We start from the raw sequence: 114,781 nt of genomic DNA on the forward strand, positions 1-114,781 counted from the left end.
CGACCATCCGGTCCGAAGACTGGGACAGCCGGGATCTCTCGGGGGAGAGCCACAGCCAGGTCGCCTTCATCGACGTGGACATGACCGAGGCGTCGGGTCAGGGCGCGGCCTTCTCCGAGTGCACCTTTCGAAATGTCCGATTCAACGCTTCCGTGCACTCCGACGCCGCGTTCGCGAACTGCACCTTCATCCGGTGCTCGTTCTTCGACGCCACCTTCACGGGATGCAAGTTCGTGGGCAGCGTGTTCAGCGACTGCGCCTTCAACCTCCTGAAGGTCGTCGGCGGTGACTGGTCGTTCGTCGGGCTTCCCGGGGCCGACCTGCGCGGCGCCTCCTTCAGCGACGTCCGGATGCGTGAGGCCGATCTCACGGGCGCCCGATTCCAGGGGGCCTCGCTCCGTCAGGCCGACCTTTCCGGAGCGTGGTTTCACGGCGCCGACCTCTCCCGCTGCGACCTCCGGGGGAGCGAGCTGTCCGCACTGGACCCGTCCACCGTCACGTTGAAAGGCGCGGTGATCGACCTTCAGCAGGCGGCCATGCTCGCCACCGCACTGGGCCTCGAGGTGCGTGCCATGTGAGGACCCGAGCTCGGAGAGCCGTTGTGGTCCGCAGCGGCTCCCCAGTTGGTCCGGGTCCCGCAGCCCATCCGTTCCGGCAGTTCCCAGGGGAGTTTTTCGAAGGGATGGAGGCCGATGGTCCCGGGATCGGCCTTCAATCCGCAGAGCGGGCCTTCAGCCCGTCGGCTCTCGCCGACCCGGAGATCTTTCCGACGCTCCCCGCTCCACCTCGTCGCGTACGTCAGGCTGTCGCAGGGCGGCGGCGAGCAGGGTGTCGAGCGCCTGCTGGGACGCCTGAAGCCGCGTGATCGCTTCGGCGGTGCGGGCGCGTTCCCGCCGCAGATGGCTGATCATGCCCGGACACATCGACGGCACCGGCCGCTCGTCCTCGTCGTGGACGCAGTGCAGGACCTGGGCGATGACGGCGGTGGGAAGGCCCGCGGCGAGCAGGGCACGGATGTGACCCACCGCGATGGCGTCCGATTCGGTGTACTCGCGGTAGCCGTTGGCAAGCCGTACCGGCCGGAGCAGCCCCTGCTCCTCGTAGTAGCGCAGTAGTCGCTGGCTCACCCCTGTCCTGCGGGCCACGGCACTGATCCGCATGCGTCCTCCCCATCGCCGATTGACCTTCACATTGATGTGAGACCTTAACCTCCCTTCGCCAGCCGTTGACAGAGGTGAAGGAGCCGGCGATGTCGGGAGCAGTGATCATCGGGGCGGGCCCGGGAATCGGGCGGTCGGTCGCCCTGCGGTTCGCGCGAGAGGGCATGCCGGTCGCCCTCGTGGCCCGTACCGGAAAAACGGTGAGAGCGGTGGCCGAGGCCGTCGCCCCCTCCGGCGTGCGGGTCGTCTCCCTGACCGCCGACAGCGCCGACGAGACGGCGCTGCGGGCAGCCCTCGACGCGGCGGCCGACGAGTTCGGCCCGCCGGACGTCGTGGTGTACAACGCGGCGATCATCCAGCCCGACTCGCCCGGCGAGCTGTCCGTACGGGCTCACCAGGACGCCTGGGTGGTCAACGTGGTCGGAGCACTCACCGCCGCCGCACAGGTCGCGCCCGCGATGGCACGGCGCGGAAGCGGTTCGTTCATCCTCACCGGCGGGATGCCCGAACCGGAGCCGCGGTACGTGAGCCTCTCGCTCGGCAAGGCCGGAGTCCGGGCGCTGGTGACGCTCCTCGACAAGGAGTACGGGCCGTCCGGCGTCCACGTGGCCACCGTGACCGTGGCCGGCCCCGTCGCCCCGGGTACGGCCTTCGATCCGGACGACATCGCCGAGCACTACTGGCGGCTGCACACCCAGCCGCGACACCGATGGGAACGGGAGGTCGTCCACAGCGGACCGACCGTCACCGGCGAAGCGACCCTCGCGACCGCCACCACACAGGATGCCGGTGGAGATCGGCGTTGATCGGCGCCGGGCCTTTCCAGGGAGAAGGGCTCGGCACCGCCGAAGTGACGCCTCCGCGCCTCAGGGTGCCGTCGCCATGTTCCGCGTGCGGATGCCTTCGAGGATCAGGGACAGGCCGTGCTCGAAGGCCTCGTCGCCGTGCGGGGGGCCGCTCTCCATGACGGCCGCGAGGAGGTCCGGCCGATCGGCGAGCCATCGGCGCGCGTCGTCGAGGTCTTCTTCCGGTTCTCGCGTGGGCCGGGCCTGCTCTTCCAGGACGAACCCGGTGACGTAGTGGTCCAGGGTGAACAGGCCGCGCAGGGCCTCGCGCGGCGAGAGGCCGGCTCGGTCCAGCGACTCCAGAGCGACCTGCAGGGCCGGGTGGGTGCCGGGCCCGGGCCTGGCGCCGACGAAGAGCCGAGCGGCGTCGCGGTGGGAGTTGAGCATGCGCCGCTGATCCCGCATGCGTTCGGCGAGCCAGTCCTGCCAGGGCTCACCCTTGCCGAGAGGGCGCGGGGGAACCTCCCGGGTCAGCGCGTCGGCCATCTCGTCGAGCAGTTCCTGCTTATTCTTGAAGTGCCAGTACAGCGCCGGAGCCTGCACCCCCAGCTCCGTGGCCAGCCGGCGCAGGGTCAGCCGCTCCAGGCCGACCTCGTTCAGCAGCCGCAGCGCGGTGGCGACGATCATGTCGCGTTCCAGTGCCATGTTGACAGTTTAACAACGTTCAATGCACCCTTAACAACGTTAAATCGAACAGCGTTAAGGGGAGATCGTTGAGCCACACCGAAGTGCTGATCGTGGGTGCCGGGCCGACCGGCCTGACCCTGGCCTGCGATCTGATCCGACGGGGCATCGACTGCCGGATCGTGGAGCGGAGTCCCGTCCCCCAGATCGGCTCCCGGGGCTTCACCCTCAAGCCCCGCAGCCTGGAGATCCTCGATGACCTCGGTGCCGCCCGCCGCATCGTCGCGGCCGCCCAGGTGCAGTCCCGGACCCGGTTCCATCTGGGTCGGCCGCTGCTGTTCGATCTGCGAGTGCCACCCGCACCGCCCAGCGAACAGCGCCCCTACCCCAACTCCCTGGCCATTCCCGAGTGCTCGACCGAGGCCATCCTGCGCGAGCGGCTGACCGAGCTGGGTGGCTCCGTCGAGTTCGGCTGCCGGCTGGTCGATTTCCGTTCCGATGACGACTCCACCGACGGCGGGGAGATCATCGCGACGCTGGAGCGCGACGGTGTCACCGAGACCGTTCACGCCGCCTATCTCGTCGGCGCGGACGGGGGGCGCAGCACGGTCCGCCGTCGCCTGGGCCTGGCCTTCTCCGGCTCCACCGACGACGACACCCGCGCGCTGATCGCCGACGTGAACGTCGAAGGGCTGGACCACCACGACGCGGTGCATTTCTGGATGACCGACGGCGGGCACGTCCTCGTGCTCAGGCCGATCCCCCACGCCGAGACCTGGCAGATCGTGGCCTCTCTCGCCCCCGACGCCGACGGCGACTGGCCGGAGGCCTCACTTGAGTATCTGCGGCAGGCGGTGACCGAGCGCACCGGCCGCGACGACATCCGCCTGACCGACCCGGCCTGGCTCTCAGCGTGGCGTTACAACCTGCGAATGGTCGACACCTACCGCGTCGGCCGCGTGTTCCTCGCGGGCGACGCCGCTCACGTGCACAGCCCGTTCGGCGGATTCGGCATGAACACCGGGATCCAGGACGCCTACAACCTCGGCTGGAAGCTCGGTCTCGTCCTCCGGGGCAGCGCTGCCGACTCCCTGCTCGACACCTACGAAACCGAACGGCTGCCCGTCGCACGTGCGGTCCTGGCCGAAAGCGACAGGCGATTCTCCGCCGCGACCCCACCCCGGTTCGTCCGGCCGTTGTTACGGTTCATCCTCAGGTCGTTCTTCGCCCGGCAGCAGCGTGGCGACCGAAACGACCACCCCACCTACCGCGCCAGCACCTTGAGCCAGGACCTGGCCGATCGCCGAAGTCCTCTTCGCGCCGGTGACGTCGCCCCCGACGGACCCGTCCGGCTTGGCACCGGCGCGGCCCTCACCCGCCTGTTCGATCTGTTCCGCGGACCGCACTTCACCGTCCTGACCTTCGGCCCCCACCGGGCCGAAACGGTTCAGCGCGCGGTCAACGGCCTGGGTGATCACCTGCACGCCTACGCGGTCGTCGCGCCGGGGTGGCAGGTCCCCGCGGGCACCACCGCCCTGGAGGATCCGCACGGCCTCATCCGGCACGGCTACGGCGCGCGTGAGAACACCCTCGTCGTCGTCCGGCCGGACGGCTACATCGGGCTCCTCGCGCACGCCCCTGCCGATCACACCTTGCATGCCTACCTCGACCGGATCACCATTCGGAGCCACAGTCCCATCCGCCCTTGATCTGCTCAAGGCTCCTGCTCCTTCTCCGAATGCCGCATACTCATCACCCCGCGAGGTACTCATGGCGTTCGTCACGCCGATCGCGATCTCGCTGGCGATCCGGGTCACGCAGCTGGCCCCGGGCCACGAGGAGTATCTCGGCTACATCATCGCTGCGGTGCTGGCGGCGCCGCTGTTCGGGATGCTCAGCGATCGCACCCGTACCCGGCTCGGTCGCCGCCGCCGTTCCTGATCGGCCTGACGATCGTCGGCGGCGGCGTCGCGCTGCTGCCGACGGCCGCCCGGGTGCCGTTAGCGTGTCTCAGCGCTCGATTCCCGCCAGGATCACCTCGTCGAGCACGACCGCGGCGGTCGGCTGGCCGGGCTGGTCGTACTGTCCCGCGGTGATGGCGACCGCGAGGTCCAGCGCGGGCGCCACGTAGATCCGCTGGCCGCCGTTGCCGAACCCGGCCGTCCAGGTGTCGCCCACGTACCACTGGTAGCCGTAGTGGAAGCCCTCGTCGATCCGCACGTGCGGGCGCAGCGCCGTCGCCAGCCAGGACGGGGGCACGACGCCGCCGCCCCCGTCGAGCACGAGCCGTCCGATCGCCAGGAGGTCACGAGGGGTCAGCCGTAGCCCGGAGGCCGCCATGGCCACCCCGTCCTCGCCGGTCGACCACTCGAAGCGCGTGATCCCCAGCGGCTCGAACAGCCTGGCGCGCGCGTAGTCCGCCAGCGCCGACCCCGTGCCCTTCTCGATGAGCCGGGCCACCAGCGCCGAGGCGCCTCCGCAGTAGGACCATCGGACGCCGGGCTCGTCCACGACCCGCTGCCCCAGGACGTACCGGAAGCGGTCGGGGGCGAGCTCCATCGCGACCTCGCTGTTGGCCGCGCTCGTATAGGGGACGTCCTCGTTCCACTCCAGGCCGAGCGTCATGGTGAGCGCGTGCTCGACCGTCAGCGCGGCGCGCCGGGGGTCCTCCGCGAGGTCCGGATACTCGGGGAAATGCCGTAGCAGCGGCTCGTGCGGCTCCGGCACCCGGCCGTCGGCCAGGGCGATGCCGTACAGGAGGCCGACGACGCTCTTGGTGACCGAGCGGATGTCGTGGAGCGTGTCGGGGGTGAAGCGCATGTGGCCGAGCGGCTCGTTCAGTTTGAAGTCCTCGCCCTGGTCGTAGTGTTCGAGGATCACCTGGCCGCGGCGGACGGCGACGACGGCATGGAGACCGGGCACCCGGCCCTGCTCGACGGCCAGGGCGAGGCGGTCGGCGAGTGTGTGGCTGTTCATGATCCAGTTTTACGCTTTACCACCGTGTCAGGGTCAACCCGGTCGCCGGCCGGCACCGCCCGCGACCGTCCGGTAACCGGGCGGCACCTCGAAACCACGATGAGGATCCGGGGCACCGGTCACGGTCCGGGGCGAGGGGCGTCGGACACCGTCGACCGGAGGCCGGCCCTGCCTGGGCGACGGGGTGGGGGAATCGCCGATGGGCACCGGTCCGGTGACCGCGGACGTGATGATCTGTCGGTGCTCGGTGGCATTCTGGGGACGTGACGATCCATGCGGTGAGCCCCCTGTTCGTCGGGCGTGCGGATGAGCTGGCCGTTCTGGAGGAGAGGCTCGCCCGGGCGCGTTCCGGGTCGGTGTCGACCGTGCTCGTCGGCGGCGAGGCCGGCGTCGGCAAGACCCGTCTCATCAGGGAGTTCGCCGGACAGGCCGGTGACTGCCGGGTGCTCATCGGCGGATGTCTCGAGCTGGGCACCGACGGCCTGCCGTTCGCCCCGTTCACCGCGGTGCTGCGCAAGCTCGTGCGCGACCTCGGGCAGGAGGGGATCGCCGCGTTGCTGCCCGGTGGCACGACGGGGGGTCTCGCCCGGCTGCTGCCGGAGTTCGGCGAGCCCGACAAGGACGGCGCCGAGGCTCGTTCCCGGCTGTTCGAGCAGGTCCTGGGCCTGCTGGAGCGGCTCGCCGAGATCGAGCCGACGGTTCTGATCATCGAGGACGCCCACTGGGCCGACCGCTCCACCCGCGACCTGCTGTCGTTCCTGGTCCGCTACCTGCGCTCCGACGCGCGTCTGCTGACCCTCGTCACCTACAGGTCCGACGAGCTCCACCGCAGGCATCCGCTGCGCCCGCTGCTGGCCGAGCTCGGCCGGGTCGACCAGGTCACCCGGTTCGAGCTGCGCAGACTGAGCCGGCGTGAGGTGGCGGAGCAGGCCGCGAGCATTCTCGACAGGATGCCGGACACCGTCGACATGGACGTCGTCTACGCGCGCAGCGAGGGAAATCCGTTGTTCGTCGAGGCGCTGCTGAGCGAGGGCGACGCGGACGAGACCCTGCCCGACTCGCTGCGCGACCTGCTGCTGGCCAGCGTCGAGCGACTGCCGGAGGAGACCCAGGAGCTGCTGCGGGTGGCCAGCGCCGGGGGAGCCAGGATCGAGCACGCGCTGCTCGCCGCGGTCGCCGGAGTCGACGACGACGCGCTCTCCCGCGCGCTGCGCCCGGCGGTGGCGGGCAACGTGCTCGTGGTCGACGGCGAGGGCTACGCCTTCAGGCACGCCCTGATCCGCGAGGCCGTCCACGACGACCTGCTGCCCGGTGAGCGCACTCGCCTGCACACCCGCTTCGCCGAGGCCCTGGAGAGGGATCTCGCCATCCTGCCCGCCCCTCGGGGGGCCATCGAGCTGGCGCATCACTGGCATGCCGCGCACGACGCGCTCTGGGCGCTCGTCAGCGCGTGGCGTGCGGCCGCGGCCGCCAGGAAGTCGGTGGCCTACGGTGAGCAGCTGCGGATGCTCGACAGGGTGCTGGAGCTGTGGGAGCGGGTGCCCGACGCGGCGGAGAGGATCGAGACCGACCACGTCGACGTGATGCGGCAGACCATCACCGTGGCGCACCTGGCGGGAGAGTTCGAACACGGGCTCTCCCTCGCCAAGGCGGCCCTGCGCGAGATCGACACCGGCACCGACCCGATCCGCGCGGCCCGGCTGCTGAGACAGCGAGGGCTCGTCAGATACGACCTCAGCCGACCGGGCTTTGTCGACGACCTGCGCACCGCCGTTCCGCTCGTGCCCACCGACCCGCCGACGTCGCTACGCGCCCGGGTGCTGGAGAGCCTCGCCCGCGTGCTCCACGCCCCCGACACCTGGGAGGAGAGAGGAGCCCTGGCCGAGGAGGCCATTCGCGTCGCCCATCAGGTGGGTGACGCCGCCACCGAGGCACACGCGCTCGTCACGCTCGCCTGGTCTCGCTACCGCTACTCCGAAGTTGAGTCCCAGGTCGTGGCGTACACACGGGCACGGGAGATCGCGGGCCGGGCCGGCAACTACAGCGCGCTGCTGCGGACCGCCATCTCCGAGTCCGACTCGCTCGAAGGGGCCGGGCGGCACGCGGAGGCCGCCGAGGTCGCCCGCAGGGGCATCGCGGACGCCGATGTGTACGGCCTGGCCCGCACGTCGGGCGCCTTCCTGGCGATCAACCTGGCCGAGCCCCTGATCTCGCTGGGGCGCTGGAGCGAGGCGCTTGAGGTCGTCAAGCACGCCCTGGAGACTGCGCCGCCGTTGCCGTACCGGGCGAGCCTGCAGGGTCTGGCCACCGACATCGCGCTGGCCCGCGGCGACCTCGACCGGGCCGAGTCACTCCTCCAGAGCGCGTGGACCGTGCTCGCCCGTGGCAACTTCCGAGACCAGAACACGCTGCCTCACCACTGCAGGGAGATCGAGCTGCTGCTGGCACGTGATCGCGGAGACGAGGCGTTCGCACTGGTCGAGCGGATCCTGGCCGAGCACGATCTGACGATCACCCCTCGCTACGCCTGGCCGATGCTCGTCGCGAGCGTCCGGGCCGCCGGGCCGCTGCTGCCCGAGCTGCGGACGCTCGCGGGCAAGATCGAGGTGGACGGAGGGCTCCAGGAGGCCTGGAGCCTCACCTTCGCCGCCGAGGCGACCCGTGCCTCCGGGGCGCCCGACCGGGGGGCGTGGGATGCGGCCGTCGCCGCCTGGGCGGCCCTGCGCCAGCCGTACGCGGAGGCCCGCGCCCTGCTCGGCGCCGCCCGGGTCACCGTCGCCGGAGGAGAGCGCGAGGAGACGGCCCGATACCTGACGCGGGCGGCGGAGCTCGCCGATCACGTCGGCGCCGCGCCGCTGGCCGCCGAGATCGGCGACCTCGCCAAACGGGCGAGGATTCCGGTCGCCGGCGAGCCGTCCACCGGGGAGGCCCGGCTCGGGCTCACCGCACGCGAGCACGAGGTGCTCCGACTGGTGGCGGACGGCCGCAGCAACCGTGAGATCGCCGGTGAGCTGTTCATCTCGGCGAAGACGGCCAGCGTGCACGTCTCCAACATCCTCGCCAAGCTGGGCGTCGCCTCACGAGGAGAGGCGGCGGCCATGGCTCACCAGCAGAACCTGTTCGGCTGAGGGTTTTCGACGGACGGAGAAGCCAGGGGCAGGATCGTGACGACCGAAGGAACCAGGGGATCACAACTCGCCCGGCGGGGGAGAGCGATCTGGAAAGGCCTGGAAGCGCCCGGGAGTGATCCGCCTCGGTGGGTAATGTCCGGAAAGGTGAAGGGGTTCGTGTGGATTTTCTGGGGTGATCGGGGATCTCCGGCCATCTCATGGGGAGGAGAGAGGGCAGACGAAAGGAGAGGCCGATGCGCGGGCTCGTGTGGATGAAGGATGAGGGCGCCGAATACGCGGAAGTCGACCTCGCGTCGGAGCTGACGGCGGTCGGGGTGGCGCTCGGGACGGACCCCGTGCCCTACCGGCTGGAATACACCCTGCGGACCTTTCCCGGATACGTGACCGAGTTGCTCTGCGTACGGGCTCACGGCGCGGGCTGGCACCGGGCGCTCGACCTGCGCCGCTCGGCGCACGGCACCTGGTCGTGCGAGACGAAGGCGGAGGGCGACCTCGAAGGGCCGCCGCCCGGCGGGGACATGAACGTCCTGAACGACGCGCTCGACTGCGACCTCGGGCTCTCGCCGCTGACGAACACCATGCCGGTGCTCCGGCACGGCCTCAACGACTGCGAGGGGCGGATGGACTTCGTCATGGCCTGGGTCCGGGTTCCCCACCTGCAGGTGACCCGCGAGACCCAGCGCTACACGCATCTGAGCCCCGGATCGGTGCGTTTCGAGAGCGAGGGCTTCAGCGCGGACCTCGCCTTCGACCACGACGGGATCGTCGCCGACTATCCGGGCCTGGCGAAGCTGATCGGTCCGTGACGACGCGCGTCGTCGCCGCATGCCGCATGCGAGACGATTGAGGGGCTTCATGGGTTTTCGCCGGTGACCTACGGCTCTCCTCCGTCGACAATCATGGAAGCTCCACGCCGGCGAACACGATCCCCAGTTCGTAGGCCCGGACCACTGCCTGGGTGCGATCGCGGGCGTCGAGCTTGTCGAGGACGTTGCGCACGTGCGTCTTGACCGTCTCCCGGGACACGAACAGCGTCGCCGCGATTTCGGCGTTGTTCTGCCCGCGGGCGATCTGACGCAGGACGGCCAGCTCCCTCGGGGTGAGGTCCGATGACGACCGTGACGTCGCCGTCCCGTGATGGGTTGCCGCGATGCGGCGCAGCGCGTCGGGGAAGAGGACCGCCTCCCGGCCGTGCACCAGGCGGATGGCGTCCACCAGTTCGTTCGCGGGAGCCCGTTTGAGGAGGTACCCGGCGGCTCCGGCTCGCAGGGCGCCCCAGACGAGCTGGTCGTTCTCGAATGTGGTGACCACGATGACACGGGTCCCGGGGGACCTGCGGGAGAGTTCCCTGGTCGCCGTGAGTCCGTCCATGTACGGCATCCGGATGTCCATGAGGACCACCCCGGCGCCGATACCCAGCGCGACGGCCTCGCGCCCGTCCGAGGCCTCGCCGACGACCTCGATGTCCGGATGGACGGAGAGCATCGTCGACCATCCGGAGCGGATGAGTCTCTCGTCGTCGGCGACGACAACGCGGATCACTTCGACCGGAGCGGCAGCGTCGCCCGTATGCCCCATGTGTTGTCCACCTCCCTCCATTCGCAGGTCCCACCGACCAGGCGGGCCCGCATCCGCATCCCGACCAGCCCGCGCCCCTCCCGGGGAGGGGAGGCGGACGGAGTGCCGGCGGCATCGTTCTCGACGGACAGGACAAGTTCCGTACCGACGGTGACGTGCATCCTGACCCGTCCGCGGCCGTGCCGGAGGGCGTTGGTGACAGCCTCCCGGGCGATCGCGTAGGCCACCCGCGACGTATGTTCCGGGACCTCGCCGACCGGGCCGATGTCGCACTCCACATCCAGCCCGCGGGTCAGTTTGCCGAGAGAGCGCAGCGTGGGCGCCCCCGCCGTGTCCGCGTCGTCGAGGACGCCCAGGAGGACGTCGAGATCCTGCTGCGCGTCACGCGCGGTGGTGACCAGATGGTCGAGGGACCGGGTCACCTCCTCCCCGGCGTCCCGTCCCTGGAGAACCGCCTGGGCGGCCATCCCCTGAACGAGGACGACACTGAGGGCGTGACCGACGGAGTCATGAAGCTCAAGGGCGAGGGTCTGCCGGCGATCGAGGGCCTCGATCGCGTGCGAGGGGTCGGATCGGAGGAGTCTTCGCACAGCCCATCGCTGGGCGACTCCGGCCGTGACCATCACGGCGACGGCGACGGCGAGGACGGCGAGAAACTGGACCACCGGCGCGGGATCCTCCTGCCACTGCCCGATGTCGACCACCTGGACGAAGCCGGGCAGCAGAACGAGCGCCACCGCGCTCAAGGTGGCGCCGAGGAAAAGGTGCAGGGTCGTGAGAATCCAGAGATAGAGACGGTCCACGCGCTCCGGCACGTCCACCCGGAGCAGCTCGGACAGGGCGATGACCTCGATGCGCTGGACGAGTGGCACCGACGTGACGAGAACCGCGGCGGGCAGGCAGGCGACCCACAACAGCAGGATGCGCGTCAGGGACGGGTCAGCCAGGAACAGGAGGGCGAGAGCCGCGGCGACGGGGGTCAGCAACGCGGCTCCCAGCAACTGGTACAGCCCCGCTTTCAGCACGCGGACGATGCGATCCCTCATGTGGCGCCTCCGCGTCGGTGATCAGGGCGAGCCACGATCGAGCCGCCGTTCGCGGTTCCTCTCTTACGGCGAGGCTAATCCACGAACTTCGTCGAGACCTCACTCGCAAGGGGGAGGCAGGCGTGGGCGATGACGAGCGAGGCTGACGAGTGACGCAGCGCTTGTCCGGCTTATCCGGGCTCATCTGGAGGTCGCCATGACGAACTCGTTCACCGTCCGCGCGGAGGTGCCGCCGGTAGGGAGGTGGCGATGGCCGGTGTGGGCGGGATACGCGGCGTGCGGATGGGCCGTGCTGTACGGCTGCGTACTGCTGGCGATCGCCCTCGACGGCGGGTCGCTGTTCGGCCTTCCGCATAGCGCATGGGTGGCCGCCCCCCTCCTGCTTGCCGCCGCGGTCGCCGCGGCCGCCACCGTCCGCCCGTGGGGGCGGCGACTTCCGCGTCGTGCCGTGTCGGCCGCCGTGTGGACCGCGGCCGTGCTGGCCCTCGGGAGCAGCGCCTTCGTGCTCCTGAACCTGATAGAGCTGGCCACGACCGGTACCGTCCGCGACCGCCACGGCGACGGAGACTGGCCGGGTTTCATCGAGCGCCTGTGCTTCGCAGTGGGCGCCGTCCTGCTGGTCGCCACCGCGCTGTCGTGGCGCCACCGTACGGCGGGCACCTGCCCTCGCTGCGGCCGGGCACATTCCCCGTGGGCGGTGACGGCCCTGGAGCATCCGGCGGCGCATGCCGCGTCGCGTCGTGTGCGCCGGATCGCCTACGCCGGCTGCGCGGTGTTCGTTCCCTACTACGCCATCCACGGCGTTCACGTGGCCGGTTACGCCCTGGACGGCTCGAGGTTCCCATCGAGCGGCGCTCTGACCTGGTCTCGCTGGTTCCTCCTCGGCGTCCTCATCGCGCTCGCCGTCTTTCTGCTGCTGGGCCTGGTACGACCGTGGGGAATGACGTTCCCGCGCTGGACACTGTGGGCGGCGGGCAGGCGAGTGCCCCGGTTCCTGCCGCTGACACCGGTGTGGGTGGTGGCCCCGACGCTCGCCGTGTACGGCACGGGAGGCGGGATCTACACGATCCTGGCCGCCGCCGGGGTCGTCGGCCACTATGACACCGAGACGCTGCTGCTCGCCGCGGCGGCCATGACGGCGTTCGGCGGGTACGGATGGGCCCTCGCGATCGCCGCCGTGTCCTACCGGCTCCGCACCCGGCCACGCTGTGTGCCGGGGGCCCGAGACTCCGTGGCCCCGCACCGTGACCTCCCATCCCAGCCTGCCGAAACCCGACCAGGAGCCCCCCGATCATGATGCCTTTCGCGATTCACGCCGGACTGATGTTCGACGGCACGAGCGTGTCCGGACCCACGACGGTGTTCTTGGAGGACGGGCGGATCACCGGGGTGGACACCTCCGGTGCGCTTCCCCCCGAGGGAGTGGCCCTGGCCGACCTCGGGGCGGACGCGTTCCTGATGCCGGGTCTCATCGACCCTCACACGCATCTCGGCTTCGACGCCGGCCCCGACCCGGTGACCTCGTTCACCACCGCCGGCGACGCGGAACTGCTGGCCTGGATGCGGATCGCGGCCGGCCGGGCGCTCCACGCCGGTGTCACGACCGTGCGCGACCTCGGCGACCGCAACTACCTGGCGCTGACACTGGGCACGGAGTCGGACCGGCACCCCGGAAGTGGCCCGGAGATCCTCGCAGCCGGGCCCCCGATCACCACGCCCGGCGGCCACTGCCACTTCATGGGAGGCGCGGCCGAAGGAGCCGCGGCCTTGCGCGACGCGGTGCGGGACCGGCACGAGCGGGGCTGCGCGGTGGTAAAGATCATGTTGAGCGGCGGCCTCATGACGCCGGGCTCGGCGCCGCACGAGGCCCAGTACTCCCTGGCCGACCTGCGGATCGTCGTGGACGAGGCGCACCGGCTCGGCCTGCCGGTCGCCGCCCACGCGCACGGCACGCCGGCGATCAGAGACGCCCTGACGGCGGGAGTGGACAGCATCGAACACGCGACCTTCATGACGGCGGACGGGGTCGACGCCGACCCCGCCCTGCTCGCCGCCATCGCCGAAAGCGACGTCTTCGTGAGCCTGACGACCGGAATCGCCCCCGGCGATTCGACGCCGGTCCTGCCGCCGGAGGTCGCCAAGCGTGTGCGGGCCGTGCATGAGGCCTTCAGGAACCTGTACGAGCGTGGCGCCAGGATCGTGCGCGGTACGGACGCCGGCATCGCGCAGCTCAAGCCACACGACGTGCTGCCGTACGCCATCGCCCAGAGCACCGCGGACGGTCCGTCACCGCTGGAGGCACTTGTCGCGGCGACCGGCCTCGCCGCCGAGGCGTGCGGGGTCGCCGACCGGAAGGGACGGATCGCGGTGGGCACGGACGCCGACCTGCTCGTCGTCACCGGAAACCCCCTCGACGATCTCGATCGGCTCCGGGATGTCCGGGCGGTCTTCCGCGCGGGTGTCCGGGTCCGATGAACCGGGCGGAGGGATGAGCCCCGGCCCCCGGGGCGGCGGGAACGAAACCGATGGCCGGTGATCGTCGGACGCTGGCATGCTGGCCGTATGGACGGTCCCGGCATTCACCTGAGTTTCGCCCCCGAGCTGCACCTCTTCGTCGCGGCTCGGAGACGCGCCGGTAGCACGGTGGTCGCCGTCGACGGGTCCTCGACGCTCGGGCACATCGTCGAGTCGCTGGGGGTTCCGCTCACCGAGTCGGGACGGCTCCGCGCCGACGGCCGGGAGGTGCCGGTCTCCTACGTGCCGCGCGGCGGCGAACACATCGAGGTGAGCGGGATCGAACGGCCCCAGAAAGTGCCCGGGGCGCCGCTGCGATTCCTGCTCGACGTGCACCTGGGCACGCTGGCCCGGCGGATGCGCCTGCTCGGGATCGACGCGCTCTACGAGAGCGAGGACATCGGCGACCCGGCGCTCGCCACGCTCTCCGCCGGGCAGAGGCGGGTGCTGCTCTCCCGGGACCGGGGCCTGCTGAAGCGGCGGGAGATCTGGGCGGGAGCCTACGTCTACAGTCACCGGCCGGACGACCAGCTGCGCGACGTGCTGGGGCGGTTCGCACCGGTGCTGGCGCCGTGGACCCGGTGTACGGCGTGCAACGGAATCCTCGGAGAGGTGGGCAAGGACGCGGTCCGTCCGAGCCTGGAGGACGGCACCCGGCGCGCGTACGACGCCTTCGCCCAGTGCACCGCCTGCGCACGCGTCTACTGGCGCGGCGCGCACCACGCCCGCCTCAGCTCGATCGTCGAGGATGCGATGCGCGAGTTCGGCGGGACGCTGTCCTGAGGACTCGCGGTCCGGGCGACGGGAACCGGCATGGTTTTCGCGCCTTCGCCGGGAACGGGAGACGGCGGGGCCCGCCTGCGTGAGCGGAGCCGCCGGGATGTGAGTGCACTTGGGCCGGCGCCGTACGCGGTGTGGTGGATCGGGCGAGAGCGCGGTGGGCCGGCGCCGTACGCGATGTGGTGGACCGGTGAGAGCGCGGTGGGGCTGGGGGCGTCCACCGCGCTCACCGAGGCCTGGATCGGGAGGCGGAGCGCGGCGGGGCTGTTCCACCGCGCTCCCCCGGACTCCGAGGTCTACTTCAGGTACGGCCCCTCCACGCCGATCTTGCCGGGTGCGGGGTTGCCGGGCAGCGACAGGACATAGGCCCGCAGGTTGCCCTTGCCGCCCGCGGCGATCGTCAGGGAGCCACCGGTGACGACCTTGCTGTCACCGGTGACGGCGTCGACGTAGGTGCCGTTCGGGATGCCGGTGAAGGTCGCACCCCCGGTGACCGAGACCAGCACGAAGCTGTCCACGGACCCCTGGGTGAAGCGGCGCTTGTAGGCCATCTGGCCGGTGACGCCCTCGGTGGAGTACTGGCCCTTCTGCAGCGCCGGGATGGCCCGGCGGATCTGGTTGAGCCGCTGCACGTGCTTGACCAGCGGCTTGGCCAGGGTCTGCGCCACCGCGCCGGTCGCCGAGGAGACGACGCCGTAGTCGGAGGCGGTCACCGAGCCGGCCAGCTGGTCGCCGTAGTAGGCGCGGCCGGTGGTGGCCAGCGGGCAGGTCGGCCCGCAGTCGATCGGCGCGCCCTTCTTGAACTCGATCTCCGAGCCGTAGTAGAGCGTCGGGATTCCCCGGAACGACCACATCAAGCTCATGTTCTCCGCCCACGCGTCGGTCCCGCCGGTGTAGCGGAAGGCCGACTTGTTGGGGCCGTAGTCGTGGGAGTCGACGTAGACGGTGTTGTAGGTGGCGTCGTTGTAGCTGTCGTCGGAGTCCTTGCCGTTGTTGAACGCATTGGGCGCGTCGCCGAAGTTCATGTGCATGCGCATGTCGATGACGTTCATGCCGGAGAACTTGGAGTGGTCGGGCGCGTGGTAGGCGTTGCCGCGCAGGAAGGCGTTGTCCGTGACGGGTTGGCCGCCGGTGCCCATCAGGTTCTCGTAGTCGAACTGCTCGACGACCGCCTTGGCGTCGTCGGGGTCGAACTCCCTGCGCTCCTTCCAGGTGTAGAACTGCGCTGAGTGGTTGACCGAGCCGCGGTTCCACTTGTCGTTGACAAACGCCCCGACCTCGCCGAAGACGTAGAAGTCCCTGCCCTTCTCCCCGTGCGTGGCCACCGCGTGCTGCTGGAGGGCGGGCAGGAAGCGGCGGTTCCACATGAGGCGCGAGACGTGCACGGCGGTGTCGACGCGGAAGCCGTCCACGCCCATGTCGATGTATTTGTTGTAGGCGTTGATCAGGTAGTCCTGGACGACCTTGTTCTCGGTGTTGAAGTCGGCCAGGTCGTCGTGGAGCCAGCAGCTCTTGGAGTCGGAGCCCTCCCAGTTGCCGATCCAGCACTGGTGATAGTAAGCCGCGGGAAACATTCCGGAGGTCGGGCTCGGCCACTGGCAGTTGTAGATGGTGAAGCCCTCGGGGCTCTTGTACTGGGTGGGCGTGCCGTAGTCCCTGCAGGTGTTGCCGGCCGGTGCGGTGGTCGACCACAGGTCGCCGTTGTACGGCCGGCCCTTGGCGAGCTGGTTCTGCGCGGGCGTCAGAGCCGGGTCGTTTCCCTGGTGCTCCTGCATCGGGTCATACTCGCGGCCCGGCTCCTTCTCGCTGTAGAGCCACTTCCACTGCCCGTCACGCGCGCCCCACACCGGGGGAACGAACAGGCCCTTGGCGCCCCAGCGCGAGCTGTGGTTGTAGACCACGTCCTGGAAGATCTTGATGCCCTTGGCGTGCGCCTTGTTGATCAGGTCCTGGTAGGTGGCGCCGGGAGTCTCCAGGCGGGTGTCGACCCGGTAGAAGTCCCAGCCGTGATAGCCGTGGAAGTCGTAGTCGGACCTGTTCAGCACGACCGGGGTGATCCACAGGGCGGAGAAGCCGAGGCCCTTGACGTAGTCGAGTTTGTCGATCAGGCCCTTGAAGTCGCCCCGGAACATGGGGTCGTTGTTCGCGGCGTTGCCGGAACTGATGTTCTGGCTCCCGCCCCGGTTGTTGCTCGAGTCGCCGTCGTTGAAGCGGGCGGTCATCACGAAGTAGATCGAGTCCTCGCGCGGGTCGCCGCCCAGCGGCGAGCCCTGGGCCGGCGTGGGCGGGGCGTCGCCGGTCCTCGCCGAGGCGGAGGCGGAAGCCCCGGACCTGTTGCCCGCGGCGTCGCGGGCCTTGACCGTGTAGGAGTAGGTGGTCTGCGGGTCGAGGCGGGCATCGGTGTAGACGGTGTTGGTGCCCGTCGGCAGCGTCACCGCGGCCTCGGACCCCTTCTTACGGAAGATCTCGTACCCGGTCACCGCCACGTTGTCGACGGCCTCGCCCCAGCTCAGTTTGACGGTGGTGCCGTCGGCCGTGGCCGTCAGTCCCGCGGGGGTGGAGGGGGCGGCGGTGTCCGGGGTTTCGGGGACGCACGGCTCGGGGGCGTTGGCCCGGACCACTCCGTCCTTGACCGTGGTCAGGCCGGCGCCGAGGGTGTAGTCGGCGCCGTTGTTGTTGTCCCAGGTGCCGGAGCCGTTGTTGAAGGCGGCCCTGAGCCCGGTGGCGGATCCGAGGTCGACGGTCTTCTTGGCCCAGTCGGCGCACGAGGCCTCGTTCATGGCGAGACCGGGGACGGTGGTCCAGGCGCCGCCGGTGGGCTGGTAGTGGAGGTTGGCGGCGGTCCAGCCCCTGGTCTTCTTGTAGAAGTAGACGACGGCCTGATTGCCGGGCGGGTTGGTCGGGCCGCCTCCGGAGCAGGGGTCTCCGGTGCTCACCTGGCCGCCGGAGACCTTCACGACTCCGGTGCCGAGGGTGTAGTCGGCGCCGCCGTTGTTGTCCCAGGTGCCGGAGCCGTTGTTGAAGGCGGCCCTGAGCCCGGTGGCGGATCCGAGGTCGACGGTCTTCTTCTTCCAGCCGGCGCAGGCGGTCTCGTTCATGGCGCCGCCGGGGACGGTGGTCCAGGCGCCGCCGGTGGGCTGGTAGTGGAGGTTGGCGGTGGTCCAGCTCGTCGCGTAGTAGACGGTGACGCTGCCCGCGGCCAGTGCGGCGGACAACGGGACGGTGGCGGAGGTCAGGGCGAAGGCGGCCGCGACGAGCAATCTGGCGATGCGGCGGGGGGATGAGCGCATGGCACTTCCTCGATCGAGGGAAGGGGGTGCCCGGATGCCTACCGGGGCCCCGGGCGGTGAGGTGACCCGGCACGGCCGCGTGGTCGTGCCGGGTCGCAGGAGTCAGCGCCAGGAGTCGGTGCGCGTCGCGGTGCCGCCCGAGGGGGTGGTGAAGGAGCGGTTGGGATCGCTCTCCCAGGTCACCGAGCCGTCGGGGTTCTTCTTGATGTACTTGTACTGGATCGCCGTGCCGGGCGGCAGGTTCACCGTGGCCTTCCAGACCGGGTAGGCCGCCGACGACAGCGCGATCGCGCTCGCCGGGTTCCAGGTGCCCAGGGCGGCGACGTTTCCGACGACGAAGACGTTCTGGCCCCAGGTCGTCGTCACGTTCGCGTTGAAGGAGGTGGCCACGTTGCCCGGGTTGACGGTCGGGGTCGGCGTCGGGGTCGGGCCGGGCGGGGTGGAGCCGCCCACGTGGATCGCGACCGCGCCCTTGGCGGGTACGGTCACCGAGGCGGTGCCGTTCGCGTCCACCGTCACCGAGCCGGAGCCCAGGTCGTTGGCGTAGGTCCCTGCGGGCAGGCCGGTGGTGAAGGCGCGGGTGAGAGCGCCGCCCTCGTTGTTGATCGCGACCCAGCCCTTGCTGCCCCGGCTGAAGGCGATCACGTTGTTGCCGTTGTCGTACCAGTTGCCGACCGAGGTGCCCGCGACGGTCCGGTTGAAGCCGACCATCCCGCTCATCTGGCGGTGGAAGCAGGTCCACTGGCCGTTGCCGCAGTTGGTGTCGGTGACGAAGCCGCCTCCTGCCGAGGGCGGGCCGCCCTCGCTGTTGCTCCAGGCGAAGCCGGAGTAGACGCGCGGCGTGCCGTACGGCCAGGCGAGCATGAAGACGTTGGCCAGTTTGTACGCGTCGGCGGACTTGTAGTTGAGCGTGGAGCCGTTGCGCTCGGTGTCGTGGTTGTCGATGAAGACCACGGCCTTGTCGCTGGGCACCGACAGGCCCCAGCTCTGGCCGAAGGACTGCAGGTTCTTGATCTGGCCGGTGAACTGCTCCTTGAGCTTGCGGCCGTAGACGAACTCATGCACGTCGCCGATCCCGGTGTACTGGCTCGGCGTGATCGGCTCGCCGGCGCCGTAGATGACCTCCTGGTGGATGTACGGCGAGCCGGTCAGCTTGCTCTTGATCGCCGCCAGGTCGTTCGGGTTGATGTGCTTGGCCCCGTCGATGCGGAAGCCGTCCACGCCGAGGGAGGTCAGCTTGTTGAGGTAGCCGGCGATCTGGGTGCGGACGTACTCGGAGCCGGTGTTGAGGTCGGACAGGCCGACCAGCTCGCAGTTCTGCACCCGCGAGGCGTCGTTCGTGTAGTCGGAGCCGTTGATCGTGCAGGTGGGGGAGTGGAAGTCCGCCGCGGAGTAGAGCCCGGGGTAGTTGTACTTGCCGAAGCCGTAGCCGCCGTAGCTGGTGCTGCCCTGGCCGGTCATGTGGTTGATGACCGCGTCGGCGTGGACCTTGACGCCCGCGGCGTGACAGGTGTTCACCATGTTCTTGAACGCGGTCTCGTCACCGAACTTGCTGGTGAGGGTGTAGCGGGCCGGCTGGTAGACGTCCCACCAGACCGAGCCGCCCATGCTCATGGAGTCGTTCGGCGGGGAGACCTGGACCGCGCCGTATCCGGCGGGGCCGAGCACGTCGGTGCACTCCTTCGCGACCGACTTCCAGTTCCAGCTCCACAGCTTGACGATCGGGCCGGGGGTGGGCGGGGCCGCCTGGGCGGGGGCGCCGAACGCGATGGGCACCACCACGGCGGCGCTCACCAGAGCGCCTACCACCGTGGTGACGAGGACTTTGTAGGATTTCATGGGTGGGGGCCTCCAGGATCGATGGACGGATTCCCTTGTGCCGGGCCGGGTGCTGTAACACCCGGCCCGGCGTTTCTCCAGAACCGCTTGCACGGCTGCGCGAACGCGGCCTCCGCGGCTGTGCGGACACGGTGACCGTGCGTTTTCCACGGTCGTATGGACACGGGACCGTGAGCTCACTTCGGCGGTGAGGACACGGACCGTGCGCGTTCTACGGCTGGACGAACACGGCGACCGTGCGCGCCGGGACCGTCAGCGTGCCGCTGACGGGGTCGAAGGTCGACTGCTTCACGACGGCGTCGTCGCCGGCCGTCTGGACGGGGTGGAGCGTTACCCGGGCGCCCTTCAGCGCGGTCACGGTCTGCGGCCGCGTCTCGGGGGTCGCGTTGAAGACCACCGTGATCGACTTCCAGCGCGGGTCGAGGCCCGAGGCGTCCAGGTGCATGGTCACGACACCCGGGGTCTCCGAGGTGCCGCTGGTCGGGAAGGTCAGGCGCTTCTGCACCTCGGCCAGGGAGCCGAGCGCGAAGGCCGGGGAGGACGAACGGATCTTGAGGAGGTCGCCGTACCCGGCCCGCGCCGAACCGATCGCCGCGCAGTCCGCCTTGAGCGCCGGATCGGCGAGCAGCGGCTTCGCGTAGGGCCACTTGCCCTCGTTGTCGAGCTTGGGCGGCAGTCCCGCGCCGAAGCCGTTGCCCGCGGAGCAGTTCCACAGCAGCCGGTTGAACCAGTCACCGGAGTCGTAGGAGTTGCGGTCGAGCGACTTCGAGCGGAGCCGCTCGCTGCCCGCGTGGACGAACGAGGTGCCCTGCCCGAGCACGGCCGTGGCCAGCGAGAGCGACTGCATGCGCACCCGGTTGGCCATCGCCGTCGCCTGCGGCAGCTTGTAGGCCAGTGCGTCGAACAGCGTCTCGTTGTCGTGCGCGTCCACGTAGGTGACGACGTCGCCCGGTGAGGCGGCGTATCCGGCGGGGGCGCCGTTGTAGCTCACCTCGGAGCCCTTGACCTGCTTGCCGCTGGAGGCGGTGAAGGCGTAGTCGCGCAGGTTGCCGGTGAGTCCCACCTTGATCAGGTCCTGGTAGTCCAGGAGGCGGGCCCGCTGCTGCTCGGCGGTGCCGTTGGCCGGTGATCCGTTGGGCGCTCCGGCCAGGCCCGAGCCGAAGCCCTGGACCCGGGGGTCGGCGTCGAACGGGCTGCCGCCGCGCACCGCGTCGCGCAGGCGGTCGCTGAAGGTGCCGATCCCCGTGCCCGCCATGTTGGCCTGGGTGGCCTGGACGAAGCGGGCGTCGTCGGCCACCTCGCCGAAGTTCCAGCCCTCGCCGTACAGGATGATCGACTTGCCGTCCACGCCGTCCCCGGCGAGGGTCAGCCCGTCCAGGGCCTTGCGGACCGCGAGGATGTTCGCCTTGGGATGGTGGCCCATCAGGTCGAACCTGAAGCCGTCCACCTTGTACTGCTTCGCCCAGGTGACGATGGAGTCGACGACGAGCCTGCCCATCATCGCGTGCTCGGGCGCGGTGTTGGCGCAGCAGGTGGAGGCGGCCACGGCACCGTCGTCGAGCAGCCGGTGGTAGTAGCCGGGCACGATCCGGTCGAGCACCGAGGTGGGGTCCTGGCCGGCGGCGTGGGTGTGGTTGTAGACCACGTCCATCACCACCCGCAGCCCGGCCCCGTTCAGGCCGCCGACCATGCTCCGGAACTCCTTGATCCGGGCGGAGCCGTCCGGCTCCGAGGCGTAGGAGCCCTCGGGCACGGTGTAGTGCAGCGGGTCGTACCCCCAGTTGAAGGAGTCCTTGGCCGCGGATCCCATGACGCAGGCCTGCTGCAGCTCCGAGTCGGCGGGCATCGAGGCCAGGTCGCAGTCGGGCTCGACGCGGTCGGCCTTCCTCTCGGGAACGGTCGCCATGTCGAAGACCGGCAGCAGATGAACGTGGGTCAGGCCGTCCTGGGCGAGCTTGCGCAGCTCCTTCATCCCGTCCCCGTTCCCGGTGAACGCGGCGTAGGTGCCGCGCTGGGCTGCCGGGACCGAGGAGTCCGAGGCGGAGAAGTCACGCACGTGCAGCTCGTAGATCGACGCCTTCTGTTGCGGTACGGGCCTGGGTTTGGCCAGGGAGGACCAGCCTCCGGGCTGCAGCGATCGGTCGGAGAGGTCGACCAGCTGGCTGCGGACGGAGTCGGCGGCGAGCGACAGGCTGTAGGGGTCGGTCACCTCGTTGGTGACGACCTTGCCCGCGGCGGGCGCGTAGACCGTGACCAGGAAGGTGTAGTAGCGGCCCTTCCAGCTCGGCTGGCCCCGCACCGACCAGACGCCGGTCGCGTCGTCGCGCCGCATCTCGTGCACCGTACGGCCCGCGCCCGTCGAGCCGGAGTAGAGCGCCAGCTCCACCTTCCGCGCGGTCGGCGCCCAGACCGACAGCCTGGGCGTCGCGCCCCCCGCGGGGCCCAGCTCGGCCTCCGCCGCCTTGGCGTAGACGTCGTCGAGCACGCCGGGAATCTGCACGCCGGTGGCGGTGAGCAGCGTGCCCGAGGCATCCCGCTCGACCGCCACGACCTGGCCGCGCAGGGCCTCGGTGACGAGGTCGGCGTCGCGCGGGTCCACCGTGAACGCGGCGTAGGCGGCCAGGTGCGGCCACTTCGCCTTCTGCGCGTCGGTGAGCGTGCCCGGGTTCAGGCGGATGATCCGGAGGTCGCCGGTCAGGTCGCCCTTGGCGTAGGCGATGTCACCCTTCGCCGAGAAGGCCAGGGAGTGGTGGAGCGAGGCGGACGGCTCGACCTTCCACGCGACGGTCGCGCGGTCGATCCAGTGCGCCGCCGAGGCGCCGAGGTCGGCGTCGGCCTCGTGGGACGCGGGCTGGGGGAGCAGGTAGCCCTCGGTGGCCGCGATCCGCCAGGCCTCGTGGCCCACGGTGGGAAGGTCCAGGGACTGGTTGTCGGGCAGGTCCTTCTCGTCGCCCCTGTGGATGATGTAGTTCACGGTCTTCGCCCCCTCGGTCAGGGGGATGCGGAAGTAGACCCCGAACCCGTCCTGCCCCGCGGGCCGGAGCGGGACGCCCCACTCGGTGGGAGTGGCGACGTCGCCCCACAGGTGCAGTCCCCAGCCCTCGTAGTTCCCGTCGGGGCGGTGGTAGTGCAGGATCGCGACGTTCTCGGCCGCGGCCCGGGTCGGATGGACCTTCGCCACCCCCGAGGCGACGTAGGCGTCCGGCCGGAGCGCCGGGGTGAACGCCTGGTCGGGGCCGGGGTCCTTGGTGTCGCCCCTGTGGATGATGAAGTTCAACGACGCGGAGGCGTTCTTCAGCGGGACCTTCCAGAACGCGCCGTAGGAGTCGGTGCCGTCCGGGGGACGCGGCGTGGCCCACTCGGTGGGCACCCCGTCGCCGAGCCCGTCGCCCCACAGGTGCAGTCCCCAGCCCTCGTAGTCCTTGCCGGGGCGGCTGTAGTGGACGGTCGCGTAGCCCTGGGCCGCGGCGCGGGAGGCATGGGTCGTGGGATCGCCCTTCGCCAGCCAGACCTCGCCGGTCTTCGAGGGGTTGACGATCCGGTCGCCGCCGTCCTTCTCGTCGCCCTTGTGGGCGATGATCCCGACACTGGCGGCTCCGGGCTTCAGCTTGATCCAGGCGAACCGGCCGTAGGAGTCCTCGCCGGTCAGAGGGAGCGGCTTCGCCCACTCGGTGGGGTTCTCGACGTCGCCCCAGACATGCAGGCCCCAGCCGTCGTAGTCCTCGGGGTCCTCACGCTGGTAGTGCACGACCAGCCAGTCGCGTCTTACCGCGCCGGGCTCCTCGGGAACGGGCTCGGCTCCGACCACGGCCTCCGCGGTCGCCGAGGCGAACCGGCCCGCCGAGTCCTTCACGACCGCCTTGTAGGCGATCTTCGTGCCCGGCGCGAGGCCGCTCAGGTCGTGGAAGACCCGGAACGTACGGCCGGCGGCCGAGACGTTGGGCGCGTCGTCGGTGCCCAGTACCTTCCAGGCGCCGTCGCCGGCCTTGGCGGCGAAGGTCACCTGATCGAAGCCGGTTCCGGGCACGGTCGCGGTGACCGGGATCCGGCCGTCCTCGGCGGTGCCTCTGATCTCGGTCCCGGGGAGCGTGATCGAGACCGCGGGGGCCGCCTGCGGGGCGGCGAGCCTGCCCGGCGCCCGGTAGACCACCGCGGACAGGGCCGGGACGGTCACCGCCAGCTTGGCGTCCGCGCCCGTGGTGACCTTCGCGGCGGCCTCGCCGTACACCCTGGTGAAGGGGGCGTTCGCCGAGAAGGTCGCCGCGCTGGCCGTGGCCGGCTGCTCGGCGTTGTTGATCGCGACGACATACTCGACCTGCGCCTTGGCGTCGATCCTGGAGAAGGCGTAGACGCCACCCGTGGCGAGGCGTTCGATCTGGGCGCCGTCGGCCAGGGCGGGGTGGGCGTCCCGGAGCCTGGCCAGGGCGGAGATGCTCTGATAGAGCGGGTGCGTCTGGACGAAGTTGTCCTGGGCGTGGGTGGCCTCGGTGCCGATCAGGTCGTCGCTCAGGTAGCTCTCGGTCGCGGAGGCGAACATGGACGCGCGGGCGTCCTGGTCGCCGCCCTTGCCCGTGAAGCCCTGCTCGTCGCCGTAGTAGACGACCGGCTGGCCGCGGGTGAGATACATCAGCTCGTGGGCGAGCCGGTCCCTGCGCAGCAGCTCCGCGTCCGTCTCCGGCGTGGCCTGCGCGCCGGCCTGGACGTCCTGCTGGAGGAAGCGGCCGATGCGGCCCATGTCGTGGTTGCCGAGGAAGGTCGGCAGCGACGCCGCGTTGCCGTCGGCGTCGGTGTGGTAGTCGTCACCGGTGAACAGCTGGGCCAGCCGCGCCGCGCCCGCCGTACCGCCGCTGAAGGAACGGGCGGCCTCCTGGAAGGGGAAGTCCAGGGTGGCGTCCATCCCGCCGCGCGTGGAGTAGCGGCTGGTGAGGGCGGGATCGCCGGAGTAGACCTCGCCGAACATGAAGAACCGCTTGTTGCCGCTTCGGGCCGCGTAGCCGTGCAGGGCGGGGGAGAACTTCTCCCAGAACTCCATGTTCACGTGCTTGGCGGTGTCGATGCGGAAGCCGTCGAGGCCGGTCTCCCGTACCCACGTCCGGTAGATGTCGGTCATGCCCTTGACGACCTCGGGCCGTTCTGTCCAGAGGTCGTCGAGGCCGAAGAAGTCGCCGTACTCGTCGTTCTCGCCGCCGCTGAAGGTGGAGTCGCCCCGGTTGTGGTACATCGTCGGGTCGTTCAGCCAGGCGGGGGTCTTGACGCCCTTCGGCGCGACCGGCGTGTAGGGGAAGGACCCGGTGTTCACCGCGGGGAAGTCGTCCTTGCCGGCGTACCGGCGGTCGTCGAACGGCACGCCGCGGGTGTCGACGTAGGGGTAGGCCCCCTTCGACCGGTAGGAGTAGGTCTTCTCGCTGTAGTCGATCACATCGGCCGTGTGGTTGGTGATGATGTCGAAGAAGACCTTCATCCCGCGCTTGTGTGCCTCCCGCACCAGTTGCTTCATTTGATCGTTCGTACCCAGATGCGGGTCGATTCTCGTGAAGTCGGTGATCCAGTAACCGTGGTAGCCGGCCGAGACGTTGGCGCCCGTGCCCTGGACCGGCCGGTTCTGGAACGCCGGGGTGATCCAGAGCGCGGTGCTGCCGAGGTTCTTGATGTAGTCGAGCCTGCCGAGCAGCCCCTTGAGGTCGCCGCCCTGGTAGAAGCCCTTGTGCGTCGGGTCGAAGCCGGTGGTGAGCCGGTCGCCCTTCAGGCCGCCTCGGTCGTTGCCGGTGTCGCCGTTGGCGAACCGGTCGGTCATCGCGAAGTAGAAGCGCTCGCGGGTCAGGTCGTCGCGGAGCGCGTCTCGGGCGAGGTCGCGGTCGGACGGCTCCGCCGTACGGCTCAGCGCGGAGACCACGGGCTCGGCGGACGGCTGTCGCGCCGCCCCGGTCACGCCTGTCGCGCCGGAAAGGCCCGGAACGGCGAGGCGGGAGGTGGGGGAGACGGAGGCGGGGGCGGGAAGTGGCGCGGCGAGGGGTGCGGCGATCAGGGTTGCCGCGAGGGCGGCGCCCGTCAGGAGGGTCGATCTCGCGCGCCGTGGGGGGAGTGGCCAGACCACGGAGGCCTCCACGGAAGTTGTTTCGAGGGTGTTGCCCGGAAGTTACTCACTGGACATGATCTATGCAATCCCTTACCGAAACTTTCTGAATCGTAACGTTTCCTCGATGTCCGGAAGCTGGTTTTTGCAGCGTCCGAAGCCATACAAAGAACGTCATATATTGCTTGACCTGCAGTTACCCTTCCCCGTTAATGCGGGGTGGGAGCGACCTGCGTCCCGGCCTTTGGGCAATTTTGTAACGAGTTTGCAGACTCTTGCAGAAAATTCTTCCAATGAGGTTCACGGCGGCGTAACGTCCGGCGTACTCCGGACCTCGGCCTGCACATCAAGCCGGACCCCCCTGAACACAAGGAGAAAACATGCGGCGAGCCTTCTCAGCTGCGACGATCGTCGCGGCCCTCGCCTTGGCGGTCTCCGCCTGCGGCGGCGGTGACGCCGGTGACGGCGGCACGGCGACCCCCGCCCAGTCCGCGGCGGCGGACCCGCTGAAGATCAGCGGTGAGATCACCTGGTGGGACACCGTCCGGCCGGACAGCGAGGGCCCGACGTTCCAGGCCCTCATCAAGGACTTCCAGGCGAAGTACCCCAATATCAAGGTCAAATACGTCAACGTCCCCTCCGACCAGGCGCAGAACCAGTTCCAGACCGCGGCGCAGGCGGGTACGGGAGCCCCGGACGTGATCCGCTCCGAGGTGGCCTGGACCTCCCAGTTCGCCTCGCTCGGCTACCTCCAGCCGCTGGACGGCTCGCGGGCCGTGGAGAACGAGGCCGACTTCCTGCCCGGTCCCCTGAGCAGCACCAAGTACAACGGCAAGACCTACGCGGTGCCGCAGGTCACCGACACCCTGGCGCTCATCTACAACAAGAGGCTCCTCAAAGAGGCCGGGCACGAGAAGGCTCCCACCACGGTCGAGGAGCTCAAGCAGGCCGCGCTCGACGTCAAGGCCAAGACCGGCGCCAGTGGCCTCGCGCTCAACGTGGACTCCTACTTCCTGCTGCCCTTCATGTACGGCGAGGGCGGTGACCTCCTCGACGTCCAGAACAAGAAGATCACCGTCAACTCCCCGGCCAACGTGAAGGCCATGGCGACGGTCGTGGACCTGGTCGCCTCCGGCGCCGCGCCCAAGCCCGCCATCCAGGACAGCTACGCCAACGCGATGACGGCCCTCAAGGACGGCAAGACCGCGATGATCTACAACGGCCCGTGGGCGCTGTCGGAGATCTACCAGGGCAAGGAGTTCCAGGACAAGGCCAATCTCGGCATCGCGCCCGTCCCCGCGGGTTCGGTCAAGGCCGGCGCCCCCACCGGCGGCTGGAACCTGGCGATCTACGCCGGCTCGGCGAACCTGGACGCCTCCTACGAGTTCGTCCGCTTCATGAGCACCGCCGAGAGCCAGGCCAAGGTCGCCAAGGAGATCAGCCTCCTGCCGACCCGTCCCTCCGCCTACGACAAGCCCGAGGTCCAGGCCAACGAGGCCGTCTCCGTCTTCAAGCCGATCATGGAGACCGCGACCGCGCGGCCGTGGATCCCCGAGGGCGGCCAGCTCTTCCAGCCGCTGCTGGAGGGCTACCAGTCGCTGGTCGGCGGCCAGACGACCCCCGAGGACATGCTCAAGAAGGTCGACGGCCAGTATCACGGCATCTTCAAGGACTGGAGCTGATCCGTGGCGCTCTCGACTGGACGTGTGAACGGCACGGCCAGGGACCGGACCGCGGGCTCGGGAGGCACCCGCGGTCAGGGCCGCCACCAGGGGACCGGTCCGCTCAGGCGCACGATGAGCCGGCACTGGTACGCCTGGGCCATGGTCGCCCCGGTGATCCTGGTCACGGCCCTGCTGATCGGCTGGCCGCTGGCCCGGGGCGTCTACCTGTCCCTGACCGACGCCACCGAGGCCACCATGGGCCGCACGATCGGTGTCAACGTCATCCCGTCGACCTACGAGTTCGTCGGGCTCGACAACTACATCTCGATCCTGACCAGCGGCCTGTTCTGGGAGAAGCTGACCTGGACGGTCACCTGGACCGTGGCGTGCGTCGCCCTCCACTACGGCCTCGGTCTCGGCCTCGCCATGCTGCTCAACCGCAAGGTGAGGTTCCGCTCGGTCTATCGGCTGCTGCTCATCCTGCCGTGGGCGATCCCCGGATTCGTCTCGGCGTTCATCTGGCGCTACCTCTACAACAGCGACTACGGCGTGATCAACGGCATGCTGAAGGCGGCCGGCCTCGGGGCGGTCGGCTGGCTCGACGACCCGACCACGGCGAAGATCGCGGTGATCGCGGTGAACGTCTGGATGGGCGTGCCGTTCATGATGGTCGCCGTCCTGGGCGGTCTGCAGTCGATCCCCGGTGAGCTCTACGAGGCGGCGGAGGTCGACGGCGCGACGCCGTGGCAGCGCTTCCGCTTCATCACCGTCCCGGGGCTGCGCACCGTGTCGAGCACGGTCATCCTGCTGGGCACGATCTGGACGTTCAACATGTTCCCGGTGATCTTCCTGATCAGCGGGGGAGGTCCGGGCAGCTCCACGGAGATCCTGGTGACCTACGCCTTCCGCGAGGCCTTCACGGGCATCCGCAACTACTCGGGCTCCGCCGCCTGGGGAGTGATCATCCTCATGCTCCTCGTCGTGCTGGCCCTGGTCTACCGCCGCGCGCTGCGCAGGCAGGGGGAGGTCTGGTGAGCTCCGTCACCGCCGGTTCCGCCGGTCCCACAGGTACTACTGCTCCCGCCGTTTCCGCCAAGCGGCCCCGTCGCCGCGAGGATCGCAGCGTCGGCAGGTCGATCCTGCTGCACGGGACCCTTCTCGGCGCGGTCGCCGTCTCGCTGTTCCCCATCGTCTGGCTGGTCCTGACCTCGCTCAAGCCGCGCGACGGCTGGCTCTCCAGCGAGCTGGAGTTCTTCAACCGGCCCTCACTGGACAACTACGCCCGGGTGCTGACCGAGACGCAGTTCCCGACCTGGCTGCTCAACTCGGTGATCGTCGCGGGACTGACCACGATCATCGGGGTGTTCCTGGCCTCCACGACCGGATACGCGATCAGCCGCTTCCGCTTCCCCGGGCACCGCGGGGTCATGTGGATGCTGCTCATCACCCAGATGTTCCCAGTGGCCATCCTGATCGTCCCGCTCTACAACCTGATGGCGGGCCTCGGGCTGCTCAACCAGCTCGCCGGGCTGGTCATCGCCTACATGACCGTGGCCGTGCCGTTCTGCGCGTGGATGATGAAGAGCTATTTCGACTCCATTCCGCGCGAGATCGACCAGGCGGGAATGGTTGATGGTCTGACGCCGTTTGGCGCGTTTTGGCGGGTTATCCTGCCTCTGGCCAGGCCGAGCCTGGCGGTCACCGCCTTCTACTGCTTCATGACCGCCTGGGGAGAGGTGGCCTACGCCACGGTGTTCATGTCGCAGGAGGAGAAACGCACGCTCGGCATCGGCCTGCAGCAGTTCGTGGGGCAGCACTGGTCCGACTGGGGCCTGCTCACCGCCTCGGCGGTGCTGATCGCGGTGCCCGCGGCGATCGTCTTCCTGCTCGTGCAGCGCCATCTGGTCGCCGGACTTACCGCCGGCGCCACGAAGTCGTAACACCACCGTGCTATCACGTCCTGACATATCTGAAATGTCGCTTGATCGGGGGACAAATATGACCGGGCTCGTCCACATGGACCATGCCGCCGTGACCGCCACCCGATGGTGGCGGGACGCGGTGATCTACCAGGTCTACGTGCGCAGCTTCGCCGACGGCAACGGCGACGGCATCGGGGATCTCCTGGGAGTGCGGAGCCGGCTGCGGTATCTGGCCGACCTGGGGGTCGACGCGATCTGGCTGACCCCCTTCTTCACCTCGCCGATGGCCGACTTCGGTTACGACGTGGCGGACTACCGGGACGTGGACCCGATCTTCGGGTCGCTGTCCGACGCCAAGGCGCTGATCGACGACGCCCACCGGCACGGCCTGCGGGTGATCGTCGACGTCGTCCCCAACCACACCTCCGACCGGCACGCCTGGTTCCACGCGGCCGTGGCCGCGGGACCCGGCAGCGCCGCGCGGGAACGGTACATCTTCCGCCAGGGCAAGGGCGCCGACGGGGAGCTGCCGCCGAACGACTGGCAGTCGGTCTTCGGCGGCCCCGCGTGGACCCGGCTGCCCGACGGCGAGTGGTACCTGCGGCTGTTCGCCCCCGAGCAGCCCGACCTGAACTGGGAGAACCCCGAGGTTCACGCGGAGTTCGAGTCGGTCCTGCGGTTCTGGCTCGACCTGGGCGTGGACGGGTTCCGCATCGACGTGGCGCACGGCATGGTCAAGGCGGAGGGACTGCCCGACATCGGCCACGCCGACCAGGTCCGGATGCTCGGCACCGAGGTGATGCCGTTCTTCGACCAGGACGGCGTGCACGAGATCCACCGGGCCTGGCGCACGTTGCTCGACTCCTACCCGGGCGAGCGGATCGGCGTCGCCGAGGCGTGGGCGCCCACCGCGCAGCGGCTGGCCAACTACATCCGACCGGACGAGCTGCACCAGGCGTTCAACTTCCAGTTCCTCACGGCCCCCTGGAGCGCGGACGGATTCCGCGCGGTGATCCAGGAGTCGCTGGAGACGGTCGGACTGGTCGGCGGATCCAGCACCTGGGTGCTGTCCAACCACGACGTCAAGCGGCACCTCACCCGTTACGGCGGCGGCGAGCTCGGCCTGCGCCGCTCACGCGCGGCGGTCCTGCTGACGCTCGCCCTGCCCGGCTCGTCCTACATCTACCAGGGCGAGGAACTCGGCCTTCCCGAGGTCCTCGACCTGCCGGAGGAGTTTCTGCGCGACCCGCAGCGGCTGCGCAATCCCGACCACGGCCGGGACGGCTGCCGGGTGCCGATCCCGTGGGCCGACGTCCGGCCGCACTTCGGCTTCAGCCTGCCGGGCATCGAGGAGTCCTGGCTGCCGATGCCCTCCTCCTGGGGGCCGCTCAGCGTCCAGTCCCAGCTCCACGACCAGGCCTCCACGCTGCACCTGTACCGGGAGGCGCTGAGGATCAGGCGGCACCGGCAGGCCTTCGGCGACGCCCCCCTGGCCTGGCTGGACTCTCCCGAGGGCACGCTGGCCTTCAGCCGGGGCGACGATTTCGTCTGCACGGTCAACCTGACCGGCGAGCCGGTCGAGCTGCCCGCCCCCGGGCGGATCCTGCTGGCCAGCGCGGAGCCGGTCGCCCGGGGTGGCGCGCCCGGTGCGGGACCGATCGCCGGGGGCGACCTGGTACGGCTCGCGCCCGACTCCGCCGTCTGGTGGGAACGCGATGACGCCTAACGGTGGCCCGCTCGGCAACGGTTCCGCCCGGCTGGCCGACATCGCCGCGCAGGCCGGGGTCAGTGAGGCCACGGTCAGCCGGGTGCTCAACGGCAAGCCGGGCGTCTCCGCCGTCACCCGGCGGTCCGTCCTGGCCGCGCTCGACGTCATGGGTTACGAGCGTCCGCAGCGGCTGCGTCAGCGCAGCAACGGGTTGATCGGCCTGGTGACCCCGGAGCTGGACAATCCGATCTTCCCGGCCTTCGCCCAGGCCTTCGAGAAGGCGCTGACCCAGCACGGCTACACCCCGCTGCTCTGCACGCAGCTCCCCGGCGGGGCACTCGAGGACGAGTTCACCGAACTGCTCGTGGAGCGAGGGGTGAGCGGCATCATCTTCGTCTCCGGCCTGCACGCCGACGTCACCGCGCGCTCGGACCGCTACACCCAGCTGATCGGCCAGGGCGTGCCGATCGTCCTGCTCAACGGGCACGCGGCCGACGTCCCGGCCCCGTTCATCTCTCCGGATGATCGGGCGGCGGCGCGGCTGGCCGTACAGCATCTGGTGGATCTGGGGCATGAGCGGATCGGTCTGGCGGTGGGTCCGGGCCGGTTCGTGCCGGTGATCCGGAAGATCGAGGGCTATCGCAAGGCGATGGCGCAGCTGCTGGGGGTCGGCGAGGTGGATGAGCTGATCTCGCATTCGCTGTTCTCGGTGGAGGGCGGCCAGGCGGCGGCGGCGCAGTTGCTGGAGCGGGGGTGCACGGGCATCGTGTGCGCCTCGGACCTGATGGCGCTGGGTGTGATCAGGGCGTGCCGGGACCGAGGGCTGTCGGTGCCGGGCGACGTGTCGGTGATCGGGTTCGACGACTCGCCGCTGATCGCCTTCACCGACCCGCCGCTGACCACCGTGCGGCAACCCGTGCAGTCGATGGTGACCGCCGCCGTTCACACCCTGCTGGAGGCCATCGCCGGTGCGCCGGGAAAGCACTCCGAGCTCATCTTCCAGCCGGAGTTCATCGTCCGGGGCTCCACGGGCTCCGGCCCCAAGATCGTTCGTTGACCGCCGGCGCCTTCCGGCGGTACGCCCGGATCGCGGTGGATCACCCGGATGGCGCGCCGCCTCCGGTGTTCGTCCAGGTGAAAGAGGTGTAATGGCTTGCCGTGGGTCCGCCCTGTAGCTCGTGGCGAGCGCCGTCGACGTGCGACGATCCCCGCTGACGTGCTGATGGTGACGGCGATGGAGCGTGCAGGTGGACTCGACGAGGCGATGGGCCGTTCCCGTACTGGGGGCGTTCACAGTGAGCGGGATGTTCCTCGCCGTGCCGGCACCCCTCGGCGCCGTGCGGGCGCCCGCCGCGGCGGTTCCGGTGCCTGTCGCGGCCACCGGAACGGCCGCGGCGGGCACCGTCTACTACGTGGACTCCAGGGGCGGCAAGGACTCCGCCGCGGGCACCTCGGAGGCGACGGCCTGGCGCTCCCTGCACAAGGTGAACGCCACCGGGCTGCGCGCCGGCGACACCGTGCGCTTCAAACGCGGCGGTGACTGGCAGGGAACCCTGAGGCTCAGGAGCAGCGGCACGGCCGCCAGTCCCATCTCCGTCGAGCCGTACGGCAAGGGTGCGGACCCGAGGATCACCGGCAGCACCGCCTGCGTGGTGATCGCGGGCGCGTATGTGCGGGTGGCCGGGCTGCGGGCCGGCGGCTGCCAGTGGGCCGGCTTCGAGGTGAGGGGCGACCACAACGAGCTGGTCGGCGTGCACGCCGACCACAACGTCACCGGTGTCCAGCTCATCGGCGCCCACAACACCGTCAGGAACAGCGTGCTGAGCGCCAACAACCGCATGAGCGTCAACGACAAGGGAGGCGACAACGACTCCGGAGCCTTCGGTGTGCTGCTCAACGGCGACGACAACCTCGTCGTCGGAAACGTGATCGTCGACAGCTACGCGCGAAGCGAGGACTACGGAACCGACGGCGCCGCCGTCGAGGTGTACAACGGCGACCGCAACCGGGTCGCCCGCAATGTCTCCAGGGACAACGAGACCTTCGTGGAGCTGGGCGCGAGGAAGGGCAAGACCGCCGACGGAAACGTGTTCGCCCAGAACGTGGTGACCTCCTCCCGCAAGAGGGGCTCCTTCCTGATCACCCGAGGCCCTGGGAGTCCCATCGGCCCGGTGAAGGGCACCATCGCGGTGCACAACTCCGTCTACCTGCCCGCTCGCGACACCATCGGCTGGTCCTGCGGCGACGGCTGCTCGCCCGCCATCCTCAGACTGAGGAACAACGTCATCATGGTCGGCGGGCGGATCGGAGAGGAGGACGGCAAGGGCGGAGCCGACGAGGGCGGCAACGTCTATCAGGGCCGCTCCCACAGGTTCAAGCTGGGCCCCCGGTCGATCATCGCCGATCCCCGCTTCCGCAGCCGCGAGGACCTGCACCTGAGTCCCGGCTCCCCGGCCTTCGGCCGCGCCCTCAAGCTGGGCCCCGAGTGGTTCGGCGGTGCCGCGCTGGCCCGCGATCTGTCGGGCGCACCCCTGCCCGCCGCTCCCGCCTCGGGCGCATATCAAAAATGACCCTTACCGATAGTGGGTTTTATCCTGGATATCTCCTCGGAACCTCTGTGAAACCTGTCTAGGACACCCTGGTGTCCAGAGCGAGGTGATCGGCATGATGTTGAGATTACGGGTGTCCTTTCCCGACAGACCAGGTGCTCTGGGGCAGGCCGCCCGGGTGCTCGGCACACTGGGCGCGGACATCCTCCAGGTGACGGTGCTCGAACGCGAGACGGGCCGGGCGGTGGACGACTTCACCGTCTCCTGGCCCGGCACCCCGGACGCGGAGACCGTCAGGGACCGCCTGTCGGTCGTGCCCGGCATGCGGGTCGAAGGCGTCTGGCCCACCCGTGAGATCCCCGGCACCGCGCCCGACTACGACCTGCTCAAGCACGTCGCCGCCGATCCGGGCCGGGCCTTCGCCACCCTCGTGGACGCCGTGTCCGACCTGGCGAGTGCCGAGTGGGCGGTCATCGTGTCCTCGGAGCGGAACGAGATCGTCCATCACAGCTGGCAGGCTCCGTCCTTCGAGGAGTCGGGAGGTCTCGTCGGCGTCAAGATGGCCGACCTCACCTCCCTGCGCCCCTCGACGCTCAGCTCGGGCCGTCACCAGCTGATGAGCCTGCCCGTTCCGGGCGCGAGCCTGCACCTGATCCTCGCGCGCACCGAGGGGCCGGCCTTCCACCGCGCCGAACTGGACCGTGTCATGCGCGTCCTGGAGATCGTCTCCATCATCGGCCGCTGACCCGGACCTTCTCTAATTGGGACGTTTCCGGCATGCCGGTCATGGGGTATGGGAGATCAAGGGGCGCCGCGCCGCTCCCCATGACCTGGCTGCCGGGCGGTTCGTGACCGATGCCGGAGCGCCGCCCGCCACGAGCGGCTCACCACGACCCGTCAGGCAGGACGGCCATCGCGACACCCTGATGGCTCATCCGATGTCCCCCCGATAGATGCCGCAGGTCATATCGGGATCGGGCCTTCACCGGGCCGTGAGGAGGACAGCGTGATGCGTAAGCGCCACTTCATCGTGACCACGGGCTTGCTGGGGCTGTGCCTGATGACGACCACGGCCTGCGGGGATGCCTACTGGGCCGACACCGTGATGATCCCGATGGGAAGCGTGGAGACGAAGACCCCCACACCGGGGAGCTCCACGCAGGAAAGTCCCGCGCCCGAGACCCCCGCACCCAAGACCCCCGCGACCACCGACATGCCCGAGGGGTTCAAGCCGGTGGGCAGCGTCGCCAGCGGGCTCGTCGTCGCGGTCCCCGAGAACTGGATCGCGCTCGACCTCAGCAAGGATGATCTTGAGCAGGGTCTGCGGAGCAGCGGGCTGTCGGGTCCCTCACTGGAGCGGGCCAAGCAGAGCCTGCAGACACTGGTGGACAACAAGGCCGTCTGGGCGTCCGATCCCGCGTCGACCGAGACGTCACCCAACAGGTTCGCCACCAACCTCAACGGCTACTGCCAGTCCGGTCCCAGGACCACGGTGAACGAGCTGATGACCTCCGCCAGAACGGAGTTGGAGCAGCTTAACGCCAAGGTCTCCGAGGCGGCGGAGATGCCGATCGATTCCGGTTCGGCGGGGCGGGTCATATATTCGTTCACGACCAACGGCCTCACCGTTAAAGGCACGCAGTATTACGTTCCCGCGCAGGATAAGACCTGCATTGTCACCCTCAGCACCGATCAGGATGGCAAGCAGGAACTGTTCGACAGCATTGGTAAGACGATCCACCCAACCTGACAACCGCTTGTTGAATTGCGTTGATTGTTTAAGTCAGCGGTGGGGAGGGTCGATACGGGAGCCGTCGGGAGCGAAGAGCATCAGCCGGGTGACGTCGATGCCGACCCGGGCGGGCTCGCCGGAGCGCCAGACCGGACGGGACCCCACGCGGACGATGAGATCGGCCCGGCGGTGGGTGCCGCCGCCGACCTGTTCCTGCGTCTGGTGGGGCTCGGCCTCCTCGGGGACGGAACGGGGCATCAGGCGGCGCATGATCGCACGGGTGCGGCCGCCCGGGACGGAGGACGCCAGGCCGTTGGCCCGGTGGCGGGGATCCGGTGGCTCGGGCACGGCCACGGCGGTCAGGCCGCTTTCGACATAGGCGAGCCACTCGTGGCCGTGATACTCCAGGGCACGGACGCGGCCCATGAAGGTCGGACCCTCGAAGGTGTCGGGAACCGGTGCCAGGCAGTCGGGGCGGAGACCGACGATGATCTGGTTGCCGACGTGCTGGGAGATGACGTAGGCCCTGGGGTCGGTCCAGGGAATCATTATCTGGTGAGGGCCGAAGTCCAGCAGGATGAACTGGTTCTGCGGCGTGCGTACGGTGGCCGCGAGAAGGTTGAGCTGCTGGGAGCTGAGGAAGGCCGCGGTGAAGGCGGTGGCCGGGTCGTTGTAGACCTGGCCCGGGGTGCCGACGTCCTGCAGGACGCCGCGGTTCATTATGGCGATCCTGTCGGCCAGGGTCAGGGCTTCGACCTGGTCGTGTGTCACGTAGACCGTGGTCACGCCGAGAGAGCGGACCAGCGAGGAGATCTCCATGCGCAGCTCGGTGCGCATGCCCGCGTCCAGGTTGGACAGCGGCTCGTCCATCAGGAAGAGCGAGGGCTGGCGGACGATCGCGCGGCCCATCGCGACGCGCTGGCGCTGACCGCCGGAGAGTGTTCCAGGGCGGCGATCAAGTGTTTCGTCGATGTGCAAGGCCTTGGATAACTCGATCACGCGTTCCCTGATCATCGCCGGGTCGGCTTTGGCGATCTCCAAAGGGAAGGACATGTTGCCGCGCACCGTGCGATGCGGGTACAGCGCGCCGTTCTGGAAGACCATGGCGACGTCGCGGTCGCGCGGAGCGAGTTCGTTGGCGAGCTCCCCGCCCAGCCACAGGTCTCCGGAGGTGACGTCCTCCAGCCCCGCGATCATCCGGAGCAGCGTGGACTTGCCGCAGCCGGACGGTCCCAGCAGGACGAGAAACTCCCCATTTTCGGCGCGCAGATTCATGCGGTCAACCGCAAGGAACCCCCCGGGGTAAACCTTGCTCACATTATCGAGGACGACGGTACTCATGCGCGCTCGTTCCTCCCGGACTCCGCTGCCCGGATCCCAGCCGTGTAATTGATGAGGTAGTACATCGCGACACTTGCCCATGTGTCCATAGATGTCGTTAGAAATCGCACATCTGTCGGTTACTTTCGAGTTCCATGCTGTGTGGGTGGGTTAAGGAATGCGCGGTTTGACGTGGCAGCTCTGGCCCGAGACCCAGGGATGTTACAGTTTGCGAAAAGTTTCGGAAATGAGTTTCACGCGAGGGTGTCGAACGCGGATTGGTTCGCGCCCGATTCAGCGCATGGTGGGGTAGCTTCTGATGGACCGTGGACTCGAGCGGACCCCTCGTCCCCGCCCTGACGGGGCGGGAATCCGGCTGGCCGACATCGCCGCGCAGGCCGGGGTCAGCGAGGCCACGGTCAGCCGGGTGCTCAACGGCAAACCGGGCGTGTCACAGGTGACCAGGCAGGCGGTGCTGACGGCGCTCGACCTCATGGGTTACGAGCGTCCGCAGCGGCTGCGTCAGCGCAGCAACGGCCTGGTCGGCCTGGTGACCCCGGAGCTGGACAATCCGATCTTCCCGGCCTTCGCCCAGGCCATCGAGAAGGCGCTGACCCAGCACGGCTACACCCCCGTGCTCTGCACCCAACTGCCCGGCGGGGCCCCCGAGGACGAGTTCACCGAGTTGCTGATGGACCGCGGGGTGAGCGGCATCGTCTTCGTCTCCGGACTGCACGCCGACGTCACGGCCAAGATGGACCGTTACATCCGCCTGACCGACCGCGGGCTGCCGATCGTCCTGCTCGACGGCTACAGCGACCGGATCGACGCGCCGTTCATCTCTCCGGATGATCGGGCGGCGGCGCGGCTGGCCGTACAGCATCTGGTGGATCTGGGGCATGAGCGGATCGGTCTGGCGGTGGGTCCGGGCCGGTTCGTGCCGGTGATCCGGAAGATCGAGGGCTATCGCAAGGCGATGGCGCAGTTGCTGGGGGTCGGCGAGGTGGATGAGCTGATCTCGCATTCGCTGTTCTCGGTGGAGGGTGGCCAGGCGGCGGCGGCGCAGTTGCTGGAGCGGGGGTGCACGGGCATCGTGTGCGCCTCGGACCTGATGGCGCTGGGCGTGATCAGGGCGTGCCGGGACCGAGGGCTGTCGGTGCCCGGCGACGTGTCGGTCGTCGGGTTCGACGACTCGCCGCTGATCGCCTTCACCGACCCGCCGCTGACCACCGTGCGCAAGCCCATCGGCGCGATGGCCTCGGCGGCCGTGGCGACCCTGCTGGAGGAGATCAAGGGCGTGCGGGGCAAGCACGTCGAGCTGATGTTCCAGCCCGAGCTGGTCGTGCGCCGCTCGACGGGCTCGGGCCCCCTGGTAAGCCGCTAGAGCGTCGACCACTTGCCGCAGCGCCCGCCACACGTGACTCCACGTGATGGATCACTACACTGAGTGGCCATGGGGGCGCCGAAGGACCAGATCATCCGAACACTCATCCCCGCACGGATCGACCGGCTGCCCTGGTCCCGGTTCCACACCAGGATGGTGGTGGCGCTCGGGGTGGCCTGGGTGCTCGACGGCATGGAGATCGCGATCGCGGGCGCCGTCGGCAACGTCCTCCGCGAGAGGGAGACCCTCGGGCTGACCACGGTCCAGGTGGGGTTCGCCGCCTCGATCTACCTGATCGGCGAGGTCGTCGGCGCGCTGGTGTTCGGGCGCCTGTCGGACAGGTTCGGGCGGCGCAAGCTCTTCATCATCACGCTCGGCCTCTACCTCATCGCCAACGGCATCACCGCGTTCTCCTTCTCCTACTGGTGGCTGCTGCTGTTCCGGTTCTTCGCCGGCGTAGGCATCGGCGGGGAGTACGCGGCGATCCACTCGGCCGTCGACGAGCTCATCCCCGCCAGATACCGCGGCCGGGTCGACCTGGCGGTCAGCGGCACCTACTGGCTGGGCGCCATGATCGGAACGGCTTCCACGTACGTCCTCCTCAACCCCGACCTGCTCCCGGTCAACCTGGGCTGGCGGCTCGGCCTGCTGATCGGCCCGCTGCTCGGCCTGGCGGTCTGGAGCCTGCGGCGGCACCTGCCGGAGAGCCCGCGCTGGCTGGTCATGCACGGCAAGGAGCGGGAGGCCGAGCTGGCGGTCCGGGAGATCGAGGAGCACGTGCGCGAGTCCGGCGGGGAGCTGCCGCCGGTGGACGAGAGCCGGACTCTCGTCGTCCGGCCGCACGGCGAGGTCGGCTACCGCGACGTCCTCCGGGTGGCCTTCAGGCAATATCCGAAGAGGTCGATCCTGGGCGCAACCCTGATGATCAGCCAGTCGTTCCTCTACAACGCGATCTCCTTCACCTACGTGCTGGTGCTCTCGCAGTTCTACGGGGTGAGCCCCTCGGATGCGGCGCTGTATCTGCTCGCCTTCGCCGCGGGCAACCTGCTCGGCCCGATCGTCCTCGGCCCGCTCTTCGACACCGTGGGCCGCAAACCCATGATCTCCTCCACCTACATCGTCTCCGGCCTCCTGCTGGCGGGCACCGGCTGGCTGTTCAAGGAGGGCCTGCTGACCGCGACCACCCAGACGCTGCTGTGGTCGGTCATCTTCTTCGTCGCCTCCGCGGCGGCCAGCTCCGGCTACCTCACCGTCAGCGAGCTGTTCCCGCTGGAGATCCGGGCTCTGGCCATCGCGGTGTTCTTCGCCATCGCCCAGGGCTTCGGCGCGCTCGGCCCGACCATCTTCGGCGCCCTGATCGGCAATCAACAGAACCCCGACCCGACCCGCCTGTTCTACGGCTACCTGGTCGCGGCGGCCATGATGGTGGTCGCCGGGCTCGTCACCATCCTGCTCGGCGTCAAGGCCGAACGGGTCTCCCTGGAGGACCTCACCCCGCCCCTGTCGGCGGCCACGAAGTAGCCCGGAGGTCGTTAGACGGGGTCCTGGAGGAGCGCGAGCAGGCAGGGGCGCATGAGACGGTCGATCTCCTCCTGGGGCGCGTCGCGCAGGGGTTCGAGATCGAGCAGCTGGTGGCCGATGGTGACACCGAGCATGATGCCTGCCGCCCCGGTTCGAGGGCCGCGAAAAGATCCGCGCCGGATACCGGGTCATGTGGGGCGCGAGTCCGGCGCGGGTGGAGGAGATCCGCAACGTGGTCACCTACGAGACCACCGACTCCGAGGTGATAGTCGTCGAGCACGAGACGATGGGCGTCGTGGACACCACCGGCGGCCGGTTCCGGGTGCCCGGCCTGCTGGTCCTCCGGGTCAGGGACGGCCACATCGTCCACTGCCGCGACTACATGGACGCCGCCGGAGTCGCCCAGGCCCGAAACGCCTGACCACCATGCCGGGCCGGCCGCTTCTGCTCACCCGATCGGACGGCGGGGGAGCGCCGACATGCACCCGAGGCATCGCCGTTCAGGAGGAGAGGGGCTTCCGCTTCGCCGACCTCGGCGCTGTCAGGAGGACGGGGTGCGCTCGCCCGCGCCCGTGAGGTAGGCGACGACCATCTCGCCGATCATCGTGCGATGCCTGTCCCGGTGCTCGGGAGCGGTCAGGTCACGCCCGAACAGCGCGCCGAAGGTGTGCTGGTTGGCGATGCGGAAGAAACAGAACGAGCTGATCATCATGTGCACGTCGACGGCGTCGGCCTCGGTGACGAAGTCGCCGGAGGCCTGGCCCGCGTCGAGGATCTGGGAGATCACGTCGAGCACGGGGGTGCCCAGGTTCGCCAGTGCCTCCGACTTGCGGATGTGCTCGGCCTGGTGGATGTTCTCGATGCTGACGAGCTTGATGAAGTCGCGGTGGGCGTCGTGGTGGTCGAAGGTCAGCTCCGCGAGGGTGCGGATCGCCTCGATCGGCGCCAGATGCTCCACGTCGAGCGTGCGCTCGACGGCCCGGACCTCGGAGTAGGCATTCTCCAGGGCGGCGATGTAGAGCTGCTCCTTGCCGCCGAAGTAGTAGTAGATCATCCGCTTGGTCGTCCGCGTGAGGTCGGCGATCTCGTCCACCCTTGCGCCGGCGTAGCCGTGCCGGGCGAACTCCCGCTGGGCGACCGCGAGGATTTCCGCCTTGGTACGGTCGGGGTCACGCTGACGTTCCCCGGCTGCGCGGGTCGCGGGCTGCGAGGGCATGAGGCTCCACGGGGATGACGAGTCCTGGTCGGGCCTCATCTTATTGCCACGAAGTCACCGATCAGCGGTTGCGTGCTGGGCGGCCAGCCGGATGGGCGCGTTCTGCGCGCCGTAGCCGTCGTAGCCGCCGATGCGCTGGACGATCTCGAAGAACACGCGCCCGACGGTGACCGTGTAGAGGTGGAGGAACTCGCCGCGGGCGTCACGGTCGTAGAGCAGCCCGAGCTCCCTGAGCATCCGGTGCCGCTCGGGCCCCAGGTCGTGGCGGGCTTCGAGATCGTCGTAGTAGTTGCCGGGAATCGGCAGCAGCACGCCGCCGAGAGCGTGAAGTCTGCGGGCCGTGGCGATGATGTCCCGGCTGGCCAGGGCGACGTGCTGCCAGGAGACGTCGGGGTGGGAGGCGTGCGAGCCGACGTAGGCCACGTTGAGCGCTATGCGCACCGTGCCGTCGGAGTTGGTCATCGCCCTGCTCCGGAGCAGGCCGTAGGGGTCGGCCAGTTCCAGGCTCTCCTGCGGTCGCAGGCCGAGGACGCTGCGGTAGAAGAGCGAGGCCTCGTCGAAGTGGTGCCACGGCTGGGTGAGCGCCACATGGTCGATGTGGGTGATCTCGCCGGGCGCCGGTTCCACGGAGGCGCCGGTGAAGTCATCGGTCCAGCTGGTGTGGTCCGGCTGTGCCGTACGGCAGAAGAACAGCGCGGTGCCGTCGGGGGCGGCGACGGAGTCCAGCGGGGCGTCGTGCGGAGCGCGCCGGCGCGGAAGGGTCGGGGAGAGCAGCGACTGCGCGCGTTTGACCGAACCCGCCGGATCGGGGGTCTCCAGCCCGATCGCGGCGAGGGACGGATCCTCCGCCGGCTCTCCCGCGTTCAGCAGAATCCTGGCCTGACCCTGCTCCCAGAGCTCGACCGGCTTGCCGCCGTGCACACCCGTACGCGCGAGTCCGAGGGCGCGCAGCAACGCGCCGACCTCGTCGCCGCCTGCGACGGCCAGCTCGGCGAAGGCGAATCCGGTGGGGACGACGGGGCGCGGTGGAACGGGGAGGGCGGCGGCCTGCGGCAGGCGCCTCGCCACGGACTCCTCCAGGGCGATCAGAGACCGCATGGCGTCGACCGCGGTGCGGGCGGTGTCGGCCTGCCGGAAGACGTCGTTGAACACCTCCAGCGACAGCGGCCCGGAATATCCGGCTCGCAGGACGTGAGCCACCAGACCCGCCAGGTCGAAGCCTCCCTGCCCGGGAAAGCAGCGGTAGTGGCGGCTCCACTGCAGGACGTCCATCGCGAGGAGCGGGGCGTCGGCGAGCTGCAGGAAAAAGATCTTTTCACCGGGGATCGCCTCGATGCCACCGGGGTCGGAACCCCGCGACAGGATGTGGAAGCTGTCGAGGCAGACGCCCAGAGATGGATGGTCGGCCATCCGTGCGATCCGCCAGGCGTGCAGATACTCGTTGACGTGGCGGCCCCAGGCGAGCGCCTCGTAGGCGATCCTGATCCCGTGCTCGGCCGCCCGCTCGGCAAGGAGGCGCAGCTGTTCGGCGGCGAGCGCGTCGTCGTCGACGGCATCGGGAGAGACGCTGGAGCAGACGAGCAGCCGGGTCGAACCGAGCCGTTCCATCACGTCGAACTTGTGCTCGGCACGGCGCAGGTTCCGGTCGAGGACGTCGGCGGGGACCGCCTCGAAGTCACGGAACGGCTGGTAGAGATCGATGCTCAGACCGAGGTCCGCAGCCCGTGCGCGCACCTCCTCGGGAGACAGGGGGCTGGCGAGCAGGTCGTTTTCGAAGATCTCCACGCCGTCGAACCCCGCGCCGGCGATCGCGGTCAGCTTCTCGGCCAGCGTGCCGCTGAGCGACACCGTGGCGATGGACTTGCGCATGTCGTTTCTCCCTCTCAGGCACTGACGAGATCGGTCAGGTGGGCGAGCATCCGTTCGGCGTCGGGCTCGCATCCGGTGAAGAGATGGAAGGCGTGGGCGGCCTGGAAGACGACCATGCCCCCGCCGTCAAGGGTCCGGCAGCCAAGCGCCCGCGCGTGGCGGAGCAGCTCCGTCTCCAGCGGGCGGTAGACCACGTCGGCGACCCAGAGCGCCGGATGGATCAGATCGGAGGGCAGGGGCAGCCCGGGATGCGCGGCCATGCCGGTGGGGGTCACGTTGACCAGGCCGTCCGCGCCGGGCAGCAGCCCGGCCAGCTCGGTCGCGGTCGCGGCCCCGGCGCGCCCGGCGCCGAACCGGTCCGCCAGCTCGGCGGCCAGCGAGACCGCCCGGCCGGGCTGGACATCGACGAGGGTGATCCGGTCGGCGCCGAGGGTCAGCAGCGCGTGCGCCACCGCGGCGCCCGCGCCACCCGCCCCGAGCTGCACGATCCGGCGCGTGGACGCGTCCGGCAGCCCCCGGGTGAAGGACCGGGCGAATCCCGTCCAGTCGGTGTTGTGCCCGATGGCGCGGTCCCCGTCGAACACGACGGTGTTGACGGCGCCGAGCATCGCGGCGTCGGGCGAGAGCTCGTCCAGGTGCTTGATGACGGTCTGCTTGCACGGATGGGTGATGTTGAGCCCGGTGTAGCCGAGCTGCCGGGCCGCGCGCACGAGATCGCCGGCGGCCTCCGCGTCCAGCCCGAGATCGGCGATGTCGATGAGGCGGTAAAGATAGCGGAGGCCGTGGAGGTCCGCCTCGCGCTCGTGAAGGGGAGGGCTGAGAGAGGGGCCGACGCCCGCACCGATCAGCCCGACCAGGTGGGAGGTCATCGGTCCTTCTTCTCCAGCTTCTCCAGCAGGTGGGATAGATGGGTGAGGGCCAGGACGTAGCCGTGCGCTCCGGCGCCGCAGATCAGGGCGTCCGCGACCTCGGAGACGAACGACGTGCGACGGTACGCCTCGCGGCGGTGGATGTTGGTCAGATGCACCTCGACGATCGGGATGCCCACGGTGGCCAGGGCGTCGCGCAGGGCGACCGAGGTGTGCGTGTAGCCGGCCGCGTTGATCACGATGCCCGCGGCGTGCTGCCCGGCCTCCTGGACGGCGTCGATGAGCACGCCTTCGTGGTTGCTCTGCAGGAAGTCGATCGGCAGGTCGTTCCTCTCGCCGAACGCCTGGCACAGAGACTCGATCTCGTCCAGTGTGACGGTGCCGTACAGCTCCGGCTCGCGTCGGCCGAGCAGGTTGAGGTTGGGTCCGTTGAGAACCAGTACGCGAGCGCCGGGGGCGCGGGACATTGACCACTCCTGAATGTACGAACTAGTACGTTACTTTATAGCCAGCGATTCGCCCCTGGGAAGAAACTACCCCGCCCGGGTCGCGTCCGATGAGGCGCGACGGCAGAACGCCGGTCGGTCCCTTGGGAAGAACCGCTCCGCCCGGGTCACGTTCGATGAGGCGTGGCGGCGGGACGCCGGCCGGCCTCCGATCCGACCGGCGTCATCGCCTCGGATCCGCGCCGGCGCGGACCTTATGCGATCACCGCGACCCGGCCCGCGAGGGAGGCCGAGAGCGGGGGAAAACGGTCGAGCACCTCCGGATCATGGCCGGCGACCACGAGGTGCGGGCCGTCGGACAACTCCTTGATCCGGTCGAACGCTCCGTACATGCCGGTCATGCTGTGCAGGATCGCGAAGGGCCGGTCGTCCTCGATGTTCTCGTAGAAGTGGCTCGCGTCCGAGGCCAGCACCACATGCCCCTGCGCCGTCCGCACCCGGACCACCTGCATGCCCGCGGTGTGCCCGCCGACCAGATGGACGCTCAACCCCGGGACGACGGACGCGTCCCCGTCGACGAGCCGTACCCGGCCCTCCTGCTGGGCGGTCCGCAGGTGTGCCAGGTCGCTCTCGGAGGCCAGCCACCGCTCCCTGGCGATGCGCTCCGCCCACGGCCCGGTCCAGTAGTCGAGTTCGGACCGCTGGAGCACGTAACGTGCGGCCTCGAACTCGCGGGCCGTGCCGGTGTGGTCGTAGTGCAGGTGGGTCAGGACGACATGGTCGACGGACTCCGCGGCCACTCCCATCTCGGCCAGCGTCTGGGAAGGGGAGGCGAGATACTCCAGGTCCGCGACGCCGGCGGCCCGGTCGGGATGGATCCCGGCGTCGACGAGGACCGTGTGGTTCGCGGAGACCGCCAGCCAGACGTAGTAGGCCGTCGGATGCGGCTCGTCCCACCGGGCGTCGTAGCCGTGGAAGTGCTGGCCACGCCGCCCGTCTCGCCGCGCGTAGAGGATCGCGTAGACGCGGAACTCGTCATCTGCCCCGATGCTGCTCACATCAATCTCCGGTCGTCAGGCCCCGCTCGTCGGACGGCGGTGTCAGGCTCCGTCGTCAGGCGGAGGCCGCCGCAGGCTCCGAGGAGATCCTTCCCGGCTTCACGCCGAGATCCTCGGTGGGAACCTTGTAGGTTTCGCGCCCGGTCGCCACCGCGGCCACGTTGATCAGGCACAAAACCGCGATGAAGATCGAGACGCCGAGCCAGCTGTCCTCACCCGTTCCGGCGATCGCGGTCGCGATCGTGGGGGCGAACCCGGCGATCGCGAAGCCGATCTGGGTGCCGATCGCCATACCGGAGAGGCGGACCCGGGTGCTGAACATCTCGCCGTAGAAGGAAGGCCACACCCCGCTGGTCGCGCTGTGCACGACGCCGAACATGAGGATCCCGACCAGGAAGATCAGGACGTAGTCGCCGACCGCGATCGACCCCAGGTAGGCGAACATCAGCACGGCGCAGCCCAGGGAGCCGCCGATGAACACCGGCTTGCGCCCGATCCTGTCCGACAACCTTCCCCACAGCGGGATCGTGATCACGGCCGCGACGTTGGCGAGGACGCCGACCCACAGCATGGGCGAACGTTCCAGCCCGATCGTGTTGACCGCGTAGGACAGGGCGTGGACCGTGAAGATCGTACTGACGGAGGCGATCACCGCGGCCACGACCACGCGCAGGACATCGACCTTGTGCGTCCGGAACAGCGCGGCCAGGGGCAGCTTGGCGACGCGGTTGGTCGCGACCTCCTGCTCGAACGCCGGGGTCTCCTCGAGTGTGCGGCGGATGATGAGCCCGACCGCGGCGACGATGATGCTGAGCCAGAACGGCACCCGCCAGCCCCAGGACAGCAGCTGCTCCTCGGGGAGGGCGGCGATGGGCAGGAAGATCGCGGTCGCGATGATCTGACCGGCCTGGGTGCCGTTGAGGGTGAAGCTCGTGTAGTACGCGCGACGGTTCGGCGGAGCGTGCTCAAGCGTCATGGAGTTCGCGCCGGCCTGCTCGCCGGCCACCGAGAAGCCCTGCATCAGCCGGAGAACGACCAGAAGCACCGGCGCGAGCACCCCGACCTGGTCGTAGGTGGGCAGGCAGCCGACGAGGAAGGTCGAGATCCCCATCAGCACCAGGGTGAAGACCAGGACCTTCTTGCGGCCGAATCTGTCGCCGACATGCCCGAGGACAAAAGCACCGACCGGGCGAGCGAGGTAGCCGACGCCGAACGTCGCCAGAGCCAGGAGGGTCCCGGTGGCGGGGGAGGACGAGGGGAAGAAGATCTTGCTGAAGACCAGGGCCGCGGCGGTGCCGTAGATGAAGAAGTCGTAGTACTCCAGCGCACTCCCGATCCAGGCGGCGAGCGCCGCCTTCCGGGGCTTGCCCTGCGCGATGGGAGCGGCCGCGCCGGAGCCGGCTGGGTCTGTGGTCAAGGTGGTTCTCCTCTGCGAATGCTCCGATGCGTCGACGGCGAGACGATCGGTGCCGGGGGGCGGACGCCCGCTTGATGTCGTGGCGGGGGCATGACCAGGTCAAGCCTCCACGGACCGGGTGCGGGGGGCGACGGGGGGTGCCGTTCGATCGCTCGGCCGCGAGGCTCTCCCGCGTGAGCGGATTCGTCAGACGGACCTGCGACAGTGAGGGACGAACTAGATAGTTAACTATGAGGACGGCGAATCTCGCGATGGAGGTCGCCACCTGTCCGGCGTCGCACCCTGCGTTCGCGATCGCAGCATGCCGGCTGCCGGGTGGCTCCTCCATCAGAGCTCGTGCGGTAGAAACTAACTCACTAGTTCGTACATTACAAGGGTGTTTCCTCGCCGTAACCACAAGATCTTTTTCGGCGCGATTCGCTGTCCGGCCGGCTATCGATCGGATGAGACCTGATTGCCGATCATCTGCAGCAGCGCGGTGTGCGTCTCCTGGTCGGCGGCCACGACAAGCCCGCCCGCACCGGTGTGCGGCGGTTGGCCGTGGAGGCCGGTCACCACGCATCCGGCGGCTTGGCACAGCGCGATTCCGCCGGCGAAGTGCACGCTGTCACGAAGGTGACCGTCGGTGACATATGCGGCTCTGCGGCCGGCGGCAACCCAGGCCACTGCCAGGGTGGTGGAGACGACCCGCGGCTGGAACCGCTCGGCGAACTCGGCGTCGGCGAGAAGGCGGACCGCCCGGAAGCCCGGTCCGTTCGGGAACGGTGGGTCGAGGTTGACATCCACCAGCCGCGAATCGGACGACGGCGTGAGTTTCTCATCCACGCCGCCGGCGCGGACGTGGGCGCGTTCGCCGTCCGTCCAGAACACCTCTTCGGCGAACGGGTCGGCCGATGCCGCCACGGTGATGTCAGACCCCACGCGCAGGGCGACGTTCACCGCGACCAGCATGTTCCGTACGGCGTAGTTCAGCGTGCCGCACAGAGGATCGACCAGCCACATGCGCTCCGTGTCATCCGCGCCCGTTCGCCCGCTCTCCTCTCCGGTCACGGCGTCACCTGGCCGTGCGGTTCGAAGGAGGTCGAGGATGACCCTCTCCGCTTCGAGATCGGCGGCCGTGGCGAAGTCACCGGCGGACTTCTCGAACCGCGTCAGCTGTGTCCCGTACATGCCGCGAACCACGGCTGCTCCCGCCTGCGCCGCGGCCACGGCCAGCTCCGCATCGGTTCTCGCGTCCATGATCGGCATGCGTGCAGGATAACTCGGCCGTTCTCGGGAGCGAACCCGCGCCCGCTGAAACGGACACCGTCCGGGCGCAGCGCGGGAGGCCTCACCGCCCCTCCCAGGGCCTGAGCGCGCGACCTGATTCCCTGCCAGACGGTTTCTCGGACCAGCTCAGGGGATATTTCGATCAGCTGTGCCCGAGTGGAGGTGCCCCGATACATGCGCGTCGATTCACGCCGGAAGCCTCGCGCGGTCCGCATGCTCGCCATACAGAACGCCGCCGGCAGCGGCCCTGCCCGATTCGGCGAGTGGTGGGGCGAGTCGGGTCTGGAGGTGGACCTGGTGGCCGCCTTCGCCGGGGCGCCCGTCCCTGAGAGGCTTGAGCACGACGCGATCGTCGTGCTCGGCGGCGGTCTTCGGCTCGATGACGACAAACGTGCGCCGTGGTTGACGCCGGTCATGAGGCTGATGAAACAGGCGATCGAGAACCAGGTGCCTTCGCTCGGCATCTGCCTCGGCGGCCAGATGCTCGCCAAGGTGGCCGGCGGCGCGTTGGCAGGTGAGGTGCGGGAGCAGGGCAGCACCGCGATCCACTTGAGGCCGGCGGCGGATGAGGATCCGTTGTTTCACGCCCTGCCCGAGGTCGTTCACGCGATCCAGCACCACAAACACTCGATCACCCGGCTGCCTCCGGGGGCGGTCTGGCTGGCTGAGACGGAACAGTGCCCTTACCAGGCTTTTCGCGTCGGGCCACGATCATGGGGGCTGCAGTTTCATCCCGAGATCGGCCCCGATCGCATCCGGCGGTGGAACGCCGAGCCTCTGTGCGCGCTGGGAATCGATCCCGCCGAGTTGTATGCCCGGGCGGTCTGCGACGAGCCGGCTTCCACGTCGGTCTGGCGGAAGGTAGCCCTGCGCTTTGGTGCTCTCGCGCGCCGGCACACCGCCGCTCATGAATGGGGCCGGACACGGTAAGCGCGGCGCTGCCTTCGGGCCGACAGCCCTGCCGAGCGCTTCACCTCGGCCGTCATCCCCGCCGCTCGACCGGCGGGGATGACGGCCTGTTCGTACGACCGGTGGCGGGCGCACAGGAGTCCACACCGTCGGATGCTCTAGCTGAGCGCCTTCTCCAGCTGGGCCTTTGTCATCTTCGAACGGCCCTCGATGCCGCGACGCTTGGCCTCGGCATACAGCTGGTCCCGCGTTCGGCCGCCGGCGCCCGAGTGCGAGCGCAGCCCGCCGCGCCGCGATGAGGAGATGTCCTGGGTCGAGGTACGGCTCGCGGTCCGCGACTCACCGGCTCTGGCCCGCTCCTTGTTCACCGTGCGGGCCGCGATCTCGGTCGCCCGCTTCTCGCTCACGCCGCGCTCGCGTTCGCTGTCCTTGATGTGCTCGTACTGCCGTTCCCGCTTGGGACTCGATCCCCGAGGCATGACGATCTCCTTCTCTCGATCCTTCGTCACGTGTGCCCTTATCCGGGTCCATGCCCCAATGCTGTCCCGGCATTCGGGCAGCGGCCGAATCCCCTCGGAGAGTAAGAGGGCACCGAAAGCCGTGTCCGACCGAAGGCCGCACTGTCGGCTACGCGGCTTTCGATGCCCGTGGGGTTGGAGGGGTGATCACTACGCACCCATGATCCATCGTTGTGGGTAATGGGTCAGCAACGGTAGGAGACTTCTCTGGTTCGGATCGGCGAGGCCCGTCATGGCCTGGGAGCGCGCCGGGGCGGGCCGCGGAATGGTAGCCGAGCGCACCTAGGCCGCCGGCGGGCAGACCAGCTCGGCGGTGGCCTGTCCATGCGCCAATTTCCTTCGATCTGGTCGTCGATCTCCACATATAGTGCGATCAAGAGGGGTCCAGGGCCGTCGCCACAAACGGGTCTTGGGCGCCTTCGCCGTATCTGCGGGATCGGATGCCCGAAGGCGGCCCGGCTGAGGAGAGATCGATCGGCGATGGAATTGGGAACCGAGCGGCTGGTGCTGCGTCGCTGGCGTGAGGAGGATCTGGACCCGCTGGCCGTGATCGACGGAGATCCGGAGGTCATGCGCTTCATCGGTGACGGCTCGGTCCGTACCAGGGAGCAGACCGCGACCGCGCTCGCGTCCATGGAGCGGGGGTGGGACGAGCGTGGTTTCGGAATATTCGCCGTGGAGCTGCGCGAGACCGGGGAGCTGGCCGGTTGGGCCGGGCTGGCGGTCCCCGGCTTCCTGCCCGAGGTGCTGCCGGCGGTGGAGATCGGTTGGCGGCTGGGACGGCGTTTCTGGGGCCGGGGTATCGCCACCGAGGCAGCCGGAGAGGCACTGCGCTTCGGATTCACCGAGGCGGGCCTGGATCGGATCATCAGCATCTGCCACGTCGACCACCACGCGTCCGCCCGCGTCATGGAGAAGCTGGGCATGCGCCGGGAACGGGAGACGGTGGTCCCGGCCCACGGGCAGCCGGTGCGGGTCCTGGCGATCACCCGCGGTGAATTCGATGTCATCCACGGCGGCTGATCCACGGGTCGAGGCTCTGTGGATCACGGTTTCAGCGCTTGGCCCCCGAACGTACGAGAACCCCGGACGCGATGCCGGGGTTTTCCGCTGTCCGGGGCCATCCCTCGCCGCCGGATGGCGGGGGCTTCACCAGGAGAGCCACACCGCTGTCGCGTCGTCGTGCCGCTTCGCGAAGCCGGGTGCGCCTCGCTCGCGCTCCTCCTTCCGCACGAGTCCGATCAGTTCCCCGGGTCCGGCGGTGGCGGCCGTGGACACCATCTGCTCCCAGGTGTGGTCGTACCACTCCACCAGCCGTGTCACGCCGTCGGTGGCCAGTAGCGCGCCGCTCACCGTGTCCAGCCCGACCGACCCCGTCAGCGCCTCGTACGCGGCTTCCGGCGCGGTGGAGGCGACCCAGAATCCGCCGGGTCGGTTCCGCGACGCCCGGACCAGTTCGAGACTGTACGGACGTCCGCCGGGCAGGTGGTCGGTCCGGTCGTCGTCGACCAGGGTGAGCGTGCCATCGGTGCGCTGGAGCACGATGGGCGAGTCGCAGAGCACCAGGTAGTCCACCAGTTTTCCCCGCTCGCGCAGCACGGCGACCGTGGACGACGGGCTGTCGGGATTGGCCAGGTCGCAGGTGCCGGCATGGGCCGCCATCGTCGCTCGGATGGCGCCGGCCACGATGTCGGGCAGGCTTTCCCCGGGCCGCGTCGCGATCCGGCGGGCCAGCGCACCGCCGAGCTGGGCGACCAGCCACGGGACGTCATGGAAGCAGCCGGAATCGACCCCGGCCGGGGCGGTGGCACCGTCGAGCACGGCGACCCACGTCGGACCGCCGATCACATAGTCCTCGTTACGCGGCCGGCCGGGCGCCGCAGCGGTCTCATAGGTGATGTGCACGGATGTCCTGGTCAGGGATGGGAAAGCGGTAGGCGAACGTGGACATGTCGGCGGTGAGTGCCGCGAGCATGACCTCCACGTAACCGCCCGGGAGCCGGATCATGTCCGGGGCGAGACGTCGTACGGGCTGGCGAGCTCCACGCCTTCATGATGCCCTGTAGGTCAGGATCGAGGATTGCCGATCGGCGCATGAGGTCGGGGGCCCATGGTTTGAGATCAACGCCCGCCAGGGGTGCGTGGATCTCAGGCGCCGGTCAGGCGATCGAGGATGGTCTTGGCGGAGGCGCGGTAGACGGCCACGTTGCGGAGCTTCACGTGCTCGTAGCCGCGGATGACGTCGGGCAGTTCGGCCAGCTCGCGGACCTGCTCCTCGGTCTCCGGGCGCAGGTGGGCCAGGGCGAGGTGCACGTCGCGGGTGTATTCGTCGACGAGACCGCGCTCGGTCCTGCGCACCCCGCCCAGGCCGAACGGGTCCAGCGGGGTGCCGCGCAGCGCGCGCATGCCGTACAGCAGGCGGAAGGCCGGATCGAACCAGGCGCCGAGGCGGATCTTGCGCTTCATGCCCATGGCGCGCAGGACCGGCGGGTGCAGGTTGTAGGAGACCCTCGCCCCCGGGCCGAACTCGGCGGCGATCCTCGCCCGCTCGGCCGGGTCGAGGTGCAGGCGGGCCACCTCGTACTCGTCCTTGTAGGCCATCAGCCGGTGCAGGTGGAGGGCGTAGGCCTCGGTGATCGGGGAGCGCTCGGCGGAGATCCGCCGTTCCGCGGCGTGGACCGCGTGGACCGCGTCGGCGTAGCGGGTGGCGTAGCCGTGGTTCTGGTAGGCGGCGAGGTCGGCCATCCGGACCGTCAGGATCCGGTGCAGCTCGGTGCCGGGGGCGGCGATCGAGTCCGCGAGGCGGGTCGTCTCGGGGTTCGGGGGCTGCTCGGCCGACGCCGGGGGACGGGTCTCCCGCGCCACGGCCTCGGGGTCGGCGACGACGGCGCGGCCCCAGTGGAAGGCGGCGATCGTCCTGTCGGCCGCCTTGCCGCCGCCCAGCCGGATGGCCCGTTCGATCGACTCCAGGCTGAGCGGGATGAGCCCGCGCTGCCAGGCCGCTCCCAGGATGATCGTGTTGGCCGGCATGTGGTCGCCGAACAGCGCCTGGGCCACCTCCTCGGCGTCGAGGTAGACGTTCAGCTCGCGCCGGGTCCGCGACTCCAGTGCGCCGATCGGCGAGCCGACCTCGGTGACGTGCGTGGACGGGTCGAGCACCATGGAACCGGTCGGGATCAGGCTGGTGGAGACCACGGCGACGGTCCGGTCACGGTCGGCGGCGCTCAGGTGCTTGGGATCGGTGGCGCCGATCAGGTCCAGCGCGAGGTAGGCGTCCACGCTGGCCGTACCGGCCTGTGCCGAACGGTCGCCGTCACCCTCGAAGATCAGGATGTCGGAGACGACCGTGCCGCCCTTCTGGGCCAGACCGGTCTGGTCGAGCCCGCGTGACCGCTTGCCGTCGAGCATCGCGGCGGTGCCGAGGATCTGCGCGACCGAGATCACGCCGGTGCCGCCGATGCCGACCATCCTGATCATGGTCTCCCCGGCGCGGGCCTCGGGCGCGGGCATAGTCGGGGGAGTGGGTACGGCGGCGCGCTTGCCGGACTTGACCTTGCCCTTGGCGGGCAGGATGGTCAGGAAGGACGGGCAGTCGCCTTCCACACAGGAGTAGTCCTTGTTGCAGGACGACTGGTGGATCTCGGTCTTGCGGCCGAACTCGGTCTCCACCGGCAGCACCGACAGGCACTCGGACTTCTGCCCGCAGTCGCCGCAGCCCTCGCAGACCCGCTGGTTGATCACCACTCGCTTGGCCGGATCGGGCAGGTTGCCCTTCTTGCGCTCCCGGCGCTTCGTGGCCGCGCACTGCTGGTCGTGGATCAGCACGGTCACGCCGGTGATCGCGGCCAGCTCGCGCTGCGCGTCGTCCAGCGCGGTCCTGTCACGGACCTCGGCGATCTTCGACAGCTTGACGCCTCGGTAGCGCTCGGGTTCGTCGGTGGTGACGATGATCCGGCGGACGCCCTCGATCTCCAGCCAGCGGGTGAGCTCGGGCACGGAGAGGGCCGGGGTGATCTTCTGGCCGCCGGTCATCGCGACCGCGCTGTTGTAGAGCAGCTTGTAGGTGATGTTGACGCCCGCGCCGACCGAGGCCCTGACCGCGAGCGAGCCGCTGTGGTGGAAGGTGCCGTCGCCGAGGTTCTGGAAGATGTGCGGGACGTCGGTGAACGGCGCCTGGCCGATCCACTGCGTTCCCTCGCCGCCCATCTGGGTCAGCCCGGTGAGCGTGCCCTTGCTCTCGGGGTTGAGCACCACCATCGTGTGGCAGCCGATCCCCGCGCCGACCAGCGCGCCGTCCGGGACGGCGGTGGAGCGGTTGTGCGGGCAGCCCGAGCAGAAGAAGGGGGTACGGGCGGGGCCGAGCAGCTTCAGCGGAGCCGGGCGCGAGATCACGGACAGGCCCCTGGCGACCCGGTCGCCGAGCTCCGCCGTGAACGGCCCGGCCGTCTCCGCACCGGCGGGACCGCTGGTTTCCGCCACGGGTGTGCCCGGCTCCGCTCCGGCGGGACCGGTGAGCTCCGCCGTGACCGAGCCGGCCGGCCCGGCCATGGCGAGGCCGGTGAGCTTCGCGGTGGTGCGGACGGCGAGCTCCGTCGTGGCTCCGTCCGGCCCGGTCCTGATCAGGCCGGTGAGGCCTCTGCGGCGCAGGCGGAAGGCGACGGCCTTGGCCGCCAGGTCGGCGTCGACGGCCCCCGCGTACGGGATCAGCTGGGCGCCGTTCTCGTCGAGCTTGCCCAGGACGCGCGGGGCGTCGGCGGTGCCGTACAGGATCTCCTTGACCTGACCCTCCAGCAGCGGGGTCTTCTCCTCCACGACGAGGATCTCCGCCAGCCCCCGGGCGAACGTCCGGACGATCTGGGGCTCCAGCGGCCAGAGCATGCCGACCTTGAGGAGACGGATGCCGAGCTCCTCCGGCGTGACGCCGAGCTTGCGGAGTCCTTCACGCACGTCGTAGTAGGCGGTGCCGGAGGCGGCGATGCCGAGCCAGGCGTCGCGGGGGTCCGCGGTGATCTGGTTGAGCCCGTTCTCACGGGCGTAGGCGCGGGCCAGTTCCAGGCGCGGGCCGACGAGCGTGCGCTCCATCTCCAGCGACCACGGGGTGAGCAGGGTGGCGTTGGGCGCGTGCCGGTACGGCCTGCCCTCGTATTCGACGACGGGCATGACCGGGATGACCCGGTCATGCCCGACGTTCACGGTGCCGGTGGCGTCTACGACGTTGGAGACGGCCTTCACCGCGACCCACAGGCCGCTGGCCCGGGACGCCGCTATCGCGTGGCGACCCAGGTCGAGCAGCTCCTGGACGCTGCCGGGGTGGACGACCGGCATTCCGAGAGCGGCGAGTGCGCTCTCGGTGGCTGAGGGGAGGGTGGAGGATTTGCAGGTCGGGTCGTCGCCGCACAGGGCGATCAGGCCGCCCTCGGGGTGGGCGCCGACGAAGTTGCCGTGCCGGAACGCGTCGGCCGCGCGGTCCACTCCGGGAGCCTTGCCGTACCAGACGCCCAGGACGCCGGCCTTCCGCGGGCTGGGGAGGGACGGCACGAGCTGGCTGCCCCACACGGCGGTGGCGCCGAGCTCCTCGTTCTGGCCGGGACGGTGGACGACGTCGAGCGGCTCGGCGTACTTGCGGGAGCGTGCCAGCTCCTGGTCGAAGCCGCCGAGCGGGGAGCCGGGGTAACCGGACACCATCGCGCCGGTGTCGCGGCCGGCAAGGCGGTCGGCGCGCATCTGGTCGAAGATCACCCTGACCATCGCCTGGGTGCCGGTCATGAAGACCTGGCCCTCGTCGAGTGAGTACCGATCGTCGGGCATCACCTCGCGAGCGTCGGCGAAGATCGTCATGATCGTTGTCCCGTCTGGTCGGCCAAGCTTCGATTGCCGCAAGGTTATGTCAGACCGAACAAAATTCGATGTCAATCTTTGCGGCCCGAAAGGGGTCGGTTAGCATCTGATGCCATGGATATGACGGATCGCGCAATTGTCGGCCTACTCCAGGTGGAGGGACGGCTGAGCAACCTGGAGTTGGCCGAGCGCGTGCGGCTGACTCCCTCGCCGTGCCTGCGCCGGGTCCGCAACCTTGAGGAGTCGGGAGTGATCACCGGCTACCGTGCCGTGGTCGATCCGGCCGCCGTGGGGCGGGGCTTCCAGGTCGTCGCCTACGTCGAGCTCGTGGGCCAGGACGCCGAGACCGTCACGGCCTTCGAGGCGGCCGTCATGGAGATCGACGACGTGATCGAGTGCCTGCGCATGTTCGGCCGTCCCGACTACGTGCTGCGGGTCGCAGTGCCCGACATGGAGGCCTACAGCCAGCTCTGCCTGGAAGAGCTCGGCCGCCTGCCCGGCCTCGACAAGCTCACCTCCCAGATCGCCATGAAGGCCCTCAAGCCCGGCGGCGTCCTGCCCCTGTGACGCGTCGGCCATATAGGGCGTCCTGCCGCGGTGACGCCATGCCGACCATGGAGGACCGTCCTGCCGCGGTGACGCCATGCCGGCCGTGTGGGCCGGGCTCCGCCGGCCGTGCTGAGATTCCGGCGGAGGCCCACCCGAGGTGTGACGGCTTCTCCCCGGCAGACGGGCCGAATATGACCTCATCCGCTCGCCCGGCCGTACACTGAGCCCATGGGTCGTACAAGCGTCGTGAGAGGGTGCCCGCAGCAGGCGGCCTTCACGCTGCGCTCGGCCACTACGGGCCCGACGGGTGTCGGCCCGGCGACCGCGGCCGACGCGGAGACGCCGGAGGCCGGTCACCGCGTGTTGCACGGCCACGGTTAGCGATCTTCAACGGCTCTCCCCGCCGTCTGTCTCCGGCGTGCTCCTCTTCGAGAACACAGCAGGACTCCGTCTACCACGCCGAGCCGTCTTCTCCGGCTCGCAGCGGAGTGCCCATCTCCCGTAATCCCCGCACTTTCCGGTAAGCCGTCGGCGCTGCCGACCATGCGACCGGGCCGAGCGCATCTTCGAAGGAATCGCCGTGAGGCTGAGCGAACTACTGGCCGGGCACGACCACCACGTACTCCGGGGCGACCCGGAGACACCGATCACCGCGGGTGCCTGCTTCGACGTCGACCGGGTGACACCGGGTTCGCTGTTCATCGCGGTGCCCGGCCACCGCGAGGGCGGTCCTGAGTCCATCGGACCGGCCCTTGCCCGCGGCGCGGTCGCGGTGATCGTCGACGGCGAGGCGCCGGCGCTTCCGGCGTCGGCCGCGGGTGTGTGCGTCGTCCAGGTGCCGGACGTCCGTACGACGGCCGCGATCCTGACCTCTCGCTACCACGGCGAGCCGGGACGGCAGATGGACATGATCGCGGTCACCGGCACCAACGGGAAGACCTCGGTGTCGTACATGGTCGAGTCCGTGCTCCGGATCTCCGAGAGCGCGAAGGTGGGGGTCATCGGGACGTCCGGCAGCCGGATCGGCGACGAGCCGATCCCGATGCCCAGGTCGGTGCTGACCACGCCGGAGTCACCGGACCTCCAGTATCTCCTGGGACGCATGCGCGACAGCGGGGTCGCGAGCGTGGTGCTGGAGGCCACGTCGATGGCTCTGCTGACGCACCGGGTGGACCGCTCCTTCATCGACGTCGGGGTCTTCACCAATCTGACCCAGGACCACCTGGACGACCACGGGACGATGGAGAACTACCAGGCAGCCAAACTGCGCCTGTTCCAGGGACTGTGCCGCCGCGCGGTGGTCAACGCCGACGACCCGGTGAGCGCGCGAATCCAGGCGCTCATGCCGGGCGAGGTGACCACGTACGCCCTCGACGCCGAGGCGGACTATCGGGCCACCGACCTCACCGTGGACGCGTACGGCACGCGTTTCACCTTGCACCACGACGGCCGCAAGTATCCGGCGGCGATCCCCGTACCGGGCCGCTACTCGGTGGCCAACGCCCTGGCCACCGTGGCGGCCTGCCACACCCTGGGACACGACCTGAACGGGCTGATCGCCGCGCTGGAGCGGATGCCGCCGATCCCCGGCCGGTTCGAACGCTTCGAGACCCCGGCCGGCACATCTGTGATCGTGGACTACGCGCACTCCCCGGACTCTCTGGAGCAGGTCCTGACGACCATCCGGAGCTACGCCTCCGGCCAGGTTGTCACCGTCTTCGGGTGCGGTGGTGACCGTGACACCACCAAGCGGGCCGAGATGGGGGAGATCGCCGGAACCTACTCCGATCTGTGCGTCCTCACCTCCGACAACCCGCGCGACGAGGACCCCGAGACGATCCTGGACCAGATCGCCCCGGGCCTCACGAGCACCGGCACGCCGTTCAGGCGCTTCGTCGACCGTCGCCGGGCGATCGCCTTCGCCCTGTCCGCCGCGGGACCGGACGACGTCGTCCTGGTCGCGGGGAAGGGGAGCGAACCCCACCAGATCGTCGGCGAGCAACTGCTCCCCTTCAGCGACATGGCGGTGGTTCGCGAACTCGCCGGAGCGTGATCACCGCGACAACCCGTGACCACCGTGAGAGCTCATGACCACCGTGACAGTGCTGCGTTCCTGATTGAGGGTTGCGCCGAATCCTGCTCAAGGAACATGTGCGCCGGCGGCACACCCGCTCGTGGATCACCTCCACCGATCCGGACTTCGCCCCAAAAGGGCCGAGGTCGTCGGCCTTTATACCCACCCGCCGCCAGGCACCACGGTGATCTGCGCCGACGAACCGGGGCCGGTGACTCCGCGCCCTTTCCACCCGCAGTTAGGCAGTAGACGGGCAGCTCAGGTCGTACCCCCGCAACGAGAGAAGGGCCCGCGGAGGAGACCGCGGGCCCTTCTCTTCAACTAGTGGTCAGCCCTTGTAACGAGGAGCCAGGCGGTCGCCCGGCAGGCAGAACTCGCCCGTGAAGAAGGTGCTCTCCGGGACGCAGCGCCACATGCTGGGGTTGGTGTAGCTGGGGGCGAGGCGGTCGTCGATCGCCTGCTCCAGCGCGTAGCCGCCGGCCAGCAGCTTCGCCTCCGAGAAGGCGCCGCCGATCAGCGTCACCCCGATGGGGTTGCGGCCCGACGAGCTCTGCTGCGCGCCATACCCGGCGGGGATGGTGAGCGCGGGGTAGCCGGCGCGGTCGGCGTAGCCGATCACGTTGCTGCCGCTCGGGACCAGGATCAGGTCATACCCGCTCAGGACGCTGTCCAGGACGGCCTTGTTGGCGGCCTTGCCGGCCTCCAGGTCGGCCGTGTACTTGGCGTTCGTCGCGGGGTCGGACAGGTCGATCGCCTGGGCGGCCAGCAGTTGACCCTGCTGGTACTTCAGGCCCTCGACCGGGTTGGCGTTGTTGTAGTCGATGATGCTCTGCAGCGTCGTGCCGGGCTTGGCCGCGCCGAGGTAGGCGTTCAGGTCACGCTTGAACTCGGTGGCGACGACGCTGTCGGTTGCGGCCGGTGTGGCGATCGAGACCTGGGTGACGGTCGCGCCGAGGCCCTGGAGCTTGGCGATCACCTCCTGGTAGGGGGCGCTCGTGCTGGACACCACGGCGATCTTCTTGCCCGCGAGGGCGTCGGCCTTGAGGTCCTTCGCGTAGTCGACCGGGCTCGCCGGGTCGGCGATCACGTTGAGGATCGTCGCGGCGTCGCCGACGCTGCGGGTGATCGGGCCGGGGACGTCCTGCGACTTGGCCACAGGGAGCACACCGGTCGTGCTGACCAGGCCGACGGTCGGCTTGAGGCCCACCACACCGGCCGCGTCGGCCGGGGCGAGGAGCTGCGCCGAGTCGAGCGAGGTCTCCATGCCGATCGTGATCGCGGCCAGACCCGAGGCGGTGGCCGCCGCGGCGCCGGCCGATGAACCCGCCGGGGTCTTGTCGGTGTCGTTCGGGAGCAGGACCTGGCCGCCGAGCGAGGAGTAGCCCTTCGGCAGGTTGGCGTCGAAGACGCCGTTCAGCTCGGTGACGTTGGTCTTGCCGAGCACGATCGCGCCGGCGGCCTTCAGCTTCGCCACGAGGGCGGAGTCGTTGGCCGGCTTGAGACCCTGGAGGGCGATCGAGCCGCCCGTGGTCGACAGCGACTTGGCGTCGATGGTGTCGTTGACCAGCACCGGCAGGCCCCAGAGGGCGGGACGCGGCGGGCGCGTGTCGTTCGGGCTGGTGGGCTCGCCGGTGCGGTACTTCCACCGCTCCTGGTCGAGCTTGCGGGCTTCCTTGATCGCGTCGGCGTTGATCTCGCGGACGGCCTGGGTGGCCGGGCCCTCGGCGTTGGTCAGCGCGATGCGGTCGAGGTAGGCGCGGGTGAGCTCCTCGGCCGAGACCTCGTCCTTGTTCAGCTTCTGGATCAGGCTCTGCGCCGTCTCGGTTTCCAGCGAGAAACCGAGCGGCCGGGAGTCGTAGCCGGTCACCTTGAGGACGGCGTCGTAGCCGGGGTTGCAGGCGCCGCGCTCGGCGAACGGCGGAGCCGGGGTCGTCTTCGCGCAGCGGTACATGCTCGGGTTCACGAAGCTGGCCGGCTGGCGCAGTTTGGTGGCCTGCTCGATGACGTAGGCGACGCCGAGCAGGTTGAACTCGCTGTAGGCGTTGCCGTGGACCTGCACGTTCTGGGCGCGCCGCTGGGTCGCGGTGTAGCCCATCGGGATCGTGATCGACGGGTAACCGGCCTGCGGGGCGCTCGGCGTGCTGCCCAGGATGGCGATCACCGGGTCGGCCGGCTGCGCCGGGTCCGAGTTGGTGTACGTCACCATGTCGTCGATGGCCTTGTGCCAGGCGGCCTTACGGATCGCGAGGTTCGTCCGGTACGCCTGCTCGTTGGCCCCACCCGGGGTCACGTCCGCCTGCGACGAGTTCAGGTGGTTGACGTTGCCGAACTTGAGCGCCTGGTGAGCTTCGGTCTGGTTGACCTGCACCTCTTCGACCAGCGAGTTGATCGGCGCCTGCGGGCCGAGCCGCTCGTAGTAGGAGTCGATGCTCTTGTGCTGCTCATAGCCGTTGGGCAGCGCGGGCAGCGAGGGGATCGTCGCCTGCGGGCGGGGCACCAGGATGGCGCCGGCGGCGGTCAGGGCGTCGTATGCGATCTTGAGCGGGCTGCCCTCGGTGAGGGTGCCGTTGTACCCGATCTTCTTGCCGCGCACGAAGTCGAGATCGATGGCCTTGGTGTAGTCGGGCAGCGTCGCGGGGAGCGGCGGGATGATGCCCTTGGCGATGTAGTCGTCGCCGAACATGGCCTTGTACCCGGCGTCGGCCACCGGGTCGGGCCCGGCGATCGAAGCCAGTGTGAGCGCGGCGTCGGAGACCGTGCGGACCATCGGACCGGCGGTGTCCTGCGAGGCCGAGATGGGCGCGATGCCGTAACCGGGCACGAGACCCACGGTCGGCCGCAGACCCACGAGCGACTGCGTGCTCGACGGCGAGATGATGGAACCGGAGGTCTCGGTCCCGATGCCCAGCGTCGACAGCGCCGCGGCCATGGCCGCGCCGGTGCCCGACGACGACCCGGAGGGGTTCTGGTCGGCGTCGATGCCGTTGATGACCTGGCCGCCGTAGTTGCCGAACCCGGAGGGCTGCGAGCCGAAGCTGTTGGCGTACTCCGAGAGCCCCACCTTGCCGAGGATCACGACGCCGCGTTCCTTCAGCTTCTTGGCGATGCCGGCGTCGGAGGCCGGGAAGGACTGGCGCAGCGACCAGTTGTTCGCCGTCGTGGGCATGCCCTCGACGTCGATCAAATCCTTGAGCAGGATCGGCAGCCCCATGGCCGGGCCGAGCGACTTGCCCTTCTTACGCAGGCGGTCGTACGCCTCGGCCTCCTTTAACGCGTTGGGGTTGAGGCCCGTGACGGCGTTCAGGCCGGGCCCGCGCTTGTTCAGCGCGGTGATCCGGTCGATGTACGCCTTGGTCAGGTCGACCGAGGTCAGCTTGCCGGCGGCCATGAGGGAGATGGCCTCGGCACCGGTCAACGTCTCAAGGTCGAGTTCGACCTTGGCGTTGGCCTGCTGGGGTTGCACGGCGACGAGAGTGAGGGAGAGGGAGAGGAGGGAGATCAGGACTTTGCGCACCACGTGCTCCTTGAGGAACCCGGCATTGCACGTGACGCTATAGATCATCCATTACGGTGATATGTCGTATATGTTCCCTGGGAGAAACGTGACGTACTGACTGGTTTATTACGGCCGTCCGCCTACCTGGAACCTTCCATTGGCTCAGGAACGCAGCGATAGCCCATGACCACGGTGAGAACCCGTGCTCCCCGGAGGGGAGTCGTGAAAGGGCCGCCTCGCGACCCGTTCTCATGTCGACTGGTACGGGGGTGGATCCAGCCCGGCGGAAGGGGACGGGGGCAGCCGCAACGCGATCATGGCGATGTCGTCCTTGCCCCCGAAGGCCAGCCCGGCCAGCAGCTTGTCGCAGAACGTCTCCAGAGGCTCGCGGGCCAGTGACGCGGAGTAGCGGCGCAGTCGCTCCAGGCCGTCGGTGAGATCTTCCCCCGGTCGCTCGACGAGGCCGTCGGTGTAGAGGAGCAGCGTGCCGCGCGGCGGCAGCGGCTCGACGGCGCTGAGGCGTGGCCGATCGTAGAGCAGCCCGAGAAGGTGGTTGGGTGCCTCCTCGAGGAAGCGGCCGCCGCCGTCGTGGGTGACCAGCAGCGGCGGTGGATGTCCGGCCACGGAGTAGTTCAGCCGCCGCGGGCCGTTCGCCGACCTCTCGACGCGTGCCAGGACGCAGGTCGCGGTCTCCTCGCCGTACAGGGTCCCGATGGCGCCGTCCAGCCGTCTCAGGATCTCTCCGGGAGGCTCCTGCCGGTCGATGGACAGCCCTCTGAGCATGTTGCGTATCTGGCTCATGGTGACGGCCGCCGGCAGGTCGTGACCCGCCACGTCTCCGATGGTCAGGATGACGGTGCCGTCGTGCAGGAGAAAGCAGTCGTACCAGTCTCCGCCCACCTCGGCGGCCGCGGGGCTCGGCCGGTAGCGGGCGACGATCTGGAGGTCCGGGAGGATCGGGGGATCGGGGAGCAGGCTGTCCTGGAGCGCGAGTGCCACACGCTGCGTGCGCCGGAACTCGATGGCGTTGCTGAGGGGGGTGTGCCCGTGGTCGAGCACCTGGCCTATCAGGGAGGCGTCGGTCGCGCTGATCGCCGGACGCCCACCGCAGACGGAGGCGGACACCACCGCTGCCACGGTGCCGTCGACGATGACCGGCACGAGGACGATGCTGTTGGCCGCGGCGGCGATCAGCCACGACTCGGTGTCCGCGGGCACGACCCCCTCCGGGGGTCGTCCCGGAGGAAACAGGAGATGGATGGGGCGGCGTCGGCGCACCGCGTCGGCGATCGCGCTGCTGGAACCCAGGGTCTCCTCGCGCCGCCCCGGCCGCTCGGGGAGACCGGGCCGTACGGCGCCGGCGACGCGGTTGACGATGAGCGGGGCGTACGCCGGGCGGTCCATGGACTCGGGGAGCAGGTAGATGGCGCACCCGTCGGCCAGTTCCGGCACGATCACGTGGGCCAGCGCGGCGAGCATCTCCTCCAGGCGCGTGATGTCCGCGGTGGCCGCGCCGGCGCGGTTGAGCAGCTCCTGGCGCCGTTCCTCCTGCCACCGCTGTTCGATGTCGGCGCAGGTGCCCACCCACTCCACGACGGTGTCGCCCTCGCGCACGGGCACGGCCCGCGCCTGGAAGTGCCGGTAGGTGCCGTCCACGAGACGTAACCGGTAGACGTGCTCCCAGAGAGGGGGCACCTCCTCGAGCGCCCGGGACCACGACTCGACGGTCCGTTCGCGATCATCGGGATGAACGGCCCGCAGCCACCCGTCGCCGCGGGACTCCTCCCACGACTGCCCGGTCACCTGCTGCCATCCGGGGCTCGGCTCGGTGGCCCCGGTCGCGGGCCCGACCACCCACACCATCTGGGTGCCGACCCTCCCCAGGCTCTGGTAGCGCTGGAGCAGGCGGAACCGTTCTTCGGAGAGCGCCTGGACGCGCCGCGCGGAGGTGACCTGCGCGGTGACCTCCATGAACACCTGCAGGACCCCGAACGCGTTGCCGTCGAGGAGGATCCTTGAGAGCCCGAAGGTGAAAAAACGCTCCTGGCGCTCCGTTCCGGGGTAGACCATGGTCACGGAGGCTTCCGAGACGTTCACCGGTTTCCCGGTTCGCAGGACCTCGTCGAGCAGCGCGAGGTAAGCGGAGAAGTTTTCCTCGATGAGGTCGTCGAACGCCTCGCGAAGGGGAATTCCGAGCGGTCTGTCTCCGAAGATCGACCTAAAAATGGCATTGGTGTATATCAGCCGGTGGTCATGTCCCCTACTGACCGTCACGGCGACCGGTGCTGGATCGAACACCTTCAGGCCCAGACCGCTGGACCTTTTCCTCCGGACAGGTTCCATCGCGGCTCCCTGGCCGGGCCGTTCGCACGGACCGGCATGAGTTCGCACTAGTGCCTAATCAGATCCATATAACAACAGATTAGGACATATGGCCGCGAGACCCTGGTCATAGCGCGGAGCCTCGCCCCGTCGGCGAGCGCCGTCAACCGCCGCGCGGCGGCTCGCCTGAGCCGGCGACACCGTGACGGCGGCCTCGAAGCACTACCACCACGGCGATCTCCGGCCGAGCATGGCCGGGTGGGGCCATGCGTGGCCTGACCGCGCACGATCCGGCCGAGGGTGCCCCGGCCGGTCGGCATGTTCGTCAGACGGAGTCGGCTTTGATCCGGGTCAGGAAGTCGGCCCATACCTCGGGGTCGAACAACAGGGCGGATCCTGCCGGGTTCTTGCTGTCGCGGACGGCGACGACGCCGGGGAGATTGGCGGCGACTTCCACGCATTCACCACCGTTGCCGTTGCTGCGGCTGCTCTTGCGCCACTGGGCACCGTTCAGGTCCATGCGTTCATCCTCTTTTCGATCAAGGCCACCGAGGCGGCCTGTGGCAGTGCACTGGAGTGCAGGGCGTCGAACTGAGCCGACAGGGAGTCGACTCTGGAGGGGTCTGTGAGGAGTTGCGCGTCTTCCGCGTTCTCCATGTAGGCGATATTGGGCGCTCCCTTGAAGGAGAGCACCAATATGGGCCCGGCAAGGCCGGCGTAGGCGCCCACCTCGAACGGGATCACCTGGACGGTGATCCGCGGGCGCGTCGTCGCCCTCAGGAGGTGCTCGAGCTGCTCGCGCATGACCAGGGGGCCGCCTATGGGCCGGGCCAGTACGGCCTCGTCCAGCAGGACGAAGAGGATCGGCGGGTCCGGCCGCTCGAGCAGGCGCTGCCGTTGCATACGGACGGTGACCATCTCCTCCACCTGTTGGTCGGTGTCGAACGGCCGGCCCGCCCGGGTCAGCGCCCGCGCGTAGTCCTCGGTCTGCAGCAGCCCCGGAACCACCGCGAACTGGTAGTTGCGCAACATCTGCGCCTCCCACTCCAGCTCGAAGAGCGAGCGGACCCAGGCGGGTGAGGACTCCCGGACGATCAGCGGCCATAGTTTGATGAGTGCTCCGCCGGTCTCCAGGACCTCGTCGCACCTCTGCGCGAACTTTCTGGTCGGCGCGCGGGCGGCCGTCTCGATCAGGCCGACCAGGGAGGTGGAGTAAGAGGTCCGTTTCGCCAGCTCCTGTTGGCTCCAGCCCATCGCCTCTCGTAATCTGCGGAGCTCAGAGCCCCAATAGGCCGTGACGCTCGTGCTCGGGTCCAGCTCTTTCGGTGCGGGCATGGGGGGTCCCGTCCTTCGCGGTCCTACATGTTTCGGGGTGGGTTCCACAGCCGACCTGAATCGAGATGAACGTATCTCGTCGTAGCCGTGCGACTACTAAAAGTAATCACTCGGAAGCACTCTGGGAGGGGAAACGGCTGAACGTTTCCGTGGAATGCCAAGAGGGGGCGGACGGCATGATCATCCAAGGGGTGCTTCTGGGATCGCCCGCCATGCACGCCGCCGGCCTGCTCAGGGACGAGCTGGCTCTGCAGGGCGTCGAGAGTGATGTCCACGACGGTTACGGCCTGGCCCTGGTCTCGGTCTGGGCCGATCTGGTGGTCTGGACGGACGGCATGGTCTACCGCTGGTGGGCCGGGCGCGTGTCGCTGAGGACCGGATGGCGGCTCTACGCGGTCTACGGAGTGGACAACCCGGCCACCGCCGCACGCGGAGTGGCGCTCCGCTACGCCGAGCTCCGGGACAGCCACCCGCGCTCCGAGCTGATCGTCAGCGCGCTGTCGTGATCCCGGCGGGCGGGACGGCCGGCGCGGAGCCGGCGGTCACGCCGATCGTCGGAGCCGGCGCCGCCGACCCGGCGGGACGCGGCTGGACGGAGCCCTCGCCGGGGTGGCGCCGGCCCTGACCCGCGGACGTCGCGGGCGGTTCGGCGCGACCGCCCGATCTATCGCTCGTCCTGCTCCCCGCCCCGCCGCTCGTCGAAGCGAATGGCCCGGAGCAGGTTCGCCGCGGGCCGGTCCAGAACGACGACCCCGGTGGCCGGGGGGAGGGCGCCGCCGCGGGCACGGCCGATGAGCACCCTCCAGCGCCGGCAGTGCCGGGCGAAGGTGGCGCCGGTGACGACCCGGCCGCGGGACCGCTGCCCCTCGCGCGCGATCCGCGGTTCCACGTCGAGCATGATCAGGTGGACCTCGCTGCCGACCCGGCGGGCCAGCCAGGCGAAGCCGTACAGGATGTGCGGCCAGGTGCCCCGGGTGTGCGCGACGACACTGTGGCCGCCGAGCAGCGCGCGGGCGATCCGCCACACGTGGGTGGCGTGCACGATCGGGATGCGGGCCCGCGGAGGGATCGGGCCGAGATAGCGCGCCCACCAGTTGCGGGACTGGCGTGAGTCGATCACCCATGCCTCGCCGGTGTGCACCGGCTCTCGCTCGTCGCCGTGTAATCCGTACAGCCGGTCCAGCAGTGTGCTTTTGCCCGCGCCGGGAAGTCCCGCGAGCAGTACCAGCGACCCGGCTGGATAGTTCAGGTCTTCGACGGAAGCCTGACTGGCCGGTGTGGTGGCCATTGCGTGCACCTCGCAGGGGTGGGGGATTTCTCTCATAATGCGTCTCACGGCCTTCCGGGTGGCGAAAACGAATTCGTCGGAGATCCGGTGGAACGGCGGAAGGACGAACCTGGCAAAGATCGAACCGAGGACCACTCGTGGTGCGATTTCGCGCGTTCAGGTATGCGGCAGCCGATGTGCGCGCCAGGTGGCGAGAACGGCCGGGCTCCCGATGCGGGCACGGCCACGTCCGCGGACGTCGGATCGGCAGGGGAGCGGGGCAGCCCGGAGGGAGGAGAAAGAAGGGGATATGTGAGCGGACATGCGTACTCCTCGAATGCGCTGAGCCATTCGAGGTCTCCTTCACCCGCACCTCGCGGGCGACCGTCCGGGGATGCCTGTAAAGCATCCGTATTGACCGGGTCGGTTCTTGGGAAGTACTCCCCTCGTTGCTCCAGGCTAAGGGATCCGGGCGCATGACGTCACGTCGAGGCGGTATTGGGCGCTCCGCGAACGATGCCGTGCGGGGGAGCCGTTCATGGAATTGTCCGGTGCGCCCCAAGGATCACCGGACAATTCCACACAAATACCTACAATCAAGGGCGGAATACAGCTCGGACGCATCCGTCCAGTTTGTTCTTGAACAGGTCGTAGCCCCTGGGAGCCTCGTCCAGCGGCATCGAGTGCGTCGCGAGATGGGACGTCGCCAGCTGGCCCTTCGCCATCCGATCCAGCAGCATCGGGATGTAGCGCTGCCCGTGCTGCTGCGCGCTCCGGACCGTCAGGCCCTTGTTCATCATCGCGCCGAGCGGAAACTTGTCCACCGTTCCCGCGAAGACTCCGAGAATGAAGACCGATCCGCCCTTACGGCAGGCGTGAATCGCCTCCCGCACCGCGACCGGGCGGTCCGTCTCGAGCCATAGCTGCTGCTTGACCTGGTCGTATATCTGCTGCGGGCCCAGGCTGTCCGCCTCCATGCCCACGGCCTCGACGCAGACGTCGGGTCCTCTGCCTCCGGTCCGCTCCCGGAGCTCGGCGCCGACGTCGGTGCTGGAGTAGTCGATCGTCTCGGCTCCGATGTGGCGCTCGGTCATCGCCAGGCGCTCGGGATACCGGTCGATCGCGATGACCCGTTCGGCGCCGAGGAGCATCGCCGCGCGGGCCGCCATCTGGCCGACCGCGCCGCAGCCCCACACCGCCACCACGTCGCCGCGGCCCACCCCGCCCAGGTGTGCGCCCATCCAGCCGGTGGGCGCCGCGTCGGAGGCGAACAGGGCGCTCTGGTCGTCAACCCCGTCCGGTACGGAGAACGCGCCGTAGTCCACGTACGGGACCCGGATGTATTCGGCGTGGCTGCCCCTGAACCCGCCCATGGCGTGCGAGTAGCCGTAGACGCCGCCGGGTTCGTAACCGAGGAGCATCCGCGCGATCTCCGGGTTGGGGTTGCCGTTGTCACACAGGGACCACAGGTCGTGCGAGCAGTACCAGCACCGGCCGCAGCCGACGAAGGAGCACACCACCACCCGGTCGCCCACCTTGTGCCTGCGGACCTCGGGGCCGACCTCGACGATCTCACCGATGAACTCGTGGCCGATCACGTCTCCCGCGCGCATCGCCGGGATGTATCCGCCGAGCAGGTGCAGGTCGGATCCGCACGTCGTGCTCAGCCGCACCTTGACGACGGCGTCCTGGGCGTTGAGGATCCCGGGATCGGGCACCTGTTCCACCGAGAGCCGGTTGACGCCCTGCCAGCACAGCGCCTTCACGGCCGCCCCTCCCCGCTCGCGCGGTGCGTCACCAGGTCCAGCAGGTTTCCCTGCGGGGCAGGTCGCGTCGCCGGCGGTTCGTCGGGGCGCAGCACCTCCCCGGTCTCGATCAGGGACTTGCTCTCGCGGAGGGCGTTCCGTACCGCCTGGCGGGGGTCGTCACCGCTGAGGCGCCCCATCATCCCGCCGGATCCCCACGACAGCGGCGCGCGCAACCGCGCGGCGATCTCGGTGCCCCTGTCGCCGGGCGCCTCGCGGATCCGCACCTCGACGGCGTCGCCCAGCATCGCGAGCGGTTCAGGCAGGAGTCCGTCCGGCGCCACGTCCTCGGGCTTGCGGTTGATCGTGACCGACAGCCAGCGGTGCATTCCCCGCTGACTCTGGGGCCCGGCCTGGGGGCGACGCGACCGAAGCCATCGCACCACCCCCATGCCCGCCAGCGCGGTCGCGCCCACAAGGACAGGTTTCATACTCCAGCCTCCTAAAACGGGCAATTTCCCTGATGGGGTTACCCATCGCCCGTCCGCGGCTACCGAGCTCCGGTAGCACTTGAGCCGGTGTTGACGGCCCCCTGGCCCGCGTCATGACCGCGGGCGGGGAGCGAGGACCGTAGCTGGTGTAAGAGGGTGCCCGCGCTGACCGTGGGGCCGGCACCCCACCCGGCGGACGCGGCCCCGCGCCTGCCGGGTGGGGTGCCGGCGCCGCCGAGTTCTCAGTAGCCGGAACCCGAGTTTTCTCAGTAGCCGGAACCCGAGTTGGAGTTCGAGTTGGAGTGGGAACCGGGGTGGGAGGCCGACGGCGCGGGCGTGGCGGACGGGGACGCCGCCGGGGCGGAGGTGGAGGCCCCCGCCGGACGGATCACACCGAGTACGCCGTGGGTGCCGCCGTCGCTGCCGGCGCTGAACCACAGGGCGTTCTCGCCGCCCACCGTCGCGGTGCCCCGCTCCAGGTCCCACAGGCCGCCCAGGACGATGGGCTTGCCGTCGGCGGAGCGCAGCGGGCCGAGCGAGCGGCCGTTGCGCGGGTTGTAGGCGTTGATCCAGCCGTCGCCGAAGTTGCCGACCAGCAGGGCCCCCGACTGGGCGCCGAAGCCCTTCGGGGCCAGCGTCATGGCCCAGGGCGCGTTCAGCGCGCCGCGCGCGGCGAACCGGTCGACGAACCGGCCCGATCCGTCGAAGTGGCTGATGAACCCCTTGCCCTTGCCGGCCACGGCCTTGCCGGTCTGCGGATCGCGCTTGGCGTAGGCGACGAGGATGGAACGGCCGACGACCTCCACGTTGAACGGCGCGTAGTCCGCGGGCATGCCCGGGTCGCGGAACGCGTTGCGGCCCATCTGGAGCCGGTCGAAGTCGCCGTCGAAGACGTGGACGCGGTTGTTGGCGAAGTCGGCGGCCAGCAACATCGGCCCGCGGTTGGTCTGGGCCAGGGCCAGGCCCTTGAGGTCGGCGCCCTTGACGAACGCGCTGATGATGGCGTCGTCGGGGTCGGCCTCGGCGTTCCAGCCCGTGATCGCCCCGCTGGGGCTGGCGAAGATGAACGTCGCCGGTCCCGAACCGCCCGGGCCCTTGACCACGAACTCGTCGCCGGAGTTGACGACCTGTCCGGTGGGCCTGCCGCCGGGAACGCGGACCTGGGTCTTCTCCTGCTTCACCGTGCCCGCGCCACCGGAGTAGACGGTGGCCAGGCCGGTGCCGGCGGCCGAGACCCAGAGCGTCTTGCCCATGGCCAGTCCCCACGGGTTGACCAGCGCGGGGTCGGTGACCGCGGCCCGGCCCTTCACGTCCGAGACCAGGTTGGTGACCGTGAAACGGCTCTGCGTGTTCCAGGTCGCGGCCGAGGGCGTACCCGTCGATGACGTATCGGCCTTACCGGCCGATGCCTTGCCGGTCGTTCCGGCCGACGCCGTACCGGCCACGCCCAGAACCAGCGCCGTGACGCCGATCGCGACGATGCGTACTTGCATTCGTGCCTCCTTTGTACCGGGAGTGCTTGTCGCCGCGAGATACGCGCGGGATCCCGGTGCGGTTCAGTGGCACCTTCGAGGAGGCAGGCGAAAAGACGGCCCGCGGCCGCCGGGTAGGGCGGCCACGGGCCGGAGTCCATGAGCGTCACACCGGGTCACGGTGCCTCATGACCGCGTACGGGCCGGGGGAGGAGACGGTCCGTAGCGGGGCCGTGATCTGTCCGAGGTCCGTGGGTTACCGGAGTGCGGCCGCCTCGGCGGCCAGCTTCTCGATCCGGGAGTAATCGCCGGTGGCGAGTGCGTCGGCGGGGGTGAGCCAGGTGCCGCCCACGCAGCCGACGTTGGGCAGCGCGAGGTAGTCGGGGGCGGTCGAGAGCTTGATCCCGCCGGTCGGGCAGAACCGGACGTCGGGCAGCGGGCCGCCGAGCGATTTGAGGTACGGCAGGCCGCCGGCGGCCTCGGCCGGGAAGAACTTCATCTCGGTCAGCCCGCGCTCCGCGAGTGCCATGACCTCCGACGCCGTCGCCACCCCGGGCAGGAACGGCACGCCGCTCGCCTCCATGGCGTCCAGCAGCGTCGGGGTGCTCCCCGGGCTGACCAGGAACTTGGCGCCGGCCTCCACCGAGGCCAGCACGTCGCCGTGGGTACGGATGGTTCCGGCGCCGATCACCGCTTCGGGGACCTCGGCGGCGATCCGCTGGATGGCCTTGAGGGCGTGGACCGTACGGAGGGTGACCTCGATGACCGGCAGGCCGCCCGCCACCAGGGCCCGTGCCAGGGGGACCGCGGCCTCCAGATCGTCGATCACGACGACCGGGATCACCGGGGCGATGCCGAGCAGACTCATGCGCACTCCATATTCGACATATCTGATGTATCCGATGACAGGCGCCGGCTCAGCCACGCGGCCGCGCCGACGAGCGCGGGCTGGGGGGCCACGATCAGCGCCGTGGAGATACCGGACAGGTAATCGTTCAACGTGGGGGTGGCCTCGAACCGGCGGCGGAAGTCGCTGGAGAGGACCCGGTCCACGATACGCGGCAACACGCCGCCGCCCAGATAGACGCCGCCGCGGGCGCCCAGGGTCATGGCGACGTTGCCCGCGAAGGTGCCGAGCATGCCGCAGAAGACCTCGACGGTCTCCTCGCACAGCGAGTCGTCCATCCTGCTCACGATCTCCGAGGCGGACAGTCGCGGCGCGCCGACGCCGCGGACCAGTGCGAGCCCGTGGTGCAGTCGGGACAGCCCCGGTCCCGACAGCAGATGCTCGGCCTCCACGTGGCCGAGTCCGTCCGCGCGCAGGGCCTGGACGATCTCGTGGTCCCGCTCGTCCAGCACCGGCATCGTCACGTGACCGCCCTCGCCGGGGACCGGCACCCAGCCCTCCGCCGCGGGCACCAGACCGCCCACGCCCAGGCCGGTCCCGGGACCGAGCACGGCCTTGACACCGTGCGAGGGCTCCGGCCCGCCCAGGGAGACCAGGTCGTCTCCCCGCAGGTGCGGCAGGGAGGCCGCCAGGGCCTCGAAGTCGTTGAGCAGCCAGGCGTTCGGGATGCCCAGGTCGCGCACCGAACCCGACCATTCGGCGTTGGTGAGACGGTAGTGGTCGCCCTTGACGGGACCCGCGATCGCGACGCATGCCGCTCCCGGCTGAACTCCGCCCGCATGTTCTGCGAGATAGGCGGCTACGGCTTCGGGAAGGCCATCGTGATCGGAGACCGTCAGTACGGCCACGGCTTCCGGCCGGCCACCCGGTTCGGTGATCAGCCCGAACCGGGCGTTGGTGCCGCCGACGTCGGCGACGAGCCAGGGAAGGCTCACAGAACCTCCTTCGCCGAGGCGCCGGAGGCGCCCTGGGTCACCAGGAGGTTCGAGACGCTCTCGGCGTGGCCGTTCAGAGCGAAGATGCCCGCGCCGCGCTCGGCGGGGCCCGCCGCACGGCGGAAGGCGGAGAACAGCTCGCGCCCCGTACCCACCCACTGGGCGTCGGTGAGCGGCGCGCCCTGCGGCGTGCGGGCGGCCAGTTCCTCGGCCGGGACCAGCAGCTCCAGGGTGCCGGCGGCGGCGTCGAGGCGGATCGGGTCACCGTCCAGGACCAGCGCGATCGGGCCGCCGTCCGCGGCCTCGGGCGACAGGTGGATGGCGGCGGGAACCTTGCCGGACGCGCCGGACATGCGGCCATCGGTGACGATCGCCACCCGCTGCCCCCGGTCCAGCAGCACCGCCAGCGGCGGGGTGAGCTTGTGCAGCTCGGGCATGCCGTTCGCGCTCGGCCCCTGGTAGCGGATGACCGCCACGAAGTCCTGCCCGTCCAGCTCGCCCGCCTCGAAGGCGCGCAGCAGCTCCAGCTGGTCGTCGAAGACCTTCGCGGGCGCCTCGATGACCAGGTGCTCGGCCTTGACCGCGGAGACCTTGCTGACCGCGCGGCCCAGGTTGCCGTCGAGCATGTGGATGCCGCTGTCGGAGGAGAAGGCGTTGGAGACGGGACGGAGCACGTCCGGGTCGGTGCTGCCCTCGGTGCGCTCCTCCCAGACCAGCTCGCCGTCCTTGAGCTCGACGGCCGAGCGGTAGTGGTCGAGCCCGCGCCCGGCGATCGTCAGCACGTCGCCGTGGAGCAGCCCGGCGTCCAGCAGCTCGCCGATGAGCACCTGCATGCCGCCCGCGGCATGGAAGTGGTTCACGTCCGCCTGGCCGTTGGGGTACATGCGGGTCAGGAGCGGCACCACCTTCGACAGCGTGGCCAGGTCGTCCCAGAGCAGCTCGATGCCCGCCGCCGCGGCGATGGCGACGATGTGCATGGTGTGGTTCGTCGAGCCGCCGGTGGCCAGCAGGGCCACGCAGGCGTTGACGATCGCCTTCTCGTCGACGACCTCGCCGACCGGGGTGTACTCGTCGCCGTGCACGGTCAGTTCGACCGCACGCTTGCCCGCGGCCTTCGTCAGGGCCTCGCGCAGCTCGGTGCGCGGGTTGACGAAGGTCGCGCCCGGCAGGTGCAGGCCCATGACCTCGATCATGACCTGGTTGGAGTTGGCGGTGCCGTAGAAGGTGCAGGTGCCCGCGGAGTGGTAGGACTGCGACTCGGCTTCGAGCAGCTCGCCCTTGCCGACCTTGCCCTCGGCGAACAGCTGCCGGGTGCGGGCCTTGACCTTGTTGGGCAGGCCCGAGCCCATCGGCCCGGCGGGGACGAAGACCGCCGGCAGATGGCCGAAGTGCAGCGCGCCGATCAGCAGGCCTGGAACGATCTTGTCGCAGACGCCGAGCAGGAGGGAGGTGTCGAACATGTCGTGCGAGAGCGCGATCGCGGTGGCCATCGCGATGACCTCGCGGCTGTAGAGCGACAGCTCCATGCCCGCGCGGCCCTGCGTGATGCCGTCGCACATGGCGGGCACGCCGCCGGCGAACTGGGCGACGCCGCCCGCCTTGCGGACGGCCGCCTTGAGGATCGGCGGGTAGGTCTCGTACGGCTGGTGCGCCGACAGCATGTCGTTGTAGCTCGACACGATCGCCACGCCCGGCTTGATGTTGGCCCGCAGGTCCAGCTTGTCGGCCGCTCCCGCGGCGGCGAAGCCGTGGGCGAGGTTGGCGCAGCCCAGGCTGGCCCTGGCCGGTCCGCGCTCGCGTGCGGCCTCGGCCTCGGCGTGGAGCCGTGCCAGATACGCGGTACGGCTGCCGCGGCTGCGCTCGATCAGGCGGTCGGTGACCTCCTGGATGACGGGATCCACCCGGCCTCCTCCGTTGTCGCCGGGCCGGTCTGCGTGCTTCGCCCGGCCCCGCTGCTCTGCTCGATCGACGTGTCCTGCTTGGTCTGCTTGGTTCGGGTGTGTTACCTGGCCACTCGTGATCCGGTCGCTCATGCGGGGTACTCCTCGTGCCAGGCGCGGTCGCTGCGGCTGACGAGCTCGTGGGCACCCGCCGGGCCCGAGCTGCCCGCCGGGTACGGCTCGGGCGCCGTGCCGTACGACTCCCACGCACCGAGGATCGGATCGATCCACCGCCAGGCGGCCGCCACCTCGTCGCGGCGCATGAACAGGGTCGGGTTACCGGTGAGGACGTCCATGAGCAGCCGCTCGTAGGCCTCGGGAACCCGGGTGGTGAAGGTCTCGGCGAAGCTCAGGCTGAGCGGGACCGGCTTGAGCGCCACCTCGCCCGCGCCCGGCTCCTTGGCCATGATGTGCAGCTTGATGCCCTCGCTCGGCTGCAGCCGGAGCACCAGCCGGTTGGGCGTGCTGCCGGGGAAGATCGAGTGGGGCACGTCCTTGAACTGCACCACGATCTCCGAGTACCGGTCCGGCATGCGCTTGCCGGTGCGCAGGTAGAACGGCACTCCCGCCCAACGCCAGTTCTTCACCTCGGCGCGGATCGCGGCGAAGGTCTCCACCCGGTGCGAGGCGTCGGTGGGCGCGGTGTTGTCGGGCTCGTCGAGGTATCCGGGGACCTGGACGCCGCCGGACTCACCGGCCGTGTACTGGCCGCGGACGGTGAACCGGTCGACCTCGCCGCCGGTGATCGCCCTCAGCGACTCCAGGACCTTGACCTTCTCGTCGCGGATGGATTCGCGGTCGTTGCGCGACGGCGGCTCCATCGCGACCAGGCACAGGAGCTGGAGCAGGTGGTTCTGCACCATGTCACGCAGCGCGCCGGCGTGGTCGTAGTAGCCGCGGCGGCCCGGAGTGCCCACGGTCTCGGCGACGGTGATCTGGACGTGGTCGATCCAGAGGGAGTTCCAGATCGGCTCCAGGAACGCGTTGGCGAACCGGAGCACGAGCAGGTTCTGGACCGTCTCCTTACCCAGGTAGTGGTCGATGCGGTAGATCTGCTCCTCGTCGAAGATGGCGCCGACCTCGTCGTTGATGCGCTGCGCGCTGGCGAGGTCACGGCCGAGCGGCTTCTCCAGCACCACCCGCGAGGCGGGGGTGACCAGACCGGCGCGGTGCAGTTCCCTGCAGAACGGGCCGAACGTCATGGGCGGGCTGGCCAGGTAGAACACCCGGCTGCGCTGCTCGTGCCCGGCGAGCAGGGCGGTGAGCGCCGCCCAGCCCGTCGCGTCCTCGCCGCTGATGTCCACGGAGACGTGGTGCAGGCGGTCGAGGAAGCGCTGCCAGGTGTCGAGGTCGTCCACCGGTACGGAGCCGCGTACCTCCGCGTCCACCTTGCCGCGGAAGTCGGCGTCGTCGAGCCCGCCGCGGGACATCGCGATGATCCGGGTCTCGGGGGCCAGGCGGCCGTCACGGTCGCAGTGATAGAGCGCGGGAAAAAGTTTCCGCATGGAGAGGTCACCTGTGCCGCCGAAGACGATCAGATCGGCGGATTGCGGGGTCTCGGACATGGGGATTGCTCCGTTGATCTACCGGAATTGGGGATAGATCGGACACTAGCTACATCTTGCGCTCTACACAAGCCGAGTTTTGTAATCTGAGATGAGAAAGTGCGAAGTTTTCATTTCATAAGTAGGTGTGGTTCACTTGGCCGATGCCTCGACGTCCCGCTACCGCGCTGGCCACCAGCGGTGAGGTGCTCCGCCTCATTCGCACCGGCGAGGCTTCCACGCGGGCGGACATAGGACGCGTCACCGGTCTGTCCCGGCCGGCCGTCTCCCTGCGCGTCACCGAACTGCTGGATCGGCGCCTGGTCGTGGAGGACAGCGAGGGCCCCTCCACAGGCGGTCGCCCGCCCACCCGCCTGGTCTTCAACGCCTCCGGCGGCGTGGTGCTCGTCGCCTCCCTGGGCGCCAGCCGCGCGCAGATCGCCGTCTGCGACCTCGCCGGGACCGTGCTGGCCCGCACGGGCCTGCCCGTCGACGTGGAGGAAGGGCCCGACGTCGTCCTTCCCCTGGTCATGCAGACCTGGAGCGAACTGCTCGGCGACCGGCCGCTTTCGGCGGTACGCGGCGTCGGCATGGGCGTTCCGGCCACGGTGGAGTTCGCGGCGGGCCGCACCGAGAGCGCCCGCATCATGGCCGGCTGGACCGGCGTGGCCGTCCCGCCGATCATCGCCGCGCGCTTTCCCGCCCCCGTCTTCCTCGACAACGACGTGAACGTCATCGCGATCGGCGAGCACCGCGAGATCTACGCGGGCGAGGCCGACGACCTGCTGTTCATCAAGATCTCCACCCGGATCGGCTCCGGCGTCATCGCGGGCGGCGAGATCCTGCGAGGAGCGCTGGGCGCCGCCGGGGAGATCGGGCACATCCCGGTCAGGGACGGCGGGGGAGTGCTCTGCCGCTGCGGCAACATCGACTGCGTCGACTCCGTGGCGAGCGGCACCGCCATCCTGCGCGACCTCCGCGCCCGGGGGCACGACGTCAAGAACCTGGCTGACGTGGTGGCGCTGGTCAGGGCGGGCGACGCCGAGACCATGACCGTGGTCCGCAACGCCGCCCGGATGCTGGGAGAGGTCGTCGCCAGCGCGGTCAACCTGCTCAACCCCGCGGTGGTCGTTCTCGGCGGGGACGTGGCCGAGACCTTCCAGCCGATGGTGTCAGGGGTCCGGGAGGTCGTTCACCGGAGATCGACCGCCCTGGCCACCCGTAACCTGAGGATCGAGCGCAGCCGCCTCGGCCCGGGCGCGGGCATCATCGGCTGCGCGCACATGGTCCTCGACCACATCCTGTCTCCCGACGCCATCGACTCCCTCCTCTGACGGGCGCCCGGTCCACCGGCCCTGATCCAGACTGAGTCCGTCGGCCATATCCCCGGCCGGGTCACTGGCCGTTGAGAGGCACCCGGTCCACCGGCCCTGACCCGGACCGAGTCCGTCGGCCGGGTCCACCGGCCGTGGTACGGGCCGGTCCCGGACCTTCGGCTGGTTCGGGCCCCCGGCCCTGGTCCGGGTCCGAACCCTCAGCCCGCTTCCGTTGTCATGCCCGGGTTGCTCCGTGACTGGCGGCGAACCGCGAGGACGATGTCCACGATCACGACCACGGCCAGCACCGCCATCGCGACGACCAGCCAGATGGCGCCGGTCGCGAAGCCGAACACGCCGAGGATGATGATCGGTATGAGTCCGAACGAGCCCAGGCGGATGTGAACGACATCTCGCGGCGTCGCGGGGACCATCGGCCTTCCCCTTGCGTCCGTCTCTTCCGGCTGTCCTTCGGGAGCCATCTTCCCCTCCTTCGATCAGGCGCACCCTGTACCCGGATGCCTTGCCGTCATGCGTCCTGCGAACCTGTCAGTGCCTTCATCAGTCCTTCGGGATCGGAGACGGTCAGGGTTGCACCGGGATGGGTGAGCAACCCGCCGGGCGCCAGCGCGGGCACCGGGGTACGGAAGCGGACGCACACGCCGCGCCGGGCGTTGGTCCCGAAACTCACCCCGAGATCGACCAGCGACATGCGCGCCCCGAAGACCTTCAGCGGCGAATAGGGGCCGGTCACGGTGGCGTCGATGATGTTGGACAGGGGCGTGCGAAGCACCCAGGGGCCGAATCGGACCATGAACCCGTCCTCCTCGACGGCGGCGAAGGCGCGGGCGGGACTCACACCCAGCAGCAGGAGAGGAATCCTCCACGCCGGATCGATGTCGAACGCGAAACGCGGCACGGATCAGCCCTCCCCCGGAGGGGAGTCACTTGGAGATGAGCCGCTCATTTTGCCTTCCAAGGAGGCGAGTCGCCCATCTTGTCGTAGTACTTGGCCAGGTAGGACTTGATCTGGTCGATGTCCTTCTTCGGCACGTCGACCCCGCCCCGGGACCCCTGCATGACCGCCCCGGCGGCCATCACGGCACGCGGTACGGCCATGAGCCTGCCTCCGATCACGTCGGCGATCGGCAGCTTGTAGCTTTCGAAGTTCTCGGGCGCGTCGCTGTCGTACCAGACGTGGGCGTCGCGGTATTTGGCGTTCGGCTCCTTTTCGGCGCCCGCCCACTTGCGGACGCGCTTCTCCGCCGCCGCCCCGTCCCACTCCCTGTCCCGGTCGGCCAGCGGCAGGTCGTGAAACTGCGTCACCGTCATGACTGTGCTCCCCTCTTCGATCTCTCTGAGAGACTCCCTACCCGGTCGCCCGGCTCCATGCCTGGTCGGCACATATTTGCCCTTTTACGGGGGAGGAGGTGGGCATGATCGACGAGGGTGAAGTGAGCGAAGAAACGGCCAGGGACGACCTTCCGGAGGAGGATTCGATGCCCCCGGCTCCACGAGGCATCGACGGCGAGAGCCGTGTCGTGGCGGAGAGATCCGGGGCGGACACTTCCTTCCCCGAACGACCGCTCCTGGCGGACCCCGACAACGAGCGTCGTTCCACGCACGCGGACGACGGCAGCGGAGACGGAGGCGGCGGAGACGAGGCGTCGGGGAAGCGAGCACCCGAACCCGAGGTCGGCCCCGCGTCCTGAGAGATCCGCCTCCTGAAACGGCGGCGGTGGGGCTCCGATTTTCGGAGCCCCACCACAGGTCAGGTTTAGTCAGCTCTTCTTGAAGGCGTCCTTGACGTTCTTCGCGGCATCCTTTACCTTTTCGCCGGCCTGCTTGACGTGGCCCTCGGCCTGGTCGGCCCGGCCATCGGCTTCCATCGACCTGTCGCCGGTGGCGCGCCCCGTCCCCTCCTTGAGCTTGCCCTTGACCTCTTCTGCCTTATTACGGATCTTGTCGTCAGCGCCCATGATGCGGTTCCTCCCCGGATCTGAAGTCTGCTTCCGTGCAGGGGTACTTCCTGTCCGTGAAAGGGAGGGGTAAACATGCCTCCCACGCTGGTGGTCGACGCCCATACCATCCGATGACCTGGGCAGATGGTCATGTGAAGCGATTATTAAAGGCGAGGAACACGCGGAGATCGGAACTCCATGAGCAGGGTGGCCGGAACTCCGGGACCCCGCTCCGCGGGTCGGTCTCGTGGATTCTGGCGGATTGTGTTGCGGGATTGAGCGTCCTGGATCGGATCCGGATCGACCCGCTCGGTTTGGGTGTGCTGTTCATCGCCGTCCTGGCCGGGATCAGCGGCTTCGCAGAAGACGGCCAACTCCGCCCATGCCAAGCTTCGCGGTCCTGGCGAGCGAGCGAATGCCATGCTGAAGACCTGGCGCATTCTGCGGAAATTCCACTTCTGCCCTTTTTACGCAGGTTGGCTGGTCAAAGCCATCCTCATCCTTCAGATGCGCGAAGCGGGATGAAAACGCTCAGTGCTGTTTGGTCAGGGTGCTGGATCGTCGTGACTCTAATGGTTCGGGTGTGCTCTCCGGTGCGTCACGTCACGATGGTCGAGCCACGTACGCCGCCTTGGCGTCGGCCGAGAACCCGCAGGCTCTGTAGAAGGCGTGGGTCGCAGGCTTGCGCGAGCCCGTCATCAGCATCGCCTTGTAGCAGCCGGCATCCCATGCGGCTTGGAGCGTGTCGGCCATGATCTGCCTACCCAGACCTGTGCCTCGCCGCGGTTCCTCGACGACGACGTTCTCGATGATGGCGTAGGGCGATGCCGATCGGGTGATGTTGGGGATCACGTTGAGGTACGTCGTGGCGACGACAACCCCATCCAGTTCGAGCACGAAGAGATGCAGCGCTGGAGAGTCCAGGATCTGCTGGAAAGCCGCTACATCGGATCCGTCCTTGAGAACCGGATCGTCGGGCTGCAGTTGCCGGTAGAGGCGGATGATCTGCTCGAAGTCGCCAGGCCGAGCCTCACGGAACATGCCTGAAGCGTAACCAACGCACTGAGCCTTTCTCATCGCGAGTAGCGGTCGGTCCCGGCCTCGTGCAGGACGGGGATGGCCTGCACGAGCGCGGTCGCGCGGACAGCAGCGCAGCTTGGTCAGGATCTTCCAGCGCTGCGCGGCTCCCGGTGGGGGCATCGGATTTGGTCGACTGCTGTCTTACCGGGAGCCTCGTCTCCATCGATCTCCGGGCTACGCGCACTTATCGTGACCAGCACGATCAGAATGGAAAAGCCTCACTGTCGGCTGGCGTTACGACTCGGTTGGTTCTGTGACGACGCCCCACATGAACGTGGAACTCTTCAGCAGTTGCTCCGTTGCCCTCTGCAGAAAATTCGGTGACACATAAATGACATGGGTGCGGTATGGTCACGATCTTCGTGTGGTCGGCTGAGGTATTCGGTTGAGAGACAATTTCGCTTCCTGGTCAGCGTGATGGACCGGCTGTCGCGCCGGGGGGCGGGGTTCCACGAGCCCGCGGATGTCCTTTCTTGGTCGGTTGGACGGCTTGACACTGGTCTTGGCGGTGCCCACAGAGTCTGCAACCGGGTGATGGCGGTGATGATCTGCGTCGCCCAGGGGCAGCCGGAGGCGAGGCTCAGTCGATTCGCGTGGATAGGTGAGGAGCCGCAGGTAATCCGGTGGCCTTGTCATTCGCGGAGCAGACGTGTCAGGCGGGTGGCCTCGCGGACCATGCGGCTGGATCCGCCGCGGGCGACGACCGCCGCCAGGCCGGGGATCTCCGTGCCCGCGCCCGGCGGAGCCGTATCGGCGCCGAGTGCGATGAGGGCGGCCAGGCCGTGAACACCTCGCTCCCTGCCGGTGGGAAAAAGGTGGGGAAGGGCCGCGGTGACGATGGGCCACACCTGCGCTCCGAACCCGGCGTTTGTGATCTCGACCAGAGCGGAGGTGATCCGGCTGAGCGTGACGAGGTCGTACGTGACCAGGAGGCCGAGCTGTTCGCCCAAGTCATGTCCGGGCAGGTGGCCGGCGGCTGCCAGGGTGGCCAGCGTGCCGAGCAGGCTCGCTCGCTGGGCGGGATCCGCGCTGTTCAGCCGGGCGAGCAGGAGGGTCGCCGCCACGGGGCCGAGGGGTTCGGTCGCCCCGGCTAGTTCGCCCAGGCTCGCCGATTCGGGAGCGGCAAGGCGCCGGCCGACCATGGAGAAGGCCAGCAGGTAGGCGGCAGCGGCCTCCGGTTCCGAGGGCATGATTCCCAGCCACCACGTCATGCATTCGGCGTAGCGGAAGGAGGGGACGTGGAAGAGCGCGTCGATCCCTTCCAAGCCGGTGGCGGGCGCGCTGACAAAAGGCACGATCTGAGGGTCGCTGCGGCTGTATACGGGGGGAACGCCGTCGTCGGACCAGCGGAGGGAAGCACCGTCGAGGTATCTGTGCCGGATGGCGACCTGCGGTGTCACCCGGCCCGCACCTGCCATCCAACGGGCCACGAGCCGCCCGGCGGGTGAGGACAGGCGCTCCGCTCGTGCCACCGTCTCCGGCTCGACGGAACGAGGGATGCGGAGCAGCGCCTGGTCCAGGTCGGCGGGGAAGGGCTCGGCCCCGGAGGCCTCCAGGCGCTCCAGCCGGGCGATTAACTCGGCGGGATTGATGTGACCCGAGACGGACGTCGGGGTGGCGAGCAGAAGGGGAAACAGGTCCCCGTTCTGTAGTGCGGTGAAGACCTCCGCCGCCCTGCGCAGGACGAACCGATGCAGAGGATGTACGTGGGACGGAAGGGGCAGGAGCGGTTTCGTCCACCGTTCTCGGGAGCCAGGGGAGACGAGATTCCGGCACGCGGTCAGCAGCCATCCGACAGGGTGGATTCCCGGATCTCCCGCGACCCACCAGGGGAACTCCTGGTTCATCACGGGGGCCAGGGCCTTTTGTACGGCGTCGCGGTCACGGTGGGCGAGCTCGACGAGCCCGGCCATCATCCGTTCGATGGCGATCCAGTCGTCCCAGTGCTCCGTGTCGCGGGCGAAGAGCGTGACCGACGCGGCGAGTTCCGCGGCCGTGCCGATGGGCGACGGTAGCTCACGCCTGCCGGGTGTGAGGGCGGCGCCTTGCCGGGAGGCCTGAGGAGCCTGGGCCTTCACCTCGATGCCGCTCACGACCGTGGCCAACTGGGCACGCAGGTCCGGGGGAAGGGCCCCGGCGGCGTCGCGGAGAGTGTCGGCGCTCATGCCGGCGGCGTGTTTGACCGCCAGCCGTACGGCACGCTCCCGAAGGTCGTGCGTCTCGTGGCTGAAGATCATCACCAAGGCCTCGGACACCTTTTCCGCATGACCGGGCGCATGCCGTACGACCTGATCGATCCAGGACAGTCCCGCGCGGACCAGTTTCTTCTCCTGCCGGAACATCAGGGCCGTGGCGGCTTCGCCGAAGCCCTCCGGCTCCGGCGGGTCCAGCCGCCGCAGATGGTTGAGGGCAAGCTCGGCGACGGTGCCCGTCGAGGAGGGCAGCAGCCGCAGGTAGTCACGGGCGTGGGGCTCGATCTCGTTGACGGTCGGATCGAGGGCTTCGTGAAGACGGACGAAGAACCGCAGTTCGAGCGCGGTGCCGCCGCGCAGGAAACATCGAAGGCAGCCGTCGAGCATCATGCTCCGGTCGGCTCTGCCATTGGTGGCCAGCGTGTGCAGGACGCTCGGCCAGGGGTAGATGCCCTCCCGGTTCAGGGCCTCGCCCACGCCCTGGGCCTCGAAAATGCGTGGCAGGAGCGCGTCCAGCAGCGGATCGTCGGCCAGCACGTCGGCCAGCGGCCGGCCGGCGGTTCTCCTGGAGACCCAGCCCACGACAAAGCCGTCATCGGTGGGCACCTCGATCCCGGTCTCGCGGATCAGCGCCGCCGTGAGCTCGTAACTCGGATCGCGGCCGCGAAGCCTGCCCGCCAGCCGCTGTGCCAGGTCGGCCTGCCAGGTAGGTGGTCGCATACGTACCAGGCGGAGCAGGCGATGGGTGTCGTCAACGGTGGAGTCGGCTCCGACGAGGCCACGGCGGGTCAGCCACGAGGCGACCGAGGTGGCGGTGGCGATCGTCCCCGCACCGGCCGCGCGCAGTGCCTCGGCGTGCTCTCCCGTGCCCCGCCACGAGTCGAGATAGCGCCGGATCTCCTTGAGATGGCCGGGCAACTGCCTGGCGATCTCACGCCGTCCGTCGGCATCCAGGGTGAGCACCAGCGCGGTGACGCCATCCGCGTCGCACTTGCCGATGAGGTCGCGGACGTCGTCCCAGGCGGTCACGTCGGGGTTCCCTTCGGGGGGTGTACGGCAGGCGACTGCCCATCGTGATCGGGACGGTAGCCGCGATCACCGACATTTCTGCGGCAGGTGCCGAAGGCGAACCTCGCGTGCCGTCGGAGCAGGTGGGAAACCTGCCGCCGGGTTCTGAGCGGAGATGGGCCGGACCAGCCGATGACGTGCGAAACTCCCGGCCGGTTGCGGGGGTTCCACAAGGTCCTGGCGGCTGGGAGGAGAAGAGACGTTTCCCGGCTCTTCGCAGTCGAGGGTGTAGACGTTGCCGGCTGGTCGCCGGGCTCGACGAGTCTCGGTGGGGTCGTCGTGGGGCAACGCTCTGGGCCTGATCGTGCGGTCCTGGCTTGTCGCGTGGTCAGGCCGATGGCTGGTGCGGCCGCTGTCGTTGTGCGGGGATCGCGAGGCACACGGGGATCATCTCCTGTCCGATCGCGGACCGCATCGGCCCGGGGCGCGAGTACGGATCACCCCGAGGGCTTGACCACGGTCGGGAGTTGAGATGCGTGGGCGGCGGACTGGCGACCGGTTCGGTAGCGGCCCGGGGTCGTTCCGATGAGGTTGGTGAACGCCGCGATGAAGCTGCTGGGGTTGGCCCATCCGCAGGCGGAGGCGGTCTGGGTGGTGTCGTGGCCGTCGGCGAGGAGCACGAGCGCGTGGTAGACGCGTAGCTGCGTGCGCCACTCATAGAAGGTCATGCCGAGTTCGTTGCGGAACAGTCGGCTGAGGGTGCGGGTGCCGGCTCCGATCGTCTTCCCGAGTTCGGCCAGCGTGGCGTTGTCCGCCGGCCTCTCGTACAGCATCCGGGCGATGGCCTGCAGTCGGTCATCCCGTGGTTCGGGCAGGTGCAGCGGCTGTTCGTGTGCTTCGCGGAGTTCCTCGACGAGGACCCGAAGGAGGCGAGAGCGCGCGGAGCGGCTGTAGCCGGGTGCGGTGTCGTCGTAGTTGCGGGAGCCGGTCAGGGCGAGCAGAACCTCACGGGCGAGGTCGGAGGCCAGGAACACGGCGGGATGCTCGGGTAGGAGCCGGGCCAGGGATGGCGCGAGAAAGACGATCCGCATATCGGTGTCGCCGTGGGCGCGGTGGTGGTGCGTGAATTCGGCGGGGGTCCAGGCGACCCGGTTGGCGGGAACGACCGACGTGCCGCGCTCGGTGTGAACTGCCAAGACGCCGCTGGCTGCGTATACCAGGTGTCCCCGTGCGTGCGACTGCTGCGCACTTGCTTGGCCGGATGGCCACAGGTGGCGCCCGCCGGAGGGCCAGATATGTGACGTCACACCGGCGGTCAGGGAAGGTTGGCGGCGAACGGGCATCAGTTGGCATCCTATCGGTAGCACGCCACACCGGGATCCGGTGACACTTTCTCCATGCGAAGCGGTCCTCAGTCGCGTAGAGCGCCCGACCGCACCACCTGCCATCGAGGCAGCGCGCCTCGATGCCGCGGCTTGAAAGAGAAGGAGAAACGCATGGCGACGTTCGTCCTCGTGCCCGGCGCTTGGAAAGGCTCCTGGTCGTTTGAGGCGGTGGTTCCGCTGCTGGAGCGCGCCGGTCATGCCGTTCACGCCCTGACCCTGACCGGTCTGCGGCCGGACGACGACAACGCGACGGTCGCGACCGCCAACCTCGACACGCACGCCGATGACGTGTTGCGGCACCTCGATCGCAACGACATCACCGGCGCGACGCTGGTCGGCCACAGCTACGCCGGGATGGTGATCGCCGCCGCCGCCGATCGCGCCGGCGGCCGGATCTCGCGGCTGGTGCATCTCGACGCCTTCGTACCGCGCGATGGCGAGTCGTGGTGGTCGTCAACGAACGAGTACTTCCGGGAAGTGGTTGCTGCCGGCGCTGTGGCCACCGGCTATGCCGTTCGACCGCCGGACGGCGGTGATCCTCGCCGCCGTCCTCATCCCCTCGCCTCGTTCCTGCAGACGATCCGGCTCACGGGCGCGTTCGCCCGGGTCCCTCGCCGGGAGTTCGTCTACTGCTCGGGATGGGAGGATCGGACGCCGTTCGCCGAACTCCGCACCCGGCTCCACGCCGATCCCGGTTGGCAGGTCCACGACCTTCCCACCGGCCATGACGCGATGAATGAGGCCCCGGAGGCGGTCGCTGCGCTACTGCTCGGCGAACGCGTCGCGGATGCGCCGACGCGCGAACGACAGGTTTGCCGTTGAGGGCCGCACGAGTCCGGTTCGTCTGGCCCCCGATCATTCATGCCGTTGTCTGGGGCCACGGCGTCCCGGGGGCCGCTTGCTCCGCGCACATGGCCGAGATCGGTTCTCGCGGGAGCGCTCCGCTCAGTTATCGTCCTCGCCCGTTCCGTGGTCGCTCTTGTTCTTGCCGGGGCGATAGTCCTCCCTGGCGCCGGCGAAGGTCTTGCTGACCGCGGTGAACTCCAGGGTCTGGCCACCGGTGAGGGTGAGCGTGAAGGGGATCCTGGCACCGGGCTTCACCGCTTTGGTGACGCCCATCAGCATGATGTGGTCGCCCCCGGGCTGGAGCCGGTGCGTGCCACGGGCCGGGATGACGAAGCCACCCTTCGTGGGACGCATGACCGCCTTGTCGCCGGAGCCGACGATCTCGTGCAGCTCGATCTCCGGCGAGAGGGGAGAGGCGCCGGAGACGACGGTCACGTCGGCGTCGGTGTTGTTGACCAGGGTGCCGAAGGCGGCGGTCATCCCGCGCTTGGTGGCCTTCACCCACGGGTCGGTGATCGTCAGCGCGGGAACTTTGGCGGCAGGACTCCCGGCGGCGGGCGGGGCAGCCTGCTGGGTGGACTCGGTGGACTGCTGGGCAGGCCGCTGGGTGGACTGGGGCTCCGTTCGGTCACCGCAGGCACTCACCGACGCGGTGGTGAGGACCGCGAGGAGCCCGGCGGAAAGAGCACGTTGAGCGATCATGAAAAGGCCTTTCCGGATGTACGGCGCCGCGCTCGGAGCTGTGCTCGACAGGCGCGCGGGAGCGCCGGAGCGGTCACGCTCGACCCGAGGCACACCGTGGCGAAGGCCGAGGCTCGGGTGAGACGAAAAGGCGAGGTCACGGGCATGGTCCGGCAATGATCACACACGGCGGGGGCGACTTCCCGCAGGAGCCGGGCCGTGTCCCGGACGTGAAATAAATTTACCGGCCCTGCGCTGACAGCGGAACGCGCTGACAGCGAACGGACCGAAACGGTGGCGCCGGACGGGGCTAGGGTCGCTGGTATTCGCTATTCGTAAACTCTTGATTCGGGGTAGGTGAAAAGATGACCTCACCACAGTTCGTGCCTGAGGATCAGCTTTACCAGCGGCTCTTGCGCAAGCGGATCGTCGTGCTCGGCAGCGAGGTGAACGACGAGGTCGCCAACCGGATCTGCGCGGAGCTTCTGCTTCTCTCCGCAGACGACGACGAGCGTGATGTATGGCTCTACATCAACTCGCCCGGCGGCTCGGTGACCGCCGGGATGGCGATCTACGACATGATGCAGTTCATCCCCAATGACGTCGCCACCGTGGGCATGGGCATCGCGGGCTCGATGGGGCAGTTCCTGCTCTGCGCCGGTGCGCCCAACAAGCGATACATCCTGCCGCACGCCAGGGTCATCATGCACCAGCCCTCGGGTGGTCTCGGCGGTACGGCCAGCGACATCGCCATCCAGGCCGAGCAGATGCTCTACACCAAGCAGATGATGCGTGAGCGGATCGCCTTCCACACCGGTCAGCCGCTGGAGCGGATCGAGGAAGACTGGGACCGCGACCGCTGGTTCACGGCCACCGAGGCGAAGGACTACGGACTCGTCGACGAGGTCATCCAGAACACCAACGAGGTGGCGTCACACGTTTAGTGGTTCCCCGTTCCCAGGAGAGCTCCGCACCCAACGCGGCACATGCCGAACCGGTGCGGAGTTTTTCTGGGAGCTATGGGGAAAGTTCGTCGCGCAGCATGAAGGCGACGCGGACAAGGGCGTGGCGGGCCGTCTCCCCCCGGGGGAGGGAGCGTCGCGTCACGCCTATTTGTTGTGGACGTGGCGGGGGGCGCTGGAGGACGGATCCCTTCAGTGGTGGCAGAGCAGGCAGCGTACGGCGTGTTCGAGGGACCGGGCATCGGTGATCGGGGCCGGCCAGGGGAGCCGGATCAGGGTCGGGTCGTCGATGCCGGAGCGGACGGTCGCGCCGAAGCGGTCGAGCTCCCAGAGCCACGCCTCGGTGACGGGGGCGGAGAGCAGGGAGCCCAGGGCGGTCTCCAGCTGGCCGCGGTGGGCGTTGTTGACGTGATGGAGCATGCGCTCGGCCTCGCCCCACAGGGGATCGGGGGTGGCGTCGAGGTATTCCTCGGCGTCCAGCACGCCTGACTCCGGTCCCGTGAGATAGATCACCCGGCCGACGTCGACGCGGAGCAGCCGGGGGCCGGTAGCGGTCTCCAAGGTCTCCAGCGCTTCGAACAGCGCCTCGTCCGGGCAGCGCTCGGCGATCGCCACCGTTGTCTCTCTCGCCTCGTCCGCCGGTACGGCCTGCACCCAGCCCTGCACCTTGAGCAGGCCACGCGAGAGCTCGTGATCCCCGAGGGAACGGCTCGCCGTCAGGTCCACGGTCACCACCGACTCATCCGAGATGCCGTAGAGCGGGTCTTCCGGCAGAACGAGGAGCACCGGACGGCCCGCGCCGTCCACTCCGCCCTTGGCAGGCATCGCGGGTCGGGACGTGCCGACGAGAGACACGTGGGTGGGAGCGGCGGTGGCGGCGAGTGTGCGGACCCGCTCGGGGGTGGGCGCGGCGGTGACGGGATGCGGCATGGACCGGCTCTCCTTGAGGTCGTGGAGTTCCTATGTATAAGGTTAGGCTTGCCTCACTAAGGTGAACCTAACCATAAAGGAGTGACTGTGCGCTACACCGGACCCAAGGTGCGGTTGTCCCGCCGAGCGGGCGTCGCGTTGACCCGCAAGGCCGTCCGCCACTTCGAGGAGCGGCCCTATCCGCCGGGTGAGCACGGTCGCAAGACGAACCGGAGGCAGACCGGCGACTACGGGTTGCGGTTGATGGAGAAGCAGAAACTGCGCTGGTACTACGACGTCTCCGAGCGGCAGATGCGCCGTTACTGGGACATGGCGCTGCGCAGCACCGGCCGTTCGGGAGCCGAGCTGGTGGTGCTGCTGGAGACGCGTCTCGCCTCACTCGTCCTGCGGTCCGGCCTCGCCACGTCCATCTACGCGGCCCGCCAGTTCGTCACGCACGGCCACATCACCGTGGACGGCCGCAAGGTCAACATCCCCAGCTATCTGGTCAAGCCCGGTCAGGTTATCGCGATCCGGGAGAAGTCACGCGGTATGCAGCCGTTCGTCGCCGCGGCCGAGGGTCTCTACGCCGACGACCGGGTCGCGTCCTACCTGGACGTCAACCACGCCGAGCTCCGGTTCACCGTGCTCGCCCGCCCGCTGCGCGAGCAGATCGTGGTCCCGGTGGACGAGCAGCTCGTGGTGGAGTTCTACTCCCGCTGATCCGGTGCGCCGGCCCGCCGCGCACCCGAGCGGCGGGCCCACCCCGGAGGGCGGGTCAGCGGGATCGTTTCTGCCGGGGCCGTTCGCGGCTGGATCGGGTCGCCGGCAGGGACGAGCCGTTCAGGTGCTGCTCACTGTCGCCGGCCGTCGTGGAGACCTTCTCCCGTAGCTCCCGCATCTCCGCCCTGAGCTCTGCCAACTCCGTGAGCACCGCCACCCCGAGATCCTGGGTCGCCTTCGCGGACTCCTCCGCGTGCTCCTCCTCCATGGCGCTGACCACCACCGCGATGAAAAGGTTCAGCACCACGAAGGTGCACACCAGCATGAACACCACGAAGAACACCCAGGCGGACGGGTGCTGGGCCATCACCTCTCGGGTGATGTCGGACCACGCGTCCCCGGTCATCATCTGGAAAAGGGTGAACAGCGAGGTGGGCAGGTCCCCGAAATACTCCGGCGCGGTGAGGTGGTAGAGCTTCGTGCCCATCACCGCCGTGACGTAGAGCACCAGCCCGAGCAGCAACACGATCGAGGTCATCCCCGGCACCGCGACGAGCAGCGCGGTGACCACCTTGCGCAGACTCGGCACCACCGAGATCAGCCGCAGCGCCCGCAGGATGCGCAGCGCCCGCAGCACCGAGAGTCCTTCCGCCATGGGCATCAGCGAGATCGCCACGATCGCGGTGTCGAACAGGCTCCATGGGTTCCGGAAGAACCGCCAGCCGTAGGCGTAGATCTTGACGCACAGCTCGGCGACGAAGATGTAGAGCGCCAGGTGGTCGACGATCATGAGCGCCGTGCCGTAGTTCTCGACGGCGGTGGCGGAGGTTTCCAGGCCCAGAGTCGCCGAGTTGATCACGATGACCGCAATGATGAGTCGCTGGAAACGTGAGGTCTCGAGGGCGGCACGAACGCGTTCGCGCACCGGCACGAAGACTCCCGGGGGTCGGAGGGCCGAGTACAGGTGAAGATCATAACGGATGACCGAAATGCCGGGGATCGCCTCGGTGCTACCGGGCGGGCGGGGACGCCCCGGTCGCCGTCGACACTCCGAGCCCGGCCGGAGGAGAAACGTCGAACTCTCTCACCCGGTTGCGGTCACGGCTGAGGGAAGAGCCGGAGGGCTCACAGGTCACGGCCGGGGAAGAAGCGCTGAAGTTCCTTTCCCCGATCCGGTGGCCTGCGAGGCGTTCTCCCGGCGGGCACCGTAGTCGCCGATGCCCGACTCCAGCAGGCCGAAGGCCTGATCGGCCCGGTGTCTCAGATCCGGAGCGATGGCGTCGACGGCTTCGCCCGCGAGCATGCGCCGCACGGCATACGCCGTCAGCCGGCGAAGCACCGCGCAGATCTGGGCGGCGACGAACGCGGGAACGAGGTCGTCGGGATCGGCGTCGATCTCGTCGGCGAGCGTCCTGGCCAGGGACTTCTCCCGTGCCTCGTCCATCTCCCGCAGCCGGGCGCCGAGCGACGGGCTCGCGCTGAGCATGCGGTTGAAGGTGTCGCTCCCCTCGTGGAAGCCGTACCTGTGGTGGCGGGTGTCGAGCGCGTCCAGGAAGTCGCGGCGCAGCGCTTCGAGCGCGCTCTCTCCGGGTTTCCGTTCCCGCACGACCTTGCCGGGCAGGGACTCCACCTCTTCCTGCCGGTCGAAGAGCAGGTCCTCCTTGGTCGGGAAGTAGTTGAAGACCGTGTTGACCGACACGTCGGCGGCCCTGGCGACCTCGGCCACCGTCACGTTGTCGAAGCCTCGCATCAGGAACAGCCCCGTCGCGATGTCGGAGATGCGCTCCCTGGTCTCCCGCTTCTTGCGCTCGCGCAGGCCCTCGCTCATGGGCTCATTCTATGGTGCCAGGTAAATTTTGGACTGACACCAAAATTGATGTTACTTTAAAAATGGAGGCGATCAAGTGATCAAGACATCAGGTTTGAGCAAGACCTTTCCCGGCGGCGTCGAGGCCGTCCGGGGCGTGGATCTGGCCGCGGAGGCCGGAGAGATCGTGGGATTCCTCGGCCCGAACGGAGCCGGAAAGACGACCACCATGCGCATGCTGACCACCCTGCTCCGCCCTACGGGAGGCACCGCCACCGTCGCCGGGCACGACCTGCTCGCCGATCCGCGGGGTGTGCGGCGGCGCATCGGCTACGTGTCCCAGGGCGGAGGGATCAACCCGGCGACCCCTGTGGGGGAGGAGCTCGAACTCCACGCCATGCTGTACGGCATGCACCCGGCACGGGCCCGCGAGCGGGTCCGCGAGGTGCTCGACCGGCTCGGCCTCGGAGGTCTGGAGACCCGGCCCGGCGGTGCGCTCTCCGGCGGCCAGTGCCGCCGCTTCGACCTCGCCTTCGGCCTGGTCCACGGGCCGTCCCTGCTCTTTCTCGATGAGCCCACCACGGGACTGGACCCGCAGAGCCGGGCCAACCTCTGGGACCACATCAGAAGCCTGCGCCGGGAGCACGGTCTCACGGTCTTCCTGACCACCCACTATCTCGACGAGGCGGACGCGCTCGCCGACCGCCTGTTCATCATCGACCACGGAGTGATCGTCGCCGAGGGCACTCCGGCCCAGCTCAAGGGCGGCACCGGCACCCTCGACGACGTCTTCCTGTCGATCACCGGCCGTTCCCTGAGGGACGACGCGGCCGGCGAACCCCAGACGGCCGACGGAGCGGCGGACGAGCGGCGAGCCGCCCGTGTGGCGGGTGAGGAGCGATGGGCGACCCGACGAGCAGGAGCAGGCTCGACATGGTGAATGACTCGACGAGCAGGAGCGAGTTCGACATGGTGAGCGATCCGGCGAGCTGGAGCGGGCTCGGCGTGGTGGACGGAGCGGTCGGCGAAGTACGCGTCGCCCGCGTGGCGGATGAGGAGGGGTGAACGAACCGATGGACATCGTCCGTGACACATGGCTCGTCTTCCGGCACAACACCAGGATCTCCCTGCGGCAAAGAGCCGGAATCATCTTCGGCGTGCTCCAGCCCATGCTCTACCTGATCCTGTTCGGCCCGTTGTTCGCCACGATCGGCACCTGGGAGACGCTGGTCCCCGGCCTGCTGATCCAGGTGAGCCTGCTCAGCGCTGGCCTGGCCGGGTTCGGCATCGTCTTCGACGCCCGTTCCGGCGTGCTGGAGAGGCTCCGGGTCACCCCGGCCCACCGCGTCTCCCTGCTGCTCGGCCGGGTGCTGAGCAGCTCCCTCACACTGCTGATCCAGTCGGTCATGCTGATCGTCATGGGTTACGTCTTCGGTATGCGCGCCTGGTTCCCCGGGGTGCTGGCCGGGCTCGTCCTCATGACGCTGCTCGGGGTCAGCCTGGCCGCGCTGTCCAACGCGATCGCGCTCACCATGAACCCGGAGCTGTTCGCACCGGTCATGAGCACGGCGATCGTCCCGCTGCTCCTGCTGTCGGGCGCGTTCCTGCCGATGTCCATGGCTCCCGGCTGGCTGGACGCGCTGTCGCGGGCGACCCCGTTCCGCTACGTCCTCGAGGCCATCCGCGAGCTGTTCGACGGGCACTACGCGACCGTGACCGTGACCATCGGGGTCGCCGTGACCCTGGTCCTCTCGGGGATCTGCGTCGCCGTGGGGACCCGGGTCTTCAACCGCGAGAACGCCTGACCTTCGTCCCGCGCCCGTCAAGCTGAAATCAACCTGAGAGATGTGCGGACGTTCCTTGGCGGCGGTAGCCGGGTGCCCGGCCAAAGACCCTCTTCACTGACCGGGCAGGGAGTGAGGTGCGGGTGAGCGGTCGTTCGCGCGAACGACCGCTCACCCGCACCGGTCTCAATCCACTCCTTCGGGACGTCATGTCCGCGGTATTGATCAGCCTGGATCGTGATCGTTTCGTGGGCCCCGGAGCGGGGCCTGCGGCCGCTGGGGCCAGGCATCGCCGCTCGAGACGGTTCCGTCGCCGTCGTGGGTGAGGGCGGTGACGGAACGCTGACCGGTGATCATCGCTGGTGTGTCGTGGGCGCGGGCCGGTCATGGCATCACGACGAGTCGCCTGCCTTTGAGGTCGGTTCGCTGCCAGGCGGTCTCGATGTCGCTCAGCGGGACCTTCTCCACGTCGAAGGTGAGCTCGCCGGACCGCTTCCACGTCACGATCTGCTGGTACGCCTCGTCCATGGTCTGCGGGTCGAGGCCCTTGGCCGCGCCGTAGATCTCCACGCCGGAGGTGCGCAGGCTCGACCCGGCGAGGGCGATCTCGGTGTCGGCCGACTCGCCGATCTGGACGACCCGGGTCGGCTTGCCGAACGCGAACGACCGCGGCACCAGCGCGCGCAGCAGGATCTCGCTGGGCCTGCCCCACAGGTAGTCCACGACGACGTCGTAGCCGTCGCCCTTGGCGTCGAGGTACGCCTGCGCCAGCGCCTCGTCGGAGACCGCGGTGTTGATCACCGTGTCGGCGCCGATGGCCTGTACCTCGCGCAACTGGTCGTCGTCGCGGCCGGTGGCGACGATCCTGCCGGCGCCCAGCAGCCGGGCCACCTTGACCGCGAGCCGCCCGGCGACCCCGGTGGCGCCCTGCACCAGCACCGTCTCCCCGGGGACGAACCCCGCGGCCGTCTTCATCGACATCGCGGTGACGGCCGAGGCCATCACGCTCACCACGGCCGGGTCGATGCCGTCGGGGATCGGCATGTAGGAGCCCTGGGGCACCACGGTCTTCTCGGCGAGCGCGCCGTAGGGCAGGCGGATGTTGCCGAACCCGACGAGCGTGCCGTCCGGGAGGGCGCCGATGCCGTCGAAGGCGGGGATCGCCGGGAACCGGCCGGTGTACTTCTCGCTGGCGTAGTGCGTGCCGGCCGCGATAGCCCTGTCGACGTTCTCGACGGCGACCGCTTTGACGTCGATGATCACCTCGCCGTCGCCGGCCACCGGATCGGGGAAGTCCTCATAGCGCGGGATGCCGCCGGCCTCGTGGAGCACCGCTGCCTTCATCCCAGCTCCTGACCGAACAAGCGGGCGATCCGCGTCTGCCACGCCGCCAGGACGCGAGGCGGACGGGCCGGAGAGTGGTTGAACCCGTGGTGGTGCGAACGGTGATGTGTGAGCGAGTGCCGCTGCCCATGGCCGTGACGGGCCTGGCCCTGGTGCCCGGTCGGCCGCTCGGTGTGCGGGGGAATCCCCGGAATGCGATGGGTTACCCCGTGCAGCAGGTCGCGGAGTGAGTGCCGGTGTCTCATCGTTGCCTCCTCTGACGCATAATCCTCTATCACCGATAGAGTAACCTACCACTGATAGAGTGCGGAAGGGAGGTGCCGGAATTGGCTCTGGACAAGCAGCGGATCGTCACCGAGGCCGTCGCGCTACTGGACGCCGAGGGGCTCGACGGCGTGACCACGCGCAAACTGGCCGCCCGGCTCGGCGTACAGTCGCCGACCCTCTACTGGCACATCCCGAACAAGGCGGCGCTGGTCACCGCGATCGCCGAGGCGATTCTTGAGCAGCAGTTCCCCGAGATGGAGCCGCCCGCGCCGGAGGAGCGCTGGCAGGACTGGCTGATCGGCCTGGCCGGGCGGCTGCGCCGCGCGTTGCTGGCCCACCCGGACGGAGCCCGGATCATCGCGGCCTCCCAGCTGTCCCTGAAGATGGCCGCCATCTCCGAACTGGCGATGAGCACACTGGTCGGGCGGGACATTCCCCTGCGGCAGGCTCGCCTGATCGTGTTGACGGTGTTGCGCTTCACCGTCGGCTACGTCCTGGAGGAACAGCTCGGCCCCCCCGACGCGGACGCCCTGGACGGCTTCGACATGGCCGCCTACGCCGCGGCGTACCCCACCGTGATGGCCGGCGTGGCCGAGTACTTCCGACCCGGCCACACCGTCGACGACCTGTTCCGCGACTGTCTGGAACAGATCATCCATGGTCCTGCCGCGCAGTCCGGCCCCACGTCCTGACCGGTCAGCCACTCCACAGGCGGGCCGGGTGACGCTCTCAGCTCGGTGGGCCGTACGGCTCGATTCTGGGGTCGGAGTAGGGGCCCTCGCCCGCCGCGGGGTCGATGCGGCGGGCGGCGGCCTCGCTCACGCGTAAGCCGTACAGACTCTGGCCGGGGTCGACGCGGTCGATGAGCACCAGGCCGTAGCCGGTGTCGACCTCCTTCTCCGACAGCCCCAGGTGGCGCATGGCCTGCGCGAGTGTTGCCCCGGGCGGGAGTCTTACGGTGACAAGAAGCATGATTTCACGCTACGCGCCGAGCCGTGCGCCGCAACGAGTCGATCATTTCCAGGGGGTCGGCGATCCCGTAGCCGTAGTCGTAGTCGAACCCGACGTCGCTGCGGTCGTCGGCGGTACGGCGGAGCAGGGTGCGGAGCTGGGCGGGAGAGAGGCGGGAGGAAGGCCACTGGGTGCGGATGGCGGCGACGAGGCCGGCGGCGACCGGGCAGGCGGCGGAGGTGCCCGAGTCGGGCTCGCCGTCGCCGAAGGCCTTCGAGCCGGAGAAGTGGGTGTAGGAGCAGATGTCCGGCTTGTTGGCGGTGAGACGGCCGGGGCCCTGGGAGGAGTAGCCGACCCGCCTGCCGAGCGTGTCCACGCCGCCGACGGACAGGACGCTCGGGTGGGAGTTGGCGCCCCCGATCGGGCGCTCGGGGTAGGCGCACCGGCCGTCCTTGCAGTCGCGTCCGCAGTTTCCGGCGGCGAACAGCACGTCGGCTCCCGCCTGGTCCAGGCTGGAAACGATCAGGTTGAACGGGTGGGCCAGGCTGTCGGAGTAGTTGCCGGTATGGCCGACGGGGAAGTCCCAGCGCGGGGAGAAGGAGCCCCAGCTGTTGCTGATCACCAGGGAGCGCGACTCCAAGGGCTGGTCCTCAAGGACGGTGCGCAGGTGGGCGAGGGCCGCCACCGCGTCGGACAGCAGGCCGTCCAGGGCCGATCCGCCCGGGCGCTCGGAGAGCAGCACGGGGATGTCGATCAGTGTCGCCCGGGGGGCGGCGATGAGCGTGTCGAACGCGCACATCGTGCCGTGGTCCACCTTGAATCTGCCGGCCGTGCCGCTCACTCCGCCGGGGTTCCAGCTGCGGCCTGAGTCCAGGATCACGTCCCGGCCGAGGTGCTCGGCGACGTGTGCGGCGTTGATGCCGGTGTCCAGCACCGCGAGCGCCACGCCGGACCCGTCCATGCCCTCGCTCGCGAGCTCGGCGACGTGCAGCAACCGCTCCACGTCGCGCCAGTCGCCCACCGGGGCGTCACCGCCGCAGGTGAGGATCGGCTCGATCACCGGATCGGCGAACACCCCCACCACCTCGCGACGGCGGGTGGGAAGAAGGGTGAGCCGGGTGGACAGCTCGTCGTCGGAGATCTCCCCGCGGACCAGGACCGTGGCCTGGTCGCCGGCGAAGGAGAACGTCAGCGGCTGGTGCAGCGAGAGGGGATCGCCTCCGGCGCCGGGCACGGGGCGGGGCACGGCGACCGGGGCGAAGGAGGGGTCCAGGACGACGCCGGGAAGGGGAGAGGAGACGTCTGCCGTGGTCATGGTCACGGTGGGGTCGGCCACCGCCGCGACGACATCCGGAGAGGGGCGGAGCTGGATCAGGACACGCATGACGCACCACCGGGATTCAGGGGGATAGCAGTTCCCCTACGTTCCTTCATCGGCATCGATCATGTCCACCCATCCATTTCAGCGTCTACCAGTGCTCATGTCCTTCAAACATGACAAACCACAGGCGTGAATTTCCTTCCCTGAGGAGGTGACGATCACTAGCGTTGTACGGCATGACCGCAGCGGCGGAGACGACGCCAACCCCACACCCCGATGTCCGGCACACGCACTGGCTGAGCACCCGGCCAAGGCTGATCGTGGCCAGCGCTTTCATGCTCTTCCTGGAGCTGGCGCTGATCCGGTGGACCGGATCGAACATCGTGCACCTGAGCTATTTCACTAACTTCGTCCTGCTCGGCTCGTTCCTTGGCATCGGACTCGGTTTTCTTCGCGTGGGGCGCACCACACGGCAGCCTTACTACTCGCCGATCGTGCTGGCCATCCTGGTGCCGATCATCCTGCTCTTCCCGGTCACCGTGGACCGGCAGGCCGAGGGCATCCTGTACTGGACGAGCCTGAGCACCAGTGGGCCGCCGGCCTGGCTGATCCTGCCCGTGATCTTCATGGCGGCGGCGATCGTGCTGATGGGCCCCGCGGAGCTGGTCGGGCGGTGCTTCCCCGAGCTGGAACGGTTGGAGGCCTACCGCTACGACCTGATCGGCAGCCTCACCGGCATCGGGCTGTTCACCGCGCTGTCGTTCCTCAGCGCGCCGCCCGTGGTGTGGGGAGCGATCGCCGCGATCGCCTACGCGGTGCTGCTCTGGCCCCGTACGGTCTGGGCGCGGGTGGCGCTGGCGGTGCCGGCGCTGGTCATCGTCGGGGCGCTCGGCATGGAGACGCTGACCGCGGGGGCGCTGTGGTCGCCCTACTACAAGGTGACCTACAAGAACTCCCTGTGGAACGGCGTGCCGCTGATGGACATCAGCGTCAACGGCATCCCGCACCAGCAGGCCACCCCGGCCAAGAGCAAGCTGGAGTGGGAGGGCCAGTACGGCCTGCCGTACGCGCGGTCGGCCTCGGGCAAGCTGGACGACGTGCTGATCGTGGGCGCGGGCAGCGGCACCGACGTGTCGATCGCGCTGTCCAAGGGCGCCAAGCGGGTGGACGCCGTGGAGATCGACCCCAAACTGCTCGAACTCGGCCGCACCTACCACCCGGACAAGCCCTACGACGACCCGCGCGTCACCGCCCACGTCACCGACGGCCGCGCCTTCCTGGAACGTAACTCCGACAAGAAGTACGACCTGATCCTCTTCGCGCTGCCCGACTCGCTCACCCTGGTCTCCGGGGCGAGCTCGCTGCGCCTGGAGAGCTACCTGTTCACCCAGCAGGCGATGGAGGCGGCCAGGGACCACCTCAAGCCCGACGGCGTCTTCTCGATGTACAACTACTACCGCGAGACCTGGCTGGTGGACCGGCTCGGCTCCACCATGCAGGCGGCCTTCGGCCACAAGCCGTGCGTGGACGTCGTCAGCGAGGCCGGCCAGCAGGCCGTGATCACCGCCGGGCTCACCACCGGGACGCAGAAGTGCGCGGCCGAGTGGGCGGGAGCGACCGCGGAGACCCCGCCGCCGACCGGTGACGACCGGCCCTTCCTCTACCTGAAGGACCGGACGATCCCGCAGATCTACATCATCACCCTCGGCCTGATCCTGATCGTGAGCATGCTCGCGGTCCGCGCGGTCGCCGGTCCGTACAGGCGCATGCGCCCCTATGCCGACCTCTTCCTGCTCGGCGTGGCGTTCCTGCTGCTGGAGACCAAGAACGTGACCGGGTTCGCGCTGCTGTTCGGCACCACCTGGGTGGTGAACGCGATCGTGTTCGGCGGGGTGCTGGTCGCCGTGCTCGCCGCGGTGGAGGTGACGCGCCGCTTCCGGGTCCCATCCCTGCCCGTGATGTACGGCGTGCTCCTCGGCGGCCTGGTACTGGCCTGGCTGGTGCCCAACTCCTGGCTGCTGGGCCTGCCGCTGCCGGTGCGCGCGGTGGTCGCCGTGGTCGTGGCGTTCCTGCCGATCTTCGCGGCCAACGTGGTGTTCGCCAAGCGCTTCGCCGACTCGGAGAACGGCACGCTGGCCTTCGGCGCGAACCTGCTGGGCGCGATGGTCGGCGGCTGCCTGGAGTATCTGGCGCTCGTCGTCGGCTACCAGGCCCTGCTGATCGTGGCCGGCCTGATCTATCTCATGGCTTTCGCCCTGCTGCCCAGGACGGCCCGGATCGCCTGAGCACGGGCATCCCGCCGTCACGGGGTCCCGCCGGCTGTACGGCGAGCGCCGGTGGCGGACCGGAGTTCCGATGAGAAAGCCCTGTGGCCCGCACTCCTCCCGAGGAGTGCGGGCCACAGGGCTTTCGGGCGGTGGTGCGGGCCACAGGGATCCGGGCCGGGGCCCGGTGCCGGTGGCGGGGGAACGGGTTTTCAGAACCCGCAGAGGTCGGTGAGGGACTGGGCGGCGGCCTTGCTGCCGTTCTGGGTGGGGGTCTGGCTCGGCAGCGCCGTCGCGGTCCTGGTGGGCTTAGGAGTGGGCGTCACGCCGCTCGCGCCGGGGGAGGCCGTCACACCGGCGGCCTGGGGGCGGCGGACGGGCTGCCGCAGCGCCTTGGCGGTCGCGGTGCGGATCTTCTGCCAGTCGGCGGAGCCGGGCCAGAAGTCCGGCGGCACGAACTGGAGACTGGAGATCTTGGCGTCCTTGACCTTGAGGCCGAGTTCGACGAGGTGCGGCAGCAACTCGCGGGGGATGTCGGTCCTGGCCTGCTTGGCCACACCCGCGATCTTGGTGAAGTTGGTGAGCACGACCTGGGGAGTGGCCTGCTGGGCGAAGGCGCCGATGACGCAGCGCTGGCGGCCCATCCGGGAGAAGTCGTCGCTGTCGACGCGGGAACGGCCGTACCAGAGCGCCTCCTCGCCCGACAGCGTCCGGTAACCGGCCTTGATCGTGCCCGCGGTGCCGAAGTGGCCGCCCCACTTGACGTCGCTGTCCACCCGGATCTTCAGCCCGCCGATGGCGTCCACCAGGTGGGCGAAGCTGAACATGTTGACCAGGGCGTAGTAGTCGATCTTGAGGTTGAGCGTGTAGCCGATGGCGTCCATGAGGGCCTTGGGGCCTCGCTGCCCGGTCTTGCCCGGTACGACGTCGGGGTGTTCCTCGGCGTACTGCCAGATCTCGTTGAGCAGGCCGCCGTTGGGCAGTTCCTTCATGTAGCCGTCGGGAAACTGCTTGCCGAGCGGGGTGTTCGGGGGAAAGCGGACGTGCTGCAGGTTGCGGGGGAGACTGAACAGGACCGTGTTGCCGGTTTTGGTCTGCACGCTGGCCACGGTCATGCTGTCGGTCCGCACGCCCTCCCTGTTGCCGGCGCCGTCGCCGCCGACGAGCAGGAAGTTCACCCGGTCGCGGCCGTTCCACGGGTCCTCGTCCTTGACCGGGGCCACCGCCGGGTTGTTCGTGGCACTCAGGAAGATGCTGTTGGCCGTGTCCTTGATGGTCAGCACGGTGCTCGCGACCAGCGCGAACGGCGCCGTCACCGACACGCAGAGCACACCCACCACGATGCCGGACGCGATCTGGCCTCTGCCGCTCAGCCGGTTGGGCCGCAGGGAGATGTAGGACGAGAGCACCAGCAGGAACCAGCAGAGCGCGCCGACCGCGGCCAGGACCGTCCCGCCCAGGAGCGCGCCGTCCTGGGCGGCGAAGGCGGCGATGTCCGTGCCCAGGACGAGTCCGACGATCAGCGCGGTCAGCAGGAGCGCGCCGAAGATCCCGAGCAGGATGTAGCCGGTACGGCGATGGCCCGCGCGAAGGTGGGCGGCGCCCGGGAGGATCACGGACAGGGCGGTCCAGCCGACGAGCGCGGGGGTGGTCAGTGGTTTGGCGAACCGCATCCGCCCCTTGGGAATCTGACCGCTTTTGGGGGCGTGGCCGGAGGGCCGGGTTTCGGTCTCCCGAACCTGTTCGGGCTGTACGTCCGCCGGATCCTGCGCGTGACGCCGTGTCTGCTCGGCCGACGGGTCCCCCGCGGCCCCCGGTGCCTGCTCGGGGGACCCGTCCTGCGGGTCCTGCGCGGGCTGCCGGCCCTGCTCGCCGTCCTGCGGGGCTCGCGAAGGAGGCGGCTCCTGCGGGTCCTGCGCGGACTGTCGGCCCTGCCCGTCCCGGGGGGCTCGCGGGTGAGACGGGTCCTGCGCGTCGGCCGATCCTCGCACCTCAGATGGTCCCTGCGCGTCGGATGAGCCGTCCGTGCCGTCGGGATCCGGGCCGTGGCCCGCGCTGCGCCGCCGGGGGCGCCGTTTCCCACCTTCACTGGCGAGATCCCCCGAGTCTTGCCCAAGGCGCATCGTCACACCGCTTCCTACTACGTCTTATCCCGGTCCACCTGGCAAAACAGCCAAAGTTCCCTGATTCCACGGAATTGTCAGGATTCTAGCCCTCATACATGGACATGGAAGACAGATGACCAATTTGTGGTTAATGGCCCCTTACACTACGCGGTCGCCGAGGCTGGGTCCGAGCGTCGCCGGGGCCGGGTCCTGACGAGGGGCGGAGCGCGGGAGATGGGCGGCCCGAGGGTGGAAGCGGTGGTGGGGGATATCGTCCACCGCCTGCCGTGCTGTCTCCCTGTTACCCCAGACGTCCGATATGGCCGCAGAGGCTTGGACGTTTGTCGAATTTAGGGCGTAAGGATACTGATTTCTCATACGTCACTAATGTCGCTGCATTCGGTTACATTCCGAAATCATCCGAGGTGATCTCCGCGATGTGCGGGACCCAGCCAGGTGCTGTGTCCTAGCTTCAAAGTCATGAATCTGCAGCAGCTCCGCTATGTGGTCGCGACGGCGGAGCATCGCACCATGACCGACGCGGCCAGGTCGCTGTACATCGCACAACCTGCACTTTCACGTGCGATAAGGGACTTGGAACGAGAGCTCGGGATGACGTTGTTCGCCCGTTCCGGACGTGGCGTGGTTGTCACGGCACAGGGACGCCGGGTCGTCAAGCTGGCCCGGGAGGCACTCGACGCCGTTCGCGAGATCGAGGCACTGTCCACGCATGGCCATTCGTCCGATGCGGAACTTCGCATCGCCTCGACCCCCAGCCTTGAGCCGGGGCTGGCCGGACGTCTCCTTCCCGCCTACACCGCCGAACATCCCGGCGTTCGTGTCCACATCGTCCGCTGTGACGGACGGGACGGCGTGATCAGCGCCATCAGGGACCAGAGGGCCGATCTCGGCCTGACGGACCTGCCCGTCCCCACCGACCTGATCAGTCACCCGCTCGAGCGTCAGGAGATCGTCCTGATCTCCCCGCCCGGCGTGAACCTGCCCGACCCGGTGCCGATGAGCAGGCTCAACGGCATGCGGTTGATACTGCCGGCTCCCGGCAGTTCACGGCGCAGGGAGTTCGACGCGCTGTTCGCCAAGCACGGCGTCACCCCGGTGGTGGCGGCACAGCTGGACGAGCGCGGCAACTGGCTGAACACGGTCCGCTCAGGTACGGCCTCGCTGCTCTGGTACCGGGGGATGGCCGAACAGGCCACCCGGGCAGGGCTGGTGGTTCGCACCCTCGATCCCTCGGTCCGCCGGGTGATCGCCATTGTCCACGCGCGACGGCGGCTGCCCGCCATCGCCCAGGAGTTCCTGACCGTGGCCGAAAGTGGGTCGGCCGCCTAGGAACGTGCTGGTTTTCTGTTTCCCCAGAGGCGGCGCAGGTGGGAGCGCCGGCCTCTCCGACACCGGGTTATAGGCTCGGTCTCGATGACTATCCTGCGCCTGCGTGGCCGTGAGTTCCGGCCCGGCGAGTTCGCGATCATGGCTGTGGTAAACCGCACCCCCGACTCCTTCTTCGACAGAGGCAGGACGTACGGCTTCGCGGCGGCACTCGACGCGGTGAACGGGGCCGTCGACGACGGCGCGGACATCGTGGACATCGGTGGCGTCAAGGCGGGCCCCGGTGACGAGGTGAGCCCCGCGGAGGAGATCCGCCGGGTGGCCGACCTGGTCGCGGCGGTCAGGGAGCGCCACCCTCAACTGATCATCAGTGTCGACACCTGGCGTGCCGAGGTCGGCGAGGTCGTCGCCGAGGCGGGCGCCGACCTGCTCAACGACACCTGGGGCGGAGTCGACCCCGATCTGGCGAGGGTCGCCGCCAAGCACGGCATCGGCCTGGTCTGCGCGCACGCCGGACGCGTCGCCCCCCGCACCCGCCCGCACCGCATCGCCTACGCCGACGTAGTCGCCGATGTCGTCGCCCACACCGCGGATCTGGCCGATCGCGCCGTCGCGGCGGGAGTTCCGCGGGAGTCGATCCTGATCGACCCGGCGCACGACTTCGGCAAGAACACCTGGCACTCCCTGGAGGTGAGCCGCCGCCTGCACGAGATGGTCGCCACCGGCTGGCCGGTGCTCGTCGCGGTCTCCAACAAGGACTTCGTCGGCGAGACCCTCGGAGGACTCCCGGTCGACGAGCGCCACGCCGGCACGCTGGCGACCCTCGCGGTCTCCGCCTGGCAGGGTGCCCGGGTCTTCCGGGTGCACGACGCCGCCTCCGCCCGCACCGCGTTGGCCACCGTCGCCAAGCTGCGGGGGTAGCCCGCCTCGATGCCGGGCCGCGACGCCGACACGAAGGGTCGTCTCCCGCTGCCCGCCGGATATGTCAGCGGAAGTCATGGACTAGAAGCTAGGTCAAGAAACGTAGAGCGGTCATAACCCGATGGGCAAGCCTCGGTCAAGAAAGCGGAAGCCGTACGACGGCCCGGAGCCCCGGTGAGGCGTCCTCCAGGTGGACCGCGCCGCCGTGGGCGTGGACCGTCTCGCGGACGATCGCCAGCCCCAGCCCCGCCCCGCCCTCGTCGCGGCTGCGCGCGCTGTCCAGCCGGGTGAACCGGTCGAAGACCCGCTCCCGGTCGGGCTCGGGGATGCCGGGGCCGTCGTCGGTGACGGTCAGTATCGCGTCGGCCCCCTCGGTCCGCAGCTCGACCACCACGGGGGCGGTGGTGTGCCGCAGCGCGTTGTCGACGAGGTTGACCAGCACCCGACCCAGGTCCAGCGCGTCCCCCGTCACCACGATCGCTCCGGTCGCCCGCTCAGGGTCTTCTGCCGGCTCGATCGCCTCGTGGGTCCGCTCCACCTCTCCCGGTGACTCGATCGTCCCGGGGAGCCGGCCGGTCGGGGCGCCCGCGATCTTCACGGTGACGGTCTCGCCGTACCGTTCGGCGGTCTGCGGGACCAGCCGATCCAGCTCCACCGGCTCCCTGCGCGCCAGCGCGCCGCCGCGCTCGTCCAGGCGGGCCAGCGCGAGCAGGTCCTCGGCCAGCCGGGCCAGGCGCATGGTGTCCTCCAGCACGCCCTCGGCCGTCTCCCGCCAGTCCTGCCCCTCCGGATAGCCGAGCGCCACCTCCAGCTGGAGCCGGATGCTGGCCAGCGGGCTGCGCAGCTCATGCGCGGCGTCGGAGACCAGAGCCCGTTGCCGGGCGTCGGCCTTCTCCAGCCGGGCCAGCATGGCGTTGAGCGTGGTGGCCAGGCTGTGGACCTCGTCGTGGGACTCGGGCACCGGCAGGCGGCGGGAGCGGGCGGTGCCGGTGATCTCGTCCGCGCCCCGGCGCAGCGCGGCGATGGGCCGCAGGGTGCCACCGATGATCACCCAGCTGGCTCCGGCGAGCAGTATCAGCAGCAGCGGCGTGCCGACGATCAGCACGTGGCCGGCCGTGCTGATGCTGGCCTGCACCTCGCTGAAGGGACGCGCGGCGATCACCGCCTGCCCCCGGTCGGCGCTGAGCACCCGGACCCGCAGCACGTGGGGGATCCCGTAGGGGGCGCCGTCCAGGAACTGAGCCTCGCCCCTGCCGATCGCGGTTCGCCGCTCCTCGGCGTCCAGCAGCGGGACCAGCCTGTCGGTGCCGGTGGTGGCGTGGGTGATCCACCCGGCCGCGTCGAGCACCTGCAGAAGGGTGCCGTCGGGCGAGGTCATCCCGTCCGGCAGCCGCCCGGCGTCGGCGAGCGAGACGGTCTCCCGGGCCCGCTGGTAGATCGATTCGTCGATGGTGTCGATCAGCGATCTTCCGAGCACCCCGAGCATCACGTAGGCCGAGACCACCAGCGCCACCGCGAGCACGGCCGAGGCCACCGCGGTCAGCCGGAAGCGCAGGCTTTTACGCCGCCACCAGCCGACCGTGCGACGCGCCTCGTGGGCGGCCGGATCAGCCGCCATCGCCGACCAGCCGGTATCCCGACCCCCGGACGGTCTGCAGCGCGTTCTTGGAGAACGGCACGTCGATCTTGCGGCGCAGGTAGCCCACGTAGACCTCGACCACGTTGGGATCGGTGTCGAAGGTGTCCCAGACGTGCTCCAGGATCTCGGTCTTGGAGACCACCTCGTCGTGGCGGCGGATCAGATACTCCAGGAGCGCGAACTCCCTGGGCGTCAGCTCCACCGGTGTCTCGCCCCTGGCGACCCGGCGCCGCGCGGGGTCCAGCGACAGGTCCCCGGCCCGCAGTACGGAGGGGCGCTGCTTGGCCCCTCGCCGTAGCAGCGCCCTCAGCCTGGCGACCAGCACGACGTAGGAGAACGGCTTGGTCAGGTAGTCGTCGGCGCCCAGGTCGAGCCCGTCGGCCATGTCGTACTCGCCGTCCTTGGCCGACAGCATCAGGATCGGCACCCAGTTCTCCTCGGCCCGCAACTGCTTGCAGACGTTGTAGCCGGAGAGCCTGGGCAGCATGATGTCCAGCACCACCACGTCGTACTCACCCTGCCGGGCCAGGTGCAGGCCGTCCTCGCCGTCGTGCGCGAGATCGACCGCGAACCCCTCGGCCTGCAGCCCGCGCTGGAGCGCCGCGGCAATCCGCCGCTCGTCCTCTACGACGAGAACCCGCATAGCTGCCCCTTTCACCGTGGACGCCCATCTTCGACCAGCCGACCTGAGAGGCGGCTGAGAACCCTGTGAGCCCTCTCAGTCTGTCTCAGCTTCGGCACAGGACCGGTCGCGCAAGCTGAGGAGTGACAGGGTTTACGCCATAGCGTGGAGGAATGAGATGCCGGACCAAGCAAGTCAGGGCAGACAGGGCAGACAGGGCCACGCGATGAAGTGGGCCGTGCCGATCGCCGCGGTCGTGCTGGTCGCCGGGGCCATCGCCTCCGGACCGGTCATCGCGGCGGTTCAGGGGGATCCCGTGCTGCCCGAGCGCACCGCCGAGCAGCTGCTCGCGGACGCCGCCCAGGCCACCCGGGCCGGGCTGAAGCCCATGTCGGGCACCGTGATGCAGACCGCCTCCTTCGGCCTTCCCGGGCTGCCCGCGGTGCCGGGCATGGGGGGCTCCTCGCCCGTGGCGCTGCTGGCCGGCTCCCACGAGCTCAAACTCTGGTACGGCGGGGCGAACCAGATCCGGCTCGCCCTGCCGGGGCGGATGAGCGAGACCGACCTGATCGTCAACGGCGACCAGGCCTGGCTGTGGGAGAGCGCGGAGAACAAGGCCACCCGGATCAAGATCGACGCCCAGGCGGCGCAGGCCAGGATGGGGGAGGTCCAGAAGGCCCAGAAGGCGCTGCCCATGGCGACCACCCCGCAGCAGCTCGCCCAGGAGCTGCTGAAGGAGACCGGCGCCGACACCGTGGTCAGCGTCACCAACACCGAGAAGGTCGCCGACCGCGCGGCCTACCAGCTCGTCCTCGCGCCCAAGGACGGCTCCTCCCTGGTCAAGGAGGTCAGGCTGGCCCTCGACGGGGAGACCCTGGTCCCGCTGCGGGTTCAGGTCTACGCCAAGAGCGCGGCCGAGCCGGCCTTCGAGGTCGGCTTCACCTCGGTCACGTTCACCCCGCCCTCCGCCGAAAACTTCGCCTTCACTCCGCCCGCGGGCTCGAAGGTCGTCGAGGAGAAGCCGCTGGACGCCCTCGCCGCCCAGCGGGCGAAGGCCGAGCAGATGGGGGCCGAAGGGCTCAGGGAGAAGGTCAGGACCGTCGGCGACAGCTGGACCACGGTCGCGGTGCTCCCCTTCTCCGCGCAGGACCTCAAGGGCCAGGCGCCGAAGGAGCAGGGCGGCCCCGGTGGGCAGGACGCGAACGCCATCGTCGACGCTCTCCTGAAGTCGGCCAAGCCGATCAGCGGGACGTGGGGGAGCGGCAAGGTCATCCAGACCAAGCTGGCCTCCGCGCTGCTGACCGACGACGGCCGTCTGCTGGTCGGCGCCGTCACCCCCGAGAAGCTGGCCGAGGCGGCCGGGCAGAAATGAGTGGGATGCCGGGACACACCGGGGGAGCCGTGCTGACCGCCGACGAGCCGTCGGCGGCCGGTACGGCCTCGGCCGGGGACTGCTCGATCGTCACCCGAGGGCTGACCAAACGGTTCCAGGGTGGGCAGGTGGCCGTGAACAGCCTCGACCTGGCCGTGCCCAGGGGGTCGGTCTTCGGCTTCCTCGGCCCGAACGGCTCGGGAAAGACCACGACCATCCGCATGCTGCTCGGCCTGGTCGCGCCGACCTCGGGCAGCTGGGAGCTGCTCGGCACGCCGATGCCGGCCGGGGTGTCCGGCGTGCTGCCGAGGGTGGGGGCGCTGGTCGAGGGGCCGGCGTTCTACCCGTACCTGTCGGGTGAGGCGAACCTGCGCCGCTACGACGCCGCCGGCCCGTCGGCGGATCCCCGTACGGCGGGGATGAGGATAGGGCTCGCCCTGGAACGGGTGGGCCTGGCCGCCGCGGCGCGTAAACGCTACCGGGCCTACTCGCTGGGCATGCGCCAGCGGCTGGCCATCGCGGCCACGCTGCTCGGCCCGAGGGAACTGCTGATCCTGGACGAGCCGACCAACGGCCTGGACCCGCAGGGCACCCGCGAGGTGCGGGGGCTGGTCAAGGAGATCGCCGCCGAGGGGACGACGGTGTTCGTCTCCTCCCACCTGCTGGCCGAGGTGGAGCACATGTGCTCCCACGTCGCCGTCATGCGGACGGGAAGGCTGGTCGCGCAGGGCCCGATCGCCGAGTTCCGCGAGCTCCGAGCCGGTGAGGCGGTCAGGATCCGGGTGGAGAGCCCGGACACCGCCGAGGCGGCGGCCGTACTGGCGGCTCTCGGGCTGGACGAGATCCGCCTCGGCGACGCCGAGGTCAGCGCCGAGCTGGGAGCCGAGGCCCCGGAGCGGATCTGCGCCGCGCTGGTGGCGGACGGCGTCGCCGTGCGCGGCCTGGCCGTCCAGCGACCGAGCCTCGAAGACGTGTTCGTAGGCCTGACAGGGAAGGGTTTCGATGTCGACGGTTAGCGGGGAACCGATCACGCGAAGAGGCGCGGGCAGGGGCGCGGGCGAGGACGTGAACGGAGACGTGGGCGGGGCCGCGGATGGAGACACGGGCGTGGGGGCGGCCGCGGATAGAAGCGCGGGCGTGGGCGGGGCCGCGGATGGAGACACAGGCGTGGGGGCGGCCGCGGATGGAGGCGCGGGCGTGGGAGCCGGGATCGTGGGGGCCGGGGCCGTGAGGACGGCCGGGGGCGTGAGGACGGTCTCCCCCGCGCGGGTGATGGGCGCCCCCCGGGCGTGGCTGCGGCTGCTCGGCTCCGAGGTGGGCCTGACCTTCCGGCGGCCGAGGAACATCGTCATGCTGGCCGTGCTCGCCCTCGTCCCGGTGCTGATCGGCATCGCTCTGCGGACGTTCGGCGGGCCGGGCGGGGGCGGGGGCGGTACGGCGATCTTCGAGCAGGTGACGGGGAACGGGCTGTTCCTCACCTTCGTCGCGCTCTCGCTCCTGGTGCAGCTGCTGCTTCCGGTCTCCGTCGCGGTGGTCGCCGGAGACTCGGTCGCCGGAGAGGCGGGCATCGGAACGCTGCGCTACCTGCTCGTGGCACCGGCGGGCCGGACCCGCCTGCTGGCCGTCAAATACGCCAACGTGGTCGTCTTCTGCCTGGCGGCCGTCACCGTGGTCGCGCTGTCCTCGCTGCTCGTCGGGCTGATGCTGTTCCCGGCCGGCCCGATAACCCTGCTGTCGGGAGGGACGATCTCCCTGCTCGAAGGCGTGCTCAGGATCGGGCTCGTCGTGCTGTACGTCACGGCCGGCATGGCGGCCCTGGCCGCCGTCTCGATGGCGCTCTCGACGCTGACCGAGGTGGCGATCGGGGCCGTCGCCGGGACCGTGGTGCTGGTCATCGTGGCTCAGGTCCTCGGTGCCTTCCCCCAGCTCTCCGCGCTCCAGCCGTACCTGCTGACGAGCTGGTGGAACGGCTTCGACGGGGTGCTGCGCGATCCGGTCGCCACGGGGGAGATGGGGCAGGGGCTGCTGGCCTTCGCCGCCTACGTCGTGGTCTTCGGCTCGGTCGCCTGGGCCCGCTTCACCAGCAAGGACATCACCTGCTGACCGCCTGATTTCGTATACAGTATGGCCCTTGAAACGGCCCGGGCATAATGTGTTCTTTGTCGGCCCGATTTCACCGAATGGTGATCCGCTTCGCCGCAGGGCGAACCGTTGATCGACGCCGGCACGGGGTGCTGATGAGTAGTGATGTGACGATTTTGAACCGGCCGCCGGCACAGAGGCTGCCGTCCGAGGTGACCAGTTTCGTGGGGCGTCGGCACGAGGTGACCGACGTCAAACGTTTCCTGTCCGGGGCCCACGTGGTGACGCTCACCGGCGCGGGCGGGGTCGGCAAGACCCGGCTGGCCCTACGGGTCGCGGCCGACGTGCGGCGGGCCTTCCGAGACGGTGTGTGGCTGGTCGAGCTCGCCGCGCTGGACACGCCGGAGCTGCTCGTCCAGACTGTGGCGGGAGCCCTGGACATCCGGGACCGCTCCTCCCGGCCACGCCTCGAGGTGCTCGTCGAGCACCTGCGGGAGAAGCAGGCGCTGGTCATCCTGGACAACTGCGAGCACCTGCTGCACGAGTGCGCCGTGCTCGCGGAGACGTTGATACGCGTTGCCCCCGACCTGCGGATCCTCGCCACCAGCCGGCAGCCGCTGGGGATCGCCGGTGAGCAGACACTGGCCGTGCCGCCGCTGGCGCTGCCGGACTCCGATGTCCCGAGGCCGTCCGTCGAGGCGCTCGCGCAGTGCGACGCGGTGCGGCTGTTCGCCGAGCGGGCCGGGGCCGTCCTGCCCGATTTTGCCGTCACCGACGACAACCGGGAGGCCGTGGAGGGGATCTGCCGCCGGTTGGACGGCATTCCCCTCGGGATCGAGTTGGCGGCCGTACGGCTGCGGGCGCTCTCCGTCCAGCAACTGCTCGACCGGCTGGACGACCGGTTCCGGCTGCTCACCGCGGGTTCGCGGGCGGTGCTGCCCCGCCACCAGACGCTGCGTGCCCTGATCGACTGGAGCTACACCCTCTGCACCGACCAGGAGCGACTGCTCTGGGAGCGCGTCTCGGTGTTCTCGGGCGGTCTGGGCCTGGAGGCGGCCGAGACGGTCTGCTCCGGGGACGGCATCGACCGCGAGGAGATCGTCGACCTGGTGATCGGGCTGGTGGACAAGTCCGTCCTGATCCGGGAGGAGTATCCGTCGGGGGTGCGTTACCGGCTGCTGGAGACGATCCGGCAGTACGGCCGTGACCGGCTGCGGGAGTCCGGGGAGGAGGAGGGGCTGCGGCGCCGGCACCGTGACTGGTGCCAGGATCTGGTGACCCGCGCCGAACGGGAATGGTTCGGACCGAATCAGGTGATGTGGTTCACGCGCCTGCGCGGCGAGCACAGCAACCTCCGCACGGCCCTGGACTTCTGCCTCACGGCACCGGGCGAGGTCGAGCGCGGGCTGGCCATCGCCACGGCCATGCGGTTCTACTGGATCGCGGCCGGTTTCCTGCACGAGGGGCGGTGCTGGCTCAACCCGCTTCTCGCCGCCGGCGCGGAGCGGAGCGTCTTCCGTGGCCGGGCCCTGTGTGTCAACGCCCGGCTCGCGGTCCTCCAGAGCGACTTCACCGCGGCGGAGTCGATGCTGGAGGAGAGCCGGTCGCTGGCCAAGGGGTTCGGCGACGCGGCGACCCTCGCTCAGATCGCGTATGTCTCCGGTCTCGCCGCGCTGGTCCGGCAGGACCTGACGAGGGCCGCGACGCTTCTCGAGGAGGCACTCGACCGTCACCGGGCGGTAGACGATCAGGTGGGCGAGGTGAACTCGCTGATGTACCTCGCCACCGCGCACTCGTGCCTCGGCCACTCCCGCCGGGCCGTCACGTTGTTCGAGACGTGTCTGGCGATGTGTGAGACCCGCAGCGAACACTGGTTCAGGTCCTACGTGCTGTCCGTCTTCGCGATCGAGATGTGGCAGCAGGGCAACACGGCGAGGGCGATCGAGATGGAGGGCGAGAGCATCCGGCTCAAGCAGCCCTTCAACGATCGGCTGGGCCTCGCCCTGTGCGTCGAGGTGATGGCCTGGATCGCGGCGGGCAGGGGCGACTACGAATGCGCCGCCCAGCTGCTCGGCGCGCTGCGGGGGATCTGGCGCTCCGTCGGCGGGCCCCTGTTCGGCTACCTCGCCGGATACCACTCGCAGTGCGAGGCGGTGACTCGCGAGCATCTCGGTGCGAAGAAATTCGACGCCGCCCTGCGCAAGGGGGTGGGGCTCACCTTCGACGGGGCGCTCGCGTGTGCCCTGCAGGAGAAGGCGCCCGCGGGCGAACAGTCCGAGGAGGCCGAGCGGCCGTCGCCGCTGACCCCCAGAGAGACGGAGATCGCCCAGCTCGTCGCCCAGGGATTGAGCAACAAGGAGATCGCGGCGTCCCTGGTGATCGCCCAGCGCACCGCCGAGGGCCACATCGAGCACATCCTGAGCAAGCTCGGTTTCCACTCACGCGCTCAGATCGCCGTCTGGGTGGGCGAACGGAACCGCGCCGCCGACGACGAGCGTCCTCCCGAGGGCACCTGACCCGATCATCGAAAGGCGGAGGCCCGTTCGGGGGGAGGGGCGGGGGGAGCTCAGATTTCGGGGTGGGCGCGTACGGGCAGCTCGAACCAGACGACTTTGCCGGTGGCGGTCCGGATGCTGCCCCAGCAGCAGGACAACAGGTCGATCAGGTGCAGTCCGCGCCCTCTGTCCTCGTCCTCGCGGGCCTGGTACACGGAGGGCAGCGCGGAATCCGAGTCCTCGACCTCGCAGCGCAGCAGGCCGTCCTGGAGGGAGAGGGTGAGCCGGATCGTCCCGTGCGCGTGACACAACGCGTTGGTGACCAGCTCGCTGACCAGCAGCTCGGTGATCCCGCTCTGGCCGTCGACCCCCCACTCGGACAGCTGGGAGCGGGCCAGGCGTCGTGCCTTGCCCACGGAGCAGGGCCGGGGGGAGAACCGCCAGGAGATTTCCCGGGAGGAGCCGAACATGAGTTCACCGATGCGGCTGATGATCGCCCTGAGCCTGGGCCAGGCACGCACCTGATCGTGCCCGTCTTCGGGGGCGCTCCGGGAGAGGGGACGTCCTCCGAAGACGGGCGCGATCGGCGGGGGTGGGCCGGTTCGCAGGCGCGTCGTTCCCGCTCGCAGGTCGGCGGGAACGGAGGCGCGGTTCATGCGGCCTGCCCGTAGGGGTCATGGTGAGCGGGGATGCTGCGCCCGTCGGGCATGAGCTCGCCGGTGTCGTCAAAGATCACTACACCGTTGCACAGCAGACCCCATCCCTGCTCCGGGTGAAAGGCCACGAGGAACGCGGCCTCATGGTCGGGAGCGTCGGCGGGGGGGCATTGCGGTTGGTGTTGACACATCACTCGTACCTGTGATCCTTCGATGACTGCTGTGGAAGTTCTCACCACTCATCAGAATGGTCTCCGAGGGATGGGGATGTAACGGGATAAACCCCCCCATTCATACCTATTGCGTAATGCGTAGGTAGCCCCTCGGTAGGTATGCCGTGACCATCGGCCGCCGGTTTCCCCTTGTGGGTAAGACTTTCGCAACCCCGCACCCTCGTAACGGCCGGTGGAGGAGCGTGGATCGGGGCGTCGTTCCTCCGGGTAAAGAAACCGCGACTCAGCCGGGACGGTTCTCCGACACGGTGTCGCGCAGGCGGTAGAGAGCGGAGTTCACCCGTTCGAGGGCCTCCTCCTCGGGGAGTTCGGGCTTATCCGGCGTCCGTCCCGCGCGGATGTCGGCGGCGATGTCCTCCAGGGCCGCCACCACGGCGTGGACGGCCTCCTCCGAAGGCGGCGGCATGCCGTGGTCGGTGCGTGCGGCGGTGGCGGCGGACGCGTCGGTCAGCTGTTCCAGCGAGACCAGCGCGGGCAGCCAGGTGGTGATGCGCCCACTGATCGCGGGGGGCTCGGTCACCGCCCGCTGGAAGACCGTCCGCAGGTCGGCCAGGGCGTCGTAGGCCTTGCGGAGGTGCGTCGACCTCGTGCCGTCCCACGGGTCGAACGCGTGCCGGAGGTAGCCCGCGACGGCCGACAGCACCTCGGCGAACTGCGGCCCGACCGGCGCCTCCCAGCTCGCCGACCACGGCAGGTACCCCAGCAGGAGAACGATCAGGCACCCGATCAGGGTGTCCAGCAACCGGATCTCCGCCAGCTTCGGCCCGCCGTGGGTCAGCAGGTCGACCAGGAGCAGGACCAGCGGCGCCTGGAAGGTCGACATCAGGCCCCAGTTGCGTTGCATGCCGTACGGCAGGAGCGCCGCGAACACCGCGATCGGGATCAGGATCGCCGGGCCGTACGGCACCACGAGCAGCACCGCGGTGCCGATCAGCGCGCCCGCGAAGGTCCCGAGCGCGCGCTGCACGGCGCGGGCGAACACCGACCCGAAGTCGGGCTTGAGCACCAGCGCGACGGTCAGCGACGTCCAGTAGGACCGCTCGAACAGGTCGAGCTCGCTGATCGCGGCGGCGGCCCCCATGCAGAGCGCGAGCCGGGCCGTGTAGACGCGGGTGAGGTGGCCGTACCACATCTTCCCCCACATCGCGCGGAGCCGGTGGGCGTGCCCGACCGGCTCGTACGGCAGCTGGTCGGACGCGACCTCGCGGCCGGACACCAGCTCGACGGCCTCCCGCACGGCCGAGCACAGGGCGCGGAGGGCGGGCGAGTCGCACTCACACGGCCGCGGCTCGGAGGGCTCACGCCCTCCGGCAATCGCCTCCGTGAGATCCTCGACGGTCTCCGCCGCCTCCCGGGGCGGCTCGCGTCCCTCGTGGTCCAGCGAGATCAGCGCATTGCGGATCAGCGACGCCTGGTTCAGCAGGGCGACCAGGCGGCGGCGTTCGGGATCCGTCCCCGCCGCCCTGGAGCGGGCGCCGAGCACGGTCTCGTAGCCGTTCTTGAGGGTGATGTCGAACGCGACGAGCGTGTCGGGGTCGCGGCTGGAGAACAGCAGGGAGAGCGTCCGGTAGACCGCGATCACCGAGGCCTCCTCCGCCGCCCGCGGACGGGCCAGCCAGCCGGTCACCGCCAGTGCGACGGCCCACCCCGCGCCGAGCACGAACATCAGCGCGTTCTGGCCGGGTGATCCCGGCACCTCTATGCCGGCGCCGATCACGGCCATCACGAGCAGCTGGAGCCCCGCCATCGAACCCGTGGCCCCGACCGTGCTGATCAGCGCGGACACCACCGAGACGACCACCAGGAACAGCACGGTCCACCAGCCGTGGCCGTGGACCAGTGCCCCCGCGAGATATCCCAACCCCCCGGCGAGGCCCGCCGCGCCCATCAGGATCGTCCTGGCCCGGTACGACCCGCCCCGGTCGCTCACCGAGGCGGTCATGGCGCCCATGGCCGGCAGCAGGCCCGCCACGACCTGCCCGGCGGCCACCCCCAGGATGAGGGGGGTGGTCACGGCGACGGCCGTGCGCAGCATCGGCCCCCACCGCAGCGGCGCCGGCGCCGGCCGTACGGTCTCCACGAGCCAGCCCGGAGCGGCGCCGGCCAGCTGGTCGGCGGCTCGCCGGAAGAGCCGGGGCATCAACCGCGCCGGGGCTCAGCGCACCAGCTTGTCGAGGGTGATCGGCAGGTCGCGGATCCGGACGCCGGTGGCGTGGTAAACCGCGTTGGCCACCGCCGCGGCGGTGCCGACGATGCCGATCTCCCCTACGCCCTTGCTCCCCATCGGGTTGAGGTGCGGGTCGTCCTCCTCGATCCAGAACGCGTCGATGTCGCGGACGTCCGCGCAGGCGGCGATGTGATACTGGGCGAAGTCGTGGTTGAGGTAGTCGCCGAACTCGTCGTCCATGATGCTCTCCTCCAGGAGAGCCATCGACAGGCCCATGGTCATGCCGCCGATGAACTGCGAGCGCGCGGTCTTCGGGTTGATGATCCTGCCCGCGGCGAATCCGCCGAGCAGCCGGAGCACCCGCGTCTCCCCGCTGTCGGAGTCCACGGCGACCTCGGCGAACTGGGCGCCGAAGGCGTGCCGCGAGAACCGCTGCTGCGCGTCGATCTCCTCGGTGGTGTCGGCGCTCGTCTCCAGGCCCGCCGCGGGCACCTCGCCATACCGCCGGTCGAGCTCCTCGGCCAGCGACTGGCAGGCCCGGACCACGGCCGTGCCCCACGAGGCGGTGCCCATCGATCCGCCCGCCATTATGGCGCTGGGCATCGCGCTGTCGCCGATCTCCACCCGGACCCGGCCCGGTGAGGTGCGCAGCGTGTCGGCCGCGATCTGGGTGAGCGCCGTCCGGGCGCCGGTGCCGATGTCGGAGGCGGCGATCCGTACGGTGAACATGCCGTCCGGATCACACCTGGCACTCGCCTGGGAGGGACGGCGGTAGGTCGGGTAGGTGGACGACGCCACCCCGGTCCCGATCAGCCACCTGCCCCGGCGCCGGACTCCGGGAGCGGGATCACGGTCGGCCCAGCCGAACCGCCGCGCTCCCTCGCGCAGGCAGGCCACCAGATTCCGCGAGCTGAACGGCAGGCCGCTCTCCGGGTCGGCGGCCGGCTCGTTGCGGATCCGCAGCTCGACCGGGTCGATCTTGCCGGCGACGGCCAGCTCGTCCATCGCCGACTCCAGCGCGAACATGCCCGGCGCCTCGCCGGGCGCGCGCATGTAGGTCGGTGTCGGGACGTCGAGCCGGACCAGCCGGTGACTGGTGCGCCGGTTGGGCGCGGCGTACATCACCCGGGTGGGCGTGGTGGTCTGCTCGGCGAACTCGTAGATCCTGGAGCTCTGCTCGAACGCCTCGTGCACGATCG

The 114,781-nt window shown here is 69.5% G+C and carries 97 protein-coding genes and 1 pseudogene (1 of these 98 cut by a window edge); 44 read left to right on the plus strand and 54 right to left on the minus strand.

Annotation, left to right across the window (positions count from 1 at the left end; genetic code table 11):
* Positions 1-578, plus strand: a 578-nt coding sequence (locus CHC08_RS16340) for a pentapeptide repeat-containing protein (protein ID WP_245878358.1), incomplete at its 5' end; no start/stop codon positions are given.
* A gap of 153 nt (positions 579-731) precedes the next feature.
* On the opposite strand, the gene CHC08_RS16345 is transcribed toward CHC08_RS16340, so the two are convergent.
* Positions 732-1,160, minus strand: a complete 429-nt coding sequence (locus CHC08_RS16345) for a MerR family transcriptional regulator (RefSeq protein ID WP_089208149.1) — start codon at positions 1,158-1,160, stop codon at positions 732-734.
* 89 nt (positions 1,161-1,249) lie between these two features.
* On the opposite strand from CHC08_RS16345, the gene CHC08_RS16350 reads away from it, so the two are divergent.
* Positions 1,250-1,966, plus strand: a complete 717-nt coding sequence (locus tag CHC08_RS16350) for an SDR family NAD(P)-dependent oxidoreductase (protein WP_089208150.1) — start codon at positions 1,250-1,252, stop codon at positions 1,964-1,966.
* Between the two features lie 60 nt (positions 1,967-2,026).
* Here the strand turns inward: CHC08_RS16350 and CHC08_RS16355 are convergent, their stop codons facing one another.
* A complete protein-coding gene (locus CHC08_RS16355; RefSeq protein ID WP_089208151.1) occupies positions 2,027-2,650 on the minus strand; it encodes a TetR/AcrR family transcriptional regulator C-terminal domain-containing protein in 624 nt (207 codons plus the stop codon).
* A gap of 68 nt (positions 2,651-2,718) precedes the next feature.
* On the opposite strand from CHC08_RS16355, the gene CHC08_RS16360 reads away from it, so the two are divergent.
* Positions 2,719-4,338, plus strand: a complete 1,620-nt coding sequence (locus tag CHC08_RS16360) for an FAD-dependent monooxygenase (RefSeq protein WP_089208152.1) — start codon at positions 2,719-2,721, stop codon at positions 4,336-4,338.
* Positions 4,339-4,399: 61 nt separating this feature from the next.
* Positions 4,400-4,570, plus strand: coding sequence for a hypothetical protein (locus tag CHC08_RS49600; protein ID WP_179282072.1), 171 nt, complete (start codon positions 4,400-4,402; stop codon positions 4,568-4,570).
* A 69-nt stretch (positions 4,571-4,639) separates the two neighbouring features.
* Here CHC08_RS49600 and CHC08_RS16365 read toward each other — a convergent pair whose 3' ends face one another.
* Positions 4,640-5,605: a serine hydrolase domain-containing protein gene (locus CHC08_RS16365; protein WP_089208153.1), complete on the minus strand. Its 966-nt coding sequence runs from the start codon at positions 5,603-5,605 to the stop codon at positions 4,640-4,642.
* A 263-nt stretch (positions 5,606-5,868) separates the two neighbouring features.
* On the opposite strand from CHC08_RS16365, the gene CHC08_RS52400 reads away from it, so the two are divergent.
* Positions 5,869-8,733 carry a helix-turn-helix transcriptional regulator gene (locus tag CHC08_RS52400; protein ID WP_089208154.1) on the plus strand — a complete coding sequence of 955 codons (2,865 nt, stop codon included), beginning with the start codon at positions 5,869-5,871 and terminating at the stop codon, positions 8,731-8,733.
* Between the two features lie 236 nt (positions 8,734-8,969).
* Positions 8,970-9,542, plus strand: a complete 573-nt coding sequence (locus CHC08_RS16375; protein ID WP_089208155.1) for a putative glycolipid-binding domain-containing protein — start codon at positions 8,970-8,972, stop codon at positions 9,540-9,542.
* Positions 9,543-9,633: 91 nt separating this feature from the next.
* Here the strand turns inward: CHC08_RS16375 and CHC08_RS16380 are convergent, their stop codons facing one another.
* Together CHC08_RS16380 and CHC08_RS16385 are read right to left on the minus strand one after the other, a co-directional pair.
* On the minus strand, positions 9,634-10,314 hold the full coding sequence (locus CHC08_RS16380; RefSeq protein ID WP_245878359.1) for a response regulator transcription factor: 681 nt from the start codon (positions 10,312-10,314) through the stop codon (positions 9,634-9,636).
* Positions 10,275-11,360 carry a sensor histidine kinase gene (locus CHC08_RS16385; protein ID WP_089208157.1) on the minus strand — a complete coding sequence of 362 codons (1,086 nt, stop codon included), beginning with the start codon at positions 11,358-11,360 and terminating at the stop codon, positions 10,275-10,277. Before CHC08_RS16385 ends, CHC08_RS16380 begins: the two co-directional genes overlap by 40 nt.
* 196 nt (positions 11,361-11,556) lie before the next feature.
* On the opposite strand from CHC08_RS16385, the gene CHC08_RS16390 reads away from it, so the two are divergent.
* The 4 genes from CHC08_RS16390 to CHC08_RS48280 all read left to right on the plus strand — a co-directional run bounded on the left by CHC08_RS16390 (position 11,557) and on the right by CHC08_RS48280 (position 15,020).
* Complete coding sequence (locus tag CHC08_RS16390; RefSeq protein ID WP_089208158.1) at positions 11,557-12,657, plus strand: hypothetical protein; 1,101 nt, start codon at positions 11,557-11,559, stop codon at positions 12,655-12,657.
* Entirely contained in the window at positions 12,654-13,835 is a 1,182-nt protein-coding gene (locus tag CHC08_RS16395; RefSeq protein ID WP_089208159.1) for an amidohydrolase family protein, read from the plus strand. The genes CHC08_RS16390 and CHC08_RS16395 overlap by 4 nt, the downstream gene beginning before the upstream one ends.
* A gap of 87 nt (positions 13,836-13,922) precedes the next feature.
* Entirely contained in the window at positions 13,923-14,657 is a 735-nt protein-coding gene (locus tag CHC08_RS16400; RefSeq protein ID WP_089208160.1) for a Mut7-C RNAse domain-containing protein, read from the plus strand.
* A 99-nt stretch (positions 14,658-14,756) separates the two neighbouring features.
* Positions 14,757-15,020 carry a hypothetical protein gene (locus tag CHC08_RS48280; protein ID WP_143653236.1) on the plus strand — a complete coding sequence of 88 codons (264 nt, stop codon included), beginning with the start codon at positions 14,757-14,759 and terminating at the stop codon, positions 15,018-15,020.
* Here CHC08_RS48280 and CHC08_RS16405 read toward each other — a convergent pair.
* From CHC08_RS16405 to pulA, 3 genes are all read right to left on the minus strand, one after another.
* On the minus strand, positions 14,951-17,944 hold the full coding sequence (locus tag CHC08_RS16405) for a carbohydrate binding domain-containing protein (protein ID WP_089208161.1): 2,994 nt from the start codon (positions 17,942-17,944) through the stop codon (positions 14,951-14,953). The two genes, CHC08_RS48280 and CHC08_RS16405, sit on opposite strands and share 70 nt — an antisense overlap.
* A gap of 102 nt (positions 17,945-18,046) precedes the next feature.
* A complete protein-coding gene (locus CHC08_RS16410; RefSeq protein ID WP_089208162.1) occupies positions 18,047-19,783 on the minus strand; it encodes a carbohydrate-binding module family 20 domain-containing protein in 1,737 nt (578 codons plus the stop codon).
* Between the two features lie 211 nt (positions 19,784-19,994).
* Entirely contained in the window at positions 19,995-25,877 is a 5,883-nt protein-coding gene (pulA, locus tag CHC08_RS16415; protein WP_089208277.1) for a pullulanase-type alpha-1,6-glucosidase, read from the minus strand.
* Positions 25,878-26,236: 359 nt separating this feature from the next.
* On the opposite strand from pulA, the gene CHC08_RS16420 reads away from it, so the two are divergent.
* The 8 genes from CHC08_RS16420 (at position 26,237) to CHC08_RS16455 (ending at position 35,449) form a co-directional block, all read left to right on the plus strand.
* Positions 26,237-27,538 carry an extracellular solute-binding protein gene (locus CHC08_RS16420; protein WP_089208163.1) on the plus strand — a complete coding sequence of 434 codons (1,302 nt, stop codon included), beginning with the start codon at positions 26,237-26,239 and terminating at the stop codon, positions 27,536-27,538.
* A gap of 3 nt (positions 27,539-27,541) precedes the next feature.
* Entirely contained in the window at positions 27,542-28,555 is a 1,014-nt protein-coding gene (locus CHC08_RS16425) for a carbohydrate ABC transporter permease (RefSeq protein WP_089208164.1), read from the plus strand.
* The gene (locus tag CHC08_RS16430; RefSeq protein ID WP_089208165.1) at positions 28,552-29,460 is read left to right on the plus strand and encodes a sugar ABC transporter permease; all 909 of its coding nucleotides are present in this window, start codon (positions 28,552-28,554) and stop codon (positions 29,458-29,460) included. Before CHC08_RS16425 ends, CHC08_RS16430 begins: the two co-directional genes overlap by 4 nt.
* 58 nt (positions 29,461-29,518) lie before the next feature.
* Positions 29,519-31,168, plus strand: coding sequence for a glycoside hydrolase family 13 protein (locus CHC08_RS16435; RefSeq protein WP_089208166.1), 1,650 nt, complete (start codon positions 29,519-29,521; stop codon positions 31,166-31,168).
* Entirely contained in the window at positions 31,158-32,207 is a 1,050-nt protein-coding gene (locus tag CHC08_RS16440; RefSeq protein ID WP_089208167.1) for a LacI family DNA-binding transcriptional regulator, read from the plus strand. Before CHC08_RS16435 ends, CHC08_RS16440 begins: the two co-directional genes overlap by 11 nt.
* A 190-nt stretch (positions 32,208-32,397) precedes the next feature.
* Positions 32,398-33,720, plus strand: coding sequence for a right-handed parallel beta-helix repeat-containing protein (locus CHC08_RS16445; protein ID WP_218825332.1), 1,323 nt, complete (start codon positions 32,398-32,400; stop codon positions 33,718-33,720).
* Positions 33,721-33,814: 94 nt separating this feature from the next.
* Entirely contained in the window at positions 33,815-34,444 is a 630-nt protein-coding gene (locus CHC08_RS16450) for an ACT domain-containing protein (protein ID WP_089208278.1), read from the plus strand.
* A 261-nt stretch (positions 34,445-34,705) separates the two neighbouring features.
* Positions 34,706-35,449, plus strand: coding sequence for a hypothetical protein (locus tag CHC08_RS16455; RefSeq protein WP_143653237.1), 744 nt, complete (start codon positions 34,706-34,708; stop codon positions 35,447-35,449).
* Between the two features lie 33 nt (positions 35,450-35,482).
* Here CHC08_RS16455 and CHC08_RS16460 read toward each other — a convergent pair whose 3' ends face one another.
* A complete protein-coding gene (locus CHC08_RS16460) occupies positions 35,483-36,706 on the minus strand; it encodes an ABC transporter ATP-binding protein (RefSeq protein WP_275937176.1) in 1,224 nt (407 codons plus the stop codon).
* 364 nt (positions 36,707-37,070) lie between these two features.
* Here CHC08_RS16460 and CHC08_RS16465 point away from each other — a divergent pair, with 364 nt between their 5' ends.
* Positions 37,071-38,135 carry a LacI family DNA-binding transcriptional regulator gene (locus CHC08_RS16465; protein WP_089208171.1) on the plus strand — a complete coding sequence of 355 codons (1,065 nt, stop codon included), beginning with the start codon at positions 37,071-37,073 and terminating at the stop codon, positions 38,133-38,135.
* Between the two features lie 69 nt (positions 38,136-38,204).
* Entirely contained in the window at positions 38,205-39,656 is a 1,452-nt protein-coding gene (locus CHC08_RS16470; protein ID WP_089208172.1) for an MFS transporter, read from the plus strand.
* A gap of 11 nt (positions 39,657-39,667) precedes the next feature.
* Here the strand turns inward: CHC08_RS16470 and CHC08_RS52405 are convergent, their stop codons facing one another.
* The gene (locus CHC08_RS52405) at positions 39,668-39,790 is read right to left on the minus strand and encodes a hypothetical protein (RefSeq protein ID WP_275937177.1); all 123 of its coding nucleotides are present in this window, start codon (positions 39,788-39,790) and stop codon (positions 39,668-39,670) included.
* A 5-nt stretch (positions 39,791-39,795) separates the two neighbouring features.
* On the opposite strand from CHC08_RS52405, the gene CHC08_RS16475 reads away from it, so the two are divergent.
* The gene (locus tag CHC08_RS16475; RefSeq protein ID WP_275937180.1) at positions 39,796-40,077 is read left to right on the plus strand and encodes a nuclear transport factor 2 family protein; all 282 of its coding nucleotides are present in this window, start codon (positions 39,796-39,798) and stop codon (positions 40,075-40,077) included.
* Positions 40,078-40,197: 120 nt separating this feature from the next.
* Here the strand turns inward: CHC08_RS16475 and CHC08_RS16480 are convergent, their stop codons facing one another.
* From CHC08_RS16480 to CHC08_RS16510, 7 genes are all read right to left on the minus strand, one after another.
* A complete protein-coding gene (locus CHC08_RS16480) occupies positions 40,198-40,872 on the minus strand; it encodes a TetR/AcrR family transcriptional regulator (protein WP_089208174.1) in 675 nt (224 codons plus the stop codon).
* Between the two features lie 54 nt (positions 40,873-40,926).
* A complete protein-coding gene (locus CHC08_RS16485; protein ID WP_089208175.1) occupies positions 40,927-42,741 on the minus strand; it encodes a bifunctional sugar phosphate isomerase/epimerase/4-hydroxyphenylpyruvate dioxygenase family protein in 1,815 nt (604 codons plus the stop codon).
* Positions 42,742-42,755: 14 nt separating this feature from the next.
* The gene (locus CHC08_RS16490; protein WP_089208176.1) at positions 42,756-43,610 is read right to left on the minus strand and encodes a shikimate dehydrogenase; all 855 of its coding nucleotides are present in this window, start codon (positions 43,608-43,610) and stop codon (positions 42,756-42,758) included.
* Positions 43,607-44,077, minus strand: coding sequence for a type II 3-dehydroquinate dehydratase (aroQ, locus tag CHC08_RS16495; protein ID WP_089208177.1), 471 nt, complete (start codon positions 44,075-44,077; stop codon positions 43,607-43,609). Before aroQ ends, CHC08_RS16490 begins: the two co-directional genes overlap by 4 nt.
* Before the next feature lie 233 nt (positions 44,078-44,310).
* Positions 44,311-45,114 carry an N-acyl homoserine lactonase family protein gene (locus tag CHC08_RS16500; RefSeq protein ID WP_218825333.1) on the minus strand — a complete coding sequence of 268 codons (804 nt, stop codon included), beginning with the start codon at positions 45,112-45,114 and terminating at the stop codon, positions 44,311-44,313.
* Positions 45,115-45,169: 55 nt separating this feature from the next.
* Positions 45,170-46,531: an MFS transporter gene (locus CHC08_RS16505; protein WP_218825334.1), complete on the minus strand. Its 1,362-nt coding sequence runs from the start codon at positions 46,529-46,531 to the stop codon at positions 45,170-45,172.
* Positions 46,532-46,963: 432 nt separating this feature from the next.
* Positions 46,964-47,779 (minus strand): inositol monophosphatase family protein, encoded by an 816-nt coding sequence (locus CHC08_RS16510; RefSeq protein WP_245878360.1) that lies wholly within the window; start codon positions 47,777-47,779, stop codon positions 46,964-46,966.
* Positions 47,780-47,974: 195 nt separating this feature from the next.
* Between CHC08_RS16510 and CHC08_RS16515 the strand changes: the two genes are divergently transcribed.
* Positions 47,975-48,730: a type 1 glutamine amidotransferase gene (locus tag CHC08_RS16515; RefSeq protein WP_089208281.1), complete on the plus strand. Its 756-nt coding sequence runs from the start codon at positions 47,975-47,977 to the stop codon at positions 48,728-48,730.
* Positions 48,731-48,867: 137 nt separating this feature from the next.
* Here CHC08_RS16515 and CHC08_RS16520 read toward each other — a convergent pair whose 3' ends face one another.
* On the minus strand, positions 48,868-49,188 hold the full coding sequence (locus tag CHC08_RS16520) for a plasmid stabilization protein (protein ID WP_089208282.1): 321 nt from the start codon (positions 49,186-49,188) through the stop codon (positions 48,868-48,870).
* 519 nt (positions 49,189-49,707) lie between these two features.
* Between CHC08_RS16520 and CHC08_RS16525 the strand changes: the two genes are divergently transcribed.
* Positions 49,708-50,250, plus strand: coding sequence for a GNAT family N-acetyltransferase (locus CHC08_RS16525; protein WP_089208179.1), 543 nt, complete (start codon positions 49,708-49,710; stop codon positions 50,248-50,250).
* Between the two features lie 126 nt (positions 50,251-50,376).
* Here the strand turns inward: CHC08_RS16525 and CHC08_RS16530 are convergent, their stop codons facing one another.
* Both CHC08_RS16530 and CHC08_RS51525 read right to left on the minus strand, forming a co-directional pair.
* A complete protein-coding gene (locus tag CHC08_RS16530; protein ID WP_089208180.1) occupies positions 50,377-51,132 on the minus strand; it encodes a protein phosphatase 2C domain-containing protein in 756 nt (251 codons plus the stop codon).
* Between the two features lie 243 nt (positions 51,133-51,375).
* Positions 51,376-55,065 (minus strand): indolepyruvate ferredoxin oxidoreductase family protein, encoded by a 3,690-nt coding sequence (locus CHC08_RS51525; RefSeq protein ID WP_245878361.1) that lies wholly within the window; start codon positions 55,063-55,065, stop codon positions 51,376-51,378.
* Positions 55,066-55,179: 114 nt separating this feature from the next.
* On the opposite strand from CHC08_RS51525, the gene CHC08_RS16545 reads away from it, so the two are divergent.
* The 3 genes from CHC08_RS16545 to CHC08_RS16550 all read left to right on the plus strand — a co-directional run bounded on the left by CHC08_RS16545 (position 55,180) and on the right by CHC08_RS16550 (position 57,667).
* Positions 55,180-55,632: an Lrp/AsnC family transcriptional regulator gene (locus CHC08_RS16545; RefSeq protein ID WP_089208181.1), complete on the plus strand. Its 453-nt coding sequence runs from the start codon at positions 55,180-55,182 to the stop codon at positions 55,630-55,632.
* A 210-nt stretch (positions 55,633-55,842) separates the two neighbouring features.
* A complete protein-coding gene (locus tag CHC08_RS49605; protein WP_179282073.1) occupies positions 55,843-55,995 on the plus strand; it encodes a hypothetical protein in 153 nt (50 codons plus the stop codon).
* A gap of 199 nt (positions 55,996-56,194) precedes the next feature.
* On the plus strand, positions 56,195-57,667 hold the full coding sequence (locus CHC08_RS16550; RefSeq protein ID WP_089208182.1) for a UDP-N-acetylmuramoyl-L-alanyl-D-glutamate--2,6-diaminopimelate ligase: 1,473 nt from the start codon (positions 56,195-56,197) through the stop codon (positions 57,665-57,667).
* A gap of 349 nt (positions 57,668-58,016) precedes the next feature.
* Here CHC08_RS16550 and CHC08_RS16560 read toward each other — a convergent pair whose 3' ends face one another.
* From CHC08_RS16560 to CHC08_RS16575, 4 genes are all read right to left on the minus strand, one after another.
* Positions 58,017-61,202, minus strand: coding sequence for an amidase family protein (locus tag CHC08_RS16560; protein ID WP_179282074.1), 3,186 nt, complete (start codon positions 61,200-61,202; stop codon positions 58,017-58,019).
* Positions 61,203-61,433: 231 nt separating this feature from the next.
* Entirely contained in the window at positions 61,434-63,527 is a 2,094-nt protein-coding gene (locus tag CHC08_RS16565) for a SpoIIE family protein phosphatase (protein WP_089208184.1), read from the minus strand.
* 304 nt (positions 63,528-63,831) lie between these two features.
* Positions 63,832-64,026, minus strand: a complete 195-nt coding sequence (locus CHC08_RS16570) for a DUF397 domain-containing protein (protein WP_089208185.1) — start codon at positions 64,024-64,026, stop codon at positions 63,832-63,834.
* A complete protein-coding gene (locus CHC08_RS16575; RefSeq protein WP_089208186.1) occupies positions 64,017-64,841 on the minus strand; it encodes a helix-turn-helix domain-containing protein in 825 nt (274 codons plus the stop codon). The genes CHC08_RS16570 and CHC08_RS16575 overlap by 10 nt, the downstream gene beginning before the upstream one ends.
* Positions 64,842-65,032: 191 nt before the next feature.
* Here CHC08_RS16575 and CHC08_RS16580 point away from each other — a divergent pair, with 191 nt between their 5' ends.
* A complete protein-coding gene (locus CHC08_RS16580; protein ID WP_143653238.1) occupies positions 65,033-65,347 on the plus strand; it encodes a hypothetical protein in 315 nt (104 codons plus the stop codon).
* A 158-nt stretch (positions 65,348-65,505) separates the two neighbouring features.
* On the opposite strand, the gene CHC08_RS16585 is transcribed toward CHC08_RS16580, so the two are convergent.
* From CHC08_RS16585 to zwf, 8 genes are all read right to left on the minus strand, one after another.
* The gene (locus CHC08_RS16585; RefSeq protein ID WP_089208283.1) at positions 65,506-66,129 is read right to left on the minus strand and encodes an AAA family ATPase; all 624 of its coding nucleotides are present in this window, start codon (positions 66,127-66,129) and stop codon (positions 65,506-65,508) included.
* 575 nt (positions 66,130-66,704) lie between these two features.
* Positions 66,705-67,874: a zinc-dependent alcohol dehydrogenase gene (locus tag CHC08_RS16590; RefSeq protein ID WP_089208188.1), complete on the minus strand. Its 1,170-nt coding sequence runs from the start codon at positions 67,872-67,874 to the stop codon at positions 66,705-66,707.
* Entirely contained in the window at positions 67,871-68,344 is a 474-nt protein-coding gene (locus CHC08_RS16595) for a hypothetical protein (protein WP_089208189.1), read from the minus strand. Before CHC08_RS16595 ends, CHC08_RS16590 begins: the two co-directional genes overlap by 4 nt.
* Positions 68,345-68,610: 266 nt before the next feature.
* Positions 68,611-69,837, minus strand: coding sequence for a TIGR03118 family protein (locus tag CHC08_RS16600; protein ID WP_089208190.1), 1,227 nt, complete (start codon positions 69,835-69,837; stop codon positions 68,611-68,613).
* 235 nt (positions 69,838-70,072) lie between these two features.
* The gene (locus tag CHC08_RS16605) at positions 70,073-70,684 is read right to left on the minus strand and encodes a bifunctional 4-hydroxy-2-oxoglutarate aldolase/2-dehydro-3-deoxy-phosphogluconate aldolase (protein WP_089208191.1); all 612 of its coding nucleotides are present in this window, start codon (positions 70,682-70,684) and stop codon (positions 70,073-70,075) included.
* The gene (locus CHC08_RS16610) at positions 70,681-71,658 is read right to left on the minus strand and encodes a glucokinase (protein WP_089208192.1); all 978 of its coding nucleotides are present in this window, start codon (positions 71,656-71,658) and stop codon (positions 70,681-70,683) included. Before CHC08_RS16610 ends, CHC08_RS16605 begins: the two co-directional genes overlap by 4 nt.
* A complete protein-coding gene (gene edd, locus CHC08_RS16615; protein WP_089208193.1) occupies positions 71,655-73,559 on the minus strand; it encodes a phosphogluconate dehydratase in 1,905 nt (634 codons plus the stop codon). Before edd ends, CHC08_RS16610 begins: the two co-directional genes overlap by 4 nt.
* 128 nt (positions 73,560-73,687) lie before the next feature.
* Entirely contained in the window at positions 73,688-75,163 is a 1,476-nt protein-coding gene (zwf, locus tag CHC08_RS16620) for a glucose-6-phosphate dehydrogenase (RefSeq protein WP_089208194.1), read from the minus strand.
* Between the two features lie 143 nt (positions 75,164-75,306).
* Here zwf and CHC08_RS16625 point away from each other — a divergent pair, with 143 nt between their 5' ends.
* Positions 75,307-76,476: an ROK family transcriptional regulator gene (locus CHC08_RS16625; RefSeq protein ID WP_089208284.1), complete on the plus strand. Its 1,170-nt coding sequence runs from the start codon at positions 75,307-75,309 to the stop codon at positions 76,474-76,476.
* A 200-nt stretch (positions 76,477-76,676) separates the two neighbouring features.
* Here the strand turns inward: CHC08_RS16625 and CHC08_RS16630 are convergent, their stop codons facing one another.
* From CHC08_RS16630 to CHC08_RS16640, 3 genes are read right to left on the minus strand one after another with little or no spacing between them, the layout of a single operon-like run.
* A complete protein-coding gene (locus tag CHC08_RS16630) occupies positions 76,677-76,940 on the minus strand; it encodes a hypothetical protein (protein ID WP_143653239.1) in 264 nt (87 codons plus the stop codon).
* A gap of 47 nt (positions 76,941-76,987) precedes the next feature.
* Positions 76,988-77,377: a hypothetical protein gene (locus tag CHC08_RS16635; protein ID WP_089208196.1), complete on the minus strand. Its 390-nt coding sequence runs from the start codon at positions 77,375-77,377 to the stop codon at positions 76,988-76,990.
* Between the two features lie 44 nt (positions 77,378-77,421).
* Complete coding sequence (locus tag CHC08_RS16640; RefSeq protein WP_089208197.1) at positions 77,422-77,790, minus strand: hypothetical protein; 369 nt, start codon at positions 77,788-77,790, stop codon at positions 77,422-77,424.
* A 104-nt stretch (positions 77,791-77,894) separates the two neighbouring features.
* Between CHC08_RS16640 and CHC08_RS16645 the strand changes: the two genes are divergently transcribed.
* Positions 77,895-78,170 (plus strand): hypothetical protein, encoded by a 276-nt coding sequence (locus tag CHC08_RS16645; RefSeq protein WP_089208198.1) that lies wholly within the window; start codon positions 77,895-77,897, stop codon positions 78,168-78,170.
* A gap of 69 nt (positions 78,171-78,239) precedes the next feature.
* Here CHC08_RS16645 and CHC08_RS16650 read toward each other — a convergent pair whose 3' ends face one another.
* Positions 78,240-78,437: a CsbD family protein gene (locus tag CHC08_RS16650; protein WP_089208199.1), complete on the minus strand. Its 198-nt coding sequence runs from the start codon at positions 78,435-78,437 to the stop codon at positions 78,240-78,242.
* A gap of 339 nt (positions 78,438-78,776) precedes the next feature.
* On the opposite strand from CHC08_RS16650, the pseudogene CHC08_RS16655 reads away from it, so the two are divergent.
* Positions 78,777-78,944 (plus strand): annotated as a pseudogene (locus CHC08_RS16655) (IS5/IS1182 family transposase); the annotation flags it as partial.
* A gap of 78 nt (positions 78,945-79,022) precedes the next feature.
* Here the strand turns inward: CHC08_RS16655 and CHC08_RS16660 are convergent.
* The 3 genes from CHC08_RS16660 to CHC08_RS16670 form a co-directional block, all read right to left on the minus strand.
* On the minus strand, positions 79,023-79,460 hold the full coding sequence (locus CHC08_RS16660) for a GNAT family N-acetyltransferase (RefSeq protein WP_089208200.1): 438 nt from the start codon (positions 79,458-79,460) through the stop codon (positions 79,023-79,025).
* A gap of 671 nt (positions 79,461-80,131) precedes the next feature.
* The gene (locus CHC08_RS16665) at positions 80,132-82,720 is read right to left on the minus strand and encodes a DUF7824 domain-containing protein (RefSeq protein WP_089208201.1); all 2,589 of its coding nucleotides are present in this window, start codon (positions 82,718-82,720) and stop codon (positions 80,132-80,134) included.
* A 476-nt stretch (positions 82,721-83,196) separates the two neighbouring features.
* Entirely contained in the window at positions 83,197-83,895 is a 699-nt protein-coding gene (locus CHC08_RS16670; protein WP_218825335.1) for a helix-turn-helix transcriptional regulator, read from the minus strand.
* 300 nt (positions 83,896-84,195) lie between these two features.
* Between CHC08_RS16670 and CHC08_RS16675 the strand changes: the two genes are divergently transcribed.
* A complete protein-coding gene (locus CHC08_RS16675; protein ID WP_089208202.1) occupies positions 84,196-84,906 on the plus strand; it encodes an alpha/beta fold hydrolase in 711 nt (236 codons plus the stop codon).
* Positions 84,907-85,029: 123 nt separating this feature from the next.
* Here the strand turns inward: CHC08_RS16675 and CHC08_RS16680 are convergent, their stop codons facing one another.
* Positions 85,030-85,632: a copper chaperone PCu(A)C gene (locus CHC08_RS16680; RefSeq protein WP_089208203.1), complete on the minus strand. Its 603-nt coding sequence runs from the start codon at positions 85,630-85,632 to the stop codon at positions 85,030-85,032.
* A 344-nt stretch (positions 85,633-85,976) separates the two neighbouring features.
* On the opposite strand from CHC08_RS16680, the gene CHC08_RS16685 reads away from it, so the two are divergent.
* The gene (locus CHC08_RS16685; RefSeq protein WP_089208204.1) at positions 85,977-86,555 is read left to right on the plus strand and encodes a ClpP family protease; all 579 of its coding nucleotides are present in this window, start codon (positions 85,977-85,979) and stop codon (positions 86,553-86,555) included.
* Positions 86,556-86,765: 210 nt separating this feature from the next.
* Here CHC08_RS16685 and CHC08_RS16690 read toward each other — a convergent pair whose 3' ends face one another.
* Positions 86,766-87,503, minus strand: coding sequence for a DUF2470 domain-containing protein (locus CHC08_RS16690; protein WP_089208205.1), 738 nt, complete (start codon positions 87,501-87,503; stop codon positions 86,766-86,768).
* A gap of 87 nt (positions 87,504-87,590) precedes the next feature.
* Here CHC08_RS16690 and rpsD point away from each other — a divergent pair, with 87 nt between their 5' ends.
* The gene (gene rpsD / locus CHC08_RS16695) at positions 87,591-88,205 is read left to right on the plus strand and encodes a 30S ribosomal protein S4 (RefSeq protein WP_089208206.1); all 615 of its coding nucleotides are present in this window, start codon (positions 87,591-87,593) and stop codon (positions 88,203-88,205) included.
* Positions 88,206-88,260: 55 nt separating this feature from the next.
* On the opposite strand, the gene CHC08_RS16700 is transcribed toward rpsD, so the two are convergent.
* A complete protein-coding gene (locus CHC08_RS16700; protein WP_089208286.1) occupies positions 88,261-89,130 on the minus strand; it encodes an ion transporter in 870 nt (289 codons plus the stop codon).
* A gap of 207 nt (positions 89,131-89,337) precedes the next feature.
* A complete protein-coding gene (locus CHC08_RS16705; RefSeq protein WP_089208207.1) occupies positions 89,338-90,033 on the minus strand; it encodes a TetR family transcriptional regulator in 696 nt (231 codons plus the stop codon).
* Between the two features lie 76 nt (positions 90,034-90,109).
* Here CHC08_RS16705 and CHC08_RS16710 point away from each other — a divergent pair, with 76 nt between their 5' ends.
* Genes CHC08_RS16710 through CHC08_RS16715 form a run of 3 tightly spaced genes read left to right on the plus strand, consistent with a single transcriptional unit; the run spans position 90,110 to position 91,817 of the window.
* Positions 90,110-90,952, plus strand: coding sequence for an ABC transporter ATP-binding protein (locus CHC08_RS16710; protein WP_089208208.1), 843 nt, complete (start codon positions 90,110-90,112; stop codon positions 90,950-90,952).
* Positions 90,946-91,077: a hypothetical protein gene (locus CHC08_RS52410; RefSeq protein WP_275937178.1), complete on the plus strand. Its 132-nt coding sequence runs from the start codon at positions 90,946-90,948 to the stop codon at positions 91,075-91,077. Before CHC08_RS16710 ends, CHC08_RS52410 begins: the two co-directional genes overlap by 7 nt.
* The gene (locus CHC08_RS16715; protein ID WP_245878362.1) at positions 91,074-91,817 is read left to right on the plus strand and encodes an ABC transporter permease; all 744 of its coding nucleotides are present in this window, start codon (positions 91,074-91,076) and stop codon (positions 91,815-91,817) included. The genes CHC08_RS52410 and CHC08_RS16715 overlap by 4 nt, the downstream gene beginning before the upstream one ends.
* A gap of 363 nt (positions 91,818-92,180) precedes the next feature.
* On the opposite strand, the gene CHC08_RS16720 is transcribed toward CHC08_RS16715, so the two are convergent.
* A complete protein-coding gene (locus tag CHC08_RS16720; RefSeq protein WP_089208209.1) occupies positions 92,181-93,140 on the minus strand; it encodes a quinone oxidoreductase family protein in 960 nt (319 codons plus the stop codon).
* The gene (locus CHC08_RS48285; protein WP_143653240.1) at positions 93,137-93,385 is read right to left on the minus strand and encodes a hypothetical protein; all 249 of its coding nucleotides are present in this window, start codon (positions 93,383-93,385) and stop codon (positions 93,137-93,139) included. The genes CHC08_RS16720 and CHC08_RS48285 overlap by 4 nt, the downstream gene beginning before the upstream one ends.
* 72 nt (positions 93,386-93,457) lie before the next feature.
* Between CHC08_RS48285 and CHC08_RS16725 the strand changes: the two genes are divergently transcribed.
* Positions 93,458-94,099 carry a TetR/AcrR family transcriptional regulator C-terminal domain-containing protein gene (locus CHC08_RS16725; protein WP_218825336.1) on the plus strand — a complete coding sequence of 214 codons (642 nt, stop codon included), beginning with the start codon at positions 93,458-93,460 and terminating at the stop codon, positions 94,097-94,099.
* A gap of 37 nt (positions 94,100-94,136) precedes the next feature.
* Here the strand turns inward: CHC08_RS16725 and CHC08_RS16730 are convergent, their stop codons facing one another.
* Both CHC08_RS16730 and CHC08_RS16735 read right to left on the minus strand, forming a co-directional pair.
* Entirely contained in the window at positions 94,137-94,379 is a 243-nt protein-coding gene (locus CHC08_RS16730) for a hypothetical protein (protein ID WP_089208211.1), read from the minus strand.
* Positions 94,380-94,383: 4 nt separating this feature from the next.
* On the minus strand, positions 94,384-95,742 hold the full coding sequence (locus tag CHC08_RS16735) for a S8 family peptidase (protein WP_089208212.1): 1,359 nt from the start codon (positions 95,740-95,742) through the stop codon (positions 94,384-94,386).
* Between the two features lie 173 nt (positions 95,743-95,915).
* Between CHC08_RS16735 and CHC08_RS16740 the strand changes: the two genes are divergently transcribed.
* A complete protein-coding gene (locus CHC08_RS16740; protein WP_089208213.1) occupies positions 95,916-97,964 on the plus strand; it encodes a spermine/spermidine synthase domain-containing protein in 2,049 nt (682 codons plus the stop codon).
* 191 nt (positions 97,965-98,155) lie between these two features.
* Here the strand turns inward: CHC08_RS16740 and CHC08_RS16745 are convergent, their stop codons facing one another.
* The gene (locus CHC08_RS16745; RefSeq protein ID WP_245878363.1) at positions 98,156-99,934 is read right to left on the minus strand and encodes an LCP family glycopolymer transferase; all 1,779 of its coding nucleotides are present in this window, start codon (positions 99,932-99,934) and stop codon (positions 98,156-98,158) included.
* Between the two features lie 594 nt (positions 99,935-100,528).
* Between CHC08_RS16745 and CHC08_RS16750 the strand changes: the two genes are divergently transcribed.
* Both CHC08_RS16750 and folP read left to right on the plus strand, forming a co-directional pair.
* Positions 100,529-101,398, plus strand: coding sequence for a LysR family transcriptional regulator (locus tag CHC08_RS16750; RefSeq protein ID WP_089208215.1), 870 nt, complete (start codon positions 100,529-100,531; stop codon positions 101,396-101,398).
* Between the two features lie 84 nt (positions 101,399-101,482).
* Complete coding sequence (folP, locus tag CHC08_RS16755; protein WP_089208216.1) at positions 101,483-102,316, plus strand: dihydropteroate synthase; 834 nt, start codon at positions 101,483-101,485, stop codon at positions 102,314-102,316.
* A gap of 136 nt (positions 102,317-102,452) precedes the next feature.
* On the opposite strand, the gene CHC08_RS16760 is transcribed toward folP, so the two are convergent.
* Both CHC08_RS16760 and CHC08_RS16765 read right to left on the minus strand, forming a co-directional pair.
* Positions 102,453-103,934 (minus strand): sensor histidine kinase, encoded by a 1,482-nt coding sequence (locus CHC08_RS16760; RefSeq protein ID WP_089208217.1) that lies wholly within the window; start codon positions 103,932-103,934, stop codon positions 102,453-102,455.
* A complete protein-coding gene (locus CHC08_RS16765) occupies positions 103,924-104,598 on the minus strand; it encodes a response regulator transcription factor (protein ID WP_089208218.1) in 675 nt (224 codons plus the stop codon). Before CHC08_RS16765 ends, CHC08_RS16760 begins: the two co-directional genes overlap by 11 nt.
* Before the next feature lie 157 nt (positions 104,599-104,755).
* Here CHC08_RS16765 and CHC08_RS16770 point away from each other — a divergent pair, with 157 nt between their 5' ends.
* From CHC08_RS16770 to CHC08_RS16790, 4 genes are all read left to right on the plus strand, one after another.
* On the plus strand, positions 104,756-105,949 hold the full coding sequence (locus CHC08_RS16770; protein ID WP_089208219.1) for a LolA family protein: 1,194 nt from the start codon (positions 104,756-104,758) through the stop codon (positions 105,947-105,949).
* A gap of 5 nt (positions 105,950-105,954) precedes the next feature.
* Positions 105,955-106,965, plus strand: a complete 1,011-nt coding sequence (locus CHC08_RS16775) for an ABC transporter ATP-binding protein (protein ID WP_089208220.1) — start codon at positions 105,955-105,957, stop codon at positions 106,963-106,965.
* Positions 106,952-108,052, plus strand: a complete 1,101-nt coding sequence (locus CHC08_RS16785) for an ABC transporter permease (RefSeq protein ID WP_245878364.1) — start codon at positions 106,952-106,954, stop codon at positions 108,050-108,052. Before CHC08_RS16775 ends, CHC08_RS16785 begins: the two co-directional genes overlap by 14 nt.
* A 146-nt stretch (positions 108,053-108,198) precedes the next feature.
* Entirely contained in the window at positions 108,199-110,547 is a 2,349-nt protein-coding gene (locus CHC08_RS16790) for an ATP-binding protein (protein WP_245878365.1), read from the plus strand.
* Between the two features lie 50 nt (positions 110,548-110,597).
* Here CHC08_RS16790 and CHC08_RS16795 read toward each other — a convergent pair whose 3' ends face one another.
* The 4 genes from CHC08_RS16795 to CHC08_RS16810 form a co-directional block, all read right to left on the minus strand.
* The gene (locus tag CHC08_RS16795) at positions 110,598-111,182 is read right to left on the minus strand and encodes an ATP-binding protein (protein ID WP_089208221.1); all 585 of its coding nucleotides are present in this window, start codon (positions 111,180-111,182) and stop codon (positions 110,598-110,600) included.
* A complete protein-coding gene (locus tag CHC08_RS16800) occupies positions 111,179-111,373 on the minus strand; it encodes a DUF5999 family protein (protein WP_089208290.1) in 195 nt (64 codons plus the stop codon). The genes CHC08_RS16795 and CHC08_RS16800 overlap by 4 nt, the downstream gene beginning before the upstream one ends.
* Positions 111,374-111,638: 265 nt before the next feature.
* Complete coding sequence (locus CHC08_RS16805) at positions 111,639-113,555, minus strand: FUSC family protein (protein ID WP_089208222.1); 1,917 nt, start codon at positions 113,553-113,555, stop codon at positions 111,639-111,641.
* 15 nt (positions 113,556-113,570) lie between these two features.
* A protein-coding gene (locus tag CHC08_RS16810) for a xanthine dehydrogenase family protein molybdopterin-binding subunit (RefSeq protein ID WP_089208223.1) crosses the window boundary here: on the minus strand, positions 113,571-114,781 show its 3' portion. It continues 880 nt past the right edge of the window; the window shows 1,211 of its 2,091 coding nt (coding positions 881-2,091); its start codon lies beyond the right edge, outside the window — the gene reads right to left on this strand; it ends in the stop codon at positions 113,571-113,573.

Origin of the sequence: Streptosporangium subroseum (assembly GCF_900188345.1) — a bacterium.
In the GTDB taxonomy this organism is placed as follows: Bacteria; Actinomycetota; Actinomycetes; order Streptosporangiales; family Streptosporangiaceae; genus Streptosporangium; species Streptosporangium subroseum.

What these genes read in the sequence shown, in the direction of transcription:
- aroQ (WP_089208177.1), bottom strand. Translation starts at nt 44,077, where the DNA reads ATGTCCCGCGCCCCCGGCGCTCGCGTACTGGTTCTCAACGGACCCAAC.
- CHC08_RS16765 (WP_089208218.1), bottom strand. Translation starts at nt 104,598, where the DNA reads ATGCGGGTTCTCGTCGTAGAGGACGAGCGGCGGATTGCCGCGGCGCTC.
- CHC08_RS16595 (WP_089208189.1), bottom strand. Translation starts at nt 68,344, where the DNA reads ATGAAACCTGTCCTTGTGGGCGCGACCGCGCTGGCGGGCATGGGGGTG.
- CHC08_RS16690 (WP_089208205.1), bottom strand. Translation starts at nt 87,503, where the DNA reads ATGCCGCATCCCGTCACCGCCGCGCCCACCCCCGAGCGGGTCCGCACA.
- CHC08_RS16805 (WP_089208222.1), bottom strand. Translation starts at nt 113,555, where the DNA reads ATGCCCCGGCTCTTCCGGCGAGCCGCCGACCAGCTGGCCGGCGCCGCT.
- CHC08_RS16385 (WP_089208157.1), bottom strand. Translation starts at nt 11,360, where the DNA reads ATGAGGGATCGCATCGTCCGCGTGCTGAAAGCGGGGCTGTACCAGTTG.
- CHC08_RS16525 (WP_089208179.1), top strand. Translation starts at nt 49,708, where the DNA reads ATGGAATTGGGAACCGAGCGGCTGGTGCTGCGTCGCTGGCGTGAGGAG.
- CHC08_RS16720 (WP_089208209.1), bottom strand. Translation starts at nt 93,140, where the DNA reads ATGAAGGCAGCGGTGCTCCACGAGGCCGGCGGCATCCCGCGCTATGAG.
- zwf (WP_089208194.1), bottom strand. Translation starts at nt 75,163, where the DNA reads ATGTCCGAGACCCCGCAATCCGCCGATCTGATCGTCTTCGGCGGCACA.
- CHC08_RS51525 (WP_245878361.1), bottom strand. Translation starts at nt 55,065, where the DNA reads ATGACGATCTTCGCCGACGCTCGCGAGGTGATGCCCGACGATCGGTAC.
- CHC08_RS49605 (WP_179282073.1), top strand. Translation starts at nt 55,843, where the DNA reads ATGGGTCGTACAAGCGTCGTGAGAGGGTGCCCGCAGCAGGCGGCCTTC.
- CHC08_RS16545 (WP_089208181.1), top strand. Translation starts at nt 55,180, where the DNA reads ATGGATATGACGGATCGCGCAATTGTCGGCCTACTCCAGGTGGAGGGA.
- CHC08_RS16740 (WP_089208213.1), top strand. Translation starts at nt 95,916, where the DNA reads ATGACCGCAGCGGCGGAGACGACGCCAACCCCACACCCCGATGTCCGG.
- folP (WP_089208216.1), top strand. Translation starts at nt 101,483, where the DNA reads ATGACTATCCTGCGCCTGCGTGGCCGTGAGTTCCGGCCCGGCGAGTTC.
- CHC08_RS16460 (WP_275937176.1), bottom strand. Translation starts at nt 36,706, where the DNA reads ATGAATCTGCGCGCCGAAAATGGGGAGTTTCTCGTCCTGCTGGGACCG.
- CHC08_RS16410 (WP_089208162.1), bottom strand. Translation starts at nt 19,783, where the DNA reads ATGAAATCCTACAAAGTCCTCGTCACCACGGTGGTAGGCGCTCTGGTG.
- CHC08_RS16565 (WP_089208184.1), bottom strand. Translation starts at nt 63,527, where the DNA reads ATGGAACCTGTCCGGAGGAAAAGGTCCAGCGGTCTGGGCCTGAAGGTG.
- CHC08_RS16675 (WP_089208202.1), top strand. Translation starts at nt 84,196, where the DNA reads ATGGCGACGTTCGTCCTCGTGCCCGGCGCTTGGAAAGGCTCCTGGTCG.
- CHC08_RS16435 (WP_089208166.1), top strand. Translation starts at nt 29,519, where the DNA reads ATGACCGGGCTCGTCCACATGGACCATGCCGCCGTGACCGCCACCCGA.
- CHC08_RS16585 (WP_089208283.1), bottom strand. Translation starts at nt 66,129, where the DNA reads ATGGCCACCACACCGGCCAGTCAGGCTTCCGTCGAAGACCTGAACTAT.
- CHC08_RS16515 (WP_089208281.1), top strand. Translation starts at nt 47,975, where the DNA reads ATGCGCGTCGATTCACGCCGGAAGCCTCGCGCGGTCCGCATGCTCGCC.
- CHC08_RS16770 (WP_089208219.1), top strand. Translation starts at nt 104,756, where the DNA reads ATGCCGGACCAAGCAAGTCAGGGCAGACAGGGCAGACAGGGCCACGCG.
- CHC08_RS16520 (WP_089208282.1), bottom strand. Translation starts at nt 49,188, where the DNA reads ATGCCTCGGGGATCGAGTCCCAAGCGGGAACGGCAGTACGAGCACATC.
- CHC08_RS16795 (WP_089208221.1), bottom strand. Translation starts at nt 111,182, where the DNA reads ATGAACCGCGCCTCCGTTCCCGCCGACCTGCGAGCGGGAACGACGCGC.
- CHC08_RS16390 (WP_089208158.1), top strand. Translation starts at nt 11,557, where the DNA reads ATGACGAACTCGTTCACCGTCCGCGCGGAGGTGCCGCCGGTAGGGAGG.
- CHC08_RS16750 (WP_089208215.1), top strand. Translation starts at nt 100,529, where the DNA reads ATGAATCTGCAGCAGCTCCGCTATGTGGTCGCGACGGCGGAGCATCGC.
- CHC08_RS16465 (WP_089208171.1), top strand. Translation starts at nt 37,071, where the DNA reads ATGGACCGTGGACTCGAGCGGACCCCTCGTCCCCGCCCTGACGGGGCG.
- CHC08_RS16570 (WP_089208185.1), bottom strand. Translation starts at nt 64,026, where the DNA reads ATGGACCTGAACGGTGCCCAGTGGCGCAAGAGCAGCCGCAGCAACGGC.
- CHC08_RS16660 (WP_089208200.1), bottom strand. Translation starts at nt 79,460, where the DNA reads ATGTTCCGTGAGGCTCGGCCTGGCGACTTCGAGCAGATCATCCGCCTC.
- CHC08_RS16490 (WP_089208176.1), bottom strand. Translation starts at nt 43,610, where the DNA reads ATGACCTCCCACCTGGTCGGGCTGATCGGTGCGGGCGTCGGCCCCTCT.
- CHC08_RS16440 (WP_089208167.1), top strand. Translation starts at nt 31,158, where the DNA reads ATGACGCCTAACGGTGGCCCGCTCGGCAACGGTTCCGCCCGGCTGGCC.
- CHC08_RS16365 (WP_089208153.1), bottom strand. Translation starts at nt 5,605, where the DNA reads ATGAACAGCCACACACTCGCCGACCGCCTCGCCCTGGCCGTCGAGCAG.
- CHC08_RS49600 (WP_179282072.1), top strand. Translation starts at nt 4,400, where the DNA reads ATGGCGTTCGTCACGCCGATCGCGATCTCGCTGGCGATCCGGGTCACG.
- CHC08_RS16375 (WP_089208155.1), top strand. Translation starts at nt 8,970, where the DNA reads ATGCGCGGGCTCGTGTGGATGAAGGATGAGGGCGCCGAATACGCGGAA.
- CHC08_RS16400 (WP_089208160.1), top strand. Translation starts at nt 13,923, where the DNA reads ATGGACGGTCCCGGCATTCACCTGAGTTTCGCCCCCGAGCTGCACCTC.
- CHC08_RS48285 (WP_143653240.1), bottom strand. Translation starts at nt 93,385, where the DNA reads ATGAGACACCGGCACTCACTCCGCGACCTGCTGCACGGGGTAACCCAT.
- CHC08_RS16640 (WP_089208197.1), bottom strand. Translation starts at nt 77,790, where the DNA reads ATGACGGTGACGCAGTTTCACGACCTGCCGCTGGCCGACCGGGACAGG.
- CHC08_RS16380 (WP_245878359.1), bottom strand. Translation starts at nt 10,314, where the DNA reads ATGGGGCATACGGGCGACGCTGCCGCTCCGGTCGAAGTGATCCGCGTT.
- CHC08_RS16730 (WP_089208211.1), bottom strand. Translation starts at nt 94,379, where the DNA reads ATGCTTCTTGTCACCGTAAGACTCCCGCCCGGGGCAACACTCGCGCAG.
- CHC08_RS16485 (WP_089208175.1), bottom strand. Translation starts at nt 42,741, where the DNA reads ATGCGCAAGTCCATCGCCACGGTGTCGCTCAGCGGCACGCTGGCCGAG.
- CHC08_RS52410 (WP_275937178.1), top strand. Translation starts at nt 90,946, where the DNA reads ATGGTGAATGACTCGACGAGCAGGAGCGAGTTCGACATGGTGAGCGAT.
- CHC08_RS16600 (WP_089208190.1), bottom strand. Translation starts at nt 69,837, where the DNA reads ATGCAAGTACGCATCGTCGCGATCGGCGTCACGGCGCTGGTTCTGGGC.
- CHC08_RS16420 (WP_089208163.1), top strand. Translation starts at nt 26,237, where the DNA reads ATGCGGCGAGCCTTCTCAGCTGCGACGATCGTCGCGGCCCTCGCCTTG.
- CHC08_RS16630 (WP_143653239.1), bottom strand. Translation starts at nt 76,940, where the DNA reads ATGGCTCCCGAAGGACAGCCGGAAGAGACGGACGCAAGGGGAAGGCCG.
- CHC08_RS16510 (WP_245878360.1), bottom strand. Translation starts at nt 47,779, where the DNA reads ATGCCGATCATGGACGCGAGAACCGATGCGGAGCTGGCCGTGGCCGCG.
- CHC08_RS16355 (WP_089208151.1), bottom strand. Translation starts at nt 2,650, where the DNA reads ATGGCACTGGAACGCGACATGATCGTCGCCACCGCGCTGCGGCTGCTG.
- CHC08_RS16760 (WP_089208217.1), bottom strand. Translation starts at nt 103,934, where the DNA reads ATGGCGGCTGATCCGGCCGCCCACGAGGCGCGTCGCACGGTCGGCTGG.
- CHC08_RS16775 (WP_089208220.1), top strand. Translation starts at nt 105,955, where the DNA reads ATGCCGGGACACACCGGGGGAGCCGTGCTGACCGCCGACGAGCCGTCG.
- CHC08_RS16450 (WP_089208278.1), top strand. Translation starts at nt 33,815, where the DNA reads ATGATGTTGAGATTACGGGTGTCCTTTCCCGACAGACCAGGTGCTCTG.
- CHC08_RS16800 (WP_089208290.1), bottom strand. Translation starts at nt 111,373, where the DNA reads ATGTGTCAACACCAACCGCAATGCCCCCCCGCCGACGCTCCCGACCAT.
- CHC08_RS16405 (WP_089208161.1), bottom strand. Translation starts at nt 17,944, where the DNA reads ATGCGCTCATCCCCCCGCCGCATCGCCAGATTGCTCGTCGCGGCCGCC.
- CHC08_RS16345 (WP_089208149.1), bottom strand. Translation starts at nt 1,160, where the DNA reads ATGCGGATCAGTGCCGTGGCCCGCAGGACAGGGGTGAGCCAGCGACTA.
- CHC08_RS16470 (WP_089208172.1), top strand. Translation starts at nt 38,205, where the DNA reads ATGGGGGCGCCGAAGGACCAGATCATCCGAACACTCATCCCCGCACGG.
- CHC08_RS16625 (WP_089208284.1), top strand. Translation starts at nt 75,307, where the DNA reads ATGCCTCGACGTCCCGCTACCGCGCTGGCCACCAGCGGTGAGGTGCTC.
- CHC08_RS16705 (WP_089208207.1), bottom strand. Translation starts at nt 90,033, where the DNA reads ATGAGCGAGGGCCTGCGCGAGCGCAAGAAGCGGGAGACCAGGGAGCGC.
- CHC08_RS16480 (WP_089208174.1), bottom strand. Translation starts at nt 40,872, where the DNA reads ATGCCCTCGCAGCCCGCGACCCGCGCAGCCGGGGAACGTCAGCGTGAC.
- CHC08_RS52405 (WP_275937177.1), bottom strand. Translation starts at nt 39,790, where the DNA reads ATGCTCGGTGTCACCATCGGCCACCAGCTGCTCGATCTCGAACCCCTG.
- CHC08_RS16395 (WP_089208159.1), top strand. Translation starts at nt 12,654, where the DNA reads ATGATGCCTTTCGCGATTCACGCCGGACTGATGTTCGACGGCACGAGC.
- CHC08_RS16605 (WP_089208191.1), bottom strand. Translation starts at nt 70,684, where the DNA reads ATGAGTCTGCTCGGCATCGCCCCGGTGATCCCGGTCGTCGTGATCGAC.
- CHC08_RS16680 (WP_089208203.1), bottom strand. Translation starts at nt 85,632, where the DNA reads ATGATCGCTCAACGTGCTCTTTCCGCCGGGCTCCTCGCGGTCCTCACC.
- CHC08_RS16650 (WP_089208199.1), bottom strand. Translation starts at nt 78,437, where the DNA reads ATGGGCGCTGACGACAAGATCCGTAATAAGGCAGAAGAGGTCAAGGGC.
- CHC08_RS16645 (WP_089208198.1), top strand. Translation starts at nt 77,895, where the DNA reads ATGATCGACGAGGGTGAAGTGAGCGAAGAAACGGCCAGGGACGACCTT.
- CHC08_RS16735 (WP_089208212.1), bottom strand. Translation starts at nt 95,742, where the DNA reads ATGCGTGTCCTGATCCAGCTCCGCCCCTCTCCGGATGTCGTCGCGGCG.
- CHC08_RS16350 (WP_089208150.1), top strand. Translation starts at nt 1,250, where the DNA reads ATGTCGGGAGCAGTGATCATCGGGGCGGGCCCGGGAATCGGGCGGTCG.
- CHC08_RS16785 (WP_245878364.1), top strand. Translation starts at nt 106,952, where the DNA reads ATGTCGACGGTTAGCGGGGAACCGATCACGCGAAGAGGCGCGGGCAGG.
- CHC08_RS16685 (WP_089208204.1), top strand. Translation starts at nt 85,977, where the DNA reads ATGACCTCACCACAGTTCGTGCCTGAGGATCAGCTTTACCAGCGGCTC.
- CHC08_RS16575 (WP_089208186.1), bottom strand. Translation starts at nt 64,841, where the DNA reads ATGCCCGCACCGAAAGAGCTGGACCCGAGCACGAGCGTCACGGCCTAT.